The organism is Paraliomyxa miuraensis, assembly GCF_026337845.1.
Lineage (GTDB): Bacteria > Myxococcota_A > Polyangia > Nannocystales > Nannocystaceae > Paraliomyxa > Paraliomyxa miuraensis.
This window is the reverse complement of sequence record NZ_JAOVZF010000163.1, coordinates 230,686-346,028: the sequence shown is the minus strand read 5'-3', so window position 1 is coordinate 346,028 and position 115,343 is coordinate 230,686. Positions and strand designations below refer to the sequence as shown.

91 protein-coding genes, 1 other RNA gene and 1 pseudogene (2 of these 93 only partly in view) are annotated in these 115,343 nt (G+C 69.7%); 37 read left to right on the top strand and 56 right to left on the bottom strand.

Annotated features, from left to right (window positions below; translation table 11 throughout):
- The 4 genes from OEB96_RS41545 to OEB96_RS41530 all read left to right on the top strand — a co-directional run.
- On the top strand, positions 1–15 hold the end of the coding sequence (locus tag OEB96_RS41545; RefSeq protein ID WP_266222493.1) for an SDR family NAD(P)-dependent oxidoreductase. The gene continues 681 nt to the left of window position 1, outside the view; only the last 15 of its 696 coding nucleotides appear in the window; its start codon lies beyond the left edge, outside the window; its stop codon occupies positions 13–15.
- Positions 16–130: 115 nt separating this feature from the next.
- Positions 131–721 carry a TIGR00730 family Rossman fold protein gene (locus OEB96_RS41540; RefSeq protein WP_407674739.1) on the top strand — a complete coding sequence of 197 codons (591 nt, stop codon included), beginning with the start codon at positions 131–133 and terminating at the stop codon, positions 719–721.
- Positions 722–725: 4 nt separating this feature from the next.
- Complete coding sequence (locus tag OEB96_RS41535) at positions 726–887, top strand: hypothetical protein (RefSeq protein ID WP_266222492.1); 162 nt, start codon at positions 726–728, stop codon at positions 885–887.
- A gap of 20 nt (positions 888–907) precedes the next feature.
- Positions 908–1,795 (top strand): SDR family oxidoreductase, encoded by an 888-nt coding sequence (locus OEB96_RS41530; RefSeq protein WP_266222491.1) that lies wholly within the window; start codon positions 908–910, stop codon positions 1,793–1,795.
- Between the two features lie 15 nt (positions 1,796–1,810).
- Here OEB96_RS41530 and OEB96_RS41525 read toward each other — a convergent pair whose 3' ends face one another.
- The 5 genes from OEB96_RS41525 to OEB96_RS41505 all read right to left on the bottom strand — a co-directional run bounded on the left by OEB96_RS41525 (position 1,811) and on the right by OEB96_RS41505 (position 9,869).
- Positions 1,811–2,239, bottom strand: coding sequence for a response regulator (locus OEB96_RS41525; protein ID WP_266222490.1), 429 nt, complete (start codon positions 2,237–2,239; stop codon positions 1,811–1,813).
- The gene (locus OEB96_RS41520) at positions 2,236–3,729 is read right to left on the bottom strand and encodes a PAS domain-containing sensor histidine kinase (protein ID WP_266222489.1); all 1,494 of its coding nucleotides are present in this window, start codon (positions 3,727–3,729) and stop codon (positions 2,236–2,238) included. The genes OEB96_RS41525 and OEB96_RS41520 overlap by 4 nt, the downstream gene beginning before the upstream one ends.
- A gap of 331 nt (positions 3,730–4,060) precedes the next feature.
- The gene (locus OEB96_RS41515) at positions 4,061–6,049 is read right to left on the bottom strand and encodes a protein kinase domain-containing protein (RefSeq protein ID WP_266222488.1); all 1,989 of its coding nucleotides are present in this window, start codon (positions 6,047–6,049) and stop codon (positions 4,061–4,063) included.
- A 47-nt stretch (positions 6,050–6,096) separates the two neighbouring features.
- Positions 6,097–7,644 carry a serine/threonine protein kinase gene (locus OEB96_RS41510; RefSeq protein ID WP_266222487.1) on the bottom strand — a complete coding sequence of 516 codons (1,548 nt, stop codon included), beginning with the start codon at positions 7,642–7,644 and terminating at the stop codon, positions 6,097–6,099.
- Between the two features lie 56 nt (positions 7,645–7,700).
- On the bottom strand, positions 7,701–9,869 hold the full coding sequence (locus tag OEB96_RS41505) for a vWA domain-containing protein (RefSeq protein WP_266222486.1): 2,169 nt from the start codon (positions 9,867–9,869) through the stop codon (positions 7,701–7,703).
- A gap of 130 nt (positions 9,870–9,999) precedes the next feature.
- Between OEB96_RS41505 and OEB96_RS41500 the strand changes: the two genes are divergently transcribed.
- Together OEB96_RS41500 and OEB96_RS41495 are read left to right on the top strand one after the other, a co-directional pair.
- Entirely contained in the window at positions 10,000–10,422 is a 423-nt protein-coding gene (locus OEB96_RS41500; RefSeq protein WP_266222485.1) for a CBS domain-containing protein, read from the top strand.
- A gap of 196 nt (positions 10,423–10,618) precedes the next feature.
- The gene (locus OEB96_RS41495; protein WP_266222484.1) at positions 10,619–11,425 is read left to right on the top strand and encodes a hypothetical protein; all 807 of its coding nucleotides are present in this window, start codon (positions 10,619–10,621) and stop codon (positions 11,423–11,425) included.
- Between the two features lie 32 nt (positions 11,426–11,457).
- On the opposite strand, the gene OEB96_RS41490 is transcribed toward OEB96_RS41495, so the two are convergent.
- From OEB96_RS41490 to OEB96_RS41445, 10 genes are all read right to left on the bottom strand, one after another.
- Positions 11,458–12,699, bottom strand: coding sequence for an NAD-dependent epimerase/dehydratase family protein (locus tag OEB96_RS41490; protein WP_266222483.1), 1,242 nt, complete (start codon positions 12,697–12,699; stop codon positions 11,458–11,460).
- A gap of 147 nt (positions 12,700–12,846) precedes the next feature.
- On the bottom strand, positions 12,847–13,944 hold the full coding sequence (locus OEB96_RS41485; protein WP_266222482.1) for a DUF4185 domain-containing protein: 1,098 nt from the start codon (positions 13,942–13,944) through the stop codon (positions 12,847–12,849).
- Between the two features lie 63 nt (positions 13,945–14,007).
- On the bottom strand, positions 14,008–14,895 hold the full coding sequence (locus OEB96_RS41480; RefSeq protein ID WP_266222481.1) for a poly(ADP-ribose) glycohydrolase domain-containing protein: 888 nt from the start codon (positions 14,893–14,895) through the stop codon (positions 14,008–14,010).
- Between the two features lie 7 nt (positions 14,896–14,902).
- Positions 14,903–15,850 (bottom strand): hypothetical protein, encoded by a 948-nt coding sequence (locus OEB96_RS41475; protein ID WP_266222480.1) that lies wholly within the window; start codon positions 15,848–15,850, stop codon positions 14,903–14,905.
- Between the two features lie 112 nt (positions 15,851–15,962).
- The gene (locus OEB96_RS41470; protein ID WP_266222479.1) at positions 15,963–16,358 is read right to left on the bottom strand and encodes a DUF4150 domain-containing protein; all 396 of its coding nucleotides are present in this window, start codon (positions 16,356–16,358) and stop codon (positions 15,963–15,965) included.
- A gap of 74 nt (positions 16,359–16,432) precedes the next feature.
- Complete coding sequence (locus OEB96_RS41465) at positions 16,433–17,131, bottom strand: DUF3540 domain-containing protein (protein ID WP_266222478.1); 699 nt, start codon at positions 17,129–17,131, stop codon at positions 16,433–16,435.
- Positions 17,132–17,159: 28 nt separating this feature from the next.
- Positions 17,160–18,215 (bottom strand): pentapeptide repeat-containing protein, encoded by a 1,056-nt coding sequence (locus OEB96_RS41460; protein WP_266222477.1) that lies wholly within the window; start codon positions 18,213–18,215, stop codon positions 17,160–17,162.
- The gene (locus tag OEB96_RS41455; RefSeq protein WP_266222476.1) at positions 18,212–20,971 is read right to left on the bottom strand and encodes a DUF2169 family type VI secretion system accessory protein; all 2,760 of its coding nucleotides are present in this window, start codon (positions 20,969–20,971) and stop codon (positions 18,212–18,214) included. The genes OEB96_RS41460 and OEB96_RS41455 overlap by 4 nt, the downstream gene beginning before the upstream one ends.
- Positions 20,972–20,998: 27 nt before the next feature.
- The gene (locus tag OEB96_RS41450) at positions 20,999–23,329 is read right to left on the bottom strand and encodes a type VI secretion system Vgr family protein (RefSeq protein WP_266222475.1); all 2,331 of its coding nucleotides are present in this window, start codon (positions 23,327–23,329) and stop codon (positions 20,999–21,001) included.
- A 164-nt stretch (positions 23,330–23,493) separates the two neighbouring features.
- Positions 23,494–25,155 (bottom strand): PilZ domain-containing protein, encoded by a 1,662-nt coding sequence (locus OEB96_RS41445; protein ID WP_266222473.1) that lies wholly within the window; start codon positions 25,153–25,155, stop codon positions 23,494–23,496.
- A gap of 76 nt (positions 25,156–25,231) precedes the next feature.
- Here OEB96_RS41445 and OEB96_RS41440 point away from each other — a divergent pair, with 76 nt between their 5' ends.
- A complete protein-coding gene (locus tag OEB96_RS41440; protein ID WP_266222472.1) occupies positions 25,232–26,242 on the top strand; it encodes a hypothetical protein in 1,011 nt (336 codons plus the stop codon).
- Here the strand turns inward: OEB96_RS41440 and OEB96_RS41435 are convergent.
- Positions 26,224–27,414: an aminotransferase-like domain-containing protein gene (locus OEB96_RS41435; RefSeq protein WP_266222471.1), complete on the bottom strand. Its 1,191-nt coding sequence runs from the start codon at positions 27,412–27,414 to the stop codon at positions 26,224–26,226. The two genes, OEB96_RS41440 and OEB96_RS41435, sit on opposite strands and share 19 nt — an antisense overlap.
- 15 nt (positions 27,415–27,429) lie before the next feature.
- Entirely contained in the window at positions 27,430–27,861 is a 432-nt protein-coding gene (locus OEB96_RS41430) for a hypothetical protein (protein WP_266222470.1), read from the bottom strand.
- Positions 27,862–28,028: 167 nt separating this feature from the next.
- Between OEB96_RS41430 and OEB96_RS41425 the strand changes: the two genes are divergently transcribed.
- Positions 28,029–28,643: a hypothetical protein gene (locus OEB96_RS41425; protein ID WP_266222469.1), complete on the top strand. Its 615-nt coding sequence runs from the start codon at positions 28,029–28,031 to the stop codon at positions 28,641–28,643.
- Positions 28,644–28,671: 28 nt separating this feature from the next.
- Here OEB96_RS41425 and OEB96_RS41420 read toward each other — a convergent pair whose 3' ends face one another.
- Positions 28,672–29,532 carry a phytanoyl-CoA dioxygenase family protein gene (locus OEB96_RS41420; protein ID WP_266222468.1) on the bottom strand — a complete coding sequence of 287 codons (861 nt, stop codon included), beginning with the start codon at positions 29,530–29,532 and terminating at the stop codon, positions 28,672–28,674.
- 72 nt (positions 29,533–29,604) lie between these two features.
- Between OEB96_RS41420 and nadE the strand changes: the two genes are divergently transcribed.
- A complete protein-coding gene (nadE, locus tag OEB96_RS41415; RefSeq protein WP_266222467.1) occupies positions 29,605–33,198 on the top strand; it encodes an NAD(+) synthase in 3,594 nt (1,197 codons plus the stop codon).
- Between the two features lie 12 nt (positions 33,199–33,210).
- Here the strand turns inward: nadE and rocF are convergent, their stop codons facing one another.
- From rocF to OEB96_RS41400, 3 genes are all read right to left on the bottom strand, one after another.
- Entirely contained in the window at positions 33,211–34,149 is a 939-nt protein-coding gene (gene rocF / locus OEB96_RS41410) for an arginase (protein ID WP_266222466.1), read from the bottom strand.
- A gap of 21 nt (positions 34,150–34,170) precedes the next feature.
- Positions 34,171–35,142, bottom strand: a complete 972-nt coding sequence (locus tag OEB96_RS41405; RefSeq protein ID WP_266222465.1) for a DUF808 domain-containing protein — start codon at positions 35,140–35,142, stop codon at positions 34,171–34,173.
- Between the two features lie 110 nt (positions 35,143–35,252).
- Entirely contained in the window at positions 35,253–35,495 is a 243-nt protein-coding gene (locus OEB96_RS41400) for a hypothetical protein (protein ID WP_266222464.1), read from the bottom strand.
- Between the two features lie 224 nt (positions 35,496–35,719).
- On the opposite strand from OEB96_RS41400, the gene OEB96_RS41395 reads away from it, so the two are divergent.
- The gene (locus OEB96_RS41395) at positions 35,720–36,073 is read left to right on the top strand and encodes a ferritin-like domain-containing protein (protein ID WP_266222463.1); all 354 of its coding nucleotides are present in this window, start codon (positions 35,720–35,722) and stop codon (positions 36,071–36,073) included.
- Positions 36,070–36,882, top strand: coding sequence for a family 1 encapsulin nanocompartment shell protein (locus tag OEB96_RS41390; RefSeq protein WP_266222462.1), 813 nt, complete (start codon positions 36,070–36,072; stop codon positions 36,880–36,882). The genes OEB96_RS41395 and OEB96_RS41390 overlap by 4 nt, the downstream gene beginning before the upstream one ends.
- A 9-nt stretch (positions 36,883–36,891) precedes the next feature.
- Here the strand turns inward: OEB96_RS41390 and OEB96_RS41385 are convergent, their stop codons facing one another.
- A complete protein-coding gene (locus OEB96_RS41385; protein WP_266222461.1) occupies positions 36,892–37,380 on the bottom strand; it encodes a GNAT family N-acetyltransferase in 489 nt (162 codons plus the stop codon).
- 258 nt (positions 37,381–37,638) lie between these two features.
- The gene (locus OEB96_RS41380) at positions 37,639–38,550 is read right to left on the bottom strand and encodes a universal stress protein (protein ID WP_266222829.1); all 912 of its coding nucleotides are present in this window, start codon (positions 38,548–38,550) and stop codon (positions 37,639–37,641) included.
- Between the two features lie 121 nt (positions 38,551–38,671).
- On the opposite strand from OEB96_RS41380, the gene OEB96_RS41375 reads away from it, so the two are divergent.
- The 3 genes from OEB96_RS41375 to OEB96_RS41365 all read left to right on the top strand — a co-directional run bounded on the left by OEB96_RS41375 (position 38,672) and on the right by OEB96_RS41365 (position 41,231).
- On the top strand, positions 38,672–39,937 hold the full coding sequence (locus tag OEB96_RS41375; RefSeq protein WP_266222460.1) for a site-2 protease family protein: 1,266 nt from the start codon (positions 38,672–38,674) through the stop codon (positions 39,935–39,937).
- A gap of 17 nt (positions 39,938–39,954) precedes the next feature.
- Positions 39,955–40,557, top strand: a complete 603-nt coding sequence (locus OEB96_RS41370; protein ID WP_407674738.1) for an NADH-quinone oxidoreductase subunit B — start codon at positions 39,955–39,957, stop codon at positions 40,555–40,557.
- A gap of 116 nt (positions 40,558–40,673) precedes the next feature.
- Entirely contained in the window at positions 40,674–41,231 is a 558-nt protein-coding gene (locus tag OEB96_RS41365) for an NAD(P)/FAD-dependent oxidoreductase (RefSeq protein WP_266222459.1), read from the top strand.
- A 34-nt stretch (positions 41,232–41,265) separates the two neighbouring features.
- Here the strand turns inward: OEB96_RS41365 and OEB96_RS41360 are convergent, their stop codons facing one another.
- The 5 genes from OEB96_RS41360 to OEB96_RS41340 all read right to left on the bottom strand — a co-directional run bounded on the left by OEB96_RS41360 (position 41,266) and on the right by OEB96_RS41340 (position 49,669).
- The gene (locus OEB96_RS41360; protein ID WP_266222458.1) at positions 41,266–41,991 is read right to left on the bottom strand and encodes a class I SAM-dependent methyltransferase; all 726 of its coding nucleotides are present in this window, start codon (positions 41,989–41,991) and stop codon (positions 41,266–41,268) included.
- 47 nt (positions 41,992–42,038) lie between these two features.
- Positions 42,039–45,119 carry an efflux RND transporter permease subunit gene (locus OEB96_RS41355; RefSeq protein WP_266222457.1) on the bottom strand — a complete coding sequence of 1,027 codons (3,081 nt, stop codon included), beginning with the start codon at positions 45,117–45,119 and terminating at the stop codon, positions 42,039–42,041.
- On the bottom strand, positions 45,116–46,300 hold the full coding sequence (locus tag OEB96_RS41350) for an efflux RND transporter periplasmic adaptor subunit (protein WP_266222456.1): 1,185 nt from the start codon (positions 46,298–46,300) through the stop codon (positions 45,116–45,118). The genes OEB96_RS41355 and OEB96_RS41350 overlap by 4 nt, the downstream gene beginning before the upstream one ends.
- Positions 46,301–46,394: 94 nt before the next feature.
- Positions 46,395–48,650 (bottom strand): response regulator, encoded by a 2,256-nt coding sequence (locus tag OEB96_RS41345; protein WP_266222455.1) that lies wholly within the window; start codon positions 48,648–48,650, stop codon positions 46,395–46,397.
- Positions 48,651–48,889: 239 nt separating this feature from the next.
- Entirely contained in the window at positions 48,890–49,669 is a 780-nt protein-coding gene (locus tag OEB96_RS41340) for an expansin EXLX1 family cellulose-binding protein (protein ID WP_266222454.1), read from the bottom strand.
- Between the two features lie 265 nt (positions 49,670–49,934).
- On the opposite strand from OEB96_RS41340, the gene ssrA reads away from it, so the two are divergent.
- Both ssrA and OEB96_RS41330 read left to right on the top strand, forming a co-directional pair.
- Positions 49,935–50,297, top strand: a transfer-messenger RNA (tmRNA) gene (gene ssrA, locus OEB96_RS41335).
- A 273-nt stretch (positions 50,298–50,570) separates the two neighbouring features.
- Positions 50,571–50,786 (top strand): hypothetical protein, encoded by a 216-nt coding sequence (locus OEB96_RS41330; RefSeq protein WP_266222453.1) that lies wholly within the window; start codon positions 50,571–50,573, stop codon positions 50,784–50,786.
- Positions 50,787–50,878: 92 nt separating this feature from the next.
- Here OEB96_RS41330 and OEB96_RS41325 read toward each other — a convergent pair whose 3' ends face one another.
- The 12 genes from OEB96_RS41325 to OEB96_RS46770 all read right to left on the bottom strand — a co-directional run bounded on the left by OEB96_RS41325 (position 50,879) and on the right by OEB96_RS46770 (position 64,750).
- On the bottom strand, positions 50,879–52,108 hold the full coding sequence (locus OEB96_RS41325) for a right-handed parallel beta-helix repeat-containing protein (protein WP_266222452.1): 1,230 nt from the start codon (positions 52,106–52,108) through the stop codon (positions 50,879–50,881).
- Between the two features lie 80 nt (positions 52,109–52,188).
- Complete coding sequence (locus OEB96_RS41320; RefSeq protein ID WP_266222451.1) at positions 52,189–54,009, bottom strand: right-handed parallel beta-helix repeat-containing protein; 1,821 nt, start codon at positions 54,007–54,009, stop codon at positions 52,189–52,191.
- A gap of 15 nt (positions 54,010–54,024) precedes the next feature.
- Positions 54,025–54,798 (bottom strand): hypothetical protein, encoded by a 774-nt coding sequence (locus OEB96_RS41315; protein WP_266222450.1) that lies wholly within the window; start codon positions 54,796–54,798, stop codon positions 54,025–54,027.
- A 113-nt stretch (positions 54,799–54,911) separates the two neighbouring features.
- Positions 54,912–56,567 (bottom strand): serine/threonine-protein kinase, encoded by a 1,656-nt coding sequence (locus OEB96_RS41310; RefSeq protein ID WP_266222449.1) that lies wholly within the window; start codon positions 56,565–56,567, stop codon positions 54,912–54,914.
- 35 nt (positions 56,568–56,602) lie between these two features.
- Entirely contained in the window at positions 56,603–58,747 is a 2,145-nt protein-coding gene (locus OEB96_RS41305; protein ID WP_266222448.1) for a serine/threonine protein kinase, read from the bottom strand.
- A 17-nt stretch (positions 58,748–58,764) separates the two neighbouring features.
- Complete coding sequence (locus OEB96_RS41300) at positions 58,765–59,628, bottom strand: hypothetical protein (RefSeq protein ID WP_266222447.1); 864 nt, start codon at positions 59,626–59,628, stop codon at positions 58,765–58,767.
- Positions 59,625–61,181 (bottom strand): hypothetical protein, encoded by a 1,557-nt coding sequence (locus tag OEB96_RS41295; protein ID WP_266222446.1) that lies wholly within the window; start codon positions 61,179–61,181, stop codon positions 59,625–59,627. The genes OEB96_RS41300 and OEB96_RS41295 overlap by 4 nt, the downstream gene beginning before the upstream one ends.
- A gap of 282 nt (positions 61,182–61,463) precedes the next feature.
- A complete protein-coding gene (locus tag OEB96_RS41290; protein ID WP_266222445.1) occupies positions 61,464–61,856 on the bottom strand; it encodes a hypothetical protein in 393 nt (130 codons plus the stop codon).
- A 69-nt stretch (positions 61,857–61,925) separates the two neighbouring features.
- On the bottom strand, positions 61,926–62,294 hold the full coding sequence (locus OEB96_RS41285; protein WP_266222444.1) for a hypothetical protein: 369 nt from the start codon (positions 62,292–62,294) through the stop codon (positions 61,926–61,928).
- 238 nt (positions 62,295–62,532) lie between these two features.
- The gene (locus tag OEB96_RS41280) at positions 62,533–63,036 is read right to left on the bottom strand and encodes an SEC-C metal-binding domain-containing protein (RefSeq protein ID WP_266222443.1); all 504 of its coding nucleotides are present in this window, start codon (positions 63,034–63,036) and stop codon (positions 62,533–62,535) included.
- Positions 63,037–63,139: 103 nt separating this feature from the next.
- The gene (locus OEB96_RS41275) at positions 63,140–64,369 is read right to left on the bottom strand and encodes a tetratricopeptide repeat protein (RefSeq protein WP_266222442.1); all 1,230 of its coding nucleotides are present in this window, start codon (positions 64,367–64,369) and stop codon (positions 63,140–63,142) included.
- Between the two features lie 9 nt (positions 64,370–64,378).
- On the bottom strand, positions 64,379–64,750 hold the full coding sequence (locus tag OEB96_RS46770; protein WP_407674737.1) for a type II toxin-antitoxin system RelE/ParE family toxin: 372 nt from the start codon (positions 64,748–64,750) through the stop codon (positions 64,379–64,381).
- 320 nt (positions 64,751–65,070) lie between these two features.
- Here OEB96_RS46770 and OEB96_RS41270 point away from each other — a divergent pair, with 320 nt between their 5' ends.
- Positions 65,071–65,343 (top strand): hypothetical protein, encoded by a 273-nt coding sequence (locus OEB96_RS41270; RefSeq protein ID WP_266222441.1) that lies wholly within the window; start codon positions 65,071–65,073, stop codon positions 65,341–65,343.
- Between the two features lie 353 nt (positions 65,344–65,696).
- Complete coding sequence (locus tag OEB96_RS41265; protein ID WP_266222440.1) at positions 65,697–68,192, top strand: hypothetical protein; 2,496 nt, start codon at positions 65,697–65,699, stop codon at positions 68,190–68,192.
- Positions 68,193–68,298: 106 nt separating this feature from the next.
- Here OEB96_RS41265 and OEB96_RS41260 read toward each other — a convergent pair whose 3' ends face one another.
- Positions 68,299–69,783 (bottom strand): FAD-dependent monooxygenase, encoded by a 1,485-nt coding sequence (locus tag OEB96_RS41260; protein ID WP_266222439.1) that lies wholly within the window; start codon positions 69,781–69,783, stop codon positions 68,299–68,301.
- Positions 69,784–69,917: 134 nt separating this feature from the next.
- Between OEB96_RS41260 and OEB96_RS41255 the strand changes: the two genes are divergently transcribed.
- The gene (locus OEB96_RS41255; protein WP_266222438.1) at positions 69,918–70,859 is read left to right on the top strand and encodes a cyclic nucleotide-binding domain-containing protein; all 942 of its coding nucleotides are present in this window, start codon (positions 69,918–69,920) and stop codon (positions 70,857–70,859) included.
- Here OEB96_RS41255 and OEB96_RS41250 read toward each other — a convergent pair.
- A complete protein-coding gene (locus OEB96_RS41250; RefSeq protein WP_266222437.1) occupies positions 70,856–71,605 on the bottom strand; it encodes a hypothetical protein in 750 nt (249 codons plus the stop codon). The two genes, OEB96_RS41255 and OEB96_RS41250, sit on opposite strands and share 4 nt — an antisense overlap.
- Before the next feature lie 61 nt (positions 71,606–71,666).
- Here OEB96_RS41250 and OEB96_RS41245 point away from each other — a divergent pair, with 61 nt between their 5' ends.
- The 6 genes from OEB96_RS41245 (at position 71,667) to OEB96_RS41220 (ending at position 80,445) form a co-directional block, all read left to right on the top strand.
- On the top strand, positions 71,667–73,193 hold the full coding sequence (locus tag OEB96_RS41245) for a hypothetical protein (RefSeq protein WP_266222436.1): 1,527 nt from the start codon (positions 71,667–71,669) through the stop codon (positions 73,191–73,193).
- 168 nt (positions 73,194–73,361) lie between these two features.
- The gene (locus OEB96_RS41240; protein WP_266222435.1) at positions 73,362–73,814 is read left to right on the top strand and encodes a hypothetical protein; all 453 of its coding nucleotides are present in this window, start codon (positions 73,362–73,364) and stop codon (positions 73,812–73,814) included.
- A 250-nt stretch (positions 73,815–74,064) separates the two neighbouring features.
- Entirely contained in the window at positions 74,065–75,162 is a 1,098-nt protein-coding gene (locus OEB96_RS41235) for an efflux RND transporter periplasmic adaptor subunit (protein ID WP_266222434.1), read from the top strand.
- 10 nt (positions 75,163–75,172) lie between these two features.
- Positions 75,173–78,448, top strand: a complete 3,276-nt coding sequence (locus tag OEB96_RS41230; RefSeq protein WP_266222433.1) for an efflux RND transporter permease subunit — start codon at positions 75,173–75,175, stop codon at positions 78,446–78,448.
- A complete protein-coding gene (locus OEB96_RS41225; protein ID WP_266222432.1) occupies positions 78,429–79,871 on the top strand; it encodes a TolC family protein in 1,443 nt (480 codons plus the stop codon). The genes OEB96_RS41230 and OEB96_RS41225 overlap by 20 nt, the downstream gene beginning before the upstream one ends.
- A gap of 58 nt (positions 79,872–79,929) precedes the next feature.
- A complete protein-coding gene (locus OEB96_RS41220; protein WP_266222431.1) occupies positions 79,930–80,445 on the top strand; it encodes a universal stress protein in 516 nt (171 codons plus the stop codon).
- A 13-nt stretch (positions 80,446–80,458) separates the two neighbouring features.
- Here the strand turns inward: OEB96_RS41220 and OEB96_RS41215 are convergent, their stop codons facing one another.
- Positions 80,459–82,915 (bottom strand): serine/threonine-protein kinase, encoded by a 2,457-nt coding sequence (locus OEB96_RS41215; RefSeq protein ID WP_266222430.1) that lies wholly within the window; start codon positions 82,913–82,915, stop codon positions 80,459–80,461.
- 136 nt (positions 82,916–83,051) lie between these two features.
- Positions 83,052–83,798 carry a hypothetical protein gene (locus OEB96_RS41210; RefSeq protein ID WP_266222429.1) on the bottom strand — a complete coding sequence of 249 codons (747 nt, stop codon included), beginning with the start codon at positions 83,796–83,798 and terminating at the stop codon, positions 83,052–83,054.
- Positions 83,799–84,265: 467 nt separating this feature from the next.
- On the opposite strand from OEB96_RS41210, the gene OEB96_RS41205 reads away from it, so the two are divergent.
- Positions 84,266–87,310, top strand: coding sequence for a carboxypeptidase regulatory-like domain-containing protein (locus tag OEB96_RS41205; RefSeq protein ID WP_266222428.1), 3,045 nt, complete (start codon positions 84,266–84,268; stop codon positions 87,308–87,310).
- Between the two features lie 121 nt (positions 87,311–87,431).
- Positions 87,432–88,022 (top strand): hypothetical protein, encoded by a 591-nt coding sequence (locus OEB96_RS41200; protein WP_266222427.1) that lies wholly within the window; start codon positions 87,432–87,434, stop codon positions 88,020–88,022.
- Between the two features lie 78 nt (positions 88,023–88,100).
- Here OEB96_RS41200 and lon read toward each other — a convergent pair whose 3' ends face one another.
- Entirely contained in the window at positions 88,101–90,485 is a 2,385-nt protein-coding gene (lon, locus tag OEB96_RS41195) for an endopeptidase La (RefSeq protein WP_266222426.1), read from the bottom strand.
- Positions 90,486–90,580: 95 nt separating this feature from the next.
- Complete coding sequence (locus tag OEB96_RS41190) at positions 90,581–91,513, bottom strand: S1C family serine protease (RefSeq protein ID WP_266222425.1); 933 nt, start codon at positions 91,511–91,513, stop codon at positions 90,581–90,583.
- 325 nt (positions 91,514–91,838) lie between these two features.
- On the opposite strand from OEB96_RS41190, the gene OEB96_RS41185 reads away from it, so the two are divergent.
- From OEB96_RS41185 to OEB96_RS41170, 5 genes and pseudogenes are all read left to right on the top strand, one after another.
- Positions 91,839–92,498, top strand: a complete 660-nt coding sequence (locus OEB96_RS41185; protein WP_266222424.1) for a response regulator transcription factor — start codon at positions 91,839–91,841, stop codon at positions 92,496–92,498.
- A 380-nt stretch (positions 92,499–92,878) separates the two neighbouring features.
- Positions 92,879–94,468: a DUF4419 domain-containing protein gene (locus tag OEB96_RS41180; RefSeq protein WP_266222423.1), complete on the top strand. Its 1,590-nt coding sequence runs from the start codon at positions 92,879–92,881 to the stop codon at positions 94,466–94,468.
- A gap of 459 nt (positions 94,469–94,927) precedes the next feature.
- Positions 94,928–95,848: a hypothetical protein gene (locus OEB96_RS41175; RefSeq protein WP_266222422.1), complete on the top strand. Its 921-nt coding sequence runs from the start codon at positions 94,928–94,930 to the stop codon at positions 95,846–95,848.
- 88 nt (positions 95,849–95,936) lie between these two features.
- Positions 95,937–96,119, top strand: a pseudogene (locus OEB96_RS46765) (transposase); the annotation flags it as partial.
- Between the two features lie 24 nt (positions 96,120–96,143).
- The gene (locus tag OEB96_RS41170) at positions 96,144–96,314 is read left to right on the top strand and encodes a hypothetical protein (protein ID WP_266222421.1); all 171 of its coding nucleotides are present in this window, start codon (positions 96,144–96,146) and stop codon (positions 96,312–96,314) included.
- A gap of 77 nt (positions 96,315–96,391) precedes the next feature.
- Here OEB96_RS41170 and OEB96_RS41165 read toward each other — a convergent pair whose 3' ends face one another.
- From OEB96_RS41165 to OEB96_RS41135, 7 genes are read right to left on the bottom strand one after another with little or no spacing between them, the layout of a single operon-like run.
- The gene (locus OEB96_RS41165) at positions 96,392–97,177 is read right to left on the bottom strand and encodes a sulfite exporter TauE/SafE family protein (RefSeq protein ID WP_266222420.1); all 786 of its coding nucleotides are present in this window, start codon (positions 97,175–97,177) and stop codon (positions 96,392–96,394) included.
- Between the two features lie 37 nt (positions 97,178–97,214).
- On the bottom strand, positions 97,215–98,705 hold the full coding sequence (locus tag OEB96_RS41160) for a hypothetical protein (protein WP_266222419.1): 1,491 nt from the start codon (positions 98,703–98,705) through the stop codon (positions 97,215–97,217).
- 27 nt (positions 98,706–98,732) lie between these two features.
- A complete protein-coding gene (locus tag OEB96_RS41155) occupies positions 98,733–99,434 on the bottom strand; it encodes an ABC transporter ATP-binding protein (RefSeq protein ID WP_266222418.1) in 702 nt (233 codons plus the stop codon).
- Positions 99,435–99,451: 17 nt separating this feature from the next.
- Positions 99,452–100,702: an ABC transporter permease gene (locus OEB96_RS41150; RefSeq protein WP_266222417.1), complete on the bottom strand. Its 1,251-nt coding sequence runs from the start codon at positions 100,700–100,702 to the stop codon at positions 99,452–99,454.
- Positions 100,703–100,718: 16 nt separating this feature from the next.
- Positions 100,719–101,933 (bottom strand): ABC transporter permease, encoded by a 1,215-nt coding sequence (locus OEB96_RS41145; protein ID WP_266222416.1) that lies wholly within the window; start codon positions 101,931–101,933, stop codon positions 100,719–100,721.
- A gap of 33 nt (positions 101,934–101,966) precedes the next feature.
- Positions 101,967–102,761 carry an outer membrane lipoprotein-sorting protein gene (locus tag OEB96_RS41140; protein ID WP_266222415.1) on the bottom strand — a complete coding sequence of 265 codons (795 nt, stop codon included), beginning with the start codon at positions 102,759–102,761 and terminating at the stop codon, positions 101,967–101,969.
- Positions 102,762–102,778: 17 nt separating this feature from the next.
- Complete coding sequence (locus OEB96_RS41135) at positions 102,779–103,504, bottom strand: TetR/AcrR family transcriptional regulator (RefSeq protein ID WP_266222414.1); 726 nt, start codon at positions 103,502–103,504, stop codon at positions 102,779–102,781.
- 160 nt (positions 103,505–103,664) lie between these two features.
- On the opposite strand from OEB96_RS41135, the gene OEB96_RS41130 reads away from it, so the two are divergent.
- Positions 103,665–104,420 carry a metallophosphoesterase gene (locus OEB96_RS41130; protein WP_266222413.1) on the top strand — a complete coding sequence of 252 codons (756 nt, stop codon included), beginning with the start codon at positions 103,665–103,667 and terminating at the stop codon, positions 104,418–104,420.
- A 51-nt stretch (positions 104,421–104,471) separates the two neighbouring features.
- Positions 104,472–105,422 carry an MBOAT family O-acyltransferase gene (locus OEB96_RS41125; protein WP_266222412.1) on the top strand — a complete coding sequence of 317 codons (951 nt, stop codon included), beginning with the start codon at positions 104,472–104,474 and terminating at the stop codon, positions 105,420–105,422.
- A 41-nt stretch (positions 105,423–105,463) separates the two neighbouring features.
- On the opposite strand, the gene OEB96_RS41120 is transcribed toward OEB96_RS41125, so the two are convergent.
- Positions 105,464–106,954 carry a M20/M25/M40 family metallo-hydrolase gene (locus OEB96_RS41120; RefSeq protein WP_266222411.1) on the bottom strand — a complete coding sequence of 497 codons (1,491 nt, stop codon included), beginning with the start codon at positions 106,952–106,954 and terminating at the stop codon, positions 105,464–105,466.
- 244 nt (positions 106,955–107,198) lie between these two features.
- Here OEB96_RS41120 and OEB96_RS41115 point away from each other — a divergent pair, with 244 nt between their 5' ends.
- The gene (locus tag OEB96_RS41115) at positions 107,199–108,101 is read left to right on the top strand and encodes a DUF4349 domain-containing protein (protein ID WP_266222410.1); all 903 of its coding nucleotides are present in this window, start codon (positions 107,199–107,201) and stop codon (positions 108,099–108,101) included.
- 17 nt (positions 108,102–108,118) lie between these two features.
- Positions 108,119–108,847, top strand: a complete 729-nt coding sequence (locus OEB96_RS41110) for a hypothetical protein (RefSeq protein WP_266222409.1) — start codon at positions 108,119–108,121, stop codon at positions 108,845–108,847.
- Positions 108,848–108,932: 85 nt separating this feature from the next.
- Here OEB96_RS41110 and OEB96_RS41105 read toward each other — a convergent pair whose 3' ends face one another.
- Both OEB96_RS41105 and OEB96_RS41100 read right to left on the bottom strand, forming a co-directional pair.
- Complete coding sequence (locus tag OEB96_RS41105) at positions 108,933–112,403, bottom strand: DUF4215 domain-containing protein (protein ID WP_266222408.1); 3,471 nt, start codon at positions 112,401–112,403, stop codon at positions 108,933–108,935.
- A gap of 140 nt (positions 112,404–112,543) precedes the next feature.
- Positions 112,544–113,113, bottom strand: coding sequence for an RNA polymerase sigma factor (locus OEB96_RS41100; RefSeq protein ID WP_266222407.1), 570 nt, complete (start codon positions 113,111–113,113; stop codon positions 112,544–112,546).
- A 163-nt stretch (positions 113,114–113,276) separates the two neighbouring features.
- Here OEB96_RS41100 and OEB96_RS41095 point away from each other — a divergent pair, with 163 nt between their 5' ends.
- Positions 113,277–115,343 carry the 5' portion of a serine/threonine-protein kinase gene (locus tag OEB96_RS41095; protein WP_266222406.1) on the top strand. 639 nt of this gene lie beyond the right edge of the window, so the window shows 2,067 of its 2,706 coding nt (coding positions 1–2,067); its start codon is at positions 113,277–113,279; its stop codon lies off the right edge, out of view.

The window sequence follows — 115,343 nt, the reverse complement described above, 5'->3', positions numbered from 1 at the left end:
TTTCCTGCCCAGTGACGGAGCCAGGCCCTGCTGGTGTGCCGCTTCGTGGCCGACGGCGTTCGCCTGCCTCGCGACCCCGCCAGGGCCCCCGCTTGGCGGTCGGCGGCCGGTGCGGGTAGCGTGGGGGTTCGTGCCGACCATCGAGCGCATCTGCGTCTATTGTGCGTCCTCGCCGGGGACCAACCCCACGATCCGGTCCGCGGCCCGCGCCCTGGGCGAGCTGCTGGCGGCCGAGGGCCTGGGCTTGGTCTACGGCGGCTCCTCGGTCGGCCTGATGGGGCTCATTGCCGACGCGGTGATGGCCGCGGGGGGAACGGCCGTGGGCGTGATCCCGACGCGGCTGTTCTCCACCGAGATCCCGCACCGCGGCCTGACCGAGCTCGTCCCGGTCGGCTCGATGCACGAGCGCAAGACCAAGATGTTCGAGCTCGCCGATGCCTTCATCGCCATGCCGGGGGGCTTTGGTACGCTCGAGGAGCTGGCCGAGGTCACCACGTGGGCGCAGCTGGGCATCCACCAAAAGCCGATCGGCCTGCTCAACGTGGCCGGCTACTACGATCCACTGCTGGCCTGGCTCGATCACGCGGTCGCCGAGGGGCTCCTGCGCGGGGAGAACCGCTCGCTGCTGGTCCATCACGACGAGCCGGCCGCGCTGCTGCAGGCGCTTCGCAGCTACGTTCCCAAGGTTCGCCCCAAGTGGATCGAGCTCGAGCAGACCTGAGAGCATGAAGCGGGCCGACCTCTCCAAGCTCGGGCCCGTTGGTGCCGGCGAGCCCGAGGGCAGCCGCCTCGGCCTGCTGCTCTCCGAGGAGGAGCAACGTGGTCCTGTTGCCCGTGCCTCGGGCTCCGTGTGGTCGGGCGCCGCTCTCCCGTGGCGCCCGCGATGATTAGGCGCGATGATGGACACGTGACCGAATCCACCGCATCCCGTCGTGTCCTCATCACCGGTACCAGCAGCGGCTTTGGCTTCTCGGGGGCGAAGGCCCTGGCGGAGCGCGGCCACACCGTGCTCGCCACCATGCGCGGCGTGGACGGCAAGAACCGCCAGGCGGCCGACGAGCTGCGAGCCTTCGGCGAGCAGGGCGGGCATGCGCTGCACGTGATCGAGCTCGACGTGAGCGATGACGCCTCGGTGAGCACGGGCGTGGCCCGGGCACTCGAGCTCGGCGGGGGCATCGACACCGTGATCAACAACGCGGGCGTCGCCCACTTCGGGGTCTGCGAGACCTATTCCTCCGCACAGGTCGGCCAGCTCTTCGACGTGAACGTGGTCGGCTCGTTCCGCGTGGCGCAGGCCGTGCTGCCGCACATGCGTGAGGCGGGGGCGGGTCACCTGGTGTTCGTGGGGAGCTCGTTGGGCCGCCTCGTGCTGCCGTTCATGGGGCACTACGTGGCCACGAAATTCGCGATCGAGGCGCTGGCCGACAGCTTCGTGCTCGAGCTTCGTCCGCTGGGCATCGATGTCACCGTGCTCCAGCCGGGCTCGTACGGAACGTCCCTCGTGTCCAACTGGATCCAGCCCGCCGAGGCCGCGCGGGTCGAGACGTACGGGCCGGTCAGGGACGGACTGGCGGCCTTCGGCCAGGCATTTGCGCAGATGGCCGAGGCCGGAATGATCGGCGACCCGCAGGAGATCGCCCAGGCGTTCGTACGATTGGTCGAGCTGCCCGCGGGCGAGCGCCCGCCACGGCTCACCGTCGATCACATGCTCGGCGAGCTCGCGGGTGCCGTCAACGAGGCCTCCCAGAGCGCGCAGCAGGCCATGATGGCCAAGCTGAGCATGGGCAAGGGGTGAGCGTGCGGGCGTGGGTCAGCGGCCGAAGGTCTCCGCCAGCTCGACGGCACGCGCCCGCGTCATGGGCTTGACGATGTAGTCCCTGACCAACGGATCCTGCAAGGCCCTGTCGCGGTCCTGCTCGAAGCTCGATGACGTCAGCATCACGATGATCGCAGGGTCGTGCGGAGCGTCGGTCTCGAGCTCGGCGTACGCGCTCAAGAACTCGAACCCGCTCATCAGCGGCATGTTGATGTCGAGCAGGATCACCAGCGGAGGGAAGCCATCGGGGTGTGCCCGGCGGCTCTGCTCGTAGTTCTGGTACAAGGCCAGCGCCTCGGCCCCGTCGGTCACCGCGTAGATGTGCTCGAACTGGCCGGTCCTCTCCAGGACCTTCCTGGTCAGGAGGATGTCGAACGAGTTGTCGTCCACGATCAACAACGAGGCGATCGTCTTCTTGTTCACGAGTGTGGCTCCTTGCCGGGCCGGGGGGCCGAGGGGATCGAGATCTCGAAGATCGTGTCGTCTCGATTCGAGACCACGCGAACCCGGCCCCCCAGGCGATCCATGTGCTTCTTGACGATGTACAGCCCGAGCCCGCTGCCCGGGTACTTGCTCGTCGCCCGCTTGAAGATCTCGAAGATCGCGCTCGCCTGCGACTCGTCGAACCCAATGCCGTTGTCCCGGACGACGAGGACCACGTCGCCCCCCTCATCGGCGCGGGCGGTCACGGACAGGCGTCGTTCCTGGCGCTCTGTGTGGTGGTACTTGATCGCGTTGGACACCAGGTTCTCGATCACCTGCAGCACGCGCACCCGCTCCGAGTAGAGGGTGAGGCCGCCGCAGTCGCACGAGACCTGGAGCTCGGCGGTCTCGATGTCGCGCTGGTACTTCTGGAGGATCTCGGCCACGAGTCGGTCGAGGTCGATGTCCGTGCGCTCGAGGTTGCCGATGTCGGCACGCGCGAGGTTGAGAACGTCCTCGACCAGGGCGCTCAGCCGGGTCACGCTCTGTCGCATGATGTCGTGATACTCGTGGACCTCGTCCACGCTGCCGTCGCGTAGCTCCTCTTCGCATAGATCGATGAACCCACGCACGGTCTTGAGCGGGGCCAGCAGGTCGTGCGAGACGCGATAGTTGAACTGCAGCAGCTCTTCATTGAGGCGCTCGAGCTCGCGCTTGGCCCGGGTCGCGTCGGTGACGTCGTGGATCAGCGTGATGACGCCGCCGATCTCGCCCGAGGGCATGGACCAGGGGCGGACCTCGACGTCGACGACGAGCTCGGAGCCCGTGAAGGTTCGCAGCAGCATGCCCTCACGACGCTCGGCATGGCCCCCGTCGATGGTGGTGCTCATCATCGAGGTGAGCGCGAAGCAGGCCTCGAACGCGTCGTCGTAGAACTCGCCCTCGAGGAGTGGCCCCTCGTAGCGGAACAGGTCCCGCCACGCCTGGCTGTACGACAAGAACCGGGCCTTGACGTCGAACATCGCCACCGCCAGCGGGATGTGGTGCACGAAGGTGCGCAGCTCGCGGAGCTGGAGCTTGCGCTGTTCCCGGTCTCGCTGGGATACGGCGACGATGTCGGCGTCGTCGATGAGACGCGACACGCCGACGGTGCGGATCACGTTGCCCGTATCATCGAAGATCGGTGCCTTGATCGTATGGAAGTAGGAGACGTTCCCGTCGGCGTTCGTGACCGGCTCCGACGGGATGTCGAGCACGGTTCCGGTGGTGAAGACCCGGTGGTCGTCCTTGACGTACTGCACGGTATCGTCGGGATCGCTGTGCGGCGAGTCTACGATGTCCTCGAGCTGCTGCTCGGTCATCCCGTAGTAGCCGAGGAATGACTTGTTGGCCCACAACAGCTTGGAGCGCTCCCCCTTCACCAAGACCATGTCGGGGATCGCGTCAAGGACCGTTTTGTACCAGCGGCTCGAGCGCTTGTCGTCTGCCATGCGATCTCCGGGTGAGGCCAAATGAACCACAGATGGTACATCGGATCGATGAGATGCTCACCGATTCGATGGACGTGGCAGTCGATGATGGAGTGGCCGACCGGTTCAGAGTCGCGGAATTCGACACACCAAATGAGGATCGCGCGGTTGCGTGTCAGTGTTTCACCGTAGTGGTGAAGGTCGGGATGCTCATGACAGGGTGTTCCGTCGAGGAGCGGGGGCAACGATTGAACGAAGACCGGCCCGTTGTCCGTGTGCGAGTCGGCCGCGAGCTCGTCCGCGCCGAGCCGCGCGTCCGAGCGAGCGTCGACGCGCACGTCCGACGCGCTCGCTACCGCTTGCCCTTGGGCGGCGGCTTCTGGCCCTTGGGTGCCTTGCCCTTGTTGCCCCCGCCGAAGGCGCCCTTGAGCCCGTCCCACGCCCGCGCCAGCGCTCCCTGCTGCTGCTGCTGGGTGAGCACGAGCAGTCCCGGGCGCGAGGGCATGTAGGTCCCGAATGCGCCGTAGAGCCGCCGCAGGTCATAGACCAGGTGGCTGATGCCCGCGGTGGTGATGTCCCACGCCTGGCAGTAGCTGTCGGGCTTGTTGCGGATCATCGACTTGGCGATCACTCGCATGATCTCCTTTTCGATGAGCTCGCCGTTGCCGTCGAGATAGTGCTTGTAGCTGAAGAATCGATCGGCGGGCGCCACCACCGGCTGGTTGTTCTCGTCGACCCGGGGCGTGCGCATGCTGTTGATCACCGAGTACTCGTGCTCGATGTAGGCGTCGACGGTGTTCGACCCGTCACCGGCCTGCTCGGCGCCGTCGTACTCGATGAACTTGTGGAACGCGTCGTAGAGGGTCTTGGGGTTGCAGTAGGCGCCGGAGATCAAGTAGTAGAACAGCGCGCCCAGCGAGTAGATGTCGGCGGGGCGGTCGACGCTCTTGAGGATCTGGGCGCGCACGTTGGCCTCGCTGCGGTCCTCGTAGGGGCGATCGAGCCGCAGGCGCTTGCGCCGTAGATCGGCCCCGATCACGGTGTAGCGAGCCCCGCGATTGAACAGCTGGAAGGTGTCGTTCTGCGCGATCGCGATGTAGAAGTCCTCGAAGTACGAGACCTCGTCCGAGCCCTGCATCACGTTGACGAGGATCTCGAACATGTTGGTCTCCTGCTCGGGAGACTGGAAGAACAGGGTGCCCGGCACGGCCTGCATGCGCGTGACCGACAGCTCCTGCTCTTGCTCGCGCACCTTGCCCACGTTGAAGTCGGCCAGGCGCACGTCGAGGGTGGACCCCTGCAGGCGCGGGTTGGGCAGGCGCACCAGGATGTTGCCGGGCTTGATGTCGCGGTGGCAGACGTTGCACTCGAGGTGGGCGTACTCCACCGCGGAGGCGATCGGCAGCATGTACTCGAGCACGCGGAACAGGCGGTCGCGCAGCGGCAGGCGCAAGAGATCCTCGCGCTCGCCTCCTCGCGTCCCCTTGAGCCGTTCCTCGAGCGACATGTCGCACAGCTCGATGATCATGAAGTCGTTCTCGACGGTCTCGCGCACGTGGTGCGGGATGAACCCCTCGTTGTCCGACTCGCCGGATGCGTGCAGGAGCACGATGTTGGGGTGTCCCTGCACCCGCTCGAGCAGCTCCTTCTCCATCTGGAAGCGCAGGGCGTCCTCGGGGCTCACCCCGCGCTGGAGCATCTTGATGGCCACGTGACGGCGGAAGGCGGTCTTGCTCTCGAGCCAGTGCTCCTCGCCCAGGAACGCCTTGCCCGAGCGGCCCGAGCCCAGCTCGATGGGCAGGCCCTGCTCGTCGAGCAGGAAGCGATAGGCGCGCGAGCGGGTGATGTTGGGCTGGTGGCTCATCGGCGCCTGCCCGCTGATGGGGCCGGTGGCGGCGATGGGTCGCGAGGGGTGGTCGTAGACGATCTGGGGGGCCCCGGCGGCGCCGCCGTATTGCACGGGGGAGGGCTGCACGTAGCCCTGCTGCGGCTGCTGTGGGTAGCCGGGCGCCTGCGGGTAGCCGGACGGGTAGCCCATGGGCGGCTGCTGCATGGGGATCGGCGGGTACGAGCCGCTCTGCTGGGCCGCGCCCTGGGCGTACGCGGGATCCTGGGCGTACGCGGGATCCTGGGCGTACGCGGGATCCTGGGCGTACGCGGGATCCTGGGCGTAGCCGTAGGCGTGCGGGTCCTGGACGTAGCCGTGCTGGCTCTGCCCCGGGTCGGGCGCATGCGTCGGCTCGGGCTGCGCCGAGGGAGCGGCGTTGCCCCCCGCGGGCGCGCGTGCGTGATGGCCCGGCGGAGGCGGGAGGGGCGGACCTTGGCGATTCTGAGAGCTCATCGTGGACCCAAGCGTGGTGGCCAGCCCGTCGTGGGCCGTCGTCGTGGCTATCGACGGTAGAGCAGCAGGGTGTCGCGGCCGGACTCGAGCACCACCGCCCACCGCGCGAGCGCAGCGGGTACGACGAGGATGGTATCCCCAAGCTCGAGCTCGTGGCTCCCGTCCTGGCGGGCCCCCATGGTGATCCGAAGCTGCGCACGTGCGCCAGATTGCGGATCGAGCAGCTCGAGGGACCGTGGGCGATCCACGTCGAGACCGCTGGAAGGGCGGCCCTCGAGGGTGCGGAGGAAGCAATTGAGTCCCTTGAGGTGGATGCGCCCGGCGCCCAGCTCCTGGGGCGTGACGCGCAGGCGAGCCGGGCGGCTCCCGAATGCATCGGCCAGCTCCACCGGGCTGTCGTCGGCGAGCCGTACGCGCATGCGGCGGTGGCCGACCACGACCTCGGCCGCGTCGAGGGTGGACAGCGGGAGGCGTGGCTTGGAAACGCTGCCCTCGGGTCCGCCATGGGGGCCCTCGGTGGGCTCGGCGGGATTGCCAGGGGAGACCGGTCGCAACCGCGGGGGCTGCCGCTTGGACCCGCGGAAGGGCTCGGTCACCGAGGGCTCGGTGCCGAGCTCCGCCCGGGGCTCCTTGGGGCTGGGCAGGACGAGCGAGTCGGTGGGCTCGTCGTCACCCGCCGCGGCACTGCGTGGCGAGCCGATCGCGCCCTCGAGCTCGCCGAAGAACGCCTCGACCGAAGGCGGCCGCTCGTTGGGGTCCTCGCGGCAGGCCCGCAGCACCAGCGCCTCGGCCGCAGACGGCAGGCCGAGCCCTCGGATCGACTCCTCGCGAAAGCGAGGCCCCTCGCTGCGCAGGGTGTAGAGCGCCATCACGTCCTCGCCCGGATACACCATCTTCTTGGTGAGCAGGTAGGCGGTCAACAGCGCCAGCGCGAACACGTCGACGGCCGGCCCCATCTTGCCGCCGCTCATCTGCTCGGGGGCGGCCCACGACAGCGAGTAGAGTGGGGCCTGGGCGTTGGTCTCCGAGGCGCGGTTGGGCAGATCGCTGTGGGCCTTGGCGATGCTGAAGTCGGCGAGCTTGGCCGACAGCTCGCCGCCGGCCGAGGTCAGCAGGATGTTGGAGGGCTTGAGGTCACGGTGCACGATGCCAGCCTCGTGCGCCTCGCGCAGGGCGCCCACGATCGGCCCGAGCAGGCGCAGCACCTCCTGCGGCGGCAGGGCTCCGCGCTTGGAGACGAGCTGTCCGAGGTGACCGCCCTCGGCGTACTCGGTCACGAAGAACGGCTCGGAGCGGGTCTCCTCGTCGAGGTAGCCGAAGTCGTAGATCCGCAGGGTCGCCGGGTGCCGCAGCCGGGAGAGCGCAAACGCCTCTTGCACGAAGTGCTCGAGCACCACCGCGTACTCCTGCTGGTGGGGCCCGAAGCCGAAGAAGACCTTGACGCACACGGGACGATGGAGGCGCTCGTCCTCGCCGCGGTAGACGACGGCCATGCCCCCGCGGGCGATCTTCTCCTTGACCGCGTAGCGCCCCATGAGGTGACGCCCCACGAGATCACGGTTGCGTCGGCCATCCTCGGTGTTGGGGTGACTCACGGACCTGCACCACGATCCCGCCGCGGGTCCGAGGTGTCAACGCCCGCTCGGGGGTCTCATGCCCCGTTGCTCGGTCGCTTGGCCCCTGGCCAGCCGCTCTCCTCCGCCGGCTTGCGCCCGGGACGGCCGGCGGCGCTGCCCTCGAAGCGGGCACAGTAGCCGTCCCACAGCGACAACACCCGAGCAACCTCCGGGTCACGGCTGCCGGCCGCCATCTGGCGCAGGTCGTCGCGGGTCTGGCTGCAGTCCTCGAGGGCGCCCGCGTCGAGCCAGGTGCCGGGGCGGGGCTGCCAGCCCGCGGGAGCGCCGCGTCGGGCCTGACGCCCGACCCCCTCCACGAAGTGCATGATGACCTCGCCCTTGCGCACGTTGTCGTGGTGCTCGGTGGTCGCGCCCAGGGTGATCACGTGATCCTCGACCATCGTCTGGCCGGTCTCGGGGTGCTGGTACTCGATCTCGAGCATCAGGTCGTCTTGCGGGCGCAGCTGGCCTTGCCAGGTCTCGAGATCGGCGAGCAAGAGCTGCGAGGTGTCGGCGAAGAAGTGCACCGCCTGCACGTCGGCCTTGACGGTCGAGGCCTCCTCGCCATGGAACGCCTGCATGCGCAGCGAGGGCGGCAGGTGCAGGCGGAAGTGCACGTCGTTGGCGACCGTCTCCACCAGCGAGCTGAAGCGGCTGCCGAACACCGCGTCGACCTCGGCGGCCGAGCCCAGGAACACGTAGGCACCGCGGCCCTTCTCGGTGAGGCGGTCGAGCAGCGCATCGTCGAAGGTCCGGCCCACGCCGATCCCGGACAGGCGGATCCGCCGGGCGTCGAACCAGTCGGCGACCATGGCCATGGTGCGGGCATCGGTGACCCCGGTGTTGGCCAGCGCGTCGGTGATGACCATCACCCGGTTGGTGTGGGTGGCCTGGTAGCTCGCATCGGCGAGCTGGTAGCCCAGCTGAAGGCCCGCGTGGAGGTTGGTGCGTCCCGAGGGCTTGATCCCGTGGATGGTGTCGGTGAGCACGGACATGTCGTCGCGACCCACCACGAAGTTGCGCAGCGGGTTGCACACGCGGTGGTCGAACGTCACCACGTGGATCACGTCGCCGTCCTTGAGCTCGCGGACCATGCGGAGCAGGCCGCGCTTGAGGAAGTCCATGCGGCCCTCCTCCTTCATCGAGCCCGAGCGATCGATGACCAGCGTCAGCGCCGCGTTGCGCCGGCCCTCGCGCCCCACCGGGCGGCCGGCGATGGCCAGGCCCAGGGTGTGAAAGCCCGGGTCGCGCTGTGACGGGGCCAGCTCGGCGCGGACCGAGAACGCATGGCCTTCGGGCACGGGGTCGGTCTGGAACGAGAAGTAATTGAGCAGTTCGTGGGGGCGGACGTGCTGCGGGGGCAGGGGCAGGTGCTCGTCGATCGCGAAGATCACCCGCTGCGCCGACGACAGGCTCATGGTGTCGTCGTTGCTGAGGAAGGTGGCGGAGCCCCAGCCTTCTTCGGGTGGCGGCCACTCGAGCACCGGTGGCGGCTCCTCCTCGATCATGTACGCGTCGGGCTCGGCGGCCGTCGCTGGTGCCTCGGCGCTGGCGGTGGCGAGGGCCTTGTCGTGGGCGCGCTTGGCCTCGCGGCGGGAGCGACGGGTGTCGCGCTTGGAGCGGTTGTCGCCGCGGGTATTGCCGGCGACCTGGACTTCCGACGAGAAGGTGCCCGGCGCGTCGCCGGTCATGCCTCCATCCTCATCGGCCAGGTCGGCGCCGCTCATGGTCGCCTCGGCCTCGCCGGCGGGCTCGGTCGGGGCCGCCGCACCCGCACCCGGGGGCGCCGCCTTGCTCTCGACGCGGCTGGCATCGTCGGCGGGGGAATTGGCCTGGGCGGTGGTGGTGGGCGCGTAGGGCACGTGGCCGGGTGCGCTCTTCTTGGCCTTTGCCCGAGCCTTCGTCGGGCCCCCGCTGGCCAGGCCGGCGCCGGGGCGGCCCTCGGGCACCGACCCCGCATCGGTGCACTTGGAGCTGCGGACCATCGCGGGCAGCGAGGTGAACGCGACCGCCTGGAATCGGGGATAGACGTCGCCGCTGGTGGGGCGCGCGTAGAAGTGGTGAGCGGGCAGCTCGGCCGGCCGGGGATCGTGGGCGACCACGGGATGCGGACCAGGGGGAGGCGCAGGCGGAGTCTGGTAGGCCTTGCTCGAGGCACATCCGGCCAACAACCACGCTCCCATCACCAACGATCGCGCTCGCATGCTTCGTGCTCCCTCCGGCTCTGCGGGCGGCGAACGCCCCGGAGCCCACCATGTCTTACACCCTCCGTCTCCTTCGTGATGGCGAAACTCGAGCTTGCCGATTTTGCGGTGATCGCGGCATCGTGGGTCCATGGACGCGACCCGGGTTGCCACCGTGATGACGCCGTTTCCCTACTCCGTGGATGCGCGGGAGGACCTGCGCACGGCGCTCGCGATGATGAAGCAGCACGGGATCCGCCACTTGCCGGTGATGCGCGAAGGCAAGCTCGAGGGGATCGTCAGCGAGCGCGATCTCGAAGTCGCGCTCGGGGTGCTCGGGGAGCGGGATCCGGAGGTGACGCTGCCCGTGTGGTCGGTGTGTCAGCGGGAGCCGGTCACGGTGGAGCTCGATGCCAGCATGGTCGAGGTCGCGGAGGCGATGGCGAACGAGCACATCGGCTCGGTGCTGGTGATGAGGAAGGGGAAGCTGGCGGGGATCATCACCACGGTGGATGTGTGTCGCGCGTACGGGGAGCTGCTGCGGGGCAAGGACCTGCCCGACGAACCGGCGTGAGGCCCGAAGTCGATCGCGCCGGTTGCTGCTGTCGACACCGTAGGCCCCAGGTCCTTCCACCGAGCCGCTCGGTGGCCTTTGCGCTCCTCGACGTTGTGGTCGCAGGGCCGATGGTGCACGATCGACCGTGGTGTCCACCATGCTCTCCAGGCGCCGATCCCCGAGGTTTCAGGCGGCACTCGCCACCTTCGGACTCGTGGTCGCAAGCGCCTGCGACAAGCCGGGCGAGCCGACGCGGAGGCCCTCGGGTGCGGTGACGTTCGGCGAGCAAGCCACCAAGGTCGGAGATGTCTTCACCGGTGACTTCACGGCCAAGATCGATGTCGAGCATACGGCCGACGGCGCGCCGTCGGAGACCGTCCACGAGAACCTGCTGTTTCACTCCGTCTACGAGCTGACGGTCCTCGAGGTCGACCAAGGGCTGCCCGAGACGGTCCAGGTCCACTACACGGGCGGCCGCGAGTACGTCCTGTCGATGGGCGACCTCGAGGACGACGACCACGATCACCTCGGCGACACCCTCGAGGCGAGCGAGGGCTCCTACCGGCGCAAGGGCGGTGGCGGGCTGAGCGATCATCACGACGAGCTCGTGCTCGACCGCGACGTGGGTCGGATCGGCACGCCGGGCACGATCCAGGCCCAGCTGCGAGGCAAGTCGCTCACCGCCGGTGACACCCTCCAGCTCACCCCGGGCGAGATTCGGGATCGCTTCAACGGCGAGGACGGCACCATGCTGACGCTCCAGCTCACCGGGCTCACCCAACGCTGCAAGCGCGAGGCCGCGGTGTTCCGCGCGGAGGTCGAGGTCGCCGCCGAGATCGAGAACGCGGTGGTGTACATGAAGCTCAGCGGGAGCATCGAGGTCGACGTCGCCACCGCGATGCCGCTCACCATGTCCCTCGAGGGCCCCGCCGAGACCGCGTTCGAGTTCGACATGGCGCGCAACGGGGGCGGAACTGCCTCCCTCAGCGGGTCGTTCGGACCGAAGGGCGCCTGCCGCTGAGATGTGCGTGCTGGCCACGCACATCGAGCGCATCACCCAAGCCCATGGAGCGTGAGCTGGGCGTGGCGAATGCCGCCGTGCGGTCTGGTATCGGGTCTGACACGCGCCGACCGCCGTGCGTCGACCGCAGCGAGCTCGGCGAGCAGCGCTTGCTCCTGCTCGGAGGGCAGCCCGGCCCGCAGTGTGGCCCGACGCTCCTCCGGCTGCGATCGAAACCACTCCAGCGTATCGGCGGTGGTCTGCTCGACGCTGCGGAACGTGAGCCCGGCCTTCACGGCCCGGTCGTTGCGGTAGTGATGGAAGCCCGCGGTCTCCCCCGTGGACGGCGCCCAGATCGGGATCGGCAAGGGGTTGGCCTCGCCACCGTGCGCCTCGAGGAAGTCGAGCGGGGCCCACACGAAACGGGCGTCGCTGCCCGAAGCCTTCTTGCTCGCCTCCAGGATCTCCCCCATGGTCGTCGGCGACTTGGGACCGACCGCGTTGAAGACCCCCATGGTGCGAGACGTGGCCAGGTGCACCAGCCAGCGTCCGAGATCCCGCACGTCGATGATCTGCACGCTGTCCTTCGGTGCACCCGGGGCGAGGACGGTGCCGCCCTGGGATACGCGCCACGGCCAGTAGGTGAAGCGGTCGGTGGGATCGCGCGGCCCCACGATGTACCCCGGACGCACGTTGGCCACGCGCCCGGGCATGGCCGCCTCGGCCGCCTGCTCGCACAGCACCTTGAGACCCCCGTAGTTCTGGAACGCCTCGCCCATGGTCTCCACGGTGGGATCCTCGAGCTTGGCCAGCGTGGCCGTTTCGTCGTCGCCCGGATGATCGTGGGCGGCGTAGGCGGAGATGCTCGAGATGAAGATGTACTGGCCGACGTTGGGAGCCAGCAGCTCCGCCGAGGCCCGGACCATGCGAGGGAAGTAGCCCGAGGTGTCGATCACCGCGTCCCACGTGCGGCCCTCGAGCGCTCGCAGTCCTTCGTCGAGCTCGGGGTCGCGATTGCCAACGAGCTTCTCGAGCTCCGGGTAGGCGTCGGGATCGCTCTTGCCCCGGTTGAACAGGGTGACCTCGAGCCCGGCCGCGAGGGCTTCGTCGACGATCGCCGGTCCGAGGAAGCGGGTGCCGCCGAGGACCAGCAGGCTCTTGACCGGGGTCGGGGCGGGGGTGGGCGCGGGCTCGGGCGTGACCGATGGTGCGGGACCGGAGCCCTGCGAACGGCATCCCCAGGTCAGAGCCGGAGCCGCCAGGCAGTAGGACAGGAAGCGACGGCGGGACGACATGGGGCGTTGGACCACGGCGGAGGGCCGATGGTTGCACGGCCCGGGGCGTGACGAGGAATTCCTCCGGCCGCCATCCCGATCGGTGCGAGACAGGTCACGTGCCAGCACGGCGGCGCGCTGATGCGAGGAGCGGTCGCGGCTGCCGCCTCAGCCCGCGAGCTCGATGCGGACGAGCGGGAACTCGGTCCCGAACCACCCAGAGGTGTGACGCGAGTAGGTCACGTAGATCACCTGCCCGTCGCGCTCCTCGTACTCGGCGTGCGCGAGCGCATCGTAGGGCGTGTCCTGTCCGGTGTCGTAGAGCAGGCTCTCGCGCGACCACGGGCCGGTCAGGTCCGGGGCCGTGCGGGCGACCACCTCCGAGGAGAACGGCGTCGAGTAGACCGCCAGCCACTCGCCGAGGAATTCGTTGAAGCTCACCGACATCACCGGGGCTCCCTCGAACAGCGGCTTGGCCTCGTCGGCGTGGGTGCTCCACTGGTCGCCATCGAAGTACCGCCAGGCCGAGCGCACGTGGAGCTCGGAGAGCTCGACCCGCGCGAGCATGCAGTCGTGGGCGAGGCCGCCATTGGTCTCGCATGCGAAGGTGTAGAGCTGGCCGTCGACGATGTTGGACGCAATGCCCCAGCCCGAGCGGTCGCCCGACCACAACAGGTCGGGGTGCTCGGCATCGACATCGATGACCGGCCGCTCGGGGTGGCCATCGGGGTCGGTCCAGGTTGCGATCGAGTGGCCGACCCCCATGAAGTTGAAGTCGCCGGGCTCGGCGTAGATGAGCCCATAGAACACGAGCGCGCGATCGTGGTCCGCGTCCCACACCGGCTCGCCCGGCCACACCGCCCAGCGGGCGCCGCAGGGCTCGACCTCGCACATCTCACCCCAGTGGGCATCGTTGAATTCCTGCTCGCTGGTGCTCGGTGGGATGAGGTGCTGCGGCGCACCCACGGCGTCGAGGGGCTCGGAGAAGCCGGACAGACCATCGCTGGCGTCGGTGTCGGTGGTTACCGAGAACGAGTTGTGGTGCCAGTTGTGGCCACGCTCGTCGTCGAGGGTCAGGACCGTGTCGCCGAAGGTCCAGATCGAGCGGTCCCATAGCCAGGCGCTGCTGCCTCCGTCGCGACCCTCGATCGCGTCGCTCTGCTCGACCACGCCGATCTCGGCGGCCGAGAGCGCCTCGGGGCCGCGCCCGCGGCAGCCGCCGACACCCAGGGCGATCACCAGCGCGAGCCCTGCCTTCTCGTGCATCGGTAGACTCTACCGCCTTTGGGCTCGGCGCGCGGGCTTCGGCCTCGCCGCGCGGGTGAACCGTCATCGACCGGGCGCGAACGCGTCGGCGAACGGCGTGTAGTTGTCGGGTCCGTAGCCGGGGGCGAAGATCGCGAACACCACTTCTTCGAGGTTTCCGGGCGTGCGAGCAAGCGCATCGCGATAGAGCGCCGCCACGCGATCGGCGGGGTTGTGGAACGCACCACACCCGAACGCGCTCAGCACCACGTGGCGCACGCCGCCGTATCGCAGCGTGTCGAGCTGCGCGTGGATGCGGCGCGCCATCTCGTCCTCGTCGAAGGGCTTGCCGCCGCGCAGATCCTCGGCGGCGGCGCGCAGTTCGAAGAACGGGAAGACCTCGTCGTCGGCAAGCCACGCGTAGCCGAGATCGGCCTGCGCTCGATCCTCGGGCCCTCGCACGCACACCCGAGGCGTTCGGGTGTCGAGGTACACGAGCCCATCGGCGGCGTTCAGCCGGGCGGTCATCTCGGGACGGTAGCGCTGGGTCAGAGGGTCGAGCTCGGCGTCATCGACCGCCTCGTGGCAGTCGGTGCGGCGGAACATGTTCTCCTCCTGCGCGACCGTGCCCTCCACGTAGGCCCCACCGGGGACGTGGGCGTTGGCCATGTTGAGCACGGCAAAGCACGCTCCGCTGCGCCGGGTGGCGCGAGCGGTCGCTTCTCCCCAGTCGTCGGGGACGACCTCGATCCTCGGGCCGGTGGCTCTCGGGTCGGTCGGGACGGAATGGGTCGCCGCTTCGCGTGCCCAGCGGGCGACGTTGTCGGCGGCCAGCGCATGCAGCCGCGCGCGGCCGCGGTCGTGGAGGTAGGCCACCGTCTCCCGCAGCACCTCGCGACGGCGGGCGAGCACGGGGTCGTCGAAGCGGGTGCCGGTGTAGGCGCTCTCGTCGGGGATGGTCCGGCCAGGCATGGTGGTCTCACTCCGCGGTCGAGCAGATCTCCAGCGAGTCGAACCCCGCTCGGTCGAGCTCCAGCGGCATCGTCTCGCTCCACACGCCCATCGACACCTTGCCTTCCTCGCCCGTGAGATCGACACCGTAGGCGTGCAGATGAGACCAGGTCACCTCGTCGGACGAGACCTCGGCGAACAGCCCATCGGTCGTTCCTCGCACCCGCCAGAAGTGATGACCCACGTAGTCGTAGGCTTGCCACTGTGCGCCCGAGTAGGCGCCGTCCTCGAATACGAAGGCATAGAGCATCCCGTCGATCACCCCCACGCCCAGGCTGTAGGCATCGTTGCCCACCTCGAGGAAGGCCTCGGTGAAGGGCGAGGCCTGCGGCACCACCTCGACGTGCGCGACCGCGGAGAGCCCGAGCAGCGGGCGCGGGCTGCAGGAGGCGATCTCGCTCACCTGACTGGTGCGGCCCGTCCACTCGTCTGGATTGATCTCGACCCACAGCATGTCGTCGTGCTCGGAGAGCTCGAGACCGGGCACGGCCACCGGGCACCAGTCCGCGTCGATGCTGTCGTCGTCGAAGCCATCGAACCAACACGAGGCGTCCACCGGGCCGGTGGTGCCATCATCGGCCGAGGGATCGCTGGTGGGTCCGGACTCGTCCACCCCGAGGGTCGTACCCCCGGGCTCCGTATCGGAGGTGCTCGTCGACGGCCCGGTGGAATCGGAGGTGGTCGCTTCGAGCTCCACGCAGATGCCGGCCAGCATGCTCTCGGCAAGCTCTCCGTAGCGCTGGCCGGACTCGCAGGTCTCGTCGGGGAAGCTGCAAGAGCCACTGGGCTGGCACACCCCCTGCGCACCGTCTCGCTCGCAGCCGGCATCGGTCTCACACAGGAACTGGCTGGGCCCACAGCCGAGCCATGCCCCGAGCGCGAGCGCTCCCAGCCACAGCCATGCCCTGCCTCCCACGTGACGATCGTAGGCTGGAGCCCGTCGCGGCGTCAAAGCCGACGATGACCGGACCCCGGGGCCGCGACCCTGGCGCTACGGAGCCTCGTCGGCGACGGAAGGGGAGTGCGCGCTAGGGCGCCAGCACCAGCACCTTCACCTGGCTGGGCACCACTCGCACCCCCGGGCAGTTGGTGCTGTTCTGCAGCGCCACGGAGGTCAAGCGCGTGCAGGGCATCCCGCCCACCAAGCAGGTGAACGCGGCGGTGAGGTGTCGCGAGGGTCCCATCACCGAGCCCGACGCCACTCCCGTGGCCACGCCGGCGTTGTCGCCGTTGGTCAGCGGCACGGTGGTCGACATGTTGTGCGCGGGCGTGCCCATGAACAGGACCTTGTAGGCCGCGGGCACGCCCATGGGACCCGCCGCGATGTTCGGGTAGGGGATCGGCACGGGCCCCGCGGGCGTGGGGGTGTTGCAGACGTCGGGAAAGCCGATGTCGAGCCCCATCATCTGACTGTTTCCAAACATGGGTCGTGGTCCTCCGTCGTCGTTCGTCCTGGGTCGTTCGTCCTGGGTCGTTCGTCGGTGGTCTTTGGCCTGCGCTAGCCGAGGTGGATCTGGCCTCCGTCCATCTTCACCAGCTCCTTGCCGTTGACCAGCGCATGGGTGGCCTTGACGTGGGCCGCGCCCTCCGCCTCCAGCTCGAGCGCTCCGGCCGACGTGCGATCGAGGCCCTCGATCGCTCGCATGCTGTGCTTGCTGCGCTGGAGCACGCGGTCGACGAACAGCTCGAGCACCTCGCCCACGCGGGTCACTCGGGAGAGCGACGCGAACACGCGGCGGCACAGCAGCGACAGCTCCTGGATCGCCGCCCGTCCCTGCCGGGCCTGCACGGTCAGCTCGTCGGAGCTCACGCCCAGGTTGCGCGGCGTGTGCAGCTCCATGCCCGCGTGCGCCGACAGGGTCAGGCGGCCTTCGGTGCGCACGGCGAGGTCGCCGTCGAAGGCCAGCGTCGCGGGGGCGCTCCCCTCGGCACGCTCGAGCACGGCCAGCACGTAGAGCCCGTGGGCCTCGCCGCCGACGGCCCACACGCGGTCGCCCACCGCGGGCGCGAGCAGGCAGCTCGCCGCGCGGCGTGCCAGCCGGCGCTGGTGACCGTCGTCGAGCCACCAGCCGTCCTCGGCTTGGTCGGCCACGGTCGCGATCAGCTGATCCACCCCCTGGTCGCCCGGGGACGCCTCCGGCGCGTGGGCAGTCGAGCGGGGCAGGGGAGTGACGGGGTGGAGCTTGTGCGCGTGCATGGCGATGACGGTCCTCGGGTCTTGGGGATCAGTGCTTGGGCTTCCAGTCCTCGGCGGCGGCGAGCTTGGGGTCGGTGCGAAGCGCTCCGGCGCGAGCCGGGATGCGGGCGGCAGCGTCCTCGATGCGATGGAGGTTGGCCCGCTCGAGGGTGGCACCGGAGAGATCGGCACCGGAGAGGTCGGCATGGGCGAAGTCGGCGTAGGTGAGCTCGGCGTCGATGAAGCGGGCCTCGCGACAGTTGGCGCGGTGCAAGATCGCCTGCTGCAAGTCGGCTCCCGAGAGGTCGGCCCCCTCGAGGGTGGCGTCGACCCACAGCGTCTGCGCAAGCCGAGCCTTCGCGAGCGAGGCGCCCCGCAGGTTGGCCTCGACGAACAGCGCGTTGGGGGCCTGGGCCTGGCCGAGCCTGGCTCCGATCAGCGAGGCCCCCTTGAAGTTGCACTGGGTGAGCACCACGCCCTTCAGATCGCATCCGTCGAGGTTGGCGTCGGTGAATTGGGTGTGCTCGAAGCGACAACCTCTCAGGGAGCGCCCGGACAGGTTGGCGCCGATGAGGGCCACGCGCTCGAAGCTGGTGTGCTCGAGCACGGCGCGGCGCAGGTCGGCACGAAGGAGGGTCACCGCGAGCAGGTGCGTGTGCGAGAGGTCGATCTCCTCGATCTCACAGTCGACGAACATGGTGCGGTCGAGCACCGCTCGCACGAACGAGGCTCGCGTCAGCGTGCATCCGGTGAATGCGGCGATGCGCAGGTCGGCGCCACCGAGGTGCATGGCCGGCGCCTGGCAGGCGTCGAGCTTGGTGCCCGTCATTCGCGCCCCGCCGAGGTCGGCCTTCATCAGGCTGCATCGATGGAGGATCGACTGGTGGAGGTTGGCGCCGCGCAGGTCGGCTTGATCGAAGCAGCACTGCACGAACGTGGACTCGGCCAGGTCGGCCCCGCGCAGGTCGGTGCCGCGCAGGTCGACGTCCTGGAACACGCCGCCGCCGAGCACGGCCTGACGGAGCGACACGCCGTGCAGGTCGAGGCCTTCGATGGTCTCGCCCTCGTGCACGCGCTCGACGAGCTCCTGGGCCGTGATGCTCATGGGGCGTCCTCGGTCGGCGGTGAGGCGCGCGGCTCGTGGCGCGGATGGATGCGCACCTTCTCGAGGTTGGCCTCCTCGAGGCGCACGCGCTCGTCGGTGTAGATGCGCGCCATGTCGGCGCCATGGAGGTTGGTGGCGCGCAGATCGGCGCCTTCGATGCGAGCCCCGAGGAACGACGCCTGGAACAGGTTGGCCGCCAGCAGCGAGGCATCGGCGAGGTCGGTCTTCTCGAAGCGCGTGCCGCGGGCAACGGCGCGGTGCAGCTTGGCGCCCACGAGCGTGCACTCGCTGAGGTCGGCACCGTCGAGCGTGCTGCCGCTGAGGTCGGCGCCCCGCAGGGAGGTACCGCGCAGGTTGCAGGCCCGCAACGAAGCCACCACGAGGCTCGCGTCGTCGAGCACGCAGTCCTTGACGAAGCGGGCGCCGTCGAGGTTCGCCCCCGTGAAGCTCGAGCCGGGTGCCTGGCAGCCGAGGAACGTGGCGTCACCCAGCTGCGCGTGGGAGAAATCCGCCCCGCGCAGGTCGAGCTCGAGGAATACCGCGGTGCGGAGCTGGGCGCCGCACAGCTTCGTGCCCGTGGCCTTCGCCTCCACCAGCATCAGCCGCTCGGTTCGGATCTCGCTGGCGTCGGCGTCGGTGAGCACGATCCGCAAGACGCTGGCCCCGCGCAGGTCGGCGCCCCGCAGCACCGCGCGCGCGAGGTCGGCTTCCATCAGCTCGGCCTCGTGCAGGTTGGCCTCCACGGCCGAGGCCTCGCAGAGAACGCTGCGACCGAGATTGGCCCGAGATAGATCGGCTCCGTCGAGCCGGGCACGCTGTAGCGACGCATGGGCCAGCACGGCTCGGTGCAGCTTGGCGCGGCGCAGGTCGGCTCCGTCCAGACACGCGCTCTCGAGCAGCGCACCGCTGAGGTCGGCGCCCACCAGGTCCATGCCCGACAGATCGGCCCCGGTCAGGTTCAGGGTGGCGAACGAGGTCCCCGCGGCCAGGGCCTCGCGCACGGCCTGGCGGGCCTCCTCGCTGCGCGCGGCCGTCATGCGTGGGGCGGGGTCTTGCAGGTGGGCCGAGCGGAGGTAGCCCTCGCGGAGCTTGGCCTCGGCCTCGACCCAGCGCTGCTGCTGGGCAGGGTCGGCCAGCATCTGCTCGAGTGCCTCGGTGGGTGCACCCACCGCACGGGTGCGCTCGACCACCGCCTGGAGCTCCGCCCGCTGCCCGGCCGCCGTGAACGTGGGGGGGCCCGTGGGGCCGTGCTCGTGCTGGTGGAGCAGGCGCTCGCGGTCTTCGACCGGTAGGTCCATCGCCTCGAGCCGCTGGCGCAGTGCCTGCTGCCGCTGCTGCTGCTCGGCCTCTTCCCGTACCCGCCGCTCCTCGGCCTCCTCGGTGAGCTGCTGGACCAACGCGGGCAGCTCGTCGGGGGAGGGCGTGGGGGGCGGGGGCTTGGGCTCGGTCAGGAAGTCGGCGGGATCGAGGCCCATCGTGGTGAGCTGCTGCTTCGCGCGCTCGTGCTCGCGCAGCGCTCGGCGGTGCAGGTTGTGCTCGAGCCGACGCTCCGTGTGGCACAGTGCCCGCTCCCTGGCCAGCTCGTCCTCGATGCCACCGTCGGCGAGCTCGGGCAGCAGCTCGTGGTCGCGCAGCGCAGCGATGATGCCGTGGTCGGGGTCGAGTCGGGCCTGCAGCGCCTCGGCGTAGGCCTCGGTCGTTCGGGGCGCGTCACGGTGCTCGGCCGCGAGCACCAGGTGCACGATGTCCGAGGCGTCGTCCTCCACGACGTGGGTCGAGCCCTGGAAGATCAGCACCGCGCGCTCGGCATCGGGAAACAGCCACAGGGTTCGCAGCGAGAGCTCGACCTCCTCGAGCTCCACCTCCCGCAGCGGCGCCTCGGCGGCCTCGTGTGCCTCCCCGCCGAGCCTGCGGGCGGCCGGGGGCAGCGGCTCGCCGGCCTTGCCGCGTCGCGAGACGAACGCGCGCCCGACCAGGCCCGGCAGCTGGCCCTGGATGCTCGGGCGGGTGGGGTGCATGTTGTCGAGCTGGTAGTCCTCGTCGCCGTTCCACGCCCCCTCCGTGTGCTGGTCGGGTTGCGCCAGGTTGAAGAAGCGCCAGTCGATGTCGGCGGCCATGCCGGGGAACAGGGTGTGCAGCCAGCGCTTGTCGTAGGTGCCGGCCAGCTCGCGACGCTGAGGCCAGGACACGTCGAGTGCACCCAAGCCCACCGGATCGGGCTTGTCGTTGGGGCTGCTCACCAGCGCATCCGCCAGCTCGATGTTGGGCAGCATCTGCACGCGCTGCCCCATGTACTCCGACTCGCCGTGACCGCGCCCCAGCGGGTTGCGCTTGTACCTCGGCCCACCGAACGCTCGTGCCCAGTGAAGCGGCATCTCGGTGAACGGCTGGGGCTCGCTGGCGACGCGGCCCGGCTTCCAGTAGCGATCGCCGTGCACCATCAGGGTCTTCTCGACCTCGCCCACTCGAGCGCGCACGGGGACCATGGGGTGCGGGATGCCGCCCGGCGCGTGGCACGTGCCGTGCACGAGGAATTCGCCGCGGAGCTTGGGGATCCCCACGTCGAGCACGCCCTCCATCCCCATGCGCTGGGCCACGAATTTCCACAGCGCCACCTCGGACAGCAGCACCGGTCCCGAGGGGGGCTCGGCCGGCAGCGGCACGAACATCAGCAGCGACACGCCGAGGTAGAAGCGACGCTCGTGCTCGAACGGCCGGGTGAGCACGCTGAGCTTGTTGGGCTTGACGACCTTCACGACCGGACCCTCACGACCAACGGGAGGCTACATCAGGATGATGATGCCGCTGACGTAGAGGTTGATGCCCGATGTCGTGAGGTCGGCCCCGCGGTTGCCGAGCTTGAGCGGCTCGTTGCTCAGCTCGGCTCCGGTCGCGCTCACCGACAGCCCCGTGGCCGAGACCGAGACCCCGGTTGCACTCACGCTCAGCCCGGTGACGGACAGCGAGGCCCCGGTGACGCCGAAGCTCGCCCCCGTGAGGGACTTGCTCACACCGGTGGTGCTGTCCCAGAACCCGTGCACCTCGGTGGTGTTGGCGGGGTCCACCGTGCAGATGCCGCCCGGGGCCGACACCGTCATGCCCGCGGGGGCGGTGATGTTCACGCCCGCGATCGCGGTGAGGTTGTAGCTGCCATCGACGGTGCTGTTGACCGCGCCGTGGTGCGTGGTGGTGGTGCTGCCGTTGACCGTCTGGGTGAGCCCGCCCGTGACGGTCTGGGTGACCCCACCCGTGACGGTCTGGGTGAGCCCGCCCGTGACGGTCTGGGTGACCCCGCCCTGGATCGTCTCCGTGACCGAGCCCACCACCGTGTGCGTGGCGCTGCCCTGCACGGTGACGCTCTGGTTGGCCTGGACCGTGACATCCTGGTTGGCCTTGACGGTGAGCGTCTGATTGCCGTCGATCGACTCGGTCTGGTTGCCGCCGATGGTCTGGGTCTGGTCGACCGCGATCGCGATCGTTTGGTTGTTGCCCACCGACAGGCTCTGATCGTTGCCCACGGTGGTCGCGTGGTCGTTGCCGATCGCCTCGTTCATGTCCTTTTGGGCGTGGAGGTAGACCTCCTCCGCGCCCACGGCATCGTCGAAGCGCAGCTCGTTGAAGCCACCGCCGCCGGGCGAGCTCTCGGACTTGATCCCGCTCTGGGTCTTGGCCCCGGGCAGCCCGTAGGGCGGCGAGTGGGTGCCGTTGTAGAGGCTCCCGGTCACGATCGGGCGATCGGGATCGCCATCGACGAAGGTGACGGTGACCTCCATCCCGATGCGCGGCAGGAACAGGGTGCCCCAGCCGTTGCCCGCCCATGGCTGCACCACGCGGACGAAGCACGAGCTGTTGTCGTCGAACCCTCCCCCGCGATCCCAGTGGAGCTGGATCTTGATGCGCCCGTGCTCGTCGGTGAAGATCTCCTCGCCCGCGGGCCCCACCACGGTGGCGGTCTGGATGCCCGGGATGCGGGGCCGCGAGTGCAGCCGCTCGGGGCGCCAGGGCACGGAGGCGGGGATGGCCTCGAAGCGATTGCGATAGGCGCTCTCGGGCTCGCCACCGGCCGGGACCCCGTAGAGATGCTCGACCCCGACCAGCACGTACTCGCCCGCGAGGTCGGACTGAACGTGGTCGATGAGTTCGAACTTCAGCCCCGGCGTCATCTGAGTCGCGGTGCCCTCGCCCTCGCAGCGCACCGCGTCGCGCTGGTGCAGGGCCCGGCGAAGCTCGAGCTGGCGCTGCACCTGCCCGAAGTCGAGGGCCTGGCTGCGGTACCCGTAGAGGGTGGCGGGCTCGCGGTGGTCGTAGTCCTCGCGCTCGGGGCCCAGCATGGCCCCATTGGGGGAGGACAGCGCCGCGGAGCTCGGATCCTCGCCGTCCTGGATTGGCCGGGGCACGTGCCAGTCGAACACGGCCGTGCGGGCCACGGTGGAGCGCAGCTGGGACACGCGTCGGAACGCATGCGCGTTCTCGTGCAGGCCGGGGTCGCCGTCGACGTTGCGCATGGGCAGCGCGCCGTCGGTGTTGCCCGCCGAGCGCAGCTCGGAGAACGGGGTGGGGCCATCGGAGAGCACCATCGTCTCCACCCCGCCGTCGCTGGTGAAGCGGTAGGTGATCCCGTTCTCCTCGAGCAGTCGGTGGACGAAGTCGAAATCGGTCTCGCGATACTGGACCGTGTACTCCTGCGGGGGATACTCGCCACCGAGCCCCGAGAGGTCCACGCTGCGCCCGTAGGGGCCGAGGCCCTCGCCGAGCACCTGCTCGATCACCTGCGGGATCCCGAGGTCCTGGAAGATCCGGCTGTTGCGTCGGTACCGAAGGGCCGCGAGCGCGGGCACGATCGTGAGCGTGACGTGCAGGGCGTGGTCGCTGGTGTCGCCCTCGTCCACGCGCTCGATGATGCCGGCCAACTCCTGGTGCAGGGGCTCGCGCTCGATCACCACCGCTGCGCTCTGCCCCAGCATCGCGGTGGGCTCGGCCGAGAGATCTTCGGTGCGCAACGCGAGGTGCAGCTCGTAGGGCTCACCGAGGCGGTCGTGGACCCGAAGGCCCTCCACCGTCCACTGCGTGTCGTGATCGCCACCGGGTTGGAACAGGACCTTCGCGGACTTCATGCTCATGTCGTCTGGCACCCATCCTGATGGGCCGCGGGCGGGCGAGCGCGTCGACCGGCTCCGTGGCTACGATCGTGCGTATAGCGGGCGGGAGGCGGTGTCAACGAGTCATCCACGCCGATCGTGGATCCGGGCTTCGCACGCCGTAGCCGGTGCAACGGTGGTCACCGGTTCCACGGCAGCGCGATTTGGCGGCGGTACGTTTGGTGAGGGACCGAAACGATGACTCTCGGGCCGCGGCGACGCGGAGGGCTCGACGGTCGAAGCAGCGCCATCGCGTCGTGCAGGGCCCGCTGCGTCGGGGTCGACGGCGGAGGTGGCGGGGCCGTGGCATCGACGACCGCGGGCGAGAGCCGTGGACTCGCAGCGGACGGGGCGAGCAGGGGTACGGTGGCGGTGCGCGGGCCTTCGGGGGCCCGGAGATCCTCGGGAGCGAGCAGGGGAATGGTGGCGGTGCGCGGCCCCTCGGGCGAGGGCTCGGAGGGGAGCAGCGGGATGGTGGCGGTGCGTGGGCCCTCGGGTGTCTCGTCGACCGGCAGTGCCATCGTCGAGGAGCGCGTGGCGGCGACGGGCTCGGGAACGCCCGTGGGATCGGAGCTCGCGTCCGCGGTCTGCCCCGGTGGCTCGGTCGGAGCCGTGACCACGACGGTCGAGTCGGAGGGCGAGCCCGAGGGCGCGATGGCGGTCGAGACGACTTCGGTGTGGTCGACGGTGTCGACGGGCTCGTTGGCGCTGGCGACGATCGCGGTGTCCTCGATGGGCGCGATGGGTTCGTCGGTGGTGACGACGATCTCGGTGTGGTCGATGGTGTCGATGGGCTCGTCGGTGGTGACGACGATCTCGGTGTGGTCGACGGTCGCGACGGGTTCGTCGGTGGTGGCGACGATCTCGGTGTGGTCGACGGTGTCGATGGGTTCGTCGGTGGTGACGACGATCTCGGTGTGGTCGACGGTCGCGACGGGCTCGTTGGCGACGAGCGCGGTGTCCTCGACGGTGTCGACGGGCTCGTCTGCGTAGGTGACCACGGCGGTATCGTCGGGAGGCGACGCGTCGGGCTCGGAGTCCAGCGCGAGGTCGGTGTCGGCCGCGGCTGCGGCCGCGAGCAGCCGCAGCTCCGACGTATCCATCTCGTCGTCGAACCACTCCTCCTCGGGCGCACCGCTGTCCTCGGCGGCTGGGCGCGGCTGGGCGGGCTCGAGGCCGGAGCGTACCGTGTCGGTGCGCTGCGGTGGCGGGGCGATCACCGTGCGATCGACGATGGGCGGCCGCTCGAGCTGATCGATGGAGACGATCTGGGTGAGGCCGGAGATCACCGGCACCAGCGGAGGATCGGAGGTGTCGATGGAGGGGCCGGGCGTCGGCGTCGGGCCGTGGACGTAGCCCTGACCCCCAGTGGCCGCGTGATGAGCTGCGAAGGCCAGGAACATGTCGGCGTGGGGAGACGCGGCCAGGCGTCCGAAGATCACGTGATCGATCGCGGTGCTGGTCTGCCGGTCGACCTCGGTGAAGCGAAACCCCATGATGTAGTCGCCCTGGTGGCGCTTGCGGCGGATGAGCACCGCCTCGACCCGCAGGCGCTGGCCATGGAGGTAGAGCTCCAGCGTCACGGGGGTCTTGGCACGAGTGGCCCTGGTGCTGCGGATCGCGATGCCCTCGCGACCGAGATCGAGACACCGACCCTCGATCACGTCACGGTCGGTGTAGACCACGGCCTCACCTTCGACCTCGACCCGTAGCGACGTCCGTCGATCCCTGATGCCGTGCATCGGCAGCAGGGTAACAGCTTTTCGTACGAGCTCGGCCGAGGATGGGTCACGGTCGCGCACGATGGCTCCCAAGCGGGCCGGAGCGAGCGTGGAACTTCTTTGGAGTTGATGCGTAAGACTACGAAGACGACGACCCATGCCCCGGAATCAACGACCATTCGGGGGTGCGGGCGAGGTCGCGGCGCCGTCGCGTCGTGACGAGCGCTCGGGCCTCCTCGACATCCGCACGCTGTCCTCGATCGTGGACTCGCAGCAGCGTGCTCGTGCCTCTCATGCCTCGGCCAGCAGCGTGGCGCTGCCCGCCTTCACCAATGCGTGGGCCCTCCAGGACGTCAGCGCGCCAGCGCCCGCGGCGAATCGGCCGCCTCCGCGCAAGCTGGCGACGCCCGATCAGCGCCCGCTCTACATGATGATCCTGGCGCTCAGCGCCGCGGTCGTCAGCTTGGGGGCGTTGATCGCATTTCGGCCCTCGCCCACGGTGGTGGTCGAGCGCACCGTGACCCCCGTGTCGGCACCGGCCGTCACCTCGGCTCCCGAGGATGCCGCCGAGCTCGAGCGCGAGCGCGAGCCCACCAAGGATCCGGTGGCCGTGGCCGAGCCCGCAGAAGAAGAGACACCCGACCAAGGACGAGACGGTCAGGCCAAGGACGAGCAGGCGAAGGACGGGGCCAAGAGCAAGCGCCCACGGTCGACTCGACCCTCGCGTCCGGCCAAGTCGCCTCCCACCTCCAAGGACGAGGCCAAGCCGGCCAAGCCGACCAAATCGGAGGGCACGATTCCGGTCGAGTGCGTGATCGACCCCAGCAAGTGCAGCCGCAGCGGCAAGAAGAAGCCCGACCCCAGCGACGACACCTCGTCCACCAAGGGGCTGCCGCCTGCGCCGAGCTCCACGGCGATCCGCAGCGCGATGAACGAGGTCAAGCCGCAGGCCAAGGCGTGCGGTCCCAAGCATGGCGGTCGCTCGGGTGAGAAGGTGCGGATCAAGCTCTCCGTGGCGGGCTCGACCGGGCAGGTCACCTCCGCGACCGCGCTCGACGATCACGCTGGGACCGCGCTTGGTCGCTGCGTGGCCGGGGCCTTGAGCAAGGCCAAGCTGCCGCGGTTCTCCAAGCCGCAAGCCGGCGTGGTCTATGCGGTCACGCTGTAGCCGGCGTCGGTCAGCAGCTTCGCCAGTCGACGTGCGCCTTCGCGCAGCTCGTCGGGCTCGTAGAACGCAAAGCTCAGCCGTATGAAGCGCGATAGATCGCGCGTGACGGCGCACCGTGATCCTGGGGTGAAGCGCACGCCGTGCGCTTCGCTCCCCGCTTCGAGCAACGCCGCGCCATCGCAGCCCTCGGGCAGCGGCAGCCACACGAAGTATCCCCCTCGTGGCTCGGCCACGCCTTCGACCAGCCGCGGCAGGTGTTGGCGTAGCGCGTCCATCAGCGCCTGCGCGCGCGCCTCGAACGTGCGCCGCAGGTGGTCGATGTGCCGGTCGAGCGCGCCGCCCTCGATCACCCCCTGCACGATCGACGCGATCACGGGATTGAGGCCGCCGCCGCTGCGCAGGGCCCCGTGCAAGGAGAACCGCTCGATCAGCGGCTCTGCTGCGTGCGCCCACCCCAGCCGCAGCCCCGGCGCGAGGATCTTCGAGAACGAGCCCAGCGACAGCACCCGCCCGCGTCCCTCGTCGTAGGTCATCATGCAGGGCGGCGGCTCGGGGGCGAAGCCGAGCATCACGTAGGGCTCGTCGGCCACCACCAGGAAGTCGTGCCGCTCCGCGAGCTCCACCAGGCGACGCGCGCGATCCGGCGCCAGGCATGCCCCGGTGGGGTTGTGGAACGACGGCATGCAGTACACGAACGCCGGCGCCGCTCCCCGGGCCAGCCGCTGCTCGAGCGCGCTCACGTCGATCCCCTCGGCGTCGACCGGCACGCCCTCCACCGCGAGCCCCTGCGACTCGAACACGCCGCGGGCGAGGAAGTACGTGGGGTCGGAGCACACCACGGTCTGCCCCGGTCGTGCGAAGAGCTGGGCCGTGAACGACAGCGCCGACGAGATCCCGCCGGTCACCAGCAGCTGCGAGGCCGCGACCTCGTGCCCCGCACCGAGGTGGTAGCGCCGCGTCATCAGCTCCGCCAGCGACTCGCGAAAGCTCTGGGGCCCGTGGATCGCCCCGTACTGCAGCACCAGTGGATCAGCGCCCGCACCCAGCCGCGCGGCCGCGGCCTCGCGGATGAGCGCCAGCGGCAACAAGCTCGGTGACGGCTGGCCCAGCCCGAGGTTGATGGCCTCGGGTCCGGCCGCCGTCTGCGGATACTCGCCGGTCTGCGCCGTCATGGGCTGGTCGTCTCGCTAGGGCAGGCACACCTTGCGGTTGTTCGAGCCGCCACCGGTGCTGCGGCAGCCGAACGCGGGGTGTACCTCCTCCTGGCAGAAGGACCCGGGATCGTAGCCGTCGATGTCGCTCGCCTCGCAGCTCAGGAAGCACATCATCATGCCCGTGCTCTCGAATGGCGCGCACACCTGCGGGAAGTCGGTGCGGCACTCGCCCTCCACCGCGCAGCAGTCGGCGTCGGTCTGGCACAGGTGGGTGCAGTAGCCGCCCTCCACGCGGTCGAGGCAGATGGGATTGCCACGCAGGGCGCCGGGGTCGACCTCCGGGTAGCACTCGTCGGGCACGTCACAGGGCTGGCCCGCGTAGTCGCCCGAGTCGTCGTGGCACGAGATGCCCGCGAGCAAGGCGACGCCAAGCGCGAGGGGGAGCAGCACGAGGGAGGACCGCATGGGCCACACTCTACCCCTTTGCCCCTGGTCGCACTCGCGTCGCTCGCGTCAGCGCGATCACCAACCTCGCGGCTCGGAAGGGCGCTCGCCTACAGCCACCTACGGAAGTGGCCCGCGGTCCGGCCGCATCCTCGCTCGCGCGCCTCCGTTGGCTATGGTTTCCCGTGATGACGCGAGGCAAGGGCGGGGCGTGGCTGCCGATGGCTCTCCTGGTGGCGCTCGGCTGCAAGCAGGCCGAGCCCACCGCGGCGCCCGGGCCCGAGTGCAACGCGGCCGACGACTGCAACGACATGTTCGGCGGCTCCACCGTGCGAGAGCACAGCGATCGGGCCGCGACCTTTGCCGAGGTCTCCGGCGGCTGCCCCCATGCGCCCGAGGACGTCCCGCCGCTCGAGACGCTCGAGCGCGGCGCGCTGCCCGAGTTCGATGCCTCGCGCGATCGGGCCTCCAACATGAACCGCGGCGACGAGCGCCTGCAGGACATCGACCTGCACGCCTCCATGATGACCATGCAGCCCCGGATCTTCGCCTGCGTGGACCTGGCGTCGTGCTACGAGGATGGCGCCAAGCTCTCGGGCAACGGTGAGCTCGAGTTCGACTTCGAGCTCCGCCCCAACGGCACCGTCGCCGCCGTCTCCGTGCATGCCTCGCCGGGTCTCGACCACCCGAGCGTGGTCGCCTGCGCCCGCCGCACGATGGCCGAGCACCGCTTTCCGGGCTACGACGGCGGCCAAATGATGATCAACTACGTCATGACGATCGAGGCCGTCGCCGACGAGTGAGCGGCCAGCCGCGCCGGATCGCTCGCGATCACAGCACGAAGTCACCGAGCCGCGGGCGCTGCAGCCAGTTGCTCGCGGACCAGCTCGCTCCCTGCTCGGCCACGTGCATCGTGAAGGCGTGGCGAGAGCTCTCGGACGTGTTCTGCGAGCTGAAGTGCGGCAGGTGATCGTGGAACATCACCAGGCTGCCGGCCGGAACCTCGACCGCCTCGGCCCGGTCGAGCGAGGGCCACGGGGTGTCGTCGAGCCGCCGCAGCGTGCCCCGACGGTGCTCCCAGTCGACCTCGAACCGCTCCCGCAGCGGGGAGCGGTGCCCCCCGGGCTGCACCCACAGGCAGCCGTTGCCGCGATGGGCGTCCTCGATCGCGACCCACATCCCGGTGACGCGGGGCTGCACCCCGGCGTCCGAGTTGGGTTCGGTGGCCAGATAGGTCGCGTCCTGGTGCCACCGTACCTCTCCGCCGATCCGCGGCTGCTTGAAGATGTACATGGTCTGCCACAGCACGGGCGTGCGGTAGCCGATGTCGCGCAGCAGCTCGATGAACGCGGGGAGCCGACAGAACTCCCGGAACGCGGGGACGAGGTCGTGCATCGCGTGACCGATCTTGTTGATCGCCTGGCGCTTGTCACAGCGCAGGGCACCCGCGGCATCGAGCGCGTCCTCCTCGAGGAAGCAGCCCACGCCCTGTGCGGACGCGAAGAAGTAGTCGTCGCGGCCCGCGTCGCCGTCCTTGGTGCTGAACACGGTGCGGTGGTGGTCGATGTCGAACGCGTCCACGAGTTCGAGCGCAGCGCGTCGCAGCGGGTCCACCTGCTCGGGCGAGAGCAGGCGCGGGAGCACGAGGAAGCCACGCTCGTCGAACTCGTGAGCCTGCGCTCGGGTCAGCACGGGCGCATTGTCGTCGGATCGAGCGCTCGTCGCCAAGCGCTCGATGGCATCATCGTCGGAGTCGCCCCTTCCATGCTCGCCGACCATCGCCCGCCGCCGCTGCGTACCGTGCTCCCGTCGGCGCTGCGCGTCACGCTGCTCGAGCTGCGCGCACGTCGTCGCTTCGAGCCGGCGCGCTACGTTCGGGCCAAGGCCACGCTCGTCGGGGCCTACCTCGCGCGCTCGGGGATTCGCGCGGCGGTGGTCGGGGTGAGCGGCGGCATCGATTCCGCGGTGGTGCTGGGGCTGCTGCGCGCCGTGGCCGAGGCGCCGGGCTCGACCCTGCGTCGGGTGGTGGGCGTGCTGGCCCCCGTGTTCGCCGAGCCGGGCGCGACCAATCAGGCCACCGCGCTCGACCGGGGGCGCGCGGTGATCGAGGCGTTCGGAGCGCAGGCCGTGGAGGTGGACCTCAGCGGAGCCCATGCGGTGGTCGGTCGCGCGGTCGAGCAGGGGATGGGGGTGGTCGGCAACCCGTGGGCGGCGGGCCAGCTCGTCTCCACCATTCGCACGCCGGCGTTCTACTACGTGACCAGCGTGCTCGCCCAGCAGGGCGAGCTGGCGGTGCTGTGCGGGACGACCAATCGCGACGAGGGCTCGTACATCGGGTTCTTCGGCAAGGCGTCCGACGCAATGGTCGACCTGCAGCTCGTGTCCGACCTGCACAAGTCCGAGGTCCGGGCGCTGGCCGAGCACCTCGGCGTGCCCCGCTGCGTGGTCGAGGCCACGCCCACCGGAGACACGTTCGATGGTCGCGTCGACGAGGAGATGATCGGGGCGCCGTACGACTTCGTGGAGCTCTACACGGGCTTGCGGGCGCTGGGCGATCCGCGGGAGCGTGCGGCGCTCGAGGCCGGGTGGGACGCCGAAGCGCGTCAGGCGTTCGATGGATGGGCGAGGGCGGTGGAGGAGCTGCACCGCGTCAACCACCACAAGTATCTGGCGCCTGGCGCCGCGATCCACTTCGACGTGATGCCGCGTCACGTGCCGGGCGGGTGGTCGGGCCCACCCGAGGCCACGCCGCCGCGGGGGGCGTTCGTGGGGGAATTCGAGCTGCCGTCGGCGGTTGTGGAGACGCTGCACGAAGGCGCGGGAGCCAATGCACGGGCCGAGCCGGTCCCCGGGTTCGGCGAGTCGCTGGTGGTGGTCCACGGGCTGCTCGACCCGGGTGAGCCCCAGTGCCTCGTCGATGTGGTGGCGGATCTCGCGTGGGTGGCCGTGGGTACGCACGGGGTGGCTCGGGGCCACGACCCGCAGCGCGACCCGCCGGGCTCCGGCCGCGTCTCGACCTACGATCACGAGCTGGCGGCGGTGCTGTGGCGGCGGCTCGCACCGCTGCTGCCGGTGGTGCGGATCTTCGAGGGCACCACGCCCACCGATCACGATGGGCACCCGGTGTGGCGACCGATGGGCGTGTCACCGTTGTTTCGCTTCATTCGCTACGAGCGTGGCGGGTCGCTGGTGCCGCACCACGATGCCGGCTTCGACTATGGCGACGGGCGGCGCCGCACGTTGGCGAGCGTGTTGGTGAGCCTGGGACCTGCCCGGGAGCCCTCCGGGGGCCACGGGCACACGCGCTTCCTGGTCGATCGCCAGCGCCACCGGCCGGTGTGCGAGCGCGACTTCTCCGATCACATCGAGGCCGCACCCGAGACCGACGCGCTGTGGGTGGCTCCGGCCGCGCCCGGCTCGGCCGTGGTCTTCGACCATCGCTTGCTCCACGAGGGGCTCGCTTGGGATGGCGACGAGCCGCGGCTGCTGCTGCGCGCCGATGTGGTCTTCGAGCGCTGCGGCCCGGTGCTGCCGCCTCCGCGCGTGCCGGCGCTGCCGCTGTGGGAGCGCCTGGGCTTGGCGCCGGGATCCGATCCCGCCGCCGTCGATCGGGCCTACGCGGCGCTCCGCGAGACCTCGCAGGAGCCCGCTGCCCTGCGGTTCGCCTGGCGGATGCTTCGCGACCCCTACTACGCCAGCGCCTACACCCGTCTCGGTCGCGATCGGCTCGAGCTCGATGCGGGCTTCTTCGACGACGGCGGCGAGCTCGGCGAGCCGCAGCCACGGGCAGAGCCTTCGTGGATGTGCACCCCGCTGCATCATGCGAGTGCGGCGCTGCGGCGGCACGCGCTGGGCTCGACGCAGGGGGCTCGACGCCTGGTGGTGCTGTTGACCACCGGCGGGTTCGCTCCCGTGCATCGCGGTCACCTCGAGATGATGGAGATCGCTCGTGCCACGCTCGAGCAGGACGGGGATCGGGTGCTCGCGGGGTATCTCTCGGTCTCGCACGACGGCTACGTGCTCTCCAAGTGCGGGGCCGGGTGTCCTGCGGCGGCGGAGCGCATTCGAATGTGCGAGGTCGCGGTGCAGGACAGCGACTGGCTGATGGTCGATCCGTGGGAGGCGCTCCACTGCGATCGCGCCGTCAACTTCACCGACGTGATCGCGCGACTGGAGGCCTACCTCAACGCGCACCTGCGCACGCCCGAGCCGATCGAGGTGGTCTACGTGTTCGGCTCCGACAACGCGCGCTTCATGCTGGCATTCGCCGAGCGTGGACGATGCGTGTGCGTGCCGCGGCCGGGCGCGCAGGAGCGGCTGGCCGCGCTGCGCGATCACCCGGCGCTGCGCCGGGAGCCGCGAATCCGCGTGGCCGATCGCCAGGCTCCGGCGCTCGCCTCGGCGCGGGTGCGCGAGGGGGACGACCGCGGGGTCGAGCCGCAGGTGCTCGCGCTGTGGAACGGTGCACGCGCGCAGGAGTCCGCCCCGGTGCTCACGCGGCTGTGGGTGCGTGACGAGGGCCCATGGCCGCTGGAGCCCTGGATCCAGGGACGCGATCGTGCCGCGATCACCGGCGCTCGCGCTCGCTTCTTCGAGTTGCTCCTGCACGAGCTTCGCCGGGCCCACTGCGCCGGCGGACGTCACGAGCTTCGCCTCGAGGTGATCGAGCTCCGGACCCAGCGCGAGCAGGTGGAGCGCCTGCGGTCCGAGGGACCCGTGCTCGGGCTCGATCCCTGCGTACCCCACGACGCCGAGCTCGAGGTCTCCCGCTGCTTCGAGCTGTCGTGCGACGTGGCCAGCGAGCACCTCGTGCCCCGCCCGGGAGCACCCGCGCTGGAGGAACAGCTCGCCGCGGTGCCGGCCTCTGCACGCGGCTACCTGCTGGTCGACGACGACGTGGCGACGGGGCGCACGCTCGCCCAGGTACGGGCCTTGCTCGACGGTCGGGTGCACGTGCGAGGCGTGCACGCGCTGTGCTCGCTCGCGCCCGACGACCCGCCGGACGGCGCGCGCGGAATCGAAGAGCTGTGCGACGCGCGGGACTTCTTGCCCGGCGCTCGCGGCAGCGGGCTGGTGGTGCGGCTGCCCACCGGGGCGCTGGCCCGAGCGCCGTACCTGCTGCCCTACGTGCGGCCCGCGAGGCGCCTGCGGTTCCCGGTGGAGCACGAACTCGAGCTGTCGCGGACGCTGTGGGAGCATGCGGCGGCGTTCTTCGCCACCATCGAGCCCACGCTGCGGCTTCGCGACGCGGATCCGGCGTTCGGGGTGCTCACCGACTACCTGGGGTTCTCGCGCGAGTCGTCGCTCGAGGCCGTGTGCCGGTGGCACGCCGAGCGCCTCGGTCCCATCGCTCGGTGAGCGCCCGCAACCCTACAAGATCCTCGACCCCAGCGCCGATGCGATCAGCTCCACCGCCAGCTCCGCCGTCTTGTTGGCGTCGTCCAGCGTGGGATTGACCTCCACCATCTCCAGGCTCGTCATGCGCTCGGTCTCGGCCATGATCTCCAGCGCCAGGTGGGCCTCGCGATAGGTGAGCCCGCCGAGCTTGGGCGTGCCCGTCCCAGGGGCCACCTTGGGATCGACCGCATCGATGTCGAAGCTACAGTGCAGCATGTCGGTGCCTTCGAGCGCCAGCCGCAGCGCCTCCTCCATCACCGCCGCCATCCCGCGGCGGTCGATGTCGGCCATGGTGAAGGTGTGGATCCCCGACTCGCGCAAGAGCCTGCGCTCGACCGCATCGATGTCGCGCAGGCCGATCTGGCAGAACCGCCGCGGATCGAGCTTGGCCCCGGGGTAGCCGATGTCGGTGAGCGCGGCCGGCCCCTGGCCCAGCAGGCACGAGACCGGCATCCCGTGGATGTTGCCGCTGGGCGAGGTGTCGGGGCGGTTGATGTCGCCGTGGGCATCGAACCAGATCACACCGACCTTCGAGGGACCGGCGGGTTCGGTGCCCTTGCGCCGATGCTGCTCGAGCGCGAGACCCGAGAGCGTGCCGATCGCGATGCTGTGGTCGCCGCCCAGCACCAGCGGCAGCCCGCCGTCGTCGAACATGCCGGGGATGAAGTCGGCCAGCTCGGTGCACGTGGAGGCGATGAGCGGGAGGTACTTGGCGTTGGGCTCACCCTGCGGCTTGGTCTCGGGCGCGGGGATCGACAGGTCGCCCAGGTCGTGGACCTCGTAGCCGAGCTGGTGCAGCCGGTTGTGCAGGCCGGCGATGCGCATGGCGGCCGGGCCCATGCCCACGCCCCGTCGGCCTGCGCCGTGGTCCATGGGCACGCCGATCACGTGGATGGTCTTGGTGGTCGACATGGGTGCGCGCGCAGCCGTGAGTCATGCCCCCGCTGGGGGCTCGGCCTCGGTCTCGCGGGGCTTGCTCGGCGGGCCGGCTTCGTTCGCGCTCGGGCGCTTGCGCAGCCGCTGCACCAAGGTCAGCCCTGCCAGGAGGATCGCCCCGGCCACCAGCCCACAGCCGCCGTTGACCAGCATCGGGCCGAGCCATCCCATCACGCCGCCGCCCTGCTCGAGCCCCACGGCGAGGTGGTGCAGCGGTGGGATCCCGTGCACGAGGATGCCTCCGCCGACCAGGAACATCGCCACCGTGCCCGCGATCGACAGCCCCTTCATGAAGTAGGGCGCGGTCCGCAGGATGGCCGAGCCCAGCGCCCGGGCGCCCGCGTTGGCGCGACGCCGCAGCGCGAGGCCGGCGTCGTCGAGCTTGACGATGCCCGCCACGAATCCATAGACGCCGATCGTCATCACGGCCGCGATCGTGGTGAGGACCCCCACGCGGGTGACGAACGGTGCGTCGGCCACCGTGCCGAGGGTGATCACGATGATCTCCGCCGACAGCACGACGTCGGTGCGGATCGCCCCGCGGATCCGTTCCCGTTCGAACGCCACCATGTCGACCTCGGGATCGGCCAGGGCTTCCTTGCGCTGCTCGTGGCCGACCTCGTCCTCGTGGCGGTGCAGCAGCTTGTGCACCACCTTCTCGAAGCCCTCGAAGCACAGGAAGGCGCCACCCAGCATCAGGATCGGTGTGATCGCCCATGGCGCCACCGCGCTGATGGCCAGCGCGGCCGGCACGATGATGAGCTTGTTCTTGGCCGAGCCCTTGAACACGGCCCACACCACGGGGAGCTCGCGGTCGGCGGCCACCCCCGTGACCTGCTCGGCGTTGAGGGCCAGATCGTCCCCCAGCACGCCCGCGGTCTTCTGGGTCGCGACCTTGGTCATCGTGGCGACGTCATCGAGCAGCGTCGAGATGTCGTCGAGGAGGGTGAACAGGCTGGAGCCGGGCACGGTCGGGGAGCCTCCGGGGAAGGCCCGAAGGTAGCAGAACCCCGGAGGGGGGAGCCCCAGGCGTAGGCATGGCAGGCCTGCGGTGGGTGCAGGCCGCGAGGAGGCTTCGTTCATGGATCCGGGTCGTGCCACGGGGAGGGGGCGAGCATGCGCCGAGCCGCCTCCACCCGGCATAGCTCGACGTCGAGCGCCACGAGTCGGGCCGGGGTCGATCGCGCCCCGAGCCGCTCTTGTTCGAGCCTTCGTAGGTCCCTTTCGAGCTGTTCGAGCTGGTCGAGCCGCGTCCGCCGCTCGGCGTCGTCGGCGAAATCGGTGGTCTTGCCGTGATTGCCGGTCGTGTCTCGCTGGTCCATCGCGTACGGCGCCCTCGTCGGAGGTGCGCGCGCCAGATTCAAGGCGCGTGCCGTGCATCCATCCCCGTGATCCCGCGCGGTTGTGCGCGCTGCTCGAGACCGTGCGGGGGCCAGCCAGCGAGTCGAAGCGACACAGCGAGCGCATGCGCACGGGCGCTCACGGTCTTCGCACGCAGACTCGAGCTCGGGATTGACGAGCGGGAGCGTAGGGCTAGACCCCGAGCGTGACCGACTCACACGAGCCACCGTCGGAGCTGCCGGCGCAGGAGCGCGATCTGCATCGGGCGCTGCTCAGCCTTCGGGAGGAGCTCGAGGCCGTCGACTGGTACCAGCAGCGCGTGGTGCTGTGTGGTGACGACGAGCTCGCGTCCGTGCTCGCCCACAACCGCGACGAGGAGATCGAGCATGCTGCCATGACCCTCGAATGGTTGCGGCGCAGGGTTCCCGCCTGGGATCGCTGCCTCCGTCGCTTCCTCTTCACCGAGGGGCCGATCTCCCGACAGCCGCCTGCCCCCGATGCCCGGGTTGCCGCCCATGGCCTGGGCATCGGGGGCCTCGGCGGAGGACGAGCGCCATGAACCTGCTGCGACGCTCCCTGGCCCCCCTCTCCGACGATGCCTGGGCCGCCATCGACGACGAAGCGCGAGGTGTGCTCGAGGCCAACCTCGCGGCGCGCCGCTTCGTGGACGTGCTCGGGCCGCATGGCTGGGGGTGCTCGGCGGTGAGCCTGGGCCGCCTCGGCGAGCTCCGTCAGGATGGAGAGGTTCGCTGGGGCACCCGGCGGATCCTGCCGCTGGTGGAGCTCCGGGTGCCCTTCATGGTCGGCCGCTGGGAACTCGACGATCTCGCCCGGGGCGCTCGTGCGGTCGATCTGGGGCCCGTGCGGGCAGCAGCGGCGAGCGCCGCGAGGTTCGAGGAGCGGGCGATCTACGCGGGCCTGCCCGACGCGGGGATCCAAGGGATCCTACAGACGCGGCCGCTGCATCCCCCGCTGGCCTGGCCGACCGATGTGTACGCGATCCCGGATCGCGTGGTCATGGCCCAGATCCGACTGACCAACACCGGGATCGAGGGCCCCACCATGCTCGTGCTCGGCGACGCCGAGTATCGCGCGGTCGCGGGCGAGGTGGGGGGCTATCCCGTACGGCAGCAGCTCGAGGCCCTCGTGGGCCGTGCACCCGTCTACAGCCCCGGTCTCGAGGGCGGGATGCTCGTCTCCACCCGGGGCGGCGACTTCGAGCTCACGCTCGGGGTCGACCTCTCGATCGGCTTCGATCGCGTCGAGCGGGATCACGTGCACCTGTTCATCACCGAGACGTTCGCGTTTCGGATCCTCGATCCGGAGGCGGTGGTGGTGCTCGAGCGGCAGGACGACGAGCCCTCGTGAGTCGCGTGCCTACCAGCCACCGCTCCAGCGCATCAGCACATGGGGTCCCCCCAGCGTCCCCGGCCAGCGCGTCCACGACTGGTGGGTCATCAGGCGCAGCCGATCGAGCAGCATCAGCATCGGCACGCTGCCGAGGGGCATGCGCTCGAACCCGAGGCGCTCGAGCCACGCAGGCCGGGAGGTCACCAGCCACAGCAGCCGCGGATTGCGTCGCATCGCCCGCTCCACGCACGCCCGGACCAACGCGCGCCCCAGACCCTCGCCCTGTCGTGCGGGGTGCACGGCCACGCCGGCCAGCTCCGCCACGTTGGGGCGAGGCCAGCGAAGCTGGGCGCATGCCACCAACGCCCGGCCGGGCTCGCGAATCACGATGAATTCGTCGATGTGGCGGCGAATGACGCCGGATGACAGCAACACCACGCTGCGCACGGCGGCGTTGGCACGAAGTACGCGGGCGATGCTCCGGGCATCACGCTCGATGGCACGCTCGATGGTCACGGGGCGTCCCGTGCGGGGCCCAGGGACGATCGTGAGGTGTCGGTGCTCGCCGTGGTTCATGGTGCCTCCGGGTGACGGCTGCGACCGCACGAGCCGCACTGGCCGCACTAGGTGCAAGGCAGGTGCCATCCGGTGGCCCGGTCGTTGGGTCTCAGGCTCGATCCACGGCCCTACGATGTGCCCCAGCGCTCGGTGGGTCGAGACGGATCGTGCGGCGCCGCTCGGGTCGCGCCGCATCCGGCGGACGGTGCGGCGCGCTCATCGGCTCATGAGGGGGGCGGGAACCACCACCACCGGACGGTCGGCATGCGCGGCCAGATCGGAGCCGACGCTTGAGTCGAGCATGCGCTCGGTCAGGGTCAGTCTGCGCGAGCCGCTCATGAGCATCGTGGCCTCGTGGTCGAGGGCCGCACGGCGCAGGGATCCCGAGATCGGGCCGTGACGGAGCTCGAGCGGGAGATCTCCCAGCCCGTGATCTTCGACCCAGCGCTCGATCGCCCGCTCCGCCGCTGATGCATCGAGCCGTTCCATCAGATCGCTGGTCGCCATCGTCGGGTCGCGTGGCTTCACCGACAGCACGCCCATGGCCGCGACCGGAGCCGGATGGGAGACCACGTGCACCATGCGTACGGACAGCGACAGCCATCGCGCCAGCCTTCGTGCGAGCGCGGCCGCTTCGAGGCAGTACGCGGAAGGATTCACCCCGACCAGCAGCGGCCCTCGGCCCAGGCTCGCGGGATCGAGGTCGGGCGGCACGATCGCGGTGGGTAGTATGGGCTGACGCAGCAGCCGTCGTGGCACCGAGCCCAGCGCCACCAGGGGCCGACGTCCCCGTGGGGCCGCACGGCCGAGCAGCAGGCCGTCGAACCCGCGCTCCCGTGCCAGGGCTGGCAGCAGCTCCACCGGAGCGCCGAGCCCAACGTCCACCGACCGGAACGCCTCGAGCACGCCGTGTTCCTCGAGGAACGCCCGCACCTGCCGTAGCGTGGGCTCGAGGTCGGGGCCCGAGCCCAGCTCGCCACCATCGCCGTGCAGCCCGAGTGCTCTTCGGGTGTCCGCATGCAGGGCATGGAACTCCAGTGCTCCACCGGAGCGCGCGCTCAGCCACCGGGCCAAGCGGATCAGCCCGACGCTGTGAGGGGTGAGGTCCAGGCCCACCAGCCATCGCATGCGAACCACGCCGCCAGGCTAGCCTGCGTGCAAGGCTCGTCGATCGCGGATGCACTGGCGCACGCCGCGGGCTTGCATGGCGCGTCCACGGTGTCAGGACGCACGGTGAGCAGGATCCACGATGGAACCACGCACCAGCACCCAGCGAGCCGCATCGTCGGCGTCGACGCCCCCTCCATCCACTCGGTCCGATCGGCCGGTGCTGGTCGGGGGCCCGCGCCTGGGCACTGCGTTCGGGGTCGAGATCCAGGTCGACTGGAGCTTGCTGGTCATCTTTGCCCTCATCACGGTCAACCTCGGCGCCGGGGTGTTCCCGAGCTGGCACCCCGAGTGGGGAATGGGGCTGTCGTGGGTGATGGCGCTCGCGGCCGCGACCCTGTTCTTCGCATCCGTGCTCGCGCACGAGCTGTCGCACGCCGTGGTCGCGCGCGCGCGCGGGATTCCGGTCTCGCGCATCACCCTGTTCCTGTTCGGCGGGGTGGCGCAGATGGAGGACGAGCCCAAGTCACCCAAGGACGAGCTGCTGATGACCATCGTCGGTCCGCTCGTGAGCCTGATGATCGGCGGCGTGGCGATCCTGGTGGCCTCGCTCCTGGCGTCCGACACGGTGGCGGCGCTGTCCGATCGGCCCGAGGCGGCCCTGCGGGCGATGGGCCCCGTGGCCACCCTGCTGATGTGGCTGGGTCCCATCAACGTGCTGCTGGGGCTGTTCAACCTCGTGCCCGGGTTCCCGCTCGACGGCGGCCGGGTGGCCCGGGCCATCATCTGGTGGATCACCGGCGATCTGGTCAAGGCCACCCGCTGGGCCACCGGCCTGGGCCGAGGGTTCGCGTGGATCCTCATGGGCATCGGCGTGCTCGAGCTGTTCGGCGGCCTGTTCGTGCAGGGCCTGTGGCTCGTGCTCATCGGGTGGTTCCTCAACAACGCCGCGCAGATGAGCTACGCCCAGCTGCTGATGCGTCGGGCGCTCGAGCACGTGCCCGTCTCGCGGATCATGTTCACGCGCGTGGGCAGCCTGAGCCCCGAGATCTCGGTCGAGAGCTTCGTGCGCGAGCACCTGCTGGTGGGCGACCAACAGGCGTTTCCCGTCGAGGACGGAGGGCGGCTGTTGGGTCTGGCGACCGCGGAGGACGTGCGACGCGTGCCGCAGGAGCGCTGGCCGGTCACGATGGTGGGCGACATCATGACCCGCGCCGAGGAGTTGGCCACGCTGACTCCCCAGGCCGACGCCGAGGAGGCCATGAGCCTGCTGAGCCGGCGCGACGTCGAGCAGCTCCCCGTGGTCGAGGCTGGCCACGTGGTGGGGCTCGTGCGACGTCGCGATCTGGTGCGGTGGCTGGCGCTGCAAGGAGGACGCGAGCTTCGCCTGGTCGACGCTGCGGTGTGAGGGAAGCGAGCCCATTCATGGACGACCGCAGCACCACCTGTGACGAGCGCTGGGTCGCGTCGCGGCTGCAGCACGTGGTCGACTGGGCCGAGCGCTGGAGCCTGTTCACCTATCCGTTCGCCACCGCCTGCTGTGCGCTCGAGTACATGTCGTCGCTGGGGCCGCGCTACGACGTGGCACGGCTCGGGGCCGAGTTCCCGCGCTTCAGCCCCCGGCAGGCCGACCTCTTGTGCATCATCGGGACCATCAACGAACGCCAGGCGCCCGTGCTGCGACGGGTCTACGACCAGATGGTCGAGCCCAAGTGGGTGATTGCGTTCGGGGTGTGCGCCTGCACCGGTGGCTTCTATCAGAACTACGCGACCACCCCCGGCGCCGACCAGATCGTGCCGTGCGACGTGTACATTCCGGGGTGCCCGCCGCGGCCCGAGCAGTTCATCGAGGGGTTGATGGTGCTCCAGCGGCGCATCGCCGATCATCGTGCGTGCTCCCAGCAGTCGCTGGGGCAGACCGTGGTGAGCCCGGTGCTCGACCGTCGGCGCCTGCCGCTCGTGCCCGACGGCACCAGCATGGAGCTGCGGCCCGAGGAACGCATGCCGAGGGACGGTCGCACGCTGTGAGAGCCAGCGCGCGCGGGCGGGCGGATCGCCCTCGGGCCACCAGCGCGTGGGCTCGGGCGCAGGACCCGAGTGAAATGGTTGCGACCGGCCCGAGCCTGGGGTAATCCGACCGGCGCATGACGGACGTGATCGTGATCGGAGATGGTCCCGGGGGGCTCAGCGCGGCGTTGTTCCTGGCCAAGAGCGGCAAGGACGTCGTGGTGTTCGGGCAGGACAAGACGGCGATGCACTGGGCGATGCTCTACAACTACCTCGGCATCCCCGAGATCCACGGCAGCGAGTTCCAGAAGATCGGGCGCCAGCAGGTGCTCCACTACGGCGGCAAGATCGAGGATCAGCGCGTCGAGTCGGTCACCAAGGTCGAGGGAGGCTTCGAGATCGAGACCGAGTCGGGGCAGGCGCACACGGCCAAGTACCTGGTGCTCTCCGAGGGCAAGAACCCCAGGCTCGCGCAGACGCTCGGGCTGCAGTACGACATCGACACCGGGATCGCGACCGATCGCAACGGGCACACCGCCGAGGAGGGCGTCTACGTGGTGGGCCGGCTGGCTCGGCCCGGGCGCAGCCAGGCGATCATCTCGGCGGGTGACGGGGCGGCGGCCGCGATCGACATCTTGTCGCGCGAGCAGGGCTCGGCGTTTGCCGACTGGGACTCGCCGCCCAAGGAGGAGTGAGCCGGAGCCGATCGGGTTGGCCCGGCTCGGCTCGCTACTGCACGGTTGGGGCGAGCTTGCGCACCGCCATGTGCCACGCGGGCACCTTGAAGGGCAGGGGCAGCGGCAGGGGTAGGCGCATCAGCACCGTGGGGCGCGAGCTCACCACCTCGTGCGTGTCGGGTACGAGCTCGCGGAACCGCTTGGGAGTGATGCCGAGCGGCTTGATGCCGTTGTCGAGCACCGGCCGCAGGAACGACAGCAGGCCCATCTTCACCAGGGGGAAGAAGATCTGCTCGGCGCCGCGCCGCAGCTCGAGCACGCACAGCGTGCCGCGATCCCCGATGAGCTGCAGGGTGGGCTCGAGAAAGGGGAGCTGGTCATCCGGAGCGAGCTGGTGCAGCACCCCACGCACGTAGACGTTGGCGTCGCCGAGCTCGTCGTGCAGCGCCGCGATCGCCTCGTGATCCATGGCGTCCAGCACCCGGTACTCCACGCGCTCGTGGGGGTTCTCGCGCTCGGCCCGCGCGATGGCCGTTGGCGAGATGTCGACGCCGAGCACCCGCTCGAAGTGATCCCCGAAGAATGCGGTCTGGCGACCGTGGCCACAGCCGAGGTGGACCATGGGCAGCGAGGGGTCGACGAACGGCTGGATGTTGGGCCAGTCCAGCGCCACGCCGTCCTCCTTGGCCACGTCCCACATCACGCGCGTGCCCTTCTTGGTCACTTCGGACCAGTAGCTCTCCCAGCGCTGCGCGTAGCTTCGTGGGGGCTCGCTCATGTGGGGAGGGTCGTCGTTTTCGGGTGGCTTGGCAAGCGCTCGTGGCGTCACCCTGGCCCGCGTCGGTCCCGGTGCATCAACGAGTACACCACCGGAATCAGCACCAGCGTGATCAACGTCGATGCGGCCAGCCCACCCAGCACCGCGCGCGCCAGCGGGGCCTGGGCATCGGCGCCCTCGCCCACGCCCAGCGCCAGCGGGACCAGGGCCAGCACCGTGGTCAGCGTGGTCATCAGGATCGGCCGCAGCCGCCGGCGCCCCGCCTCGATCACCGCCGCGTGCACGCTCGCCCCTTCGGCTTGCAAGCGCGCCGCCTGGTCCACCAGCAGGATCGCATTGTTGACCACGATCCCCCCCAGCATGATGCAGCCGATGAACGACTGAACATTGAGCGTGGTTTCGGTGAGCACCAGTACCAGCACCACGCCGATCGCCGCCACCGGTACCGACAGCATCACCACCAGCGGGTCGCGCAGCGACTCGTACTGGGCGGCCAGCACCATGTAGACCAGCACCAGCGACAGCAGCAGCGAGACCAGGAGCTCGCCGAACGCCCGCTCTTGCTCCTCGAAGGTGCCGGCCACCCCGAGCGCATAGCCGGCCGGCCGCGGCAGCTCGACCAGGCGCTGCTCCACGTCGGCCGCCACCGAGCCCAGATCGCGGCCGGCCACGTTGGCCTGGATCCTCACCAGGCGCTCCTGGCCCTTGCGCTCGATCAGGATCGGCCCGAGTCCGGGATCGGTGCTCACCACGCTGCGCAGCGCCACGTCCTGGCCGCGATCGTTGCGGACGCGAAGGTCGAGGATCCGCTCGAGCGACAGGTGCTCCGCGTCGGCCAGCTGCACCAGGATGCGAAACGCGTTGCCCTCCACGTGGTACTCGCCTGCCTCTGCGCCGGCCATCGCGAGCTCCAGCGTGCGCGCCACCTCGCTCGGCGACAGCCCCAGGTCCGCCGCCTTGGCGCGATCGATGTGGATCCGCGCCTGCGGCACTCCGGCCTCGCGGCTCAGCTCCACGTCGGTCACCCCGGGCACCTCGGTCGCCACCGCCGCGGCCTGCTGGGCGAGCCGGGCGAGCACCTCGAGGTCGTAGCCTCGCACCTCCACCGTGAGCCCCTCGGTGGTGCCCAGCACGCGCTCGAGCAGGAACTGCCCCTGCGGCGCGCGGGTGCGGATCTCCATGCCCGGGATCCGGGCGTCGAGGTCCTTGCGCAGCGCGCTCGCGATCTCCGAGTTGGAGCGCTCGCGCTCGCCCGCCGGACGCAGGGTCAGGCGCACCTCGCCGCGAAATGCCTCGTTCGGATCGCGGCCCGAGGTGCTCACGCTGGTCACCGATGCGGTTGCCTCCGGTACTGCCTCGAACACCGCGCGCTCGAGCGCCTTGGTCTGGCGATCCACCACCTCGAGCTTGGTGCCCACCGGCATCTTGCCCGTCACCCGCACCTCGCCCTCGTCGCTCGGCGGCAGGAACTCGGTGCCGATCACCGGCGCGAGCACGACGCTGGCGCCCAGGGCTGCGAGCGCGATCACGACCGTCGCCGCCCGATGACGCAGCGCCGCGGAGAGCAGGCGCCCGTAGCTCCCCGCCATCCCGTCGAGCACCCGGCCCAGCGCGCCGTCCGGCTGGGCCGTCGTCCGCACGTTGGGTCCGGAGGGACGCGGCAGCAGCAGCCGCGACGCCAGCATCGGCACCAGGCTCAGCGACACCACCAGCGAGCAGCCCAGCGAGAACAGGATCACCAGCGCCAGGTCCTGGAACAGCACCCCCGTCACCCCGCGCACGAACACCAGCGGCAGGAACACCACCAGCGTGGTGATCGTGCTGGCCACGATCGCCGGGCCCACCTCGGCCGTGCCCGCCACCGCGGCCTCGGTCGCGTCCTCGCACAGCTCGTCGCGGCGGCGGAACACGTTCTCGAGCACCACGATCGAGTTGTCGACCATCATGCCCACCCCCAGCGCCAGGCCGCCCAGGGTCATCAGGTTCAGGGTCAGTCCCCCGAAGTAGAGCATCGCGAACGTGGCCACCAGCGAGATCGGGATCGAGACCGCGATCACGGCCGTGCTGCGCAGGCTGCGGAGGAACAACAGCAGCACCAGCACCGCCAGCCCGCCGCCGTAGAGCACCGAGCGCGCCACGTTCTGAATCGAGCGCTCGATGAAGTTGCCCTGGTCGGTCACGGGCACCACCTTCACCTGCGGGTAGTCGCGGTTGATCGCCTCCACCTCCCTCAGGATCGCCTGCGAGACCTCCACCGTGTTGGCGTTGGCCTGCTTGCGGATGCCCATGCGCAGGCCCAGGCGCCCGTTGACTCGGGCCACGCGCTCGAGCTTCGTGTACGTGTCGAGCACGCGGCCGAGCTGTCGCAGCTTCACCGGGGCGCCGTCGTGGGTGGCCACCACCAGCTCGCGGATCTGCTCGAGGTCGGTGAATTGCGCCGGTGCTCGCAGGGTGACCGCCTGCTGCCCCTGCTCGATCTTGCCGGCCGGGAGATCGAGGTTCGCGTCGATCAGTGCCTGCCGCACGTGCTCGATCGGCACCTCGAACGCGCGCAGCCGGTCGGGGTCGAGCTCCACCCGCACCTCGCGGTCGTAGCTCCCCCACGGGTCCACCTGGGCCACCCCTGGAAGCTGCGCCAGCCGCTGGCGGATCCGCTCCTCGACCAGGGTGGTCAGCTCCACCGGCGGCAGCGCGCTCGAGATCCCCAGGATCACCACCGGGAACGACGCCACGTCGAACTTGCTCACCCGTGGGCGCACGATGTCGTCGGGCAGCTCGTCGATCTCGCCCTCGATCTTGGCGTCCACGTCGATCGCCGCCGTGTCCACATCGATGCCCCAGCCGAACGTGGCCTTCACGTCGCTGCGTCCCTCGGCCGAGGTCGACTCGAGCCGCTGCACGCCGGGCACCGTGGCCACGATCTCCTCGATGATCGCCGTCACGCGCTGCTCGATCACCTCCGGGCTCGCCCCTTCGTACTCGGTGCGGATCGTGACGGTGGGCAGCTCGACCGCGGGCAGCAGGTCGATGCGGACCCGCAACAGCGACACGATGCCGAGCACCACCACGATCAGCGTGACCATCGTCGTGAGCACCGGTCGTGCCACGCTGATCGTCGCGAGCTTCATGGCGCGGGTGCGTCCTCGGCGGTCGTGGCGATCACCACCAGAGCGCCGTCGTGCAGCAGCTGCTGGCCCAGGGTGACCACGCGTGCGCCGGGCGCCACGCCCTCCACCGCCACGCGCTCCCCATCGTCGACACCCGGCGTCACCGGCTGCAGGCGGACCGTCTGGCCGTCGTCGGCGAGCACGAACACCGCCGAGCCGTCGTCGTGGCTCACCACGGCCTCGCGGGGCACGGTGATGGCGTCCTCGAGCTGGGCCAGCACCACGCGCACGTGCACGAACATGCCCGGTCGCAGTCGCCCGTCGGGGTTGTCGACCTCCAGCTCCACCCGGGCCTGGCGCGATTCCCTGGCGAACACCGGCGCGATGCGGGCCACGTGCCCCGAGAACTCCTCGCCGGGGTGCGCGTCGGTGCGCAGCGTGATCGGCTGATCCACGCGCAAGCGTCCGTAGTCTTGCTCGGTCACGTGCACCGCCACCACCAGCGGGTCGAGCCCCACCACCGAAAGCAGCGGGGAGTTGGCCGCCACCATCGTGCCGTCGTCGACGTGCCGGGCCGCCACCACGCGCTGCTGTGGCCCATCGGTCCAGTCCACGCTCACTCGCGTGTAGCCCTTGCGGACCTCGGCCCCGCGCAGGGCCGCCTTGGCCCGCGTCACCTCCGATGCCGCCACCGCCACCTCGGCATCGGCCTGTAGCTTGGCCGCGCGCGTGGTGTCGAGCTCCTGCTCGGACGCGATGCCTCGGCGCCGCAGGCCATCCACGCGCTCGAGGTTGCGCGACGCGATCTTCAGCGCATTGTCGGCTGCCACCTTGCGGGCCTGGGCCACCGCCAGGTCCGCCTTGGCCTGCGCCTGCGCCTGTGTCAGCTCCTCGTCGTCGAGCTCTGCCACCACCTGGCCTCGCGTCACCGGATCGCCCAGGTCGACCGTGATGCGATCGAGCCGACCGCCCACCTTGGGAGCCACCACGATCTCGGCCGTTGCCTCGAGCGTTCCCGTGAGCTCGCGGCGCTGCTCGAGCGCCCCGCGAGTCACCTCGGCCACCTCCACCGCCACCGCCCCTCGGGTTCCGCCCCCGGTCGCTGCGCCCGCCTCGCCGCGATGGGCCTCGCGCAGCGCCCAGCCGCCGCCCAGCAGCGCGGCGGCGGCAAGCAGCGGGATGGCCCAGCGAAGCACGGACATGACGACACGGGGCGCGCGCGGGCGCCGGCGTGCGAGAGTATAGGGCCGATCCGCCGGGGGGCCCGCCCAAGCCGCGCTCGACGGCCGCAGTGGCTCACGCGCCGGACGCTGGCGGCCCCTCGTGCTTGCCGCCCTGGCGGTCCGGGGCCGCCGGAGCCCTCTTCGACGAACGGCCGCCGGGGGTCGCCAGCCGGAGCACCCGGACCAGCTCCGGGCGGCGGATGGGCTTGGTCAAGAAGTCATCCATCCCCGCGTCCAGGCAGCGCGCGCGGTCTTCTTCCATGGCGTGGGCCGTCAGCGCCACGATGGGCAGGCGGGGGCCGTGCTGGTCCACGCGGCGTCGGATCTCCATCGCCGCTTCCAGCCCGTCCATCTCGGGCATTTGCAGGTCCATGATCACCAGGTCGTATGGAATTGCCGTGACCAGCTCGACGGCTTCGCGCCCGTTGCCTGCCACGTCCACGCGGCATCCGAGCTGCGTGAGCATGCGCTGCGCGACCTTTTGGTTGACCGTGTTGTCCTCGGCCACCAGCACGCGGATGGCCTCGCCGGGAGCCCGCGAGGGGGGCGTGAGGCTCGCCGCCGCGTAGCTGCGCGACTGGTGGTGGATCGGTGGCGAACTCGGATCGCCGCGGCGCGCCCACGCCGTTCCCAGCACGTTCCACAGCTCGGCGTGGTGCACGGGCTTGACCAGGTACGCTGCGCAGCCGGCCTCCTCCAGCTGCTGCGACGAGGCGCGATGCGTGACCGAGCTCAGCATCACCAGGACCGTCTCGCAGAGCTCCGGGTCGCGCTTGATCGTCCGTGCCAGCTCGAGGCCGTCCATGCCGGGCATGTGGTAGTCGAGGATTGCGATGGAGAACGGGCGCCCCTCGGCCTTGGCTTCGCGAAGCGCTTGCAGGGCCGCAGGGCCGCAGTCGCACTCGTGGCCCTGCATGTCCCACAACGACAGCCGCTCGGCCAGCACCCACCGGTTGATGCGGTTGTCGTCCACCACCAGCACCGACAGCCCGGCCAGCTCCACCGGCGCCCGCGGGCTCTCGGCCGCCTCGACCCCGGGCAGCAGCGGCACCGTGAACCAGAACGTCGAGCCCTGGTGCGGCGTGCTGAGGACCCCCACCTCGCCTCCCATCAGCTCGACCAGCTCGCGCACGATCGCCAGGCCCAGGCCCGTGCCGCTGTGGAGCCTCGACGACGACACCTCGGCTTGCTGGAAGTGTTCGAATACCAGGCCTTGCTTGTCCTTGGGGATGCCGATGCCCGTGTCTTCGACCGTGCAGCGGAAGTGCGCCGGTCCCTCGCTGGCTGGCGTGTGGTCGACCGTGACCAGCACGTGGCCCTCGTTGGTGAACTTGACCGCGTTGCTCACCAGATTCAGCAGCACCTGGCGGATGCGCCCCTGATCGCCTTCCACCTGGGTTGGCGTGCCGGGCACGTAGCGGGCGATGAGCTCCACGTCCTTCTCGTCGGCCTGCACGGCCACCTGGTCGAGCACCTCCTCGACCAGCTGACACAGATCGAAGCTCACCGCCTCGAGCATCATCTGTCCCGCTTCGATCTTGGAGAAGTCGAGGATGTCATTGAGCAGGTCGAGCAGGGCCACGCCCGACGAGTGTGCCGTCTCGGCGTAGTCGCGCTGGTCCTTGCTCAGCTCCGTGTCGAGGAGGATGCCCAGCATGCCCAGCACCCCATTCATCGGGGTGCGGATCTCGTGGCTCATGTTCGCGAGGAAGCGGCTCTTGGCCTCGGTGGCCACCTCGGCGCGCACGCGGGCGCGCTCCGCCTCGGCGCGGGCGCCTTCCGCTGCTGCGAGGGCGTTGGCGCGCAGCACGTCGAACACGTGCGCGATGCCGGTGAGCAAGGTGGTGCCCATGATCGCGAATGCCATCTTGTTCTGTGCCACCGCGAGGCCGTCGAGCTCCAGCGAGCCCAGCACCACCCAGCCTGCCACCGATGCTCCGCAGCACAGCCAGCCCGAGCGGCCGCCCAGCACCAGGGTGGCGAGCACCGGCATCGTGTAGAAGATCGTCGTGTTTCCCGAGTCGATGCCTTCGTTGGCCAGGGCCGTGGGGAGCGTGCCCACGATCAGCGCCAGACACAGGGCGTTGCCCAGCAAGCGATACGACACTCCGAGGCGGAGCAGCCCGATCATGGCCAGCATCAGCGCCAGGCCGACGACGGTGATCAGCACGTCGGGGTACTGGCCCTTCCATACGAAGCTCGCCATCGCCACCGGGATCATCAGCGACTGCATCAGCAGCGCACCCATCAGGATGCGGATGCCTCGCAGGTCGTTGCCGGCGGAGGCCAGCGTACGGGGTCCGATGAAGCGATCGAGGATGCTCACCATCCGGGCGGCCATGCTCGAAGGAGAGCCGCTCTGATCCGCATCCGTCACCGATCTCGATGAGAACACAAACCGCCTGGGGTGTCGCCCCGTACGCGTGCGGCAGGGTCTGCGGTGGCCGTGCACTGGGCACTCGTGGCCATGATCTCGGTGTGTGCGCGTCGTCGGGTCGATCGATCACCGAGTGCTCGTCCTTCGCACCGCCGCTTCGGTGAGCCCGTGGCTCGGCGCGCGGGTTCGATTTACTCGCCGCAGCCGGGGAATTGCCCGGCACCCGGGGCATCCGCGTCGTCGAGCAATGGGATCCCCGAGTCCTCGAGCGTATGACCGAGCACATCGGTGATGCGCAGCGACAGCGGCCCTTCGCCCATGCCGGTTTCCTGCACGAAGTAGTTGTAGTCGAGCCGCGGCACCTCGACCCACGCCTCGCCCTGCAGCACCTCGAGCGTGGTCACGGCGTTGCGGTGGTTTCGGATCTGCACTGCCGTCCACCACGGGTTGCTGCCGTCCTTGAAGTGGTAGACGACTGGGCCGCTCACCGGGCACGGCACATACTGCCACGTGATCGGCACGCGACCTGCTTCGAGCGGTGCGATCAGTGCGAACGCATCGGGGCTCAGGTCGATGTCGCCCTCGGGGCACTCGGGGCACTGGTCCACGATGCGCACGTCGATCTCGCCTTCGGGTCCCTCGATGTGCACGCACGTTCCGCACACCGCCGAGCCCGCATAGTCCGCGTGGTTCATGGCGCCGACCATCAGGTCGTCGGGGGTGGCCGGGAAGCTGCAGTTGCCCGAGCCGTCCGCGAAGTCGTAGTAGGTGGCCTCGCCCGCGTGCGCATCGCTTGGATCGCACGGCTGCCCCACGGCGCCGCTGGACTCGCTCGCAGCGTCGGCTCCGCTCGCGGCCGCGCTCGTCGCCGAGTTCTCGCTCGTCGCCGACGTCTCGCCCTCGGCCGGCTCGTCGGGGCTGCAGGCGAGCACGAGCCCGACGATCGTCCAGGGGACCACGCGGTGGCGCATGGCCCATCATGCCACGGCCCTGGGCTGCGGCTTCGGCCCCGCCGACGGGCTCGCGCGTGGTGTCCGTGCTCGGCGCGAGCGCCTCCATGCACCTGCGCACCTCCGCCCGCTCTTGCCCTTCCGTGGAGTCACGCCCCCACGGCGCTCGACCTGGCGGGCCATTGGCAGCCGCTCTTGGGCTTGCGCCTCGGGGGAGCCCGCCCCATACTGCCCGTCGCGCCTGGGTCCCCCGTCGGTTCCCATGGCGTGAAGCAAGCTCACACACGGGGGTGTCACGGTTTCGACGGGGGTACAGAGGATGAATGCTGCGTGTCGCGGGGGTCGACCAACCGTGTCAAAAAGTGGACGACGAAACACAGCTGCCAACGACAGCACCTACGGCCGTATGGCCGCGGTCGCCTAACAAGGATGACCCGCCTCCGTTCGAGGAGCCCGAGTAGGGCGGAGGCGTCGACACACGGGCTGGCCACGACGAGCGTTCCGGCGTCGAGGTGAGATCAAGGGACTGGGAGACTGGATCGCGCGTCGGTGCGCGTGCCGGGATTCGAGATCAAGTTCGCCGACTACGCACGTAGACGCTTCATGCAAAGGCCTTCGGACCCGGGTTCGACTCCCGGCGCCTCCACCCCGAAACCCCAGGAGATCCCTGGGGTTTTTCTTTTGCTGTAACGAGCTTGAGGCGGGGTGGCTCGGCGGGGGGTGATCGGGTGGGTTGGCGAGGCGGGCGGCGGTTGGGGGAGCGGTCGTCGTGGTCGGATCGAGCGCAGCGGAAGCGGAATCGAGGGCGGTCGTCGTGGGCGCGACGATATCGAGGTGAGGTTCGAGCGGGACGCGCTGGGTCGCGTGGTGAAGGAGACCACGACGAGGAGTCATGACGAGGACGGAGACGATAATGCGGCTCGTGAGACACCTTCTCGACCTGGAGCGCGGTGAAGGTGCGCCCAGTCTCGATCTCGAGTGGCTCCGTCTGCGGTGTGAAGACACGCTTCGCTATGCCGATGACCTGCAGGATGCTTCCGTGCGCGAGCTCAAGGCCGATTTCGCCGGGTTCGACACGCGGTTCCCTTCGTTGTTGTCCCAGGATCTGTTGGCGGAGCTGAACGGCTTGGGAACCTGATCTGCTGAGGGATATGAATCGAGCTCCGGCATGAGGGCAGGGACTCGTGGTTGTCGGTGAACGTCAGCGGGACAACGGGCAAGCGGAACTACTCATGGCGCGTCCGCTCCAGCGTAGTCGGTGGAGCCGTCCGTGCTCGGACGAGTGTCGCCATCAATGTCGGTGGGCGGGTCGCCGAGCTGCCACTGGGCAATATCGGCGAATACCGCCTGACCCGCTGCCGTGAGGTGAAAGTCGCCAACGCCATAGCCGGCAAACCACGAGGCCATGAAGCCTACGCCGGCCTCGGTTGCGCTCGAGTTCAGTGTAGCGCCCGTGCACTCGACTTCGGGCACGGTGTCGACGGAAAGAAGGATGCTGTTGCGAATGCTAGCCGTCGCCGCTCCTTCACAGAACAGGGCTCGTGCGTTGGTAACCAGTGGCACGCCCGCGGCCACCGTCGTGTAGAGCATGTCGAGCGACGAGCCGTTCAGCGCAATGGCATCGACATCGGCCACATAGCCCCCCACGAAGCTGTTGCGTAGGGTCAGCGTCGCCCCGTTCTGTGCCAGTATGCCGCCGCCGTTGTTTTGTACGATCCGGCTGCGATCCACCCATGCCCAGCCGCCATCGAGCTGCACGCCGGGAGGGGCGGTCGACGCGTTGCCCATGATCTCAAGCCCGTCCACGAGCACCGTCGCGTCGACCACGGTGAGCTGCGGCGATGTGCCTGAGCTGCGGACCCACCGCGGTTGCTCCACCCCCGGGCCGAGCTCCGCGGCCAAGAACGCCAGCGTTCGGCCGTCGCTCACCGTGACCGACTCATTGTAGTCACCCGGGTGTACGATGATCGTGCCCTCGGTTCCGGAGGGGAAGCTGATCACCGCGGCGTTGATCGCCACGAAGTCGGGTGTGGCTCCGCCCACGTGCACCACCGCATCCCCGGGCAGACACGCCCCCGTGTAGAAGTTGCAGGCTGCCTCCCCGCACTGCTCGTGCTCCGTACACGGCACGCACTCCCCGCTCTGCGCGTCGCAGACCAGGCTCTGCGCGTCGCACACCGTCGCGTCTTCCGCCGTGCACTGCACGCAGCGCCCATCCACGCACAAAGGGTGCTCCACGTTCGCCTCGGCGCACGCCTGGTCCGGTATCTCCACCGCATCACACGCGACGCACGTCCCCATCGCCGGGTCGCACACCGGGCGTGTTTCGTCCTTGCACTCGTTGCTCTGCGTGCACTCCAGCCCCGTGTCACCGCTGCTCGTCGCCGCTGTCTCGTCCGTGGTGGTCTCGGCGGAACCCGTGTCGGTGCTCGTCGTCTCGAGTTCAGAAGTGGTGCTCAATGAGCCGGCCTCGGGCGTGAGGGCGGGGTCCGTGGGGCAGGCTGCGAGTGCCAGCGGGAGAATCAACGACGCCTTGCGCATCACGGCACGTCCGCTCCCGCGTAGTCGGGGGAGCCGTCCGCGGCCGGACGAGCGTCAGCATCGATGTCGGTCGTCGGGTCGCCGACCTGCCACTGCGCAACGTCAGCCAACTCGAGCGGGGGGCTTTGGAGATGGAAGTCTCCCGCGGTGGCATCGGCGAACCAACTCATCCCCAGGTTTCCGAGTGCTGCGTTGCCCATCCCCGGGATCAGTGTCTCCGACGCGGTGTTCTCCACGGTCGCCTCGGAACACGAGATCTCGCCTCCTGCATCGTCGAAGGACACCAACAAGCTGTTGCGCACCGTGACTTCGTTGGGCGCCGTGCACAGGATGGGGAACGCGTCGCCAAAACCATCGAAACCCGAACCCAACGTCGTGTAGATCACACGAGCGGTCGAACTGGTCACCGTCAACGCATTCGCGCCGTTGGTCGTGTCACCCACGAAGCTGTTGCGTAGCGTCAGCGTCGCTCCGCTCTCCGCCACGATGCCGCCGCCGTTGTTGTCGACGATCCGGCTGCGATCCACCCAAGCTTGGCCGCCGTTGATCTGCACGCCGGGCGGGGCATTCGACAGGTTGCCCGTGATTGCCAGCCCGTCGATGAGCACCGTCGCATCGCCTACGGTGAGCTGCGGCGAGGTGCCCGCGCTACGGATCCACCGCGGCGGGTCCACGCCCGGGCCCAGCTCCGCAGCCAGGAACGCCAGCGTTCGCCCGCCGTTCACCGTGACCGACTCGTTGTAGTCGCCGGGATGCACGATGATCGTGCCCTCGGCCCCGGAGGGGACGCTGATCACCGCGGCGTTGATCGTCATGAAGTCGGGCATGGCTCCGCCCACGTGCACCACCGCATCCCCGGGCAAGCACGCCCCCGTGTAGAAGTTGCAGGCTGCCTCCCCGCACTGCTCGTGCTCCGTGCACGGAACGCACTCGCCGCTCTCGCACACCAAGCCCTGCACGCCGCACACCGTCGCGTCTTCCGCCGTGCACTGCACGCAGCGCCCATCCACGCACAGCGGGCGCTCCGCGTTCGCCTCCGCGCACGCCTGGTCCGGCATCGCCACCGTATCACACGCCACGCACGCCCCCATCGCCGGGTCGCACACCGGGAACGCCTCGTCCGTGCACTGGCTGCTCTGCGTACACTCCGGCCCCGTCGAGTTTCCGGTGCTCGTCGCCGCCGTCTCGTCCGTGGTGGTCTCGGTCGAGCCCGTGTCGGTGCTCGTGCCGGTGCCCGGGGGCTGATCCGCGAGCCACGCGTCGATCGCCGCGTAGTACGGACAGATCGGGGCCACCCCCACGTCCGCGGCGTCGCACTGCGGGCCCTCGACCTCCACGTCGTACTTCCCCTTGGTGACGCCCCCCTCCTTCGAGAGGTCCCCGCGAATCGCAATGGCAGCGGCATCCACCCGATCGGGATCGTCCGCCGGACCGAAGAACTGCTCGAGCTCCTCCTCCGTCACGCCACGCTCGCCATCGGTCAGCCGCAGCAGCAGCCCCTCCACCGAGGCCACGTCCATCGGATCGCCCGCGGACGCCTCGCGACGTGCCGGCAGTCCGTACCGCGCATGGAAGAACCCCGCGGGTACGTCCCCATCGTCGAGGCACCCGTCGTCGCCCACTCCGTCGGCCGTTCCTCCCGCGGGCGCGAACACGCAGATCCCCGTGTCGCACGCGAGGTCGCCGCCGCCGTAGAGGCAGTGCCCCCGGTTCGGACCAAGGCAGCTCGTCGTGCTCGCCAAGCCCACGCCCAGCACGAGCCCCGCGGCCCAACCACCACGCCCAAGCAGCCACCGCATCGTCGTCTTCGTGCCGCTCATGTCGCTCGCCTCCGCTCAGAACCGCCCCGAGAGGCCCACCCCGCGTGCGCCGAGCCACGGGGCAATCGCCACCGATCTCGACCCCCATCTCGACTGGGCTGCGCGTGTGGAACTCTCGGCTTCGACCAAGCACCGCGGGTGATGCCGCCGACACTGCACGAGATCGGTCACCAGCATCGCCACCCCCGCCCCCAGGGCCACGCCGCCGCCCACGAGCAGCGCCAACCCGGGCGGACGATAGTCGCGCTCGATGTGCTGATAGTCGCCAGGCACTCGATCGCCAACGCCCATGAGCACTCCACCCACGATCACCCCGCCCACACCAACCGCGCCCACCACGATGCCCGTCGTGCCAATGCCCGTCATCGTGCGGTACGTGGGCTCGGGCCTCTGCGGCGGCGGATTCGGCTCGTGCGTCTCCGATGTTTCGCTCCCATTGTCCACCGGCGCGCGCAGCTTCTCCACGGCCGCGGCAATCCCCGCGTCGATCCGCACGAGGAGCTCGTCGTTGCTGCATGGGCACGCGATCCACTCGCCCGCCTCGCCCACGGCCTGGCCATCTCGCATCGGCACCACGCGGTAGCGGAAGTCGAGGTACTCGCCGCCGATCTCCACCGCGATCCACCGCTCGCCCCCCGGCGCGTCGGCCACCTGGCGTGCGAGCTCGGGGTTGCGGTCGGCGATCCAGCCGGGCATGTCGGGGGCATCTTCGATGCCCTCGGCCACCTCGACCCGTAGTGCCCCCTCGGCTGCGGAGGCGGGCGCTGCCGTGGCGGGCACCGTTGTCAACGAGACCACTCCACCGAGCGCCAACGCGAGCATTGCCGCACGCCAGCTCGAGGGTCGAGCCTCTGCGGATCGCCCCCGCGCCTTCACGCAACCATCTTGTCTGCGGCGCATCATCAGCCTCCGCCTTCCGCGAGCCTCTCGCGGCAGTGCTTGGTCAGCTTCGCCACGCGTGGCTCGGTCTCGCCCTTGCCTTCGGTCACGCAGCGATCATAGCGCCGTAGCTCGAGCCACGCCTTGACGCGCATCGCCTTGCGATCGAGTCGTTGGTCCGCCGTGGACCAACACGCGCGGTCGGTCGTGGTCCGGATCACGCTCGGCCAATCGCGACGCCCGAGGGCCGCGTGCGCGTCTTCCCGGGCGCGAGGGCAGTGTGCGCGCGAAGGTGTGGATGCAGGCGTGAGGCCGGAGTCGGACGCTCCGGTCTCCGCTGGGCCCGATGTTCCCGCTGTGCCCGAGCTCTCGTCGTCGACGCCGGGTCCGGTCGATCCAGCAGTGGCTCCAACTTCGTGCCCTGTCTCCACGAGATCCGTCTCCGTGGCTCCCGCGACGCCGCCCGCCTCGGCTTCGGATGCCGGCGCCTCGTCGGCCTCGTACCCGGCTTGCGCCGCGGACGCCACCGTATTCGTGCCTTGGCCCACTCCCTCGACCACATCTGTACGCCCGTGGCTCGAGCCCCAGCCCCACCACGCGAGCCCGCCCACGAGGGCGACCACGAGCACGAGCAACCCCACCCACGGCCACGGCGACCTCGTCACCGTGGCGGCCACCGTCGAGCGCTCCGCGGCACCAGCGGTCGTCGAGCGTTCCGCCACCGCCCCGGCCGCGGTCGACGAGCCGCTCGCCATCTCCACCACCGCGGCCGCCATCGATCGCTCGGCCGCCCGCTGCGATCGCACGGCTTCGAGCACCTCGGCCACCTCGGCCGCCGACGCTGGCCTCTGCGACGGATCGCGCGACATGCAGCGCTCCACCAACGCCTCGAGCACCTCGGGCACCCCTTTGCGCAGCGAGCCAACCCGCGGCAGCCGGACCGGCCCGAGGCCATCCGGCGGCATCACATACCCGGTGATCGCCTCGAACAGCACCACCCCGAGCGCGTACACGTCGAACGCGGGATGGGCCGGCAACCCCACGGCTTGCTCGGGTGCGACGTAGCCCGATGTGCCGAGCACCACACCCGCGGCCGTGAGATCGACCCCATGCCCACCGGCGCCCAGGTCGGCCGAGATCCCGAAGTCGAGCAGCTTGGCCACCTCGCGATCGGCCAGGCCACGATCGATCATGATGTTCGACGGCTTGACGTCGCGGTGCACGATCGCGGCACGGTGCGCAGCGTCGAGCGCTCGCGCCACGTCCCCCAGCAAGCGGCACGCATCGTCGATGGACAGCATCGCGTCGGCGTTGCGAAGCCCGTCGAGCCGCTCCTCGAGGTTGTTGCCCTCGACCCACTCCAAGACCAGGTAGCGGCGCCCGTCGGGCAGCTCCCCCATGTCCTGCACCTGCACCACGTTGGGCACGCCGGAAAGCCGCCCCATGACCTCGCCCTCGCGGACGAAGCGTGCGGCCACCGTCGCGTCGTCCTCGTCGCTGGTGCGCTGCACCTTGATCGCCACCCTGGCCCCGGTGGCCACGTGGTGACCGCGGTAGAGCGCCGCCATGCCGCCCTCGCGCAACCAAAGGTCGACCGCGTAGCGCCCCAGCACCGTGCCGCGCGGCAGCCGAATGGGGATCGGCTCGGTGGCGAGGGCGCTGGTGGGGAGGTCGTCCATGACGGGGTGGAGGGTGACGGAGAACGGGGCCGGCCTCAACGGCACGCCGAGCCCATGGGGACCGACTTGATCCCCTTCGCATCGATGACGACCCGGAGGTCGCAGCCGCGGCGCAGCGTCACGCCCTGGGCCTTGTTCCACTGCGAAGCCCCCACGGGGCGCCACTTGACCGTGTAGCTGCCCACGGGGAGGCGATTGCCGTCGGTGGAGCCGCGCAGCTCGTAGCGCTTGCGCACTTTGCCGTCCTTGCTGCGAACCTCCACCTGCACGGCGCCCAGGGCCGCCACGGCCACCACTGTTAGCGCCTGCTTGGCGCGCGGTGCGGTGGGCTCGGGCTTGGGTGGGGCCGGCTTGGCCCCCGATGACTCCGGCGCGCCCGTATCGTCGGAGTTGCCCGTAACGTCGGAGCGGCCCGTATCGTCGGAGCTACCCGTCTCGGACCCGCCTGCCGCGTCGGAGCCACCCGTCGAGCTCGCATCGCCGGCCAACGCTGGAATGGGATCCTCGTTCGTGCCCGGCCGAGGCGTGCCCGTCGTGTTGGCCGACTCCGGCGCCAGCTCGGGCGGAGGCGTACCTACGGCCATGCGTTGCGTCGCCTCGGGCTCGTCGACCGTCTCCTTCGAACGCTCGAGCGCATGGTCGTCGACGGCTTGGCGCGCTTCCAATCCCTCGGTCTTCGGTCGCTCGACCGCGAGCCACCACGTCCCGGCGCCGAGCAACGCCACCATCGCCGCCCCGGAGATGGCCACCCACGGCGCCGACGAGGACGACCGCCGGCGTGCCATCGTTGCCGTAGGCCCGGGGGCGGACACCGGCGACGCGGGATCCGTGGCCTCGTTCGCCACATAGAGCGGCGCCGAGGCGACCTGGCCCACGGAGCGAGGCACGGCCGGGGGCATCCACGGCTGCGTCGACTCCTGCTCGACGGGCTGGGGCCCGACCGCACCCTTCTCCAAACGCAGCGTCGTCGACTGAACCGGCGACTCGGTTGGCCCTACCACCGCGCTCGCAGCCACGTTCGCCGCGGCCTGCTCCGCCTGGCCTGCCACACGCGAGGGTTGCACTGCGCTCGCAGCCACGCTCGCCGCTGCTTCCTCCGCTTGGCCTGCCGCACGCCAGGGCTTCCCTGCGCTTGCAGCCATGCTCACCGCGGCCTGCTCCGCCTGGCCCGCCGCCCGCGAGGGCTCGGGCGGCGAAGCGGCCACGCTCGTCCCCGTTGCCATCGGAACCGCCGTCGACGGCCCCGGGCCCACGCGTGGTCGCATCACGCCCGTGAGCCCTCCGCATAGCTGCGTCAGCTCGCGACGGGCATCGCCGTACCCCGGGAATCGGGCGAGCTGCTCGAGCGCGGCGTCGGCCGTGGGAATCCGTCGCTGCATTTCGGGCTCGAGCAGCCCAAGGCGCAACGCATCCAGCTCGGGTGGCACGCGGCGGCAGAGCGCGGGGATCGTGCCCGAGATGACCGCGATGTACATCTCCTGCTGATCCTCCACGTCGTACCGGAAGCGTCGCCCGTCGAGCAGCTCGTGGAGGATCGCGCCCACCGCATAGAGGTCGATTCGCGGGTCGCGGCCCTTGCCCCCGAGCTGCTCGGGCGCCATGTAGCGCAGCTTGCCCTTGACGTGCATGCCCGAGCTCTCCTCGAGCAGGTAGTGCGCCACGCCGAAGTCGGTGAGCTTGACCTCTCCTTGCGCGCTCACCAGCACGTTCTGCGGCGACACGTCGCGGTGCACGATGCCGAGCGGGTTGCCGTCGTGCAGCGTGATGCTGTGGGCGTAGTTCAAGGCGTAGAGGAGCTGCCCCACGATGTAGGTGATGACCTTGAGCCGCCACGCCTCGTCGTCGATGAACGTGAGCGCAGCCTCGATCTTGAGCAGGTTCACGCCATCGACCCACTCCATCACCAAGTAGCCGCGACCGTCGTCCTCGCCCTCGTCGAAGACCTGCACGATGTTGACGTGGTTGAGCAGCGCCGACAGCTCGACCTCGCTCTTGAACATGCGATGGTAGCGGGGGTTGCCTACGTGCTGATCGGCCACCACCTTGATCGCCACGTACTTGTTGGCCCGTCGCTCGCTGACGCGCCGCGCCACCCAGACCTCGGCCATGCCGCCGACACCGATCCGCCGGACCAGCTCGTAGCTGCCGATGCGTGCCTCGGGCTCCAATGGGCGGGGCATGGTGGGTGGTGGCTTCTTCAACGTGGGAGGACTGCTGCGAGCCCAAGCGTGCGCAGCCGAGTCTTGGAGAGCCGCCCGGACCGGGCTCGACGGCGATCGACCACGAGCAGTACCGCGCCGGTGACGAGCAGCACCGCGCCGGTGACGAGCACCGCATAGCCGGGCGGTCGAACGTCGCGCAGCTCGATTACGACCTGCTCGCCGGGAAAGGGCGCCGGCGGGCGGGTGGCCAGCACCGCACCGGTGGCAACCGCCGCCACGCCGAGGCCGAGGCCGGCCACGCCCGACCAGCCGAGCGGACCCAGAGGGCGTCGAGGCTCGCGCTCGGGCGGGGGCTCGGCGGGCGCGGGCTCGCTCGCCTCCGTCGCCGCTTCTGCTTGCGCGGCAGACTCGGCTGCCCGCGCAGCCTCGGCCGCTTCGCGTTGGGCCGTGAGCTCATCGTGGTGCCGATCGATCGCCTCGAGCACCGCCTCGATGGCCAGGCCCGCGAGCTCGGTGTCGGAGCAGGCCGTGCACGAGGCCAACAGCGGGCCGCGAGGATCACCGTCGGGGTCGCTCACGGGCGCGCTCGGATGGACCAACACCACCCGCACGCCCCGCTGTACCTCCACGGGGTCGACCTCGACGAACGTGATGCGCACCGTGCTCGGCGACAGCCCGGAATCGGTCACCGCTCGCGTGGCCTTCTCGACGACGTCGTCGACCTTGCGAACGGGCATGGTGCTCACCTCGGTGGCATCGACGATGACCGAGGATGGTGCAGGCTCGGCGGCTGCTCCGGCCACGACCTCGCGTTGCACCGCGGCCAAGGCTTGCCCCATGGGCGCCCAGACCAACGCCACGGCCAACGAGAGCACGCTCGCCCGTCGCCCGTAGATCATGGCTCGTTGGCTCCTGGCGTGACCAATGGGCGATCGGGCCGCGGACGCACCTCGCCCTCGACGTCGAAGTAGGGCTCGTCGACCTGCCAAGGAACCAGACCCAGCGCGGTGATGGGATTGGTCGCGGGATCTCGCAGCTCCCCGGCGGTCACGTCGACGAACAGCTCCCCGAGGTCATCGTAGCCATCCTCGAGCTGTTGCTCGGTGCGAGAGCGGTCGTCGAGCGGGAGCGCGTCTTCGGTGCACAGCACCGTGGTGCCGCTGACCGCGGGCATCAGCAGCAATGAGGCCGAGATCAAGCGCTGGCCTACGGGAGCAAAGGCACCCTCGCATGCCACGTTCACCGGGACACCGAGCTCACTGCCGTTGCCGAGCAAGCTCGAGAAGCGGATCACCACGTCTTCGACGGACTCGAGCCACACGCCCACGCCCTCGTTGAGGGCCACCACGCTCGAGTCGAGCCGCAGCGAGCGTCGCAACATGTCGATGCCGATGCCCGAGTGGGGGTCGTCGCCGATCACACGGCTGCCGTGGATGCGCGTGCGGGACAGGCTCACGTCGCAGTCGGTGGAACGAATGCCCGTCGCGAACCCTCGCACCTGGACGTCGTCGAGCCCCACGTGGGTCTCGAGAACCTCCGAGCCCTCGCACTCGATCCCGGTCGCCTGGTTGCCAGCGCTTCCTTGCAGCACCAGGCGATGGAGATAGAGACGCGTCTTCTGGATCGTGCGCAACAGGTACGGGTTGGTCGTCGCCGCGCTCAACAACGTCACCGGCGGGCCGTCGGGATCGGCCATCAGCACCACCACGCGATCAGCACCGAGTTCATCGGCGGGCTCGAGCTCCCAAGGGCCGCCTTCCACGTCGCGCAGCCGTATTACTGCCACATCGGGCGCGTCGGTCAGCGCCACGCCGAGCGAGCAGTATGTGATGGGCTCGAGCCCCCATTCCGCTCCTGGCATCGACTGGCACTGTTCGAAGTTACCGTCGACCCACGCCAGCGTGCCCACGGGCGGGATACAAGCGCCCTGCACGAGATCGCACGCGGACTCGGGGCAATCCTCGTGGCGGGTGCAGGTGTTGGTGCACTCGAGGTCGTCGTCGCACCACGGCGCGTCGGCGGGGCATCCTTCCGCTGCGTCGGGTCGACATTCCACGCATTCGGTACGCTCGGGTCGCGGATCGCAGACGCCCTCGGTGCAGAACAGATCCTCGCAGGGGACGCACTCGCCTCCACTGCAGAACGGCGTGAGTGGATCGACCGCAGCACACGCCGCGCTGGCCCCGTCGGGGCTGCACTGTTCCACGCCGGTGTCGGTGGTCTCCGCTCCGCTCGATGACGACGAGCCCTCCGGGGGCTCGATCGGCAGGCACTCGGAGGAGGATGGCCGCACATCGGTGCACCCGTTGCGGTCGCTGGAGCGCTGGCAGTGATCGCAGTAGGCAAGCCCGCGCTCGGCCAGGCACCACTCGTGATCGGGGACTTGCTCCGCTTGCGCGTGATTGGCGCAATGGTTGGGATCGATGACTCGGCAACCGAGTGCTGGCCCCAATGCACCGATGCCTACGACGCACCCCACACGGAGCACACGACCCCACCTGCTCACCAGCGCCGTGGATCGTTCGTGCCATCCGCGTCGTGTTCGTGGTCTTCGCGGTCGCGAAGGGCAACGAACGATGCTCGGGCTCACGAGCGACGAAGTATCCCACGAGCCCACCGATATGACAACTCGCCACGGTGAGCCAAGCGGCTCGCCCGTCATCGTGGCGTCGGTCTCACGGCTCGCCGAGGATGCTCGTCGAGCATCATCCCTCTACTCGAGGCCGCCACCCATCTACCACCGTCGGCGCCACTTGTCGCGGTAGCTCGGCGGAGGAGGGATCGGCCCGGCCGGCTCCTGGGCACGCTCGGCGATGAACGTGCTCTGGTCGCCGTCCTTGATCCGGATCCTCCCGCGAAGCCGACCGTCCTTGCCGAGCCTCACGTGCCCGCTTCCGGAGACCTGATCGAATTCCCACGCGCCTTCCCAGGTGAAGGACACGCCCGCCTTCGCTGGCTCGCAGCTCACGTACGCGAGCAGGCAGTGCATGCGTAGTCGGTCACCCCGCCCGGCCCCGATCGAGAGCAGGGCCGTGCCGAGGTCATCGAGCCCGTCGTCGACCCACTGGGAGGTTTCGACGATCCTCCACCAGCCGCGGTACTCGGACGGGATCGAGCCATCGGTCATGTGAAGGCGAGCGTATCAGGTCGTGCTTGGCCGGATCCACGACGTGCCCGGCAGGGCGAGGGCGCCTCGTCAGCGTTGACGTCCTCGCGTTGCCACCGGCGGCTCGTCGCCGTCGTCGTCCCAGTCATCGTCGCGCTCGAGGTCACGGAGCAAGTCGAAGGGACCCCACCGCGTGTCGTGGAGCGCCGTCACGATCCGGCTTTGGGCGATGAGCACAGTGGCGATGAGCGACAGCCCGAGCACGGCGATCAGCATCGACATCGGTGGTAGGTCGAGCCATGTCTCGACGGCGCCGGTCACCCAGACCAGCCCTCCGCCCACCAACAGCACGACCGCGATGCTCCCGACCACGATCAGAACGAGGCCGATCAGCACGGTGACGATGCTGACCTTCGGGGGAACGGTGGCCGGTGTCGTCGCGTGCGTGTCGTTGCTCATGTTCGCCTCTGCATCTTCGTGTACCGCGAGACTACATGTCTCGCAGGTCGTAGACGACGGCACACCGGCCCCAACGGGAGCCCTCGAGCGACGACGTTCTGGATGAGCCCATCGCGCTGGTACGATCTGCGGGCGGCGGCCTCGCGGTACGCCCCGCCTGCTCGGAGCGCATCCTTGATAGGGATCGCTTCCGTGACCCGGGACATCCAACGGGCACTCCTGGCGCTGAAGGCTCCGCCTACGGGGTCACGTTCTTGCCCAGGCAGCAACGCTTGTACTTGTGACCAGAGCCACACGGGCAGGGCGCGTTGCGGCCGATCTTCCTGGCGGCTTGCCCCTGCACATCGGGTGAGGTGACGAACCGCGGCGTGCGATCGGCCAGCTCGTCGATGGTGGTCGGGAGGGTCGGGAGGGGCACCAAGGCTTCGCGTACCAACGCCTCACCGATCTCGCGCATGAGCTGCCAGCGGGTTTCGAGCCCGTCGACGAGATCTCCGGTCTTCCGCAGCTCGGTCCACAGCATGCGTGCAATCGCTGTATCGAATTGCCCCGCTCGTCTCGTGACGACCGATACCTTTGCCGATCCCACGAACGTACCTTCGCGCGCCTCGTAGAATTCGAGGATGACGCTCTGGCAGTCGCAACGCGGATTGATGCAGTAGCTGTCTTCGACGACGTAGGTCCGTCCTTCGAGATCCAGGAGCGTGTCCCATGCTCCTGGGACCGCGGTTCGGTACCTCACCAGCTTGCCCATCCGGAAGGCGCTCCAGTCGCGGCGTCGCCATGCGTCGGGATCTCGGCGATCGGAATTCCCCCGAAAAAGTGGACACCCGATTTACGCCACTTCAGTCCTCTACCCAAGTCTCCCGCGCCTGCACCTCGGGCAGGATCAATCGAATGCCCTGGTTGTCGGACGGGTTGAGCCACAGCATGCGCTCGAGCACGCGCTCGGCTTCCTCCCAGCGCCGCAGTCGCCACAGGCACAGCCCCAGACCCTGCATGCAGCGCAGGAACGGGCGGTTGTCGACGAGCCCCCACGCCAGCACGCCGTCGAAGCCGTCACCCAGCGACAACTCGCCGATTCGAACGCCAATCTCGTAGTGCAGGAGCGCCCACCCGGGACTGGAATCGAACAGCAGGTTGCCGAGGTGTGCGTGGGCATCGAGGCAGCGCAGGTCGGCCTCGAGCATCCCGGCCAGGATCTCCCTCGCGCCCGCTGCGTCGCCGCCACGTCGCAGGTCGCTCGCCTCCAGGATGGGATCGGTGTCGTAGTCCTCGGGATCGCTGCCGGGCAACACCTGCTCCATCTCGAACATCGGCCGAGGCCCGCGCGCGATGATCGGCTTGGCCCAGTCCTCGACCGGCACGACGTCGTCCTCGTCGGGCTCGCCCCAGTATTCATGGGCCGGATCCCACACCCCGAATGCATGGAGCTCGAGCGGCACCAGCCCCAGCGCCGCCGTGTCGATCCGGGTGGAGACGACCTCCCCCGAGAGATACGGATGCCCCGCGCGCCGCCAAAGACGGTTGGGCCGGATCACGGCGATCTGCCCCGGGACGACCCGAGGTAGGCCGCGTGTGCGCAGCGTGACCCGTCGCTCGCTCACCAGCAGCCGACAGCGGGCCGCTCGCTGCGTCACCCGGAGCACGACCAGCTCGATGGGCTTGGAGAGATCGAGGTCGTCCTCGCTCACCTTGTGCCTGCGCCGCTTCGTGGGCGGGCTGGTGGGCCCGGTGATTCGTAGCTCGATGCCGAGCCACGTCCGGTACGCCTCGATGTATGGGGCTCCGGCCGACGTCGTCGGCAGCACGACGTCGGCCAACGAGACCTCGTGCTCGGTGCCATCGTCGCGGTGGCAGCGGGCCGTGAGCCCGCGGCGAGGATGGCCACCGTAGACCACCGCCACGAGCGACAGCGGCTCGCCGACCACGTGCACGTCGATGGGTAGCGCGAGCGCACCCGCGAGCGTCTCGTGTAGCGCTCGTAGCTGTGTGTCGTCGCCGAGTGTGTCACCGAGGATCCGCGCGAGCAATGCGTCCACGACCTCGAGTGGCTGGTGCTTCGGCTTGGGCATGGCGCTTGTCTACTCGCCTTCGCATGCCTCCGACATCGCTTCGCACGACCGCCCCGGAATCCCAGGCGAAACCGCTCCCAACGTATCACAACCACCCTCAACCAACCCCCCCAGGGTTCGACTCCCGGCGCATCCACCAACGAACGGCCTCGTAGGGTACCCTACGGGGCCGTTTCCGTACGAGCGTAGGAAGACCTCACGTAGGTCATTTCGCGCGAGCTCGGGCACTATGCGACCGCCGAACGGCATAGTCGCCGCGAGCTCGGCACGTTCGACCAAGCGAGCGACCCAACGCTCGGCCGCCTCGCGATCGTCACGGGCGATGAACTGGAAGATCTCGAGGAGGTCGTTGCGAGCACGCGGTGTCCAGACTACCGCCACGCGATCGGCCCCAACCTGCGCTCCAGATCGGCCTTGAGGTCCTCCGTGCTCGTCACCCGGCCGGCGGCATCATCGGCGAGACCCTCGGCGATGGCGCGGAGGAAGGCGCGCTCGTCGTCCTCGTCTCGGCCAGGCCCGACGGAGATAGGAACCGGGGAGGGGGCGAGACCGACTGCGCTTCGCCCATCTCTCTTGGCCCGGAGCCCCCACGCTGCCATCCTAGGCGGGCCCTCCCCATGAACCTCAAGACGCTTCCCCCCTCGGTCGTCCTCGTGCTCGGCTTGGGTTGCTCTCGCACCCAGCCTACGGTGCATCCATGCTTGAGCCCGCCCTACGATCCGAGCACGGAGGACATGGGGCCGTGCTTGAGCCCGCCCATGGAGGATCCGACCGACGCCGGGGAGGATCCGGAGGACGAGCCTCCCGTGGGTCCCTGTCTATCCCCGCCCGCGCCCGGCCCCGATGATGCGCCCAGTGCATCCGCCGGGGTCACTGTGGCGGCACCGGTCGTCGCGACGCGACGCGAAGCGCTCGAGCGCGTGCTGTCGCGCCACACGCTGCCGGCCGACGTGGCCGCGCGCCTGCGAGGGTGAGCCCATGCGCTTCAAGACCTCGCGCAGGTCGTTTCGCGCGAGCTCGGGCACGACGCGACCGCCGAACGGCATGGTCGTCGCGAACTCGGCACGTTCGACCGAGCGGGCGAGACCCCCACGTGCGCCACGAGCTGGTGGCCAAGTGGACCGTGCGGGAGTGGACGGTGGTGATCGGGCGGCCTTTCGCGGGTCTTACGTAGACCCCGGCCACCGGGTAGGCTGATCGCATGCAGGCGATCAGGGCCAGGTGCGGTCGACGAAGATCGACGCTCGTCGTCGGTGTCGCGGGTCTGTGCGCTCTGGCGGCGCCGCGTCGCGCCGCCGCGATTCAGGGCGAGTATTTCGAGATCCGCGTGGTCGACGGTGCCGGGGAGCCCGTACCTTGCGTGGAGCTGCGAACCACGGGGCAGATCGAGCTGCGCACCGACGCGACCGGGCGCGCCGCGTTCTTCGAGCCGGGGCTCATGGACACCAATGTGTGGTTCTCCGTGAGCGGAAGCCACGTGCAGGTCACCCCCGACGGGTTCGGGTTCGCCGGCGCGTCGCTGGCCGTGAGCGAGGGCGGGAGCGCGGAGCTCGTGGTGCAGGTCGTCGGCGCGCCTCCGTGCGTGGCCGACGATCGTGAGATGCAGCGGATCGCCCGTGGCGTGCCCTCGCCCGAGGAGTTCGTGCAGGTGAGCTTCGTGGACGAGGAGACCGGTCGAGGCGTGCCGCTGTGCGTGCTCGAGCTCGGCGACGAGCGCTGGGTGAGCGACAGCGGCGGGCACGTCGCGCTCGATCCGCTCCCGCACGAGGGCCAGCTCGTGGACGCCACCGTCTGGTCGCATGGCTACGAATTCGCCGACGACGGCCAAGTGATGCTCGACGTCACCGCAGGGCTCGTGCACGAGCTCGCGGCCACGCGCCAGATGCCCGCGGAGCGGCTCCATCGGGTGACCGGGGGCGGCATCCACCGCGACGGCGTGCTGCTCGGGCTTCCAGTGCCGCTCACCCAGCCCGTGATCAACGGCCTCGTGACGGGGCAGGACTCGGTGTTCACCGCGGTGCACCGCGGGGCGCTCGTGTGGATCTGGGGCGACACCAGCCGACCCGCGTATCCGCTGGGCAACTTCCACGCCTCCGGAGCCACGAGCGCGCTGCCGGGGCCCGGCGTGCTCGATCCGGAGCTCGGGATCGACCTCGAGTACTTCGTGGGACCCGACGGCTTCTCGCGCGCCATGGCGCCCACCGAGACCGTGCCCGGCGAGGGCGTCACGTGGCTCGCGGGGCTCGTGTCGGTGCCCTCGGACAGCGGCGAGGATCGCTTGCACGCCACGTTTGCGATGGTCCAGCCGGACTTCTCGAAGACGCGCTTCGGCATGCTCGTGTATGACGACGCGAACGAGCGCTTCGTCGACGGCGTGGACTTCGATCTCGGCGCCCAAGCGGGGCGGTGGCCGCACGAGAACGCGTTCCTCGTACGGCACGGCGAAGCGCAGTGGGTGCAGTACCACGTGCCGGTGAGGATCCCGGCCACCTCGGAGGCGCTGCTCGATCTCGCGACGTACGAGCGGTTCACGCCGTACGAGGACGTCAGCGGGGCCACGGTGGAGCGCGATGCCGCGGGCCGGGCGGTGTATCGCTGGCGGGGGGGTGGGATTCCGTTCGTCGAGCCCGATGAAGGGGGGCTCGCACCCGCGGACCGACTCGAGTGGCACCTCGTCGACGTGGCGACCGCCGACGCATTCGAGGTGCACGAGAACGGCAGCACCGATCGCAACGAGTGGCTGGGCCGCTGGACGCGGCTCGTGATCCCCAAGTGGGCGCTCGGCGAGACGTGGCTCTCGATCTCCGACACGCCGATGGGTCCGTGGGTGTATGCGACGCGGGTGGTCGTGCACGAGCAATACTCGTTCTACAACCCCCGGCACCACCGCGAGCTCGACCAGGACCATGGGCGACGGATGCGGTTCGATGCGACCTATACGAATTCGTTCTCGGGGAACCCGGATCGCACTCCGCGGTACGACTACAACCAGGTGATGATGGCGCTGGATGTGGACCGGCCGGAGCTGCAATTGCCGGTGCCGATCTATACGAGCGAGCGCGGCGAGCTCGGGCCCGCCGATGTGGTGGAGCCCGGTGACGCTCCGCTGGTGGCCGACTTCTTCGCGCCGGTGGGGGCGTATCCCGGCACGGAGCCGGTGTGGTGGAGCGGGCCGAGCTGCGAGCCGCGGCAGCTGGTGGTGGGTGGCGAGCCGGAGACGCCGCCGCTGTTCTGGGCGCTGCCGGTGGGTGGCGAGGGCAATGAGGCCCATGTGTCGCTGTATGCGGTGGACGAAGGCGATGGTGAGCCGGGGTATGCGGTGGAGGATCCCGGTGGGGGCGAGGTGATCGCGGTGGTGTGGCGCAACCCGATCGGAGTGGCACTGCCGGTTGCCGACTATCTGCCCGAGCTGCGGGCGGATGCCGGTGAGGATCAGTGCCTGTCCGTGGGTGGGGTACTGACGCTGCCCGAGCTCGGAGATGCACCCCCAGGGGGCAGCGCCCACTGGGAGCTCGACGGCGCAATCGTGGCGGGATCGGAGGCGAACCCCGGCGCGGGTCTGCACGTGCTTGCACGGGTCCTGACCCGCGGCGATGGGCTGATCGTGCGTGACGAGGCGATCGTACGCATCGGCGAGCCGCCCACTCCCGGCGCGGACTCGTCCGGCGGAGACGAGCCCAGCGCGACCACCGACGGGGCCCCGGGCACCGACGGCCCCGCGAGCGGCTGCGGCTGCCGGAGCCTCGGGCGCAGCAGCACTGCAGCATGGCTGCTGGTCCCATTGCTCGCGCTCGTGCGCCGACGCCCACGCCAGCGACAGTGACATGCGCCGATCCCGAGCCTCCGACCCACCCTTGGCACCCAACCTCCACCCGCATCGCAGCTGAGCTTCATCGCCGGCGACAAGGGCCACGTCACCGCCGTCGAGCTCATGCAAGACCGTGGCCCGCTGCGGCCGGTCCGAACCACGAGGTCAGGGCGTCATGAAGGCCCGACTCCATGTGCTCTCCAACCCACGCGACGTGTCCGTCGGGTCGGATCAGTACGGCCGCCACGGCCGCCACCTCGCCGATGACCGGGAGCTCCCACGCGCCATCGTGCTTGGCGGCGACCAACCGCACTCGACTTGCCCAGGGAGCAATGTCGAGACCGCCGAGGGCACCGAGGTCGAGGAGCACGGGCCGGGCCTCGTGCAGCAGGTCGAACACTCGCGTGGGACCATCGGCGGTGTGCAGGTCGAGGTCGGGCATGCGCCGGCCGAGCAGTGGGTGTCCCTCCCCGAGGTCGTAGCGAATGTCCAGACCACAGAGCATCGCGGCGATGCGCTTGCGCGGCTCGTCCATGGCCAATAGCTCGATCATGGTGTCGCGGAGGGCCTGGTGGCGATCGTCGGGGCGGCCGAGCGCCACTTGGGCCATGGTGTTGCGCAACACCCGGGCACCGACCGGGTGCCGCTCGGCGTGGTAGGTGTCCAGCAGGCGGTCGGGTGATGTCCCGTCGACCACCTGGGCCAGCTTCCATCCCAGGTTCACGGCATCCTGCACGCCCGTGTTGAGGCCCTGGCCGCCCTGCGGGGGATGTACGTGAGCGGCATCCCCGGCCAGCAGTACACGGCCGTGGCGATAGGAAGCCGCCTGCCGGGACATGTCGGTGAACCGGGAGATCCAGGTCGGGTCGCGCACCCCGAAGTCGGTCCCATAGGCGGCGACGAGCGCCTCGCGGAGATCCTGCAGAGTGGGCTCGCCGGGGTGCTCGAGGTCGTGTTCGGTCAGGACGACCCGGTACGACCCTCTGCCCTCCTCCCGGTCGGTGGGACCGATGCCACCACCCTCGCGGCGCATGCCGAGCGTGGGCTCCTGGTCCATCTCGACCTCGGCGATGATCCAGCTGGTCGAGGGATCCAAGCCGGGGAAGTCGATCCCAGCCGCCTTGCGGACCACGCTGCGACCTCCATCGCAGCCAACGAGATACTGCGCCCGGAGTCGGGTGTCGCCGGACAGCTCGACGGTGACGCCGGCGTCGTCCCGAGTGAAGCCCACCACCTCGCGGCCACGGAGGATCGGGACCCCGAGCTCCTCGACCCAGCCGGCCAGGATGCGCTCGATGTGGCTCTGCCACAGCGCCAGCCCGTAGTCGTGACGGGTGGGAAAGTCGCTGATGTCCAACGGGATCCCGCCAAAGCCCTGGATCTGCATCGCGCGCCCCTTCGCGAGGAACCGATCGACGATGCCTCGCTGATCGAGCACCTCGAGGGTGCGGGAGTGCAGGCCGCCGGCTCGCGATCCTTCGAGCTCTTGATCGATGCGTCGCTCGACGATGACGACGTCGACCTTCGCCAACGCCAGCTCACCCGCCAACATCAGCCCGGTCGGACCGCCCCCAGTGATCACCACTTCATGTTCCGTCCTCGTCATGCTCCCACCTCCATCGGTCATGGCCGCAAACGGCCTACGTGAATGCGAGCACGGTAGGAGGGGAGGGGACCCTTGCGGCAAGATCCCCTCCTTGGCATACTCTTGTCACGGCGGGGGGTTGGTGCGGTCGGATCATGCTCGGACGTGAAAGACCCTCGCTCCAGGCACTCCTCGAACGACCCGCCAGCGAGCTCGTCGCCGAGGGCTGGGAGTGGTGCGAGCTGAAGGCCGGCGAGGTGCTGTGGCGGCAGGGCGACGAGACCAACGGCCTGGCGTGGGTGGTCCATGGGTATGCCCAGATCCGCGTCGATGGGGTCGAGCGCGACCGCGTGGGGCCGGGCGGGCTGCTCGGTGAGGCGTCGGTGTTCGTACCGGGGCAGGACCGCACGGCCGACGTGGTGGCGGCCGAGCCGATGCTCCTTTGGTTCCTGCGACGCGACATGCTCGTGCGGCTGCAGGCCCTGCACCCCGAGCTCTACGACGCGCTCATCGAGGCGGCCATCGTGGTGCTGGCACGGCGGATCGGCGCCAACGAGCGCGCGCTGCGGCGCCACCAGCGTGGCGATCGACCGCCGCCCAGGCGAGAGCCGGCGAGCTGGTGGACGCGAATGGCACGCAAGCTCGAAGGGCGGCACCCACCCCCGATCGAGGAGGCGATCGATGCCCTGCCCACCTTCGGGAGGACCAACCGTCTGGTCACCAAGCTGTCCGAGCTCGCCGAGCCGCTCTACGTGCGCGTGGGCGAGGCGCTGTGCATCGAGGGCGATCGGGCTGCGTCGATGTACATCGTCGCGCGAGGGGAGCTGGCGGTCATGCTGGTCGCGGGCGACGGAGCCTTCGAGATCGGCAAGGTCGGCCCGGGAGCCCTGCTGGGGACCAGTGCGCTGTTCGAGGAGGGCACGCGCACCGCGTCGCTCGTCGCGGCCGAGCCGACGTGGGTCTACGAGCTGACGCGCGAGCGGCTCGCCGAGGCGCCGGCCGACGTGTGGCGGGCCATGGCCAAGTCGCTGATGGTGGTCTTGCGCGGCCAGCTCGTCGAAGGCCACCACCGCGCGCCCACCGACGCCGAACCCTAGGTCGCGCGGTGGGCCCGGCGGCGCGGAGCTCCGGCCGAGGGTTGCTCGCGCCCCTGCGCCGCAATCCACAGGCAGGCGAGCGACGCGATCGTCGCCAGCACCACCAGCACGCTGCGCAGCCAGACGGGCGTCGGATGCTCGTCGACCGCATCCACGAGTATGCCCCGCATCCCGCTGGGGATCTCGAGGCCCGAGGACTGGACGAACACCGCGAGCAGCTCGTCATCGAGCGCCTGGGCGAGCCCCCGGACGGTCTGCAGCCCGCCCTTGCGCTCCGCTCCGGGTCGAACGCGGGCCACGACCAACACGTCGCGCAGCGGCACCGCCTCGCTCTCGACCCCGAGCAGCGGCACCAGGACCGCCTCGGCCGGCCCGTCTTGCTGGGGCAGGGCACCCTCGGGCACCGCATACTCGGCCATCGTTCGCTCTGCGCGGAAGAATCCGGTCACGGCGACTCGCCCCTCGAGCTCGGGCGGCACGGAATCGGTGCGCAGATCGAAGGCTTGCTCGTCGGAGAGCTCCACCGGCAGCTGCGGAGCCGCCAGCCCGGCCATCACGGCGAGCATGGTCCCCAGCAGCACGAGGGCGCGGACCCGGGGGCGCGCGAGGGTGAAGGCCACGCCGCCCGCGATCGCCAGCCCCGGGCCGATCCACGCCCCCCACGTGCGCCCCCACGACGAGCTGCCGAGCAGCATGCCGAGCAGCGGAGGAAGCAGGGCCATCGCGATCGCGGCGAATCGGAGCACGGCCCAAGGGTAGCCGGTTGGGACCGATGGAGGTGCGCCCCAGACCTTGCTACCGTGGGGTGTGCCGAGGCACCGGTCACGACGCGCGATCCTGGTGGTTGCACTGGCGTTGCTGGGCCTGCCGGCCTGCGGCGGCGGCGAGCTGGCCACGCGCTGGGTGCCGCCGCAGGCGGCGATCGTGCGGTGCACGATGGCCGGGCGGGATCGCATGCCGCCGGTGCTGCTGGATCTTCCGCTCCCCGCGCTGCCCACCGGACTGCTGGCGCGGCAGCTCGATCCCATGGCCCTCAACGACATGGGCTTCGAGCGCGAGCAGATGGTGTGCGCGGCGTTGGAGTCGCCCCCGTCCGAGCGGATCGACGAGGTGCGTGGCGAGCTGATGGTCCTGCTCGAGGCTCACTCCCAGGTGAGTGCTCGAGCCCGTACCGCCCTCGGCCGATGTGCGTGTGACGTGGCCCGGCTGGCCGATGTCGCGGGGCTGCTGGCCTCGTGCCGCGACCAGCCGCATCGGTCCGAGTGCGCGCCTACCCCGGCCCAGCTCGAGGAGGCCCTCGCGCTCGTGGAACCCCTGCGAGACGCGCTGGCGAGCACCCCCGTGCCGCGCCTGCACTGGCGAGTGGCCGGCCGGACCGATCGGCCCGGCTGGATGGCGCGCCGCCTGCCCGAGCTCTTGCCGCGCCATGAAGGCGGCGCCACCGTGTACCTGCCCGGGCAGGCGATCCCCAGCCGCCACAACCACGTGCTGGTGCGACGCTTGCTCGATCTTCCGGGGGTCACGGCGGTCCTGCGCCTCGACGGCGGTCGGTCGATGCTGGTGATCCGCGAGCTCGATGGCGCGCTCGTGGTCGATCTGGTGGCGTTCCCCGAGCTCGACGCGAGGCTGGCCCCGCTGCTGCCGTTCATCGACGAGGCTCGAGCCGACGACGTGGTGGACGTGCTGGCGCGCCCGAGCACGAGCTGGTCGCCGCCGCTCCCGCTCGACAAGGGGAACCTGATCCACCTCGATCGCGAGGGTCTGCGCGCGGTCGACTCGATGCTCCTGGCCATGGCTCCGCTGGCCGGCATGGGCAAGGCTCCCAGGTCCCTGCCCGAGCCGATCGAGCCGCCCCTGGTCGATGCGGTCACGCTGCAGGCGGAGTTCGGCGCCAGCGGCAAGCGGCTGCGGGCTCAGCTTCGCCTGTCCGAGGATGGTCGACAGTGGGCGCAGCTCCTCGGCAAGGCGGTGCTGGCTCCCCCGATGGACGTGCTGGGGCTTCCGCTCGATCCCCCGCTGCCCCGTCCTTCCCTCGAGGAGATGCCGACCTCGATCGTGCATGGCACGGCCACCGAGTGGCTCGTGATCGATGGCCTGCGGCGGATCCCGGCGCTGCTGCACCGACTCGAGATGGTGCATCCCAATGCGGTCGGAGGTCGCCTCGACGCATGGGACGTGTCGCTTCCCGCCGGGGCGGTCTCACCGGGAGGCACCGTGTCTCCGCCCTTGCCGCTGCGCGAGTGGGCGCAGCGCGTGGGCTCCGAGCCCTACCGACTCCGCACATCGTTCGATCCCGCGCGGAACTTCCTCGAGCTGGTACTGGAGCCCGATTGATCACGCGCTTGGGTTGAACACCACCGTGGCCGAGCGAAGCTCTCGGCCCGCTTCCGCCACACGCGCCCTGGCCAGCGGGTCCCACGAAGTCGGCCTTTACAAACCGCCGATCCAAAGCTACATGGCAGGAGGGTGGATCCGGGACTCGACTGCACGTCAGTGTCGTCCGTGGAGCCGTTGGCTTCCGCAGGGCGTGAGCGTGGTCGCGAACAGACCCACTCGCCCGGCGCTCGACCCGGCCGCCAGGACATCGCGGCGCGGCTGCTCCTGCCGCTATTGGTCGGTGTCGGGCTCGTGCTGGCCCTGATCTTCACGGGCAGCGAGGCGACGGCCGCGTCGTGGACCGCGACGTCGCCGGGCATCGCTCGAGGCTCGACCGCCCAAGAGTCCCACCATTCGGCCGACTTCCGTCGGGACATTCACGTGCCGAGCTCCATGCACGAGCTCGCATCGGAGCCCGAAGAGGACGACGAGGACTCGTTCGAGGTGCCCATGGCGGCCTGCACCCCCGTGCTCGCCGCGTTCTTCGACCCCCTCGAGCCTCTGCTCCGTGCCCGCGCGTCGAGCCGGGGTCGACGGCTGGTCTCGATCGGTCTCGGCCCCCGCGGACCACCTCGGTAGCGTCGATGGCCCTCTGCGCCCGAGTACGGGCGCATCTCTGGACGCGTGTCGCATCTCGCGGGCGCATCCGGAGCTCCGGTCGTGCCCAGCGAACGAAATCGTAGGTCGTCGCTCGGCGCTGCTCATCGCACGCTCGGCCATTGCCTTCGAATCCACCGACACGCGCACGAGCGCTGGCAGGGGAGTCGAACGAGAGGGCAGGTCGATCCGCAATTTCCTCCCCGAACGAGCTCCATCGAGAACGAACCCCATGCATCGAATTGCCATACGCGCGCTCTGGATCGCCGCGCTCGCACCCATCGCCCTCGGGACGTGCGGATGTCAGCCTCCCCCCGAGGAGCACGAAGAAGAGGGGATCTTCGCCGTCACCACCCCGCTGCGGGACGACGTCGACCTCACTCGCGAGTACGTCGCCCAGGTTCGGGCGATTCAGCACATCGAGGTTCGCGCCCAGGAGCGCGGCTACCTGACGGAGATCTACGTCGACGAGGGGCAGCGAGTCGAAGAGGGCACCAAGATGTTCCAGGTCATGCCGCTCATCTACCGGGCGGAGGTCCACCGAGCGCAGGCCGAGGCCGATCGAGCCCGGATCGAGTACAGGAACACCCAGTTGCTGGCCGACAAGGACGTCGTGTCGCCGGCCGAGCTCGCCCTCGCCAAGGCCGAGCTCAGCCGGGCCAAGGCCGAGCTCGAGCTCGCGCAGACCCACATGCGCCTGACCGAGATCCGCGCCCCGTTCACCGGGCTCATGGATCGATTCGAAGTGCGGCTGGGGAGCCTCCTGGAGGAGGGGGCCCTGCTGACGACGCTCTCCGACAACAGCACGCTGTGGATCTACTTCAACGTTCCCGAGGCCGAGTACCTGGACTACGAGACGCGGCCAGCGGCGGACGAGCCAATGAAGGTCGCGTTCAGGATGGCGAACGACGAGATCTTCGACCAGGAAGGCAAGGTCGAGACGATCGAAGCCGACTTCGACAACACCACCGGGACCATTGCCTTTCGGGCGACCTTTCCCAATCCCACCGGGCTCTTGCGACACGGCGAGACGGGGAACATCGTGGTGACGACGTCGTACCGCAACGCGCAGCTGATCCCGCAGAAGGCGACCTTCGAGATCCTCGACCGGAAGTACGTGTTCGTGGTCGACGAAGACAGCGTCGTGCGGCAGCGGCCGATTCACATCGCCGCCGAGCTCGACCACGTCTTCGTCATCGACAGCGGGCTCGACGACGCCGATCGGATCCTCATCGACGGCCTGCGCAAGGTCAATGACGGCAAGACGATCGAGGTCGAGTTCGAGGATCCTGCCAAGGTCTTCTCCGAGCTCGACGTCTACGCGGAATGACAGGTGAGACATGTTCGCCGCACTCCTCCGCAGGCCAGTTCTCTCGGTCGTCATGTCGGTCGTGATCGTGCTGCTGGGCGCGCTCGCGTGCTTCGAACGCCCCGTGTCTCAGTTCCCCGACATTGCGCCGCCTCAGGTCACCATCGCCATCGCCTACCCAGGCGCCAGCGCGGAAGTCCTCATCGAGTCGACGCTGATTCCCCTGGAGCGCGCCATCAACGGCGTGCCGAACATGCGCTACATCATCTCCGACGCCACCAGCGCCGGCGAAGCGACGATTCAGGTCATCTTCGAGCCTGGCACCGACCAGGATGCAGCCATCGTCGACGTCAAGACGCGCATCGACCAGGTGATGCCCAACCTGCCCGAGCTGGTACAGCTCGAGGGCGTCATCCTGCAGCGCGTACAGCCGAGCATGTTGATGTACGTCAACGTGTACTCCACCGACGAGGACGCGGACGAGAAATTCCTCTACAATTACACCAACGTCCGCCTGCTGCCCGAGATCCAGCGCATCAAGGGGATCGGGAACGCCCGCATCCTCGGCAGCCGGCGGTACGCGATGCGCGTATGGCTGAACCCGGATCGGCTGCGGGCGTACAACGTCTCGGCCGAGGACGTGATGGATGCCATCGCCGAGCAGAGCATCATCGGGCGGCCCGGCCGACTGGGGCAGGCCTCGGGGATGCAGTCGCAGTCCCTCGAGTACACCCTCGTCTATCAGGGCCGGTTCAACGAGCCCGAGCAGTACGAGGAGATCATCATTCGCGCCAATGCGGACGGCCAGATCCTGCACCTGAAGGACGTGGCGAAGATCGAGCTCGGCAGCGAGTGGTTCGACATCTACTCGAATCTCGACGGCCACCCCTCGGCCGCCATCGTGCTCAAGCAGACCTTCGGCAGCAATGCGCAGGATGTCATCGCGGAGGTCAAGGACAGACTCGAAGAGCTGAAGAAGGACTTCCCTCCGGGGATGGACTACAAGATCAGCTACGACGTCTCCAATTTCGTGGATGCCTCGATCGAGCAGGTCCTCCACACGCTCGGCGAGGCGTTCGTGCTCGTGGCGCTCGTCGTCTTCGTCTTCCTGGGCGACTGGCGTTCGACGCTGATCCCTACGCTCGCGGTGCCGGTATCGCTCGTCGGGGCGTTCATCTTCATGTCGGTGATGGACATCAGCATCAACCTCATCACGCTGTTCGCGCTCGTCTTGGCGATCGGGATCGTGGTGGATGACGCGATCGTGGTCGTGGAGGCGGTCCACGCCAAGATGGAGGCGACGCACCTGAGCAAGTACCACGCGATGAAGGAGGTCTTGGGCGAGCTCGGCCCCGCCGTCGTGGCCATCACCCTGGTGATGACGTCGGTCTTCGTTCCCGTGGCCTTCATGCCGGGCCCGGTCGGCGTGTTCTACCGGCAGTTCTCGGTCACGATGGCCTCGTCCATCGTGCTGTCGGGCTTCGTGGCGCTCACGCTCACGCCCGTTCTGTCGGTCATGATCCTCGAGACCACGCACGGCGCGGCGGGGCGGACCCGCAATCCGATCACCCTGTTCGTCAACGGGTTCAATCGAGCGTTCCACTGGGGCACGTCGATCTACATCCGCTTCATGAAGGTGATCGTGCCGCGGTTCTACCTCACCTTCTTGCTGCTCGGGCTGTTCGTCTACGGGATCTTCCAGGTCAACCTGGTGCTCCCGTCCGGCTTCGTGCCCAACGAGGACCAGGGGATCATCTACGCGATCATCCAGACCCCCCCGGGCTCCACGCTCGAGCGGACGAACGCGGTCGCCAGGCAGCTGCAGGCGATTGCCAAGGAGAACGACGCCGTCGAGTCGGTGTCTTCGCTCGCGGGCTACGAGATCCTCACCGAGGGGCGTGCCTCCAACGCGGGGACCTGCCTCATCAACCTCGCGGAGTGGTCGCAGCGCGACGAGTCGGTCACCGAGGTCATCGCGGAGCTCGAGGAACAGACCAAGGACATCGGCGCGATCATCGAATTCTACGAGCCGCCGGCGGTTCCAGGCTACGGCGCGGCCGGTGGCGTCGCGTTTCGAATGCTGGAGAAGACCGGCAGCACCGACTACTACGAGTTCGATCGCGTGAACCAGGAGTTCATGGACGCACTGAGCGAGCGCCCCGAGCTCACCGGACTCTTCACGTTCTACGCCGCGAACTATCCGCAGTACGAGCTCGTCATCGACAACGACAAGGCGATGCAGAAGGGCGTGTCCATCAAGAAGGCCATGGAGAACCTCGACCTGCTCATCGCGAGCTCCTACGAGCAGGGCTTCATTCGCTTCGACTTCTTCTTCCGCGTCTACGTGCAGGCCCTGCCCGAGTACCGGGCGCTGCCTGCGGACATCCTGGACTTGTACGTCAAGAACGAGGACGGGGAGATGGTCCCCTACTCGTCGTTCATGACGATCGAGAAGCGACAGGGGCCGAACGAGATCACGCGGTACAACCTCTACAACTCGTCGGCCATTCGAGCCGTCAACGCAGAGGGGTACACGTCCGGCGACGCGATCGCAGCCATCGAGGAGGTCGCAGAGCGGACGCTGCCGCGCGGATACGACATCGCGTGGGAGGGTCTGTCCTACGACGAAGCCCAGCGCGGCAACGAGGCGATCTACATCTTCGTGGTCGTCCTGGTGTTCGTCTACCTCGTGCTGGCGGCACAGTACGAGAGCTTGGTGCTGCCGCTGGCCGTGATCACGTCGTTGCCCGCGGGTGCGTTCGGGTCCTTCCTCATGCTCGATCTCATGGGCCTGTCCAACGACATCTACGCCCAGGTGGGCTTGGTGATGCTGGTGGGCCTGCTGGGGAAGAACGCGGTGCTCATCGTCGAGTTTGCCCTTCAGACGCAGCGCCGAGGAGCCACCGTGTTCGAGGCGGCCATCGCAGGTGCGAGGGCACGCTTTCGTGCGATCCTGATGACGTCGTTCGCGTTCATCGCGGGTCTGTATCCGCTGGTCGTGGCAAGGGGCGCCGGGGCGGTCGGCAACAACACCATCGGCTCGTCGGCGCTCGGAGGCATGGTCGTGGGCACGGTGTTCGGCGTCGTGCTGATCCCCGGGCTGTACTTCATCTTCGGCCACCTCGCGCGCCTCGAGAGGTTCCTGCGAGTCGGCGATTCCGACGCGCCCGAGCCGCCCGTGGACTCGTTGGACGCAACCATGCTGGCGAACCAGACCGAGCCAGCCGAGCCGGCACCCCGCTCCGAGTCATCGGAGAGCGGCGAGCCGCAAGCCGAGGAAGAAGCCAGTGAGCAAGCGGTGGAGTGAAGTCGCGCTCGTGATCGCCGGTGCCTGGTCGCTGCTCGGGCTCGGCTGCACCAGCGTCCTGGGGAGCAACCAGGCCAGGGAAGCCAACACGGAGGTTCCCGCGAGCTTCGGTGCGGTCGAGATTCCTTCGGGCCCGAGCGTGGCCACGCAGAAGCGGTGGGACGAGTTCTTCTCGGATCCCCAGCTGCGGGCGTTGATCGAGCAGGCGCTCGAGCACAACCAGGAGCTGAACATCCAGCTGCAGGAGCTCATCATCACCCAGAACGAAGCCGCGGCCGTTCGGGGCGAGTACCTGCCGAGGCTGGAGGCAGGCGTCGGCACGGGCATCGAGAAGGTCGGGGAGGAGACCAGCCAGGGGGCCAGCGACGCAGATCACGGCGTGGCCGTGAACCTCCCGGACTTCCGCTTCGGCTTCAAGGCGTCCTGGGAGACCGACGTCTGGAGCCGATTCCGAAGCGCCAGGAAGGCCGCGAGCCTCCGCTACGAGGCGACGATCCATGAGCGCAACTTCCTCGTCACGGAGCTCGTGGCCGAGCTGGCCAAGTCCTACTACGACCTCTTGGCGCTCGACAACCAGATCGAGATCCTCGATCGGAACATCGGGGTGCTCGAGGATGCTCTCGAGGTCGTCAGACTCAAGAAGGCAGCCGCACGCGACACGGAGCTCGGCGTGAAGAGGTTCGAGGCCGAGGTGCTCGAGAACCAGGGCCGCAAGTACACGCTCGAGCAGCAGCGGAGCATCGTCGAGAACCGCATCAACTTCCTGGTCGGGCGCTTCCCGCAGCCGGTCGAGCGGAGCTCGGAGAGCTTCTTGTCGATCGACGTCGCCGATGTGACCACGGGTCTTCCTTCCGAGCTGCTGGACAACCGCCCCGACGTGAAGGCCGCCGAGATGCGCCTCGAGGCGGCGGAGCTGGACACCACGAGCGCCAAGGCTCGCTTCTATCCGTCGCTCAGCCTCGAGGCCGAGCTCGGATACCAGTCGTTCAACCTCGGCCACCTGATTGCGACCCCCGAGTCGCTGGCCTACGGCCTGGCCGGCAACCTCATGGCACCGCTGCTGAACCGGGCGGCGATCAAGGCGGACTACCGCTCGGCGAACGCCAGACAGATCCAGGCCGTCTACGACTTCGAACGCACGCTGCTGCAGGCGTACACCGACGTGTACAACCAACTGACGACGATCGCGAACCTGCGCGAGCGCTACGAGCGGTTGTCCCGGCAAGTAGCGGCGCTGCAGGCCGCCATCGAGGTCTCGAGCATCCTCTATCAGTCGGCGAAAGCCGACTACTACGAGGTCCTCATGACGCGGCGTGACTCGCTCGAGGCAGAGATGGAGCTGGTCGAGGCGAAGAAGGAGCAGCTACAGGCCATCGTGGCCGTGTACCAGGCACTTGGAGGCGGCTGGAGGCGAGAGCCGTGAGCTCGGCCGCACGCAGAGTCCCACACGCCACGGCATGGACGACGGGAAGGCTACGATCATGAGCGCCGGAGTGTTTCAGAAGGTCCTGGTTCCGGTCGAATTCGAACCGGCCAACGAGGGTGACATCGCACCCGACCGGATGGTGGAGGTGGGCGACCACGACTGGGTCGCGGTCGGTGAGTGCACGATCCGCGCGCTCGAGCTGGCGGCTCGGTTGGCCAGTGGGGGTGACGTCTACATCGTGCACGCCACCCCCGATTTCAGGGACTATGCCACGTGGATGCCACCCGCCCGCATTGCCGAGCTCGACGGCGGTGCGAGCCACCACGCGAAGGTCGTGCTGGAGGTCGTCGCCAGGCAGCACTGTCGTGGGGTGACGCTCCACTACATCAATGAGCCAGGCAAGGCGCTCGACGTCGTCCTTGAGGCAGCTCGAGAGCACTCACCGGATGCGATCGTGCTCGCCGCGAGCGCCCGTCACCGCGTGAATCGGGCGTTCCTCGGCAGCACGGCGGACAAGGTGATCCGACAGTCGCCGTGCCCCGTGGTCGTCGTGCCGTCGGGCACGGCCTGAGATGGGCACGAGCTCAAGGAGCAGCGCCCGGTCGCGCGCTCGCCTCGCGCTCGCGCCGGTCGTGGGCCTCGGGGTCCTCGAGCCACGAAGCGATGCCCTCGGCGGCGGTGGGATTGTCCTCGAGCAGGTAGTCCCGTGCGCGCTCGGCCGAGCGTCGCGCAGCCTCGTGCATCCCCGCGTCCCACTGGGCGCGGGCAAGGGTGAAGCTCACGTGGCTCATCCACCACGCCGAGGTCGGAGCCGTCTCGAAGCGCGACAGCACCTCGCTGCACAGCTCCACGGCCACCTCGGCGCGCCCCCGGATGTGCTCGACCCGACACAGCCCCGTGGTGGCATAGAGCGTCATCGGGTGTCCGTCGCCCACCGTGGTGCGGAAGATCGTCCGCGCGTGCTCGAATGCGTCGAGCGCCGCCGCGGCGTCGACGTCGACCTGAACGCTGCCGAGGTTGTACCAGGAGATCGCCACGTCGACGTGGTTGGGGCCCAGCGCCTCGACCTTGGCGGTCAGCGCCCGTCGCAGGTAGGCGAGCCCCACATCCGGCTCACCCTTCTCGTTATAGAGCACGCCGAGGTTGTTGAGCAGCCATCCTCGCACCTCGTCGTCGCCGGATTGAGCCACCGCGGCGCGAGCGGCCAGCTCCAGCGTCGTCGCCCCGTCGAAGCGATTCTGGATCGTCGCGCAGTACAGGAGCCACGTCCATGCAGCCGCCGCGCCGCGCACGTCTCCCGCCTCCGAGGCCACCAACACCGCCTCCTCGAGGGTGGCCTGTGCGTCGCGGGCCGAGGCGCCCGAGGCCTGCAGCCGCCCCAGCGATCCGAGTGCTTCCCCGAGCACGGGAAGGTACCGGACCTCGCGAGCCTCGGAGACCGCCTCGGTGGCGAGCTCCAGCCCGCGTGCGAACTCCCCGGCGTCGTGCAGCGTGTCGGCCTCGTCGATCCGCTGGCGGATCCCGTCGATCCGCTGCCGCTGACCCTCGTCGTCGGGCAGCGGCTGCTCGGCCATGAGCTGATCCAGCTCGGCGCATGCGTCGAGCTGCGGCAATTTGAAGGGGAGGATCGTGCGCTGCGTGAGTGCATTCGGCGACTCGGCCGATGCGAGCGCGTCGATCGCCTGGCGCATGCGATTGCGACGTCGCTCGAGACAGCGCATGCGCCGGTCGAACAGGAGCTCCGATTGCCTGCGGTCGACGAAGGTCGCCCGGCACGATTCCTCGTACATGTCGACCCAGGCCGTGGCGTAGTCGTCGAACCGCTCCCGCACATGGGGCAGCGAGCTCGCCACGCTCGCGCCGTGAGTCCCGAACGCATCCTCCACCCGAGACCGATCGCTCGGTCCCCACGTCCCCTCGAGCACCGCCTGCGGGTCCGAGCACGGCTCGGGCTGCGGCTCGAACACCAGCGCTCCCACCCCGAAGCCGGTCAGCAGGGTGAAGCCCGCGATCGCCAGCCGACGCGCACGCCGGGGCGGCTTTTCGAGCTGGGCCAGCAGCTCCGCCATCGACACGAAGCGCGCCCTGGGGTCGTCGGCCAGTCCGCGCAAGATGGCGCGTCGGATCCGGGGTGGAACTCGCTCGCCGTGGGCGCTGTGCTCGAGATCTCGCTCGGGGATCCGCAAGCCCTTGGCGAGGGTGGCCCGCCGCTCCTCGTAGGTCTCGCCCCCCGCGGGCGAGCGATCATAGAGCGCCACGTAGAGCGACATGGCGAACGCGAACTGCTCGCTGCGCCGATCACCACGCTCGCCCAGCAGCTGCTCGGGAGCCATGAAGGCGGGCGTACCCACCAGCGTGCCCGCCTCGGTGATGTAGACCCGGCCCGATGGCGAGCGATACTCGACTCCGACCTGATCGGGCTCGAACGTCACACCGAACGGCTCGTCGTCGGGACCCGGCTCCCCCAGCGCATGCGCGAGCCCGAAGTCGAGCACGCGGACCGATCCATCGTCCTCGACCAGCACGTTGGAGGGCTTGAAGTCCCGATGGACGAAGCCGGCATCGTGGGCCGCCACCAGGCCGCGACCGGCCGCGCGGAACACCTCGAGGACCTCCTGGACGCTGCGCTTGCGCTCCGCGAGCCACTCGTTGACGGGCTGGCCCGACAGCAGCTCCATCGCGATGAACACCCCGTGGTGAGTCAGGCCCGCGTCGTATACGGCGACCACGTTGGGGTGCTTGAGCTTGGCCAGCGTCTTGGCCTCGCGCAGCAGCCGCAGGTCGGCCTTCATCGATCCGCGCCCGCGCCGAAGCAGCTTGAGCGCCACGTTGCGATCGAGCTGCGGGTCGTAGGCCTTGTAGACCACGCCCATGCCACCGCGACCGAGACAGCTGAGCACCGAGTACCGACCGACGGAGTCCCCCTGGCCGAGCTCCGTCTCGGGCTCCTCGGCCACGAGAGCGGGACCAGAGATCTCGTGGGCTCGCGGCCCCGCGGTCTCGTCGTCCGGGATCTCCTTGGTGGGCAGGTCGTACGACACCGACGGGCTCCGGCCACAAGCGGCCTCGGCCGTCGATTGTAAGCCACCAAACCGGGGCAGTCAGTGTTCCCCGCGTGCCCCGGCGAGGCCGGTTCAGAACGCCCTTTCTCGGTGATCCGAGGAGAGGGGTCGAGGGCTAGGGATCCGGCACGTACGTCGCGATGGTGCGATACGGCGCGGAGTCGCCGTGCTGACCGCTCTTGCAGTCGCTCGGCACGTCGGCGTCGGGGCCGACGAACTCGCAGCGGCTCTGGTGTGTGCACTTGGGGTACTTGGTGAACCCGCACGCACCGCCCGAGCAGGTCCGTCCCTCGCGCTTGGCCGCGACGACGCCCTTGCCCGAGCCCTTGCAGTAGAACACCTCGTCGGAGTCGACGAACAGGTTGCCCCAGAACCCCGCCTCGAGCACCGTGTCCTCCGGGACCGCGGCACCGAGGGCCGGATGATCGCCCCGCATCCAGATGCCGACGGTCTCGCCGGACTCGTTGGTGCGAGCCAGCAAGCACGCCGAGACCCACTCCTGGCAGGCCACGTCGCACGCACCGTATTGCCACTGCGGCGCGAGGCCGAGGGCGCCGTTGAAGACCAGCGTCTGGCCACCGACGACCTTCTCGATGCTCGCCCCCTGCGGCAGCGCACACTCGACCAGGTACTGGGCGGTGTCGTGGTTGTCGGGATCGTCGAGCAGCTCGCCGCTCTCCGACATGCCCTCGGGAGTGCTCAGCGCATGTGCTGGATCGATCCCGCCGACCTCCGGATACTCGATGCCGTTGCCGATGTATCCGTCCTTGGGACCGGTCGGAGGCACGAGCACCCCACCGCCACCGCTTCGAAACTCGCTCACGTCGTCGAGCACGCCGACGTCGTGAGAGCCATCGTCCACGTCGCACGCCGATAGTGACAGCGCCAACGACCCAATGAGGAGGCAAGCGCCTCCAATCCGCGTATTCATGATGTACCCCCGTACCCCGATGGATGAAGAACCGTGGTCGCCTGCCCCGGCGCCTCCCATCCCCCGATGGAAGCGCCGAGCGACCGTTCGACCATTACACCATAGGGTCACCGGGGCCTCGTCGTCAATCACGGATCGCCATTCTTCCACGGACCAAGTTGGACCCGATTGGTGCCCCGAATGGGGACCAGGCCGCGTGACTCGAATTACACGAGGCCGGCTCGTGCTCACGACTTGTTAGGTCCCTTGGTGTCACGATGGCCCCGATTTCGTTGGCTCGATTGCACCGTCTCACCGCGATGACGTCATCGCTCCTTGGGGGAACATTGGGCTCGTTTCATCCGAGCTCGAAACCGAGAGCCAAAGGCGTGGTTTCATACCCCCAGCGAGGACCCCCCATGGAGAGCGGAGCCAAGACCAAGACCTTCGTGATCGCGACCATTGCCGTGCTGGCGCTCGCCCTGTGGTGGTGGCTCGGCCGCGAGAGCGAGACCGTGAGTGACGACGATTCCACGAGCGCGGCCGCTTCGGCCCAGGCCGAGGGCACGAGCGACTCGCCCAAGCTCGCGGTCCCGTTGCGACGCAGCGACGTCGATCCGTTCCAGGCCCCGCGTGCCACCGTCTCCGGCACCGTGCGCGACGAACGAGGGCAGCCGATCGCGGGCGCACAGGTCTGCGCCAAGCTCGAGGACGACGACCTCGCCCAGACCGATCGCTTCCCTCCGCAGTGCACCACCACGCGCGAGGACGGCACGTATCGCATCGAGGGCCTGCTGGGCGCCGAGCACAACCTGCATGCCTCCGCACGTGGCTACCTGCCGGAGCGCTACCAGAGCCGCAGCGGCCTCCAGCAGCGCCTCAGCCCTCGCATGGACCTGCAAGCGGGCAGCACCCGTGCGGGCATCGACTTCGTGCTGAAGGCGGGCGGGGTCGAGGTCACGGGCGTGGTCAAGGACATCTCCGGCGGCGAGATCGAGGGCGCGTGGGTCTCGGCCGGCGCCGGCTGGTGGGGCAGCGATGGGGCCACCTTCACCCGCAGCGACGAGGAGGGCCGCTTCTCGCTGTGGGTCGAGCCGCCCGACGTCAACGTGTCGGCCCACGCCGATGGCTACGCCCGGGGCTCGCGCGGCGCGTCGATTCCCGGCACCTTCGTCGAGCTGTTCCTGACCCCCGAGTCGGTGGTGGTCGGCAAGGTGGTATGGGCCGACAGCGGCAAGCCGGTGGCCGGCGCGAGGATCGCGGCGAGCGGCGGCAGCGGGGCCTTCTTCTTGGGCTTTGGCGGCGGAGGCCCAGGGTCGGTCCACAGCGAGGACGACGGCAGCTTCCGCCTCGAGGGCCTACAGCCCGGATCCTACAAGCTCCGCGTGTCCGACGACGAGCTGGTGGGCATGGCCGACGAGAAGATCCACGTGGGCCTCGGGCAGACCTCCGATCCCGTGATCGTGAAGGTCCACCCCGCGTTCGCCATCCGCGGCACGGTGCTGCTCGACGGCGAGACCCCGTGCTCCCAGGGCCGGGTGAGCCTGCAGGGCAAGGAGCGCAAGGACGACTCGTACGGGGGCGGCGGCGAGGAGGACGGCACCGTGCTCGTCAAGGGCGTGCTGCCGGGCACCTACGAGGTCACCGTCACCTGCAACGACTTCGTCGCCGAGGACTCGTACCCGGACATCGTGGTGGCCGACGCCTCGATCGAGGGCCTCTCGTGGTCGGTGCACCGCGGCCAGTCGATCCGCGGCGTGGTGCTCGACGCCGAGGGCAAGCCGGTCGAGGGCGCCCGCGTCTCGGCGCGCGGCAAGGCCACCACCGATCCTCGGGCTCGCCTCGGGCGCGGCCGGGGCGAGCGCAGCGAGCCCGACGGCAGCTTCCTGGTCGACGGGCTCCTGCCGGGCACCTACGAGCTGTCGGCCAGTCACGACGAGCAGCCCTCGCCACACGAGCCGCTCGAGGTCGTCGTGCCCGAGGGCAGCGACGTCACCGACATCACCCTCACCATGCTCGCCCACGGAGAGATCCGCGGGATCGTGCGCGACGAGAAGGGCACGCCGGTCGCCGGCGTCTCGATCGACACCGACGGTCCGGGCTGGAACCGCGCGTCCACCAACGACGAGGGGCGCTTCGTGTTGACCGGCGTGGAGGTGGGCGAGCACCGCGTGTCGGCCCAGCGCGGCTGGACCGACACCATGCGCGCCCCCGGGGCCAGCGACGACGACGAGGCCGGAGAGCGCGTCACCGTGCGCAGCGGAGAGGTCACCGAGGTCGAGCTGGTGGTCGAGTCGCAGAACGGCCGCATCACCGGTCAGGTACTGGGTGAGGGCGGTGAGCCGATTGCCGACGCATTCGTCGAGGCGGTGCGCGAGAGCGACAGCGCGGCCAAGGCCGAGGGCGGCGGCCGCGGTCGTGCGCGCTGGGGCTCGTGGTCACGGCAGCCGGTGCTCACCGACGACGACGGTCGCTTCGAACTCGACGACCTCGCCGAGCAGGGCGTGTACTCGATCTACGCCAACCGCAAGGGCGGCGGAGAGGCGCTGGCCGAGCACGTCGCGGCCGGCAGCGACGTGACGCTCGAGATCGCCGAGACCAGCGTGCTCGCAGGCGTGGTGCGGATCGAAGGCGGCGGCGTGCCGCGCCGCTTCCAGATCTCCGCGAGGGACCGCAAGAGTGGCATCTACGAGGGTGACAGCTTCCTCCACACCGACGGCCAGTGGCGCCTGGCCAACCTCCCCCCGGGGACCTACGAGGTCTCGGTCGATGCCTCCGAGGGCAACGCCAAGGTCGAGGGGATCGAGCTGTCCGAGGGCGGCGAGAACACCGACATCGAGCTGGTGCTCGTCCCCCGCGTCGAGCTGCGCGGCACCCTGGTGGACGCCGAGACGGGCGAGCCGGTGGCCGGGCTCAAGGTGTCGGCGGCCTCCGATGGCGGCGGCATTCGCTTCCGCGGCGACATGGGCAAGGCCAACCAGCCAGACGTCTCGGACACCGAGGGCAAGTTCGTGGTCGAGAACGCACCGACGGGCCTGGTGCGGATCATGATCATGGCCCCCGGCTTCACCGACAACGACTACGGCTGGAACTGGCTCACGCGCCGCGTGGCACCCGAGCCCAAGGTTCAGGAGCTGGGGAAGATCGAGCTGCTCAAGGACCGCAAGGACCGCGGCGAGGAGTCCGGCGACCTCGGCTTCAAGACCAAGGACAGCGAGCCCGGGACCGAGCCCGAGGACGTGCGTCACGTCGTTGCCTTCGTGCGACCGGGCAGCCCGGCCGCCCAGGCGGGACTGAAGGTCGGCGACGAGATCACCACCATCGACGGCCAGGACGTGGTGGGCCTGCAGTCCTACCGCTACGGCAAGCTCACCAACGTGCGACCCGGGACCAAGCTCGTGGTCGGGGTCGTCGATGGCGAGGCCGAGCGCCAGATCCCGATCACGGCCGGGCCTCCCGTGTAGCGCGGCGGGTCGCTGGACGTCGCTCGTGCTTCGCGTTTGCTCACGCATCTGTGCCCTGGCGCACACTCGGGACCAATGCGCGGATTGACCCCCCGCAGTCCGCCTCCGTACCGTCACCTCCATGATCTCGATCCCTCGCGCCTGGCCTCTCGTTCTCGCTGTCGTTTCGATCTCGCTCGCCTGTCCCGCCGCCGAGGAGGACGACGCGACCGCCACCGCGAACGACTCGGGCAGCAACGACGCGACCGCCACGGCCGACGAGACCGCCGCCGATGACTCCGCCGTGCTCGGCTGCGCGGCCAACATCGAGTACGACACCACCGATGGTGCGACCGAGTCGGTGATGCAGACCTGGGGAGCCGCCTGCACCACCGACCAGGAGTGCAAGGACCTCATCGGCGACCCCGATGCGGTCTGCGACTTCATGGCCGTGGTCTACGAGCTGCCGGGCGGCTACTGCTCCAAGCCCTGCGTGCTGCCTCCGGGCGCCTCGAGCGTCGTTGCCGACGCCGCCGACTGCAACCCGGACGGCGGCGTCGCCTGCATCGGCGTCTCGGGCCAGTTCGAGCGCTGCGCCATCATCTGCACCGACGACATGCAGTGCTCCCGTCCCGGCTACGAGTGCCGACAGATGCCGCTCATCGCGATGGCGGGCGACCCCAGCCTGTGCCTGATGCCCGAGTGCTGCCAGGGCTCCTGCGCCAGCGAATGATGGATGGGCGAGGGCGAGCCCGAGCCCGCGCGCTCGACCTCGCCCTCGTCGGCTTCGCTGCCGCTGCGGCAACGCAGCTCAGGCCACGTCGCTGGACCAGCGTCCGCTGCCGCTCACCTCGGCCTCCACCCCGAGCGTCGCGTCGGGAGCGGGCTCGAGCGCCGCGTCGAGGGCCTGCATCATGTCACTGACGAAGATGAGCTCGACGGCCGCACGCGTGTCCTCGGGGATGTCGTCCACGTCGCGCTGGTTGTGGGCCGGCAGGATCACCCGCTCGATCCCCGCCCGGTGGGCGGCCATCACCTTCTCCTTGATCCCACCCACCGGCAGCACGCGCCCGCGCAGCGAGCACTCCCCGGTCATCGCCGTGTCGGGTCGGACCCGCCGCCCCGACAGCAGCGAGGCCAGCGCGGTGAACATGGTGACGCCCGCCGAGGGCCCATCCTTGGGCACCGCGCCCGCCGGCACGTGGATGTGCACGTCGTGGCCCTCGAAGTCGGCCGGGTCGATCCCCAGGCGCTCGGCCTGGCTGCGCACGTAGCTGAGCGCCGCCTTGGCCGACTCCTGCATCACCTCACCGAGCTGCCCGGTGATCTGCAGGCCCCCCTTGCCCTTGCTGCGCGAGGTCTCGATGAAGAGGATGTCCCCGCCCACCGGGGTGTAGGCCAGGCCCGTCGCCACCCCCGGCACCGAGCTGCGCTCGGCCACCTCGTTGAAGAAGCGCGGCTTGCCCAGCGACTTGCGCAGCGCGTCGAGATCCACCTTCAGCCGCGGCTCCTTGCTGCCCGTGCCGCGCACCACCTCGAGCGCCAGCGTGCGGCACAGCTTGGTGATCTCGCGACCGAGCTGCCGCACCCCCGCCTCGCGGGTGTAGTCGCGGATGATCACGTCGAGCAGCTCGTCGTCGATCGTCAGCGCGTCCTCGTCGAGCGCGTGCTCGTGGAGGTGCTTGGGCACCAGGTGCCGCCGGGCGATCTGCCGCTTCTCCTGCGGCGTGTACCCGGAGAGCTGGATGATCTCCATGCGATCGCGCAAGGGAGCCGACAGCGGCTCGAGCGAGTTGACGGTGGCGATGAACAGCACCTCCGACAGGTCGAACGGCAGCTCGAGGTAGTGATCGGTGAAGGTCTTGTTCTGCTCGGGGTCGAGCACCTCGAGCAGCGCCGCCTCGGGCGAGCCCATCCAGCCCTGGCCGAGCTTGTCGACCTCGTCGAGCAGGACGACGGGGTTCTTCACCTTGACCTTGCGCAGCGCGTTGACCAGCCGCCCCGGCAGCGCCCCCACGTAGGTGCGTCGGTGCCCGCGGATCTCCGACTCGTCGCGCACCCCACCCAGCGACACCCGGATGAACGGGCGCCCGGTGGCGTCGGCGATGCTCTGGCCCAGCGAGGTCTTGCCCACCCCGGGCGGGCCGGCCAGGCACAGGATCGGCCCCTTGTTGCTGCCCGACAGCCGCAGCACGGCCAGGTGCTCGAGGATGCGCTGCTTGACCTTCTCGAGCCCGTAGTGATCCTCGTCGAGCTTGCGGGCCACCGCGTCGATGTCTCCGGTGAGCTCGGCGCGCTTGTTCCAGGGCAGATCGGCCACCCACTCGAGATAGGTGCGGATCACGTGCGACTCGGGCGAGTTCTGCCCGATGCTCCGCAGGCGCGCGAGCTCGCGATCGGCCACCTCGCGCGCCTCCTCGGGCAGCTCGGCTGCATCGAGGCGCTCCTCGAGCTTGGCCAGCGCGTCCTCGGCATCACCTCCTTCGCCCAGCTCCTTCTGGATCGCGCGCAGCTGCTGACGCAGCAGGTGCTTGCGCTGATCCTTCTCGAGCTCGCGACGCACCTCGCTGCCGATCTTCTGCTTGAGCTCCCAGCGGGCCTTGGCCTCCGCGATGATCTCGGCGGTCAGCCGCAGGCGCGCCGCCACGTCGAGGGTGAGCAGGATCTGCACCTCGCGATCGCGCTCGACGTCGAGCGCCGACACCACGCGATCGGCAAACAGGCCCGGCTCGCGACACGACTCGACGATCTCGCTGAGCGTGGGGTGCTGGTTGCCGACGGCACGGCGCAGGTGGGTGCGGATCTCCTCGGCCAGCACCCGTGCTTCCTCGCCGCCGTCGCGATCCGGCGCGGGGTCTCCCCGCCCGAACCAGTAGGGGTCGCTCTGCTCGATCGCCTGCAATTCGAATCGCTCGAGTCCCTCGAGCACGAGGCGGAAGCTTCGTCCGTCTCGCCCGCGGGAGATCTTCTCGACCCGTGCATAGGTGCCCACCATGTGCACGTCGGCGAGCACGGGCTCCTCGGTGGCCGGGTCGCGCTGCACGACCACGCCCAGCCGATCGCCCACGTGCAGGCTCTCGACGAGCGCGACCGAGCGCTTGCGGCCGATCGGCACGCTCAGCGTGGTTCCGGGCAGCAGCACGCCGCGGCGAAGGGGCAGGAGGGGGAAGGTGGACGGATGGTCTTGGCTGGGCATGGTCTTGGTCTCTTCGTGGCGGTCGATGGCGGTTGGTGGTCTGGGGCGGGGCGGGCCCTGCTCCTTGCTTGGAGACGTCGACCCGCCGGTGGCGATTACCGGCGCTCGCCGGCGGTGATCTCGAGCTCGGTGGTCTGGCCACCGCGCAGCAGGCGAAGCGCGACGGGTTGACCGATCCGGTCGGCCAGCCGCGCGCGCAGTCCGGCAGGCGAGCGCACGGGCGTGTCTGCCACGGCCAGGATGAGGTCACCGACGAGCAGGCCCGCCGTGGCCGCGGGACCTCCTTCGGCCAGGCCGACCACCGCCAACGCATGACTCTGGCCGAGCTGGTCGCGCAGCTCGGCGGGCAGTCGCGCGGGCGATACCCCCACCCCGAGGAACGCCTGCGGCACGCGCCCGTGGGCCACGATCGCGTCGATCACCGGTCGCACGACTCCTGCCGTGAGTAGCACCGTTGCGTGGGGAGCCAGGCCCGCCGTCGCCAGCCCGAGCACTTGCCCCTGGAGATCGAGCAGCGGAGCCACGGAGAACCCACGCGGCAGCGTGCGATCGAGTTCCACGTAGGGGGTCAACGAGCGCCCCGCGGGGGTTCGCAGGCTCTCGCCCACCACCGCGACCAGGCCCAGCGCCGCTCGCACCGTGCGGCCCGGGCGGGCGAGCGCGAGGCCGAGCTCGCCCACGCGCACCGACTCGGCCTCGCGCCAGGTCGGAGCGGCGAGCACCTCGGGCTCGGCGGCCTCGGACTCGGGATCGGAGGCCGGCTCGGCGGCCTCGATCCTCAAGACCGCGAGATCGGTGGCAGGGTCGCGTCCGAGCAGCCGGGCCGGCCGGGGCTCTGCATCGCTGCCCAGGGTGACGGACAGCGGCTCGTCGCGACATAGAGCGTGGTGAGCGGTCACCACCAGGCCGTCATCGGACCACAGAAGGCCGGTGGCCCCGCCCTGCCGGGGCGCGTCCACGCGCACGATGGCCGGCGAAGCGCGGTCGACGAGGGACACGAAGGGGTCGGAGGAGGTGGGCAGATTCATGGATTGGGTTCCTGGGACGACGACATCGTGAACCCTCGTCGCGGCATCGCCATCGGCCGAACGGGGGGCTCCACGCGGCCGCCGGCCCGCTCGCGGCTCCCCGCCCGCGGGGGCCGACCCGGTCGAACGGGCGGGAATCCTCGGTCTGGCGGGCGACAGCGGGGCGAGATTGGTCAGGGTCCCCTTGACCGCACAGCGCGCCGACCCATGGTGGCCAGCCGTGACCGAAGGGGCTGTCTTGTCGTCGTGCCACGAGCCCTGCGTGGTCCGAGCTACGATGTCCGAGTCTCGTCGCGCTCGGTCCAGATAGCAGGAGCCCCTTCGCATGCAAACGCACTCCTTGCCCGATCCCTTGCTCGCGCTCGAGCCCGAGGTGCGAGCGCTCGTGGTGGGCGACGATCCCCTGGTTCGTCAGGGTTTCGTCGCGCGCCTCGCCGACACGGCCGCGGGCCAGGCGTCCACCCACGAGGACATCCCCGATGCGCTCGACGACACCGAGGCCAACCTCGTGCTGTGGGACCTCGGGCCGCGTCCGGTGGCCCCGGGCGCGGGCACGCTCGACTTCCCGGTCCCGGTCGTCGCGCTCGCGCCCCACGGCACCTCGACCCGCGAGCTGTTGGCCGCCGGCGCCCTCGGGATCCTACGGCGAGACATCTCCACCGAGCGCCTGGTCCATGCGCTCGGCACCGTGCTGCAAGGGCTCGCGGTGATCGATCCGGTGCTGCTCGACGATCGCCCGCGCACCGCGTCTCGCCCCGAGGGTCCCAATGCCACCGGGGTCGAGGTCGAGGCGCTGACCACCCGCGAGACCGAGGTGCTCGAGCTGGTGGCGGCGGGGATGTCCAACAAGCTGATCGCCGAGGAGCTCGGCATCAGCGCGCACACGGTCAAGTTCCACGTCAACGCGATCCTCGGCAAGCTCGACGTCCACAGCCGCACCGAGGCGGTGGTCAAGGCGATGCAGCTGGGGGTGGTGCTGGTGTGAGGGGGCACCATCGGCCTCACCGAAGGGTCGATCCCGCAGGTCATCAGCTTTCAGGACTTCTCCCAGATTCACGAGCTGGCTGATTGGGTGCGGCGCAACGAACGTCTGGCCGCGGTGGGTGGCCGGCCCTTCTCCGTCGCCCGCGAGATGGGTTCTGGCCGGCGACCGCAGCGAGCGGGTGCTAGAGCCGTTCGATGCAGTGGAGCCATTCGGGGCGGATGAGAAGATGGGGGAAGACTGGGGCCGCCTCGATCACGAGGCGGAAGGCTCCAAGGCCCGTAGCTGCCCTTGCCGAACATCGGCCCGATCCCCAGTCGGCCGCACGCGGTGGTGAGCGCCTCGCCGCGGTATGTGGGCCACCGACGCGATACATTGCGAGCGTGTCCGCAACGACGACGTTCCCGGTCGACGATGTCCTGCCCGCCGCGATGCCCCTGCCCACGCTCCCCTGGGCCGAGCGGGTGGCCGCCCAGGCCCAGACCGCGTTGCTCGCCTGCGCGGGAGACGGGTCGAGGCCGTCGGTGGACACCCGCGGCGTGCACCCCTTGCTCATGGCGGTGCACCTGGCGTTCTCGGAGCATCGGCCGCTCGTCCTCACCCCCGAGGCGCTGTGGCTCACCATCGGGCAGGGAGTCGCGCTCCACGTGCAGGGGCACGCCGAAGCGCTGCGCGAGCGGCTGGTCCGCCATCGCCAGGGACGCCGCACGATCCGCGTGGAGCTGGGGGCGCTGCCCGAGGACGTCGCATCCTGGATGGAGCTGGTCGATCGCTTGCGCGACGGGGTGATCGCCGAGGTCGGGCCGGGCTGGGGACGCTGGTTCGCGTGCGACTACTCGACCTCGACCGCGCTCGACCGCTCCGCCGCGGCGGTGGTGATGCTCGACGCGTTCTCGAAGTACTTCAGCTACCTCGCGGTGGGGATCTGCGGCATCCCCAAGATCACGATCACCGGCACCACGGCCGACTGGGAGACGATGTGCGAGCGGGTCGCGTTGCTGCCCGAGCTGGGCCTGGAGCGCTGGGCCAGCTCGCTCGATCCGATCCTCGCGCAGTTCGTGGCGGCCACGCAGGGACGGGTGGACACCCGGTTCTGGCAGGAGATCTACAAGCCCCGCTCGGCCTACGGCGCAGATCAGATCGCGGGCTGGATCGGGCGGCTCTACCCCTACGTGGGGGCCAACGGCGTGTACGACCAGCCCAACCCCATGCTCGAGGTCTCCCACGAGGACATGCTGGCGCGCACGAACGAGCCGCACGTCGGGATCGGGTCGATCACCACCGACTCCGTGCCCAGCAACCCTTCGCGGATCTCGGTGCGCGTGGCGGACGTCACCGGTCACACGCGCCTGGTTTGGATCGAGGGCGGGCTGTGTGGAGTGTCGCAGGACGAGGAGGGCCGGCTGTGCCCGTTCTCCGGGTTCGCCGTGCTCGCCGGCGACCCGGGCGATGCGTGTGCCTGGGATCGGATGAACGACGTGATCGATCGGATCATCGCCGACCACCCCCACGAGCCCGTACGCGAGACCAACACCCAGCGGAGCATGAGCCCGCTGGCGCAGCTCCATTCCCGGATCGACTCGGCACGACTGGTGTTCGGCTCCGCGGTGTGGACGATCCGTTCTTCCGCGCGGATCCAGCAGATCCTCTTGGAAGACCGCGAGCGCGGAGTGACCGGGTACTACAGCCTGCTGATCGATCTCCCCGACGGCCGCGGCATCGCCTGCTCTCATCGCGGATGGTTCGTGCTCCCGGCCGCCTACTGCATGCCCGACGAGGCGAGCGCGCGAGCCATCCGCAAGTACGAGCAGATGCTCGACGATGGCGTGCTGCTACCAGACGAGCTCGACGCCCAGCTCGGGAACGTGCAGATCCGGCATCAGGGGTCACTCGAGGGGCTGTCGTTCGTCGGAGCGCTGCACGAGATCCTCGAGCGGATCCTCGACAGCGAGGGGCGGTGCTTCGGGCCGTAGCGGCAAGGCCCGCCCCGGCCGCTCAGGCGGCGCTGTCCGAGTCATGGAAGACCTCGGGAACCGGCTCGACGGCGGCTCGCTCCTGCACCGCAGCGGTGTGCTGAGCCCGAGGTCGCGCGCTCAGTGCTGGTCGGCCTCGGCGTTCTACTTTCGCCACGTCGAGCTGCGGCCCGAGGTGATGCTCCCAGTTCCACGACCCACATGGTCGAGAACGGAGTTCACCCGAGCGGCCCAAGGGCTTGCTTGCCGAGGGCGGGGCCTTTGGGGCAAGGTCGGGGGTCGTGTAGATCCAGGAGGGGCTGCGAAGCGGACGCTGGGGTTTGGGGCGCGGTCCCATTGCGAACGAGACGAGTGCCGGGGGCATTGCGGGGCGGCGGTTCGCTGAAGCGTTCTCAGCGGACCTCCGACCCAGGGCGCCAGAATCATGGATGGGCTCTCTCCGTCAGGACGAAAAAATTGATGAAGATGAAATTCCTGCTCTCTGCCGCCGGCGTCCTCGTGATGATCGCGTGCTTGATTCCCTTCTTTGCGCTCACGTCTTCGTACGAGCGTGCCATGGCTGCGCCGCCCAAGGAGGGGCGGGTGGTGATGGTCGAAGGCGCGGAGGTCACGTACGAGATTCACGACCCTGATTCCCCGTGGGAAAAGGACGCCGACGGCTGGGTGGGTCCCTACGTGGACGAGGACATCCCGGCTGCCGCGCGCGAGAAGCTCTCGCCCGGCGCGCCGCTCGTGATGCGCGAGGGCAAGCCCGAGTTCTCGCTCTCGCCGCCGAGCAAGCTCTTGCTCTTGGGTGCGCTCGCTGGGCTTCTCCTCGCGATCTGGGCATTCGTCGCGCCCATCTTGGAGCGCCGCGCCTTCGCTGCAGCCGGCAACGATCCCAAGAGCATTTTCATCTTCATGGTGAAGAAAACACGTAATGCGCGCCTGCTCGGAGGGCCCTTGTTGGTGTTGCTCGGCGTGTTGGTCGGCGTCGTCCCCTTCGTCGATGAAGACGCGGGCACGGGCTCGGTCGTTTTCCTGGTCGGGCTCGGCGGCGTCGGAGTTCTTTTCGGGCTCTTCGTGCTCGCCCGGGCGATCCCTCTTCTCGACCCCAGTCGCTCGGCCATCGTGCGCTCTCTCGAGGAGACTCCCGAGCGCATCGTTTGGGTCTACGAGTACATCATCGAGGTCGATGGCATCCGCAACTTCAACGTTTTCATTTGCTTCGACGATGGGAATCGCTTCGAGATGAATCTGCGCCAGCTCGAGCCGGATCCGCTTCTCTCGGCCCTCCGCGAGCGCCTCCCCCACGCGGTCTTCGGCTACAACCGCGAGCTCGACTCCCTCTTCGGCCAAGCGCCCGCGCAATTCCTTCAGGCGGCGCGTCGAGAAGGCTAGTTGCCCTTGCCGAACATCGGCCACGGAGCTGGAGACCTGAAACCCCGGACATCCCTGGGGTGGGTGCTCGGCTCCGAACGGACGAGCGATGGCAAGGAGCCAACCCAGCAAGAGACGAAGGTACACCGAGCACGAGCGTGCGGAGATCCTGCGGGACGCCGAGCGAATGGGTGTAGTGGAAGCAGCGAGGCATCACGGTGTCCCGAAGGCGACGGTGAGCAACTGGCGTGGTCGTGATACCCGACCGGCGGTGCAGGCGAGCCGGACGACCAAGAGGAGCAAGGCGTCCCGTGACGTGAACGAAGCGACGGACACCGAGCGCTCGTCGAGCCCGAGCAGCAACCTCCGCCGCCGCCTCGGCTTCTTGAACTCGAGCCGTCGTACCCCGGCCGTCACCATCGACGCCACCGACGACGACGCCACCGACGACGACGCAGTCGAGCCTCCCACCTCGAACGCCGCATAGCCCCATCGGCTTCCACCTTCGAGCGCCCGCCCGGCCCCAGGCCGCGCGGGCGCTCCTCGTTCGTCACGCCCGCCTCGTCACCCCAGCGCCCCGCGCAGCATCGCCACTCCGCTGACCGCCACCGCCACCACCACCACCCAGCGCACCAGCGTCGCTCCGGCCCGCAGCTGCAAGCGCGCTCCGAGCCACCCACCCACCATGCCTCCGGCCGCCAACGCCAGGCCCTCGCGCCACTGCACCTGCCCCGCGAGCACGAACACGGGCAGCGAGACCAGCGAGAACCCGAGCACCAGCGCCACCTTGATCGCGTTGGCCCGCACCGCCGGGTAGCCGAGGTAGGGCACGAGCAGCGCCAGCAACGGAAAGCCCACCCCGGCCTGCAGAAAGCCCCCGTAGACCCCGATGAGCACCGAGAGCACCAGCGCCAGCGGGCCGACCTTGCGCGGCTGCTCGGGCACGTTGAGGAACCCCCCCGGGCGCAGCACCAGGAACACGGCCCAGCCGGCCAGCATCACCCCGAACACCACCCGCAGCAGATCGTCGCCCAGGCGGGTGGCGAGCCACGACCCGCCCGCCGCTCCCAGCATCATCGCGGGCAGCAAGCGTGCCACCAGGCCATAGTCGCGCACGCCACGGCGATGGAACGTGATCACTGCCGCCAGCCCCTGCACCACCACTCCCACGCGGTTGGTGCCGTTGGCGAGGCCAGCCGGCAGACCCACCGCCATCAGCATGGGCAGCGTGAGCAGCGATCCGCCGCCGGCCATGGAGTTGATCACGCTCGCAATGGCGCCGGCCACCACCAGGGCACCCAGCCCCACCCAGGGGGGTTGGCCCGCGAGGAAGGCGTCGGTGGCGAGCATCGGCGGCACTCTAGCAGCGAGGACGGCCCGGCGCCGATCAGAAGAACGTGCGCGCCTCGAGATACAGCACCAGCGGGCTGGCCCCGTACGCGCTGCCGAGCTGGAGCATCAGCGGCGTCATGGGATCGGCCGTCGGCGTCACCACCGGATCCTCGCCCCATGGCAAGAACGCCCCCAGCAGCAGGTCGGCCTCGTCGGCGATGCTGTAGGCCAGGCTCAGGCCGGTCAGTCCCGAGCCATCCCCCGCGTCCACCAGCGCGAGCACGTTGGCTCGCAGGATCGGAATGATCTCCATCCCCGCCACCGCCCCCACCATGTGCCGACCGAGCAGCGGCACGTCGTCGGGGAACAGCCGCCCCGCCCGCTCGATCAGCTCGGCCGGCTCCCTGGCGCCATCGGAGTAGAACGCATACTCGGCCCCCAGGGTCAGGCTCTTCCAGCCCACGTTGAGGGTGGGACCCACGGCCAGGCGCACGTGCAAGGGTGCATCGCCGTCGTCGTGGCCATCACCCTGCACGTCGGGCACGCCCAGGTGCCCCTCGCCATGCAGCCCGACGGGCCCGATGCCTCCCTGGAACGAGCCTCCCGCCACCCAGCGCTCGGCCAGCTTGCCGCCGAGCAGCGCCCATTCGAAGCCGCCGCCCAGCACGCTCGCGCGCGCCAGCACGGCGCTGCGACCCCACGTGGGCACGCCGTCGGCATCGTTGCCGAGGACCCCGGTCACCTCCACCGCACCGATCATCCCCAGCGCCGCCCCGACCGAGATCCCATCGACGCCCGGCTTGTAGATCCGGTTGACCGCGGTCACCGAGAACGGCGCGAGGAAGTCGTTGGGGGTGAAGAACGAGGTCACCGAATTCGACACGGGAAAGCGCCCGGCCTTCAGCGTCACCGAGCCCAGCTTGGCGTCGAAGGCGAAGCGGTCCACCCCCGACGTGCCTCGCACGGTGCCGTCCTCCCACAGCGTCCACGACAGCAGCGGCTGGCGATAGACGCTGTCGGTGGAGCCCGCGGTGCCGAACGCCCCCCCGGTCCCGCTCACCGCGGGCGAACGGCTGACGTCGATGAAGTAGTTGAGCTCGAGGCCGAAGCGGTCGTGCCAGTTGCGATCGACCATCACCCGGCCGACGGTCGCAAACAGGGCATCGTCCCCCGCGGGGTAGATCGCCTCCAGCCCGGGGGGGAAGTGCATGAACGCTCCCACCAAGCGCAAGCTGCCGCTCATCACGTCGCGTACGCGCAGCTCGTCGGTCGCGGGCTCGGATGCCGCGGGCGAGCCGGCGGTGGCCACGTCGGTGGTCGCGGGCTCGGGCAACGCATCGAGCTGCGGCAGCGCGTCGAGCTCGGGCAGGGGCTCGAGCTCGGGCAGGGGCTCGAGCTCGGGCGCAACCGACGGGGGCTCACCATCTTCGGGCGAGGGCTCCGCCTCCGCGTCCACCGCCTCGGTCTCGACCGCCGCCGCCGCCGGCTCCGGCTCGGACGCCACCGCCCTGGCCAACCAAAGCGCCAGCAGCCCCTCGATCCCCATGACGCGCCACCTCGCCCAGGCGCGGGCCTAGGCGCGAACCTCGTCGCTCTCCACCCGCCCGTCGACCAGCCGGACCACTCGACGAGCCCGCTCCATCACCCGCGCGTCGTGGGTCGAGAAGATGAAGGTGACCCCGCGCTCGCGGTTGAGCCGCTCCATGATGTCGAGCAGCTTGTCGGCGGTGGCCGAGTCGACGTTGGCGGTGGGCTCGTCGGCCAGCGTCACCGCGGGATCGGATGCGATCGCCCGGGCGATCGCCACCCGCTGCTGCTGCCCCCCCGAGAGCTGGGTGGGTCGGCGATCCTCCATGCCGCCCAGCCCCACCTCGCGCAGCAGGCTCATCACCCGCTCGCGCCGCGAGCCCTCGTCGGTCCCCTGCAGGCGCAGCACCATCTCGGCGTTCTCGTAGGCCGTGAGCACGGGGATGAGGTTGTAGGCCTGGAACACGAAGCCGATCCGATCGCGGCGCAGTCGGCTGCGTGCGGCCCGTCCCATCGCGCCGAGATCGCGTCCGTCCACCATCACCTTGCCCGAAGAGGGCTCGTCGAGCGCCCCGATGAGGTTGAGCGCGGTGGTCTTGCCCGAGCCCGAGGGCCCCGTGATCGCCAGGAACTCCCCGGGCTCCACCGTCAGGTCGAGCCCGCGCAGCGCCTTGACCTCGATCTCGCCCTGCCGATAGGTCTTGTGCACGTCTTGCAGCACGACGATGGGCTTTGCTTCCTTCGACATCACACGTTCTCCTCGAGCTACACGAGCCGGATGGCATCCGCCGGGTTGGCCCGCCCGGCTCTCCACGCGGGGTAGAGCCCCGAGACCAGCGTGGCCGCCACCACCACCACGGCGATGACCAGCGCGCTCTCGGGATGGATGCGGACGTAGAGGATGGGATCCATCGCCACCCCGGCCACCTCGGCCCCGCCCTCGCCGATCATCTTGGAGTAGTCGATGCCCTTGGTGCTCAGGTGGTAGTAGGGCCCGGCGATCACGAGCACGGAGCCCAGTAGCCCCACCAGGGCCAGCCACGCGCTCTCCCACATCACCAGGCCGAACAGCTGCCGCGGCATGAAGCCGACCGCGGCCATGATGCCGAACTCGCGCAGGCGCTCCATCACGCTGACGAACAGCGTGTTGAAGATGCCCGCGGCCAGCAGCACCATGATGATCACCTCGAAGACCTTGGCCCCGCCCTCCTTCATGGCGATGAAGCCGGCCAGGTCGGGCTGGGCCTCGGCCCAGGTGAGCGCGACCGCGTCCTGCGGCACGTGCGAGGCCAGACCCTCCGCAACGGTCGCGGCGTCGCGATGGTCGTTCAGGAACACCGCCACCATCGTGGCCTCGCCCGGCTCATGGCCCAGGTGCTTGCGGATCTCGTCGATCGGCAGCAGACACAGACCCGCGTCGAGCGACGGCGCACCGGTCTCCACGATCCCCACCACGCGCACCAGCACCGAGACGATCTCTCCCTCTTCGTCGGTGACCGTGTAGACCACCTTGGAGCCGAGCTTGGCCTCGAGGTTGTTGGCGAGGCCGCGACCCAGCACCACCGCGTGCTCCTGGTCGGCCGAGGCGAGCATCTCCCCTTCCCAGGTGGCGTCGAGCAGCCCGAAGGTCTCGTCGGTCTCGTGGGCGGGGTCGAGCCCGATGAAGAACGTGCCCGCGCTGTTCTTGGCGGTCGACAGCATCGCTGCCCCGGTGATGCGGGTGGCGGTCTCGCGAACGCCCGGCAGCTCCATCGCCGCCGCTGCCACCGCCGGAGCATCGGTCACCGTCTTCTTGACCGTGGGCAGGTCCTGATACTCGCGGTGCTGCACCACCACGTGCCCCCCGCCCAGGCGAGCCGCGTGATCGATCATCTGCCCGTAGGTCGCGTCGCCGATGCCGGTGAACAGCACGGCCATGAACACGCCGAACACGATCCCGAACAGGGTGATGAGGGTGCGTCGTCGATTGCGCCAGATGTTGCGCCACGCCATCGTCGCCAGTCGTGCCCGTGCCATGCGTCCCTGCCTCCTCCTACTGGTGCCGCATCGCGGTGATGGGCTTGATGAACGCCGCCCGTAGCGCGGGATAGGTGACCGCGATGGCCACGATGATCACCAGCGCGACCACTGGCTGCACATAGGTGTTCACGGTCACGTGGGAGTGCCAGATCGGATCGATGCTCGTCCCCATGAGGGTCAGGTCGTCCATGCTCCCGCTGAGGTCGAGCCCGTGCTCCACCATGAACCAGTTGGCCGGAATCGCGAGACCCACCCCTAGCACGATCGCAATCCCGGTCTGGATCAGGGTCTCGAGGTAGATGAGCCCCAGCACGCCGCTCGGGCTCACCCCGATCGCCTTGAGCACCCCGAACTCGCGCACCCGCTCGAACACCGCCATCAGCATCGCGTTGAGGATCACGATGGCGATCGCGGCGTAGACGATGAAGAACATCAGCACCATCGCCCCGCTGGCCGAGTCGAGCATGGAGGCCAGGGTGGGCTTGAGCTCGCGCCAGGTCCTGGTGTCGAGCCCGGGGGCCGCGGCCCGCACCTCGCCCACCGCCGTGTCGAGCGACTGGTCGGCGCGGCGCACGATGATCTCGTGGGCGCCGTCGGGCACCACCATCAGCTCGCGGAACGCCTGCTCGGTCATGTACATGCCGCTGCGATCGACCGCATCGGACACCCCGCGCAGGATCCCGCGCACCGTGTAGAGCTCGTTGGCGGTGGAGCCGTCGGCCGCCTGCGACAGCACCACCACCTCGCCGCCGATCCCCACCCCCAGCATCTGGGCCAGGTGCCGCCCGACCACCACCTCGCCCGGCGCCGCGGGATCGAGCCACGTGCCCTCGGTCAGGTGCTCGGGCACGCGGCTCACCGTGGCGTCGCGTAAGACGTCGATCCCCACCAAGGTGACCCCCGCCGAGCTGTCCCCCGCCGCGGCCAGGCCCGCGCCCAGGAGGCGCGGCGCCGCGGGCAGCCCCGCCTCGTCGAGCGCGAGCAGCAGCGCCGTCGGGTCCTCGATGCGGTCGTAGATCGACGGGCTGCCCACGTACTGGGGGTGGTGGATCTGGATGTCACCCATCTCCACGTCGAGCACGTGCGCCTCCATGCGGCGCAGGTAGCCCTCGATCATGCCGGAGTACACGATCATCGCCCACAGCCCCAGGGTGGTGGCGATGACGGCGGCCACCGTGCGACGGCTGTTGCGCCACACGTTGCGCCAGGCCATGGTGAGCGACTTCATGGTGAGGGTCCCGATGGATGCGAGGGATGCGAGCTAGAGCGACTTGAGGTGCTGCACCGTGAACGTGCTCTCGGGCAGGCTCACGTCGAACTCGATCGAGTCGTAGGTGATGCGGGTGAACTCGCCGGAGGCGTCGAGCGGCCGCACCGTCAGCGTGCCAGCCAGCATGCGACCCCCCACCTCCTTGTAGTCGCCGAACTCGAGGGCCCGCACCGCCGTGCCCTCCTCGTCGTAGAAGATCTCGCGGGTGGGCAGCAGGCTCTCCTGCTGCACCGTGACCTCGATCTTGCCCCACACCACCGGCGCCTCGGGTCGAGCGGTCAGGGTGAAGACGTACTGCGGGATGCCCCCGAGCGTGCCCTGCCCCGTGAGTGCGACCTCGTAGTCGTCGACGAGGCGCGAGGCCTTGACCAGGTCGTTGTTGGTGAAGTGGCTGCCCATCCACGAGCTGCCCATCATGGCGCCGCTGACCTTGATGGTGCGCCCGGTCTTGGCCAGGTAGGTGAACAGGTCCTCCTTGGCCTTGAGCGTCGCGGTGCCCTTCTCCTTTTGGGGCGACAGGATCCGCACCAGCGAGTAGTCCTCGCCGCGCGACCACGACTCCATGGTCAGGGTTCGCGTCCAGTGCTCGGTCTTGACCATCATCGTGAACACGCCATGGCTCGAGGAGCCGCGGTGCATGTCGTCGATCTGATCCATCACCCACTTGGTGAAGCCGGGTGAGTCGGGGCTCGGGCGCTCGGTGGCCGGTGCCGCCGAGACCGGCCACGGCAGCATCAGCGTGGCCGCCGTGAGGATTGCGCCATGGAGCAGGGTTCGTCGCTTCATCGTGACGGGCATGTCGATCACCCCTTCCTTCGTTCGTGCTCGGGTTCGTCCGCGGGACGGTCGACGATGGCCTCGTCGCTGGCACGCCCGCCTCGTAGGCCGGCCAACAGGGTGTCGGCGAGCAGCTCGGCGTAGCGCTCCATGCTCAGGCCGCCGCGGACGTGCTCGGCCTGGAGATGGGTGGAAAGGAACGCGATGCCCGACAGCACGGCCGCACGATCGCGCAGCTCGCTCATGGTGAAGGCGTGCGGGCGGGCAACCTCGTCGATGAGGGCGCACAGGTAGTCGTCGCGGTTCTTGTCGATCTGCTGGTTCAGCGCGGCCGGCATGTCGGCCATCACCGCGGCCATCTCCTGGTCGCCGCGCAGCAGTGCCGACGTCAGCGGCATCCGCGAGGGCAGCAGCAGCAGAGTCACCATCCACTGGCGCAGGCGCTCCTCCGCCGGGCGCGTGGGGTCGAGGATCTCGGCCATCGTCCCCATGCGCTCGCGCTTCTCGAGCGCAATGGCCGAGATGAGCAGCTCGTTCTTGTTGCTGAAGTAGGTGTAGAGCGTGCCCTTGGCCACGCCGGCCCCCGCCGCCACCTCGTCCATGCTGGTCTTGCGGTAGCCCTGGCGGCTGAACAGCTCGGTCGCCACGCGCAGAATCTGCAGGCGCCGGCGGGCCTTGGAACCACCACCCTCGATGGGGCCGATGAGGGCGTCGAGCTGCGCCATCACGTCTTCGTAGCCGGGCTGAGACACGACTGAACTGTTCATACGACTTTGGTCAGTTCTTGCAACCCGCAATCGCTGCACGTTTCAAGTGGTTGAAATCAATGAATATTGGTAGTGACCCGAGACACGACCTGGGTCCAGATGGGTCTGCGTGTGCGGTCGGACGGCGGTGCTAGCCTGCGCCCGCATGCGATGGCTGGTCGGCGATGTGCAGGGATGCGCCCGGGAGCTCGAGGATCTGCTCTCCACCATTCGCTTCGATCCCGCCCGCGACCAGTTGTGGTGCCTGGGGGACCTGATCAACCGAGGTCCGGACTCGCTGGGCACCGTGCGCTTGTGGAGAGCGCTGGGGGGCCGGGGGGTCGTGGGCAACCACGAGGTCTATGCGCTGTGCGCTCGCTCGGGCCGTTGGCCTCGCAAGCACGACACGCTGCAGACGCTCTATGACGCGCCGGATGCCGACGCGCTGCTCGGTGCCCTGCGAGCTCTTCCCGCGCTCGCCTGGTTGCCCGGCGAGCCGGGAGCCCCCGACGTGTGGGTGGTGCACGCGGGCCTATCCCCGCGATGGACCGATCTCCATGCCGCCGCGGCGCGCATCAACGCGCTGCCCCACGACGACGACTGGCTCGAGTCCAAGGACGTGCGATTTGCAACCCGGGCGCGGTGCTGCACTCCCAAGGGCAAGATGGACCGCCACGACCGCGAGCCCGAGGGCTGCCCCGAGGGGACCGAGCCGTGGGATGCCTTCTATGAAGGTCGCGCGCGGGTGGTGCATGGGCACTGGGCGTGGCGGGGGCACTATCGAGGAGAGCGAACGATCGGTCTCGACTCCGGCTGCGTCTACGGGGGGCCGCTGACCGCCTGGTGCCAAGAGGAGGATCGGGTGGTGCAGGTGCCGAGCCGGCAACCCAGGGTCTTCGTCGCCGCAGGCGACGACCGCTGAACGACCGCCACGGCGTGACCACCTCGGCTCGGCGCGCCATACTGAAGGCACGTGGCGTTCGGTGGTCCCTTGTTGGCGTTGCTCGTCATCGCGTTGGTGATCGGGTGGGATCGCCACGCCCTGGGGCCTTCTTCGGCGCGGTGGCGGGTCGTCCCCGCGGTCCTGCTCCCGCTGGTGATACCACTGGCGCTCCCCGCCGACTGGGCCTACGCCCGAGCCTTGGTGGCCGTGCTCGCCATCACCATGGCCGGCAAGGGCTACGAGCTGTGGCGCGGTCGCGTACCCGACCCTCGCTTGCTGCAGACCCTGCCCACGTTTTGCTTCTGGTTGCTCGTCCCTCCCAAGGCCGAGCTTCCCAAGGAGCCGAGTCAGGCCCAGCGGATCCGCGAGGAAGGTCGCCGTCGGCTCGTGCGTGCGCTGCTCAAGGTTCCCGGGGTGGCGACGCTCGTGCTCGTGCACCTGCGCTGGCCGGGCCTGCACGAGGATCTCTGGATCGAGGCGTTCTGGGGGCTGTGGCTCACCTACCTGGCCGTGAGCGCCTTCGTCGACCTGTTCAGCGGCGCGGCCATGCAGAGCGGGATCGGGGTTGCCGAGACCTTCGACGCACCCCCTCTGGCTCGCTCGCCCCGCGACTTCTGGGGTCGTCGCTGGAACCTGGTGGTGCACGACCTGGTGTTCCGCCACGTGTTCCTGCCCCTGGGTGGCCTGCGTCGGCCGCTGCGATCCACCATTGGCGTGTTCGTCGTCTCGGGCTTGATCCACGAGCTGTTCGTGCTGATGGCGCTCGGCCATCCCTCCCGCTACACGGGCCTGATGATGGCGTTCTTCGGCCTGCACGGCGTGGCGGTGATGGTGCAGCTGTGGTGGGACCGCGGCCCCGGCCGGCGCAAGCACATGGCGCGAGCGCTGGCGGTGGTGCTGCACCTCGCGTGGATGACCCTCACGGCGCCGCTCTTCTTCGCTCCGATCGGCGAGATCTTCGCAGGGGCCTGGCCCAATTGACGGGGCTCGGGGCCAAGTGTCTCGATGAGGCGTGAGGCGCCCTACTCGCGCTCCGCCAGCAGATACGCCATCAAGGCCATCGCCGCTGCATTCTTTTGGAGGTTCGCGGGATCGATCTTCTCGATCGTGTCCGCCGGGCTATGGTGCAGATCGAAGTAGTGCGAGTGGTCGGGCTGCAACGACAGCCCCAGCACGCCATCGTCCATCAGGGGGCTGATGTCGGCGCCGCCCCAGCCCTTGTCGATCTCGGTCGCCCCCAGGCCCGCGAACAGCGGCGACCAGTCCGCGATCGCGCGCACCACCTCGCCGTCCTCGCTCGCGATGCCGAACCCACGCGGCGCTCCCGAGCCCGAGTCGGCCTCGATCGCCGCCACGTGTGGCTCGTCGCCGTGTGCTTCGAAGTACGCCTTGGCTCCGCGCAGCCCGTTCTCCTCGTTGGTGAACAGCACCACCCGAATCGTGCGCCGGGGCACGAGCTCCAGCTCCCGCAGCATGAGCGCCGCCTCCATCGCCATCATGCAGCCCGCGCCGTCGTCGGTGCTGCCGTCGCCCACGTCCCACGAGTCGATGTGACCGCCGATCACCACGATCTCCTCGGGCTTGTCGCGTCCGCGCAGCTCGGCCACCACGTTGGCGCTGGGAGCATCGGGCAGGTGCTTGGCCTCCATGCGTAGCTCCAGCTCCACCTTGCCCCGTGCCGCCTCGCGCACCAGGTACTCGGCGGCCTCCAGGGTCACCGCAGCGGCCGGGATCTTGGGGACCCCGTCCTCGTACTGCATCGCGCCCGTGTGGGGGCTGTCGAGGCTGATGGCGGTGACCGAGCGCACCAGCACCGCCCTGGCTCCACGCTTGCCGGCCTCGATGGCCCCGCGCGAGCGTCCCTGCACGGCGTGGCCATAGCCCGATTCCTGTCGCTCGTGATCGAAGGGGGGCATGCGCTGATCGATGAGGACGATCTTCCCCTTGACGTCCAGGTCGCCGCGCTGGAGCTGCTCGAGGTTCTCCACCACCACCAGCTCGGCCCGCAAGGCTCCTCGGGTCCCCACGCTCATGCCAAGGCCGAGCATGCGGAGCTCACGGCCGTGCTCGCCCAGCACCCGCAGGCTCTCCTTGCCGCGCACCCAGTGGGGCACCATCACCTTCTCCCGCCTCGCGTTGTCGAGGCCGTCCTTGGCCATCGTCTCCACGGCCCAGTCGATGGTGTCCTCCAGCGCCTTGCTGCCGCTGAGCCGGTGCCCGAAGCGATCGGCCACGTAGGCCAGCCGCTCCCAGGCGCGGGTCTTGCCGTCGGCGTGGGCGGTGATCTGGCGCGCAGCCTCCTGGGCCCAGGCTGGAAGCTGGGCGGGCGCGACCGCTCCTTCGCCTTCGTCGTCCTCGAAGCCGAAGTCGTCCTCGACGCCGGGTCCGGCGTCGGCGAACAGACCAGGCGGCGGAACGGGGGGGATGGCCTCGGGCGCGGGACCCTTGCCCCCGCAGCCGAGCAGGACCGCCGCGAAGGCGCACCCGAGCCTCGGAATCGACACGACCTTCACGGCGCAAGCCATACCCGACCCGGCCACGCCCATGCAACGGGCCAGCCGACTCGCCACGAGCCTGGCCATCCGACGGGCCCACCACCATGGGGCACCAATCGGCGTTCGAACCCGTGCGATCTCGCGACGTTGCGGAGCCCGGCCACCTGCTGTAAGGGTGTCGCGGCTGGTGGCGTTCGGCGCGACGGGTCGATCCCAAGCGCTCGACCCACCGACTTCGACCCGACACGAGAGGCACGTTCACATGCTCGCACGCACGAGTTGGATGCTCGCGCTCCTGATGGTGGGAACCATGGGCTGCGCCAAGAGAGCTCCCGAGGCTTCCTACGCCGACTACTACGAGTACGACGACTACGGTGGCGGGGCGGGAGGAGAAGCCGCCCCCATGGCTCCGGCTCCCGTCTCGATGGATGCCGAGATGGAGATGATGGAGCCGGCGGCCGACTACAGCCCTTCTCGCCGCGAGCGTCGCGCCGATCGCATGGAGAAGTCCAAGAGGGGCAGCACGGCGCCGGGCTCCGCCGAGGCCCCGCCCGCGCCCGAGCCCACCGCGACCGGCGGAGGCGGTGACGACGGAGCCGAGCCCGCGGTGGCCGACGACGGAGCCAAGGACGTCGGGCGGCACATCATCTACACCGCGACCATGCAGGTCTCGGTGTTCAACCTCGAGGATGCCATGGCCAAGGCCGAGGCCCTGCCCGATCGCTACGGTGGCTACGTGCAGACCATGTCGGGCACCTACTTCGTCATGCGGATCCCCGCCGTCAAGCTGCGGCCCGCCATGGACGAGCTGGCCGCGCTCGGCGTGGTGGACAGCCGCACCCTCGATGCCCAGGACGTGACCGAGGAGTACCTCGACATCGAGACCCGCATCGAGGTGCTCGAGGCCACCCAGAAGCAGATGACCGAGCTGCTCTCCAAGGCCCGCACCGTCGAGGAGGCCCTCAAGGTGCGGCAGGCGCTCGATCAGATCACCATGGAGCTCGAGGTGCTCAAGGGCCGCCTGCGCCGCCTCGAGAGCCTCACCTCCTACTCCACCCTCACGTTCAGCCTCGTCGAGCGAGGACCTCACACCGCCACCCCGTCGAGCAACGATCCATTCCCCTGGGTCGACGAGCTGGGCGTCGAGGCCACCGAGTGGAAGTGAAAGGGAGGAGGACGATCATGCGACGCATCATCAATACGCTCGGTCACTCGCTGAGGCACACGCTCGGACGCACGCTGGGCAAGACGCTCATCCCCGCCCTCGTGGCCCTGTCCACCGGCACTGGCTGTGCCGCGTACAAGCTCGAGCCCCCCGCCGGGTTCGCCCAGGTCTACGCCAGCGACTACGGCGCGCACATGAAGGCCAACGACAACGTGGGCCTGCGCATCAACGTGTTCGACAACGTCAAGGGCGGCACGCTTCCGTTCTGGAGCCGCGACCTGGTCGAGAAGCTCGGCAAGCGCTCCTACGCGCTGCAGGGTCAGAGCCCGGTCGAGTCCAAGAACGGCGTGGTGGGCACCCGCTTCGACTTCAGCTACACCCCGGTGGGCAAGGACGAGCCTCCGCGCTTCTATACGGCCGTGCTGTTCGTGAGCGACAAGCACATCGTGGTGCTCCAGCTCGCCGGGCACGAGCAGCACGAGGCTCGCTACAGCGCCGAGGTCGACGGGATCCTCGCGGAGCTCAAGGTCCGCGGGTGCAAGGTGGGCCGCAAGGTGTGCAAGGGGCCGCAGCCCGACACGCTGTCCACGCCTGCGCCCAAGCCCGCCGAGGGTGGCGAGGACGAGCCGGCCGATGAAGAGGAGGCTGCGCCCGCCCACGGTGAGGAGAAGAAGGCCGAGCCCGCGCCGACCACCGCGATGCTCGAGGCGGCGGCGACATTCGAGCCGATGCTGGACGCCGGCTGACGCGGGCGAGCGCAGTGCTCGTCCACGACCGCGGGTCACGAGCGTCGGCTCGGACCCGCGGTCTTCGTCTTGCATCCGCCGCTCGCTACGGCGCGAACTTGGCGATCCAGATGTCGCGGCTCGTGGTCGCACTCGTGACCCAGCCCGCCACGTAGATGTAGCCCGCGGCGTCGATCGCCACCGCCTGGGCGCGGTCCTGCAAGCCCTCGTGGTCATGGGTCCGAAGCCACAGGTCGTTGCCGTTGGGGGCGAGCTTGCGCACCACGATGTCGTCGCCCATGCCGGCGGTGGTGTCATAGCCGACCACCACGATGTCGTCCGTGGCATTGGTGTCGACGCCGTAGTAGAGGTGGTCGACGGTCTTGAGGTGCCAGAGCTCGGCCTGGAGCAGCGGCTGGTACTTGATGATCAGCGCGGCTGACGACTCGACCCAGTGGTACTCGCCACGCCCCACGATGACGTAGTTGTTGGCGGTGTCGCGCGCATTGGCGAACGCCTGGTCGACCTGTCCGCTGGTGCGCCAGTCAGGGCAGCACCCGTCGGGGTTCCAGTAGGGATTGCCGGTGTCCATCCAGCGAGCGATGGTCGAGAAGTTCAGGTCGCTGTTGCAGTCCGGGTGCTCCTGATACCAGTTCGCCACCCACAGTCGCCCGTTGTAGAGCGAGATGTCCTGCCCGTGCTCGTCGTGCGGACGACTCCCGCCGGCACAGAACCAGGCGTTCTCCCAGGTGGTGGTCCATCGCTGGGCTCCCGCGGAATCGAGGCTGTGCAGCCACATGGCGTACTGCGGCGTCCCTGCCGCCTCCCCGGTGGCGAAGACGTCGTTGGTCGCCAGGTCCACGGCAATCCCGAACGCGGCGCCATCTTGGGCGCCAAAGTTCGTCCACATCAGATTGCCCCACGGCTGGAACTGCGCCACCCACGGCTTGAGCCCATCGTCGGGCAGGACCGGCGAGTACATCCGCCCGGCCACCACCACCTGGTCGAGGGCGTTGACCGCGATCGCATGGCCCATGTCGTCGAAGTCGCCCAGGCTGGTCTCGTCCCGGTTCCAGTAGCCCATGGCCACGTCGAGCCCCGTGTCGGGGTCGCGCTTGCTGATCCACACGTTCGAGCCCTCGCCGGCCACCGTGATTCCGCCGGTCACCAGCACGTCGCCCGCCGAGTCGATCGCGATCCCCATGCCCTGGTCGGCCTCGCCGGCGGGGCCGTCGATGACCACGCTCCAGATCTCCGAGCCGGAGATCACGCAGTCCACGTTGCAGCCGTCGCCGTCCACCGCGTTGCCGTCGTCGCAGTCCTCGCTGTTGATCCCCTGCACGAAGCCATCGCCGCACTCGGCGAACTCGCACAGCTCGGTGCAGGCGTCGCCATTGTTGAAATTGCCGTCGTCGCACTCCTCGCCGGGCTCCACCACCCCGTTGCCGCAGCTGGCCACGGTGATGGTGCAATCGGGCTCGCAGCCGTCGCCGCTGACGAGATTGCCGTCGTCGCACTGCTCCATGCCGGCCCACACGAAGCCATCGCCGCAGGCCGCAGCCACGCAGCCGCTCAGGCACGCGTCGGTGTTCGATCCGTTGCCGTCGTCGCACTGCTCGACCCCGGACCACACCACGCCGTCGCCGCAGCCGGCCGTCACGCACGTGCTCAGGCAGCCGTCGTTGTTGTTCAGGTTGCCGTCGTCACACTGCTCGACCCCCTGCAGGATCCCGTCGCCGCACGCGGCCAGGGTGCACGCATTGGAGCACAGGTCGTCGTTGATCCCGTTGCCGTCGTCGCACTGCTCGACGCCGAACCACACGAAGCCGTCGCCGCAGCTCGCGAGCGTGCAGCCGACCAGGCAGGCGTCGTTGTTGCTGCCGTTGCCGTCGTCGCAGCCCTCCACCCCGGCCCACACGATGCCGTCGCCGCAGCTCGCGGGCACGCACGTGCTCAGGCACGCATCGGTGTTGCTGCCATTGCCATCGTCACAGCCCTCCACTCCCACCCACGTGAAGCCGTCGCCGCAGCTCGCCGCCTCGCACGTGCTCAGGCACGCATCGCTCTCGTCGACGTTGGCGTCGTCGCAGGCCTCGACTCCGGCCCACACCTCGCCATCGCCACAGCCCGCGGGCTCGCACGTGCTCAGGCATGCGTCGCTGTCGTCGATGTTGCCGTCGTCACAGATCTCGACCCCCGCCCACACGTGGCCGTCGCCGCAGCTCGCCGCCATGCACGTGCCCAGGCACGCGTCGGCGTCGTCGGCGTCGGCGTCGTCGCAATCCTCGCCGGCCTGCACGATCCCGTCGCCGCAGGCGGGCAGCGAGCAGGCATTGGTGCAGCCGTCGTCGTCGACCACGTTGCCATCGTCGCAGCCCTCGGTGCCCACCCAGGTGAAGCCATCACCGCAGCTCGCCGCCTCGCACGTGTCGAGACAGTCGTCGGAGTTGCTCATGTTGCCGTCGTCGCATGCCTCCATCCCCGCCCACACGAAGCCGTCGCCGCAGCCGGCAGCCTCGCAGGTGCTCGGGCACGCATCGGTGTCGTCCGCGTTGCCGTCGTCGCAGTCCTCCGTTCCGGCCCACAGCACGCCGTCGCCGCAGCTTGCCGCCTCGCACGTGCTCAGGCAGGCGTCGGTCTCCGTGCCGTTGCCGTCGTCACACTCCTCGATCCCGACCCACACGTGGCCATCGCCGCAGCTCGCCGCCTCGCACGTGCTCAGGCACTCGTCGCCGTCGTCGGCATCGGCGTCGTCGCAGTCCTCGCCGGCCTGCACGACCCCATCGCCGCAGCTCGGTAGCGCGCACGCATTGGTGCAGCCGTCGTCGTCGACCGCATTGCCGTCGTCGCAGCCCTCGTTGCCCTCCCACACGTGGCCATCGCCGCAGCTCGCTGCCTCGCACGTGTCGAGACACCCATCTGCGTTGCTGGCGTTGCCGTCGTCGCAGTCCTCCATCCCGGACCACGCGTGGCCGTCGCCGCAGCTCGCGGCAACGCACGTGCTCAGGCACTCGTCGGTGTCATCGGCGTCGCCGTCGTCGCACTCCTCGACCGGGTCCACCACTCCGTTTCCGCACGACGGCACCGCGCAGGCACTGGTGCACTCGTCGGTGTCGTCGTCGTTCCCGTCATCACACGCCTCGCCGGGACCCACGAAGCCGTCGCCGCAGTAGGCGGCCTCGCAGGTGCTCGGGCAGGCATCGGTGTCGTCGTCGTTGCCGTCGTCGCACTCCTCGTCGGGATCGACCACGCCATCGCCACACGTGGGCGCCGGCCCGGTGTCCCCCGTGTCGTCCACGGTGCCGGTGCTGGTGCCGGTCTCCATCCCGGTGGTGAGGGGCCCCTCGGTGTCGCTGGGGCACACGCAGGCCTCGAATCCCGATCCATCCGGCAGGCAGCTCTGAACCCCCGCATCGCCGCCGATGCACGGGCACTCCACCGTCTGCCCCGGAACGCAGCCCACGGGGCCGTCGCCGGTGGTGCCCGTGTCGTCGATCGGAAGGACGACGTCGTCGCCGGGGCAGCCGAGCAGGAAGCCGAGGATCAGGAGAGGGGACGGCGAGCGGGTACGCAGCATTGGGATCGAGGTCCTTCGTTTGGAAGGTCCTCGATGAGTTCGCTCGCGAGGGGTGAAGTGATCCCTCGTGCCGCGCAAAAAGTGTTTCTCGAGACGGTGCGCCGACTGCGTATTCGACCGAGATCGCCAGCCATCGTGGCTCAGCCCTGGTCTTCGGGCCGCTGCGGCTCGTCGAGCGGCAGCCCCATGGCTCCGAGGCGTTCGCGCAGCTGCTGCCGGGCGCGGGCCAGACGGCTTCGCACGGTGTTGGCGGGGATGCCCAGCACCGCGGCGATCTCGGGGCCGCTGAGCTGCTCCCAGTAGGCCAGCTCGAGCGCGATCTGATGATCGAGCGGGATCCCGGCCAGCGCCGCCGCGATCTTGGCCCGGCGCTCGTCTCGAGCGATGGCCGAGCTGGGCGAGGTCCCCAGGTCGAGCAGCGAGTGCTCGCTGATGTCGTCGAGCGCAGGTCGCCGATACTCGCGACGCAGGTGATCGAAGAGCTTGCCCCTCGCGATCGCGAACAAGTAGCCGCGGAAGCCGGCCCGCTCCTCGATGGCGTCGCGCCGCTCGACGCAGTCCAGCATCGTGTGCTGAATCAGGTCCTCCACCCCCGACTGCACCTTGTGGCGAAAGAACCGCAAGAGCGGCTGGAAGTAGCGCTGCAGCAGCTCGTTGCCCGCTGCTGCGTCCCCCTGACGCCACGCCACGAGAAGCTCGGCATCGGTCACCGACGGCGAAGATAGCAAAGGCCGCCGTACCGAGAAGAGCGTGACTAGAATCACTGCATACACGGGATCACTCGGGTCCCCGGTATCGAACTCGCCAACGACGGCGCCACGGTCCATCGGTCGCTCGGGCCCGGGCGAGCTACCCTCCGCAGAGAACCAACGCATGCAGGACGAGCGCACCGACGCGCTGGCCGAAGCCATCCGGAGCCTGGCCACGGTGGAGGACCCCCTCGCCTCCGTCGTGCTCGAGGGCGTGCGACGGCGCCTGAACCTGAGCCACGCTCCGCGCCGGATCGACCGCTTCGTGCTCGGCGAGCCGCTGGGAGCCGGCGGCATGGGCATGGTGTATGCAGCCGACGATCCGCGGCTCGAGCGCAGGGTCGCGATCAAGCTGCTGCGCACGCCGGGAGCCGAGGGGGCACGGCGAGGGCTACGAGAAGCGCGGGCCCTGGCCCGGCTCTCGCACCCCAACGTGGTCACCATCTACGAGGCCGGGCTCCACGAAGGCCAGGTCTTCGTGGTGATGGAGCTGGTGGAGGGACGATCGCTGCGACAGTGGCTCCACACCCCGCGATCCTGGCGAGAGATCTGCGAGGTGATGCTCGCCGCCGGACGAGGCCTGGCGGCGGCGCACGCCGTGGACATCGTGCACCGCGACTTCAAGCCCGACAACGTGCTGGTGGGCGAGCGGGTGAGGGTGGCCGACTTCGGCCTCGCCCACGCCATCGACCACGACTCGCAGCCGACCGAGCCCCGCACCGCGGGCAGCGACCGTGCTCCTACCGGGCGACACGCCGCCGGAACCCTCGGCTTCATGGCCCCCGAGCAGCTGCGCGGAGTGCCGGTCGACCCGCGCACCGATCAGTTCGCATTCTGTGCCACGTTCGTGCGGGCCCTGACGGAGCGGGATCCGTTCACGGGCGACACCCCCGAGGCTCGCCTGCAGGCGCTCGAGCACGGGCTCCCCCCGACCGCACCGGCCGGGGTGCCCCGCTGGCTCTGGGCCGTGCTCGCCAAGGGGCTGCACCCGAGCCCCGAGCACCGCCACGCCCGACTCGACCAGCTCCTCGATGTGATCGACCGGCGCCTGCAGCCGCGCCGGTGGATCGGCCCCACCGTCGCCACGCTGACGGTGATCGGGGCCATCGTGATCACGTGGTGGACGGCCAACGCGCGGGAGTTCTCGTGCCACGAGGCGGAGCAGGCGATCGACGAAGTGTGGAGCCCGGCGCGGCGCGACGCCGTGACGGCGGCGTTCGAGGCCACGGGCAAGTCCTATGCCGCGCATGCGAGTACCTTCGTGTCGACGTCGCTCGATCGCTATGCCTCCGACTGGGCGGATGCCCGCGTCGATGCCTGCCGCGCCGAGCAAGCCGGTCGAGCCTCCACCCATCAGGTCGACTGCCTCGAGCGGCGCCGCGAGGAGGTGCTCTCCTTGCTCGAATTGTTCGAGGGAGCCGATGCCGACGTGGTGCAGCGGGCAAGCCAGGTGGTCTCGGCCATGCCGCCACCGAGCACCTGCATGCGTCCCGATGCCCTGGACGATGTCTCGTCGACGACCGACGAGGCCTCCCGGGCCGAGCTCGAGCGGCTGCGCGGCGAGATCACCCGCGCCTGGGCGCTCGGACAGGTGGGCCGCTACGCCCAGGGCAACGACGCGCTCGAGCCGTTGCTCCCCCGGCTGCGCGCGCTCGAGCACATGCCCACCCTCGCCGAGGCGCTCTTGCAGCACGGGCGCCTCCAGGTTCGTCTGGGTGAGCTCGATGCGGCCCACCGCTCGCTGAAGGAGGCGGTGCGACTGGGGCTGCTCGCTCGCGCCGACCGCATCGTGGCCTCGGCCGCCGTCGCGCTGTGCGACGAGCTCACCACCCAGGGTGAGTTCGTCCGTGCCCACGAGGCCGCCGAGCTCGCGGGTACCTTGCACGAGCGCCTGACCGGAGAGCGCACATGGCCGATGCTCGTCAACCTCGAGGGGGCGCTGCTGGTGCGAGAGCATCGGGACGCCGAGGCAGCGGAGGTGCTTGCGGAGGGCATCGCCGCCTGCAATGAGGACGACCCCCGGCAGCGGCTCGACTCGCTGTCGATGCACGGCAACCTCGCGGCCGCGCTGATGCGCCTCGGTCGGCTCGATGAGGCCGAGGTTGCGAGCGAGCACGGCCTGGCCCTCGTGCGAGGCTTGTTCGGCGAGCAGCACCCCATGTTCGCGATCTCGCTGATCGCCGCCGCGGCG

Bases quoted from the DNA above. Each gene is read 5' to 3' on its own strand.
- OEB96_RS41485 (WP_266222482.1), bottom strand. From the start codon at position 13,944: ATGCACGAGAAGGCAGGGCTCGCGCTGGTGATCGCCCTGGGTGTCGGC.
- OEB96_RS41345 (WP_266222455.1), bottom strand. From the start codon at position 48,650: ATGGTGAGCATCCTCGATCGCTTCATCGGACCCCGTACGCTGGCCTCC.
- OEB96_RS41390 (WP_266222462.1), top strand. From the start codon at position 36,070: ATGAACCTGCTGCGACGCTCCCTGGCCCCCCTCTCCGACGATGCCTGG.
- OEB96_RS41255 (WP_266222438.1), top strand. From the start codon at position 69,918: ATGCTCGGACGTGAAAGACCCTCGCTCCAGGCACTCCTCGAACGACCC.
- OEB96_RS41205 (WP_266222428.1), top strand. From the start codon at position 84,266: ATGGAGAGCGGAGCCAAGACCAAGACCTTCGTGATCGCGACCATTGCC.
- OEB96_RS41310 (WP_266222449.1), bottom strand. From the start codon at position 56,567: ATGGACGACCTCCCCACCAGCGCCCTCGCCACCGAGCCGATCCCCATT.
- OEB96_RS41375 (WP_266222460.1), top strand. From the start codon at position 38,672: ATGGAACCACGCACCAGCACCCAGCGAGCCGCATCGTCGGCGTCGACG.
- OEB96_RS41200 (WP_266222427.1), top strand. From the start codon at position 87,432: ATGATCTCGATCCCTCGCGCCTGGCCTCTCGTTCTCGCTGTCGTTTCG.
- OEB96_RS41515 (WP_266222488.1), bottom strand. From the start codon at position 6,049: ATGAGCTCTCAGAATCGCCAAGGTCCGCCCCTCCCGCCTCCGCCGGGC.
- OEB96_RS41450 (WP_266222475.1), bottom strand. From the start codon at position 23,329: ATGAAGTCCGCGAAGGTCCTGTTCCAACCCGGTGGCGATCACGACACG.
- nadE (WP_266222467.1), top strand. From the start codon at position 29,605: ATGCTCGCCGACCATCGCCCGCCGCCGCTGCGTACCGTGCTCCCGTCG.
- rocF (WP_266222466.1), bottom strand. From the start codon at position 34,149: ATGTCGACCACCAAGACCATCCACGTGATCGGCGTGCCCATGGACCAC.
- OEB96_RS41355 (WP_266222457.1), bottom strand. From the start codon at position 45,119: ATGAAGCTCGCGACGATCAGCGTGGCACGACCGGTGCTCACGACGATG.
- OEB96_RS41155 (WP_266222418.1), bottom strand. From the start codon at position 99,434: ATGTCGAAGGAAGCAAAGCCCATCGTCGTGCTGCAAGACGTGCACAAG.
- OEB96_RS41440 (WP_266222472.1), top strand. From the start codon at position 25,232: ATGCCCCGGAATCAACGACCATTCGGGGGTGCGGGCGAGGTCGCGGCG.
- OEB96_RS41230 (WP_266222433.1), top strand. From the start codon at position 75,173: ATGTTCGCCGCACTCCTCCGCAGGCCAGTTCTCTCGGTCGTCATGTCG.
- OEB96_RS41300 (WP_266222447.1), bottom strand. From the start codon at position 59,628: ATGATCTACGGGCGACGGGCGAGCGTGCTCTCGTTGGCCGTGGCGTTG.
- OEB96_RS41490 (WP_266222483.1), bottom strand. From the start codon at position 12,699: ATGTCGTCCCGCCGTCGCTTCCTGTCCTACTGCCTGGCGGCTCCGGCT.
- OEB96_RS41305 (WP_266222448.1), bottom strand. From the start codon at position 58,747: ATGCCCCGCCCATTGGAGCCCGAGGCACGCATCGGCAGCTACGAGCTG.
- OEB96_RS41535 (WP_266222492.1), top strand. From the start codon at position 726: ATGAAGCGGGCCGACCTCTCCAAGCTCGGGCCCGTTGGTGCCGGCGAG.
- OEB96_RS41110 (WP_266222409.1), top strand. From the start codon at position 108,119: ATGCGACGCATCATCAATACGCTCGGTCACTCGCTGAGGCACACGCTC.
- OEB96_RS41340 (WP_266222454.1), bottom strand. From the start codon at position 49,669: ATGCGCCACCGCGTGGTCCCCTGGACGATCGTCGGGCTCGTGCTCGCC.
- OEB96_RS41160 (WP_266222419.1), bottom strand. From the start codon at position 98,705: ATGGGGATCGAGGGGCTGCTGGCGCTTTGGTTGGCCAGGGCGGTGGCG.
- OEB96_RS41130 (WP_266222413.1), top strand. From the start codon at position 103,665: ATGCGATGGCTGGTCGGCGATGTGCAGGGATGCGCCCGGGAGCTCGAG.
- OEB96_RS41400 (WP_266222464.1), bottom strand. From the start codon at position 35,495: ATGGACCAGCGAGACACGACCGGCAATCACGGCAAGACCACCGATTTC.
- OEB96_RS41290 (WP_266222445.1), bottom strand. From the start codon at position 61,856: ATGACCGATGGCTCGATCCCGTCCGAGTACCGCGGCTGGTGGAGGATC.
- OEB96_RS41430 (WP_266222470.1), bottom strand. From the start codon at position 27,861: ATGCGGTCCTCCCTCGTGCTGCTCCCCCTCGCGCTTGGCGTCGCCTTG.
- OEB96_RS41500 (WP_266222485.1), top strand. From the start codon at position 10,000: ATGGACGCGACCCGGGTTGCCACCGTGATGACGCCGTTTCCCTACTCC.
- OEB96_RS41145 (WP_266222416.1), bottom strand. From the start codon at position 101,933: ATGAAGTCGCTCACCATGGCCTGGCGCAACGTGTGGCGCAACAGCCGT.
- OEB96_RS41435 (WP_266222471.1), bottom strand. From the start codon at position 27,414: ATGACGGCGCAGACCGGCGAGTATCCGCAGACGGCGGCCGGACCCGAG.
- OEB96_RS41185 (WP_266222424.1), top strand. From the start codon at position 91,839: ATGCAAACGCACTCCTTGCCCGATCCCTTGCTCGCGCTCGAGCCCGAG.
- OEB96_RS41480 (WP_266222481.1), bottom strand. From the start codon at position 14,895: ATGCCTGGCCGGACCATCCCCGACGAGAGCGCCTACACCGGCACCCGC.
- OEB96_RS41140 (WP_266222415.1), bottom strand. From the start codon at position 102,761: ATGAAGCGACGAACCCTGCTCCATGGCGCAATCCTCACGGCGGCCACG.
- OEB96_RS41460 (WP_266222477.1), bottom strand. From the start codon at position 18,215: ATGAGCATCACGGCCCAGGAGCTCGTCGAGCGCGTGCACGAGGGCGAG.
- OEB96_RS41150 (WP_266222417.1), bottom strand. From the start codon at position 100,702: ATGGCACGGGCACGACTGGCGACGATGGCGTGGCGCAACATCTGGCGC.
- OEB96_RS41360 (WP_266222458.1), bottom strand. From the start codon at position 41,991: ATGAGCGAGCCCCCACGAAGCTACGCGCAGCGCTGGGAGAGCTACTGG.
- OEB96_RS41350 (WP_266222456.1), bottom strand. From the start codon at position 46,300: ATGTCCGTGCTTCGCTGGGCCATCCCGCTGCTTGCCGCCGCCGCGCTG.
- OEB96_RS41370 (WP_407674738.1), top strand. From the start codon at position 39,955: ATGGACGACCGCAGCACCACCTGTGACGAGCGCTGGGTCGCGTCGCGG.
- OEB96_RS41505 (WP_266222486.1), bottom strand. From the start codon at position 9,869: ATGCGAGCGCGATCGTTGGTGATGGGAGCGTGGTTGTTGGCCGGATGT.
- OEB96_RS41220 (WP_266222431.1), top strand. From the start codon at position 79,930: ATGAGCGCCGGAGTGTTTCAGAAGGTCCTGGTTCCGGTCGAATTCGAA.
- OEB96_RS41165 (WP_266222420.1), bottom strand. From the start codon at position 97,177: ATGCTCGCCACCGACGCCTTCCTCGCGGGCCAACCCCCCTGGGTGGGG.
- OEB96_RS41470 (WP_266222479.1), bottom strand. From the start codon at position 16,358: ATGTTTGGAAACAGTCAGATGATGGGGCTCGACATCGGCTTTCCCGAC.
- OEB96_RS41260 (WP_266222439.1), bottom strand. From the start codon at position 69,783: ATGACGAGGACGGAACATGAAGTGGTGATCACTGGGGGCGGTCCGACC.
- OEB96_RS41520 (WP_266222489.1), bottom strand. From the start codon at position 3,729: ATGGCAGACGACAAGCGCTCGAGCCGCTGGTACAAAACGGTCCTTGAC.
- OEB96_RS41465 (WP_266222478.1), bottom strand. From the start codon at position 17,131: ATGCACGCGCACAAGCTCCACCCCGTCACTCCCCTGCCCCGCTCGACT.
- OEB96_RS41365 (WP_266222459.1), top strand. From the start codon at position 40,674: ATGACGGACGTGATCGTGATCGGAGATGGTCCCGGGGGGCTCAGCGCG.
- OEB96_RS41115 (WP_266222410.1), top strand. From the start codon at position 107,199: ATGCTCGCACGCACGAGTTGGATGCTCGCGCTCCTGATGGTGGGAACC.
- OEB96_RS41285 (WP_266222444.1), bottom strand. From the start codon at position 62,294: ATGAGCAACGACACGCACGCGACGACACCGGCCACCGTTCCCCCGAAG.
- OEB96_RS41105 (WP_266222408.1), bottom strand. From the start codon at position 112,403: ATGCTGCGTACCCGCTCGCCGTCCCCTCTCCTGATCCTCGGCTTCCTG.
- OEB96_RS41380 (WP_266222829.1), bottom strand. From the start codon at position 38,550: ATGCGATGGCTGGTGGGCCTGGACCTCACCCCTCACAGCGTCGGGCTG.
- OEB96_RS41190 (WP_266222425.1), bottom strand. From the start codon at position 91,513: ATGAATCTGCCCACCTCCTCCGACCCCTTCGTGTCCCTCGTCGACCGC.
- OEB96_RS41275 (WP_266222442.1), bottom strand. From the start codon at position 64,369: ATGCCCAAGCCGAAGCACCAGCCACTCGAGGTCGTGGACGCATTGCTC.
- OEB96_RS41235 (WP_266222434.1), top strand. From the start codon at position 74,065: ATGCATCGAATTGCCATACGCGCGCTCTGGATCGCCGCGCTCGCACCC.
- OEB96_RS41425 (WP_266222469.1), top strand. From the start codon at position 28,029: ATGACGCGAGGCAAGGGCGGGGCGTGGCTGCCGATGGCTCTCCTGGTG.
- lon (WP_266222426.1), bottom strand. From the start codon at position 90,485: ATGCCCAGCCAAGACCATCCGTCCACCTTCCCCCTCCTGCCCCTTCGC.
- OEB96_RS41320 (WP_266222451.1), bottom strand. From the start codon at position 54,009: ATGAGCGGCACGAAGACGACGATGCGGTGGCTGCTTGGGCGTGGTGGT.
- OEB96_RS41175 (WP_266222422.1), top strand. From the start codon at position 94,928: ATGAAGATGAAATTCCTGCTCTCTGCCGCCGGCGTCCTCGTGATGATC.